The 115,343-nt window shown below is 70.0% G+C and carries 102 protein-coding genes and 2 pseudogenes (1 of these 104 running past the window's edge); 40 read left to right on the forward strand and 64 right to left on the reverse strand.

The window, feature by feature from the left end:
- Positions 1–195: 195 nt before the first annotated feature.
- The gene (locus AC07FA_RS21420; protein WP_479077470.1) at positions 196–1,389 is read right to left on the reverse strand and encodes an argininosuccinate synthase; all 1,194 of its coding nucleotides are present in this window, start codon (positions 1,387–1,389) and stop codon (positions 196–198) included.
- A gap of 106 nt (positions 1,390–1,495) precedes the next feature.
- Here AC07FA_RS21420 and AC07FA_RS21425 point away from each other — a divergent pair, with 106 nt between their 5' ends.
- From AC07FA_RS21425 to AC07FA_RS21435, 3 genes are all read left to right on the forward strand, one after another.
- On the forward strand, positions 1,496–2,905 hold the full coding sequence (locus AC07FA_RS21425; protein WP_479077472.1) for a HEAT repeat domain-containing protein: 1,410 nt from the start codon (positions 1,496–1,498) through the stop codon (positions 2,903–2,905).
- Positions 2,906–2,949: 44 nt separating this feature from the next.
- Positions 2,950–3,549: a pyridoxamine 5'-phosphate oxidase family protein gene (locus tag AC07FA_RS21430; RefSeq protein WP_479077473.1), complete on the forward strand. Its 600-nt coding sequence runs from the start codon at positions 2,950–2,952 to the stop codon at positions 3,547–3,549.
- Between the two features lie 64 nt (positions 3,550–3,613).
- The gene (locus AC07FA_RS21435) at positions 3,614–4,315 is read left to right on the forward strand and encodes a L,D-transpeptidase family protein (protein WP_479077474.1); all 702 of its coding nucleotides are present in this window, start codon (positions 3,614–3,616) and stop codon (positions 4,313–4,315) included.
- Positions 4,316–4,321: 6 nt separating this feature from the next.
- Here AC07FA_RS21435 and AC07FA_RS21440 read toward each other — a convergent pair whose 3' ends face one another.
- From AC07FA_RS21440 to argC, 5 genes are read right to left on the reverse strand one after another with little or no spacing between them, the layout of a single operon-like run.
- Complete coding sequence (locus tag AC07FA_RS21440) at positions 4,322–4,858, reverse strand: arginine repressor (RefSeq protein WP_018515284.1); 537 nt, start codon at positions 4,856–4,858, stop codon at positions 4,322–4,324.
- A 25-nt stretch (positions 4,859–4,883) separates the two neighbouring features.
- A complete protein-coding gene (locus tag AC07FA_RS21445; protein WP_479077476.1) occupies positions 4,884–6,080 on the reverse strand; it encodes an acetylornithine transaminase in 1,197 nt (398 codons plus the stop codon).
- The gene (gene argB / locus AC07FA_RS21450; RefSeq protein ID WP_479077478.1) at positions 6,077–6,994 is read right to left on the reverse strand and encodes an acetylglutamate kinase; all 918 of its coding nucleotides are present in this window, start codon (positions 6,992–6,994) and stop codon (positions 6,077–6,079) included. The genes AC07FA_RS21445 and argB overlap by 4 nt, the downstream gene beginning before the upstream one ends.
- Entirely contained in the window at positions 6,991–8,145 is a 1,155-nt protein-coding gene (gene argJ / locus AC07FA_RS21455) for a bifunctional glutamate N-acetyltransferase/amino-acid acetyltransferase ArgJ (RefSeq protein WP_479077479.1), read from the reverse strand. Before argJ ends, argB begins: the two co-directional genes overlap by 4 nt.
- Positions 8,142–9,170 carry an N-acetyl-gamma-glutamyl-phosphate reductase gene (gene argC / locus AC07FA_RS21460; protein ID WP_479077480.1) on the reverse strand — a complete coding sequence of 343 codons (1,029 nt, stop codon included), beginning with the start codon at positions 9,168–9,170 and terminating at the stop codon, positions 8,142–8,144. Before argC ends, argJ begins: the two co-directional genes overlap by 4 nt.
- A 233-nt stretch (positions 9,171–9,403) precedes the next feature.
- On the opposite strand from argC, the gene AC07FA_RS21465 reads away from it, so the two are divergent.
- The 5 genes from AC07FA_RS21465 (at position 9,404) to AC07FA_RS21485 (ending at position 15,381) form a co-directional block, all read left to right on the forward strand.
- Positions 9,404–10,246, forward strand: coding sequence for a TnsA-like heteromeric transposase endonuclease subunit (locus tag AC07FA_RS21465; protein WP_479077481.1), 843 nt, complete (start codon positions 9,404–9,406; stop codon positions 10,244–10,246).
- A 71-nt stretch (positions 10,247–10,317) separates the two neighbouring features.
- On the forward strand, positions 10,318–12,294 hold the full coding sequence (locus AC07FA_RS21470) for a transposase (protein ID WP_354382624.1): 1,977 nt from the start codon (positions 10,318–10,320) through the stop codon (positions 12,292–12,294).
- 167 nt (positions 12,295–12,461) lie between these two features.
- Positions 12,462–13,565, forward strand: a complete 1,104-nt coding sequence (locus AC07FA_RS21475) for a TniB family NTP-binding protein (RefSeq protein WP_479077483.1) — start codon at positions 12,462–12,464, stop codon at positions 13,563–13,565.
- 8 nt (positions 13,566–13,573) lie between these two features.
- On the forward strand, positions 13,574–14,095 hold the full coding sequence (locus tag AC07FA_RS21480; RefSeq protein ID WP_479077484.1) for a TniQ family protein: 522 nt from the start codon (positions 13,574–13,576) through the stop codon (positions 14,093–14,095).
- A gap of 239 nt (positions 14,096–14,334) precedes the next feature.
- A complete protein-coding gene (locus AC07FA_RS21485; protein ID WP_479077485.1) occupies positions 14,335–15,381 on the forward strand; it encodes a hypothetical protein in 1,047 nt (348 codons plus the stop codon).
- Positions 15,382–15,599: 218 nt separating this feature from the next.
- Here AC07FA_RS21485 and AC07FA_RS21490 read toward each other — a convergent pair whose 3' ends face one another.
- The 6 genes from AC07FA_RS21490 to AC07FA_RS21515 form a co-directional block, all read right to left on the reverse strand.
- Positions 15,600–16,940: a serine/threonine-protein kinase gene (locus tag AC07FA_RS21490; RefSeq protein WP_354382621.1), complete on the reverse strand. Its 1,341-nt coding sequence runs from the start codon at positions 16,938–16,940 to the stop codon at positions 15,600–15,602.
- Positions 16,930–19,068 carry an AIPR family protein gene (locus AC07FA_RS21495; protein ID WP_479077487.1) on the reverse strand — a complete coding sequence of 713 codons (2,139 nt, stop codon included), beginning with the start codon at positions 19,066–19,068 and terminating at the stop codon, positions 16,930–16,932. Before AC07FA_RS21495 ends, AC07FA_RS21490 begins: the two co-directional genes overlap by 11 nt.
- Positions 19,069–19,134: 66 nt before the next feature.
- Positions 19,135–19,866, reverse strand: coding sequence for an SAVMC3_10250 family protein (locus tag AC07FA_RS21500; RefSeq protein WP_354382619.1), 732 nt, complete (start codon positions 19,864–19,866; stop codon positions 19,135–19,137).
- A 103-nt stretch (positions 19,867–19,969) separates the two neighbouring features.
- Positions 19,970–22,018, reverse strand: coding sequence for a hypothetical protein (locus AC07FA_RS21505; protein ID WP_479077489.1), 2,049 nt, complete (start codon positions 22,016–22,018; stop codon positions 19,970–19,972).
- 69 nt (positions 22,019–22,087) lie between these two features.
- Positions 22,088–24,172, reverse strand: a complete 2,085-nt coding sequence (locus AC07FA_RS21510; protein WP_479077490.1) for an ATP-binding protein — start codon at positions 24,170–24,172, stop codon at positions 22,088–22,090.
- Positions 24,169–24,846, reverse strand: coding sequence for a hypothetical protein (locus tag AC07FA_RS21515; protein WP_479077491.1), 678 nt, complete (start codon positions 24,844–24,846; stop codon positions 24,169–24,171). The genes AC07FA_RS21510 and AC07FA_RS21515 overlap by 4 nt, the downstream gene beginning before the upstream one ends.
- Before the next feature lie 311 nt (positions 24,847–25,157).
- Here AC07FA_RS21515 and AC07FA_RS21520 point away from each other — a divergent pair, with 311 nt between their 5' ends.
- The 4 genes from AC07FA_RS21520 to AC07FA_RS21535 all read left to right on the forward strand — a co-directional run bounded on the left by AC07FA_RS21520 (position 25,158) and on the right by AC07FA_RS21535 (position 29,381).
- Positions 25,158–26,114, forward strand: a complete 957-nt coding sequence (locus tag AC07FA_RS21520; RefSeq protein ID WP_479077492.1) for a GlxA family transcriptional regulator — start codon at positions 25,158–25,160, stop codon at positions 26,112–26,114.
- Positions 26,115–26,220: 106 nt separating this feature from the next.
- Positions 26,221–27,219 carry a type I glyceraldehyde-3-phosphate dehydrogenase gene (gene gap, locus AC07FA_RS21525; protein WP_479077493.1) on the forward strand — a complete coding sequence of 333 codons (999 nt, stop codon included), beginning with the start codon at positions 26,221–26,223 and terminating at the stop codon, positions 27,217–27,219.
- A 588-nt stretch (positions 27,220–27,807) separates the two neighbouring features.
- Positions 27,808–28,002, forward strand: a complete 195-nt coding sequence (locus tag AC07FA_RS21530) for a hypothetical protein (RefSeq protein WP_479077494.1) — start codon at positions 27,808–27,810, stop codon at positions 28,000–28,002.
- A 68-nt stretch (positions 28,003–28,070) separates the two neighbouring features.
- Positions 28,071–29,381 carry an MFS transporter gene (locus tag AC07FA_RS21535; RefSeq protein ID WP_479077495.1) on the forward strand — a complete coding sequence of 437 codons (1,311 nt, stop codon included), beginning with the start codon at positions 28,071–28,073 and terminating at the stop codon, positions 29,379–29,381.
- Here AC07FA_RS21535 and AC07FA_RS21540 read toward each other — a convergent pair.
- The 7 genes from AC07FA_RS21540 to AC07FA_RS21570 form a co-directional block, all read right to left on the reverse strand.
- The gene (locus AC07FA_RS21540; protein WP_479077496.1) at positions 29,375–30,043 is read right to left on the reverse strand and encodes a response regulator; all 669 of its coding nucleotides are present in this window, start codon (positions 30,041–30,043) and stop codon (positions 29,375–29,377) included. The two genes, AC07FA_RS21535 and AC07FA_RS21540, sit on opposite strands and share 7 nt — an antisense overlap.
- On the reverse strand, positions 30,040–31,332 hold the full coding sequence (locus AC07FA_RS21545; RefSeq protein ID WP_479077497.1) for a sensor histidine kinase: 1,293 nt from the start codon (positions 31,330–31,332) through the stop codon (positions 30,040–30,042). The genes AC07FA_RS21540 and AC07FA_RS21545 overlap by 4 nt, the downstream gene beginning before the upstream one ends.
- Positions 31,333–31,342: 10 nt before the next feature.
- Positions 31,343–32,503, reverse strand: coding sequence for an acyltransferase family protein (locus tag AC07FA_RS21550; RefSeq protein WP_479077498.1), 1,161 nt, complete (start codon positions 32,501–32,503; stop codon positions 31,343–31,345).
- Positions 32,496–33,464, reverse strand: coding sequence for an alpha/beta hydrolase (locus AC07FA_RS21555; RefSeq protein ID WP_479077499.1), 969 nt, complete (start codon positions 33,462–33,464; stop codon positions 32,496–32,498). Before AC07FA_RS21555 ends, AC07FA_RS21550 begins: the two co-directional genes overlap by 8 nt.
- A 270-nt stretch (positions 33,465–33,734) precedes the next feature.
- A complete protein-coding gene (locus AC07FA_RS21560; protein WP_479077500.1) occupies positions 33,735–34,886 on the reverse strand; it encodes a serine hydrolase domain-containing protein in 1,152 nt (383 codons plus the stop codon).
- 95 nt (positions 34,887–34,981) lie between these two features.
- Positions 34,982–35,557, reverse strand: a complete 576-nt coding sequence (locus AC07FA_RS21565) for a histidine phosphatase family protein (protein ID WP_479077501.1) — start codon at positions 35,555–35,557, stop codon at positions 34,982–34,984.
- Between the two features lie 193 nt (positions 35,558–35,750).
- Positions 35,751–37,211 (reverse strand): aminotransferase-like domain-containing protein, encoded by a 1,461-nt coding sequence (locus AC07FA_RS21570; protein ID WP_479077502.1) that lies wholly within the window; start codon positions 37,209–37,211, stop codon positions 35,751–35,753.
- Between AC07FA_RS21570 and AC07FA_RS21575 the strand changes: the two genes are divergently transcribed.
- From AC07FA_RS21575 to AC07FA_RS21585, 3 genes are all read left to right on the forward strand, one after another.
- Positions 37,210–38,208, forward strand: a complete 999-nt coding sequence (locus AC07FA_RS21575; protein ID WP_479077503.1) for a DMT family transporter — start codon at positions 37,210–37,212, stop codon at positions 38,206–38,208. The two genes, AC07FA_RS21570 and AC07FA_RS21575, sit on opposite strands and share 2 nt — an antisense overlap.
- A gap of 42 nt (positions 38,209–38,250) precedes the next feature.
- Positions 38,251–38,454, forward strand: coding sequence for a DUF1918 domain-containing protein (locus AC07FA_RS21580; RefSeq protein ID WP_479077504.1), 204 nt, complete (start codon positions 38,251–38,253; stop codon positions 38,452–38,454).
- Positions 38,455–38,765: 311 nt separating this feature from the next.
- On the forward strand, positions 38,766–39,626 hold the full coding sequence (locus AC07FA_RS21585) for a 3-hydroxybutyryl-CoA dehydrogenase (RefSeq protein ID WP_479077505.1): 861 nt from the start codon (positions 38,766–38,768) through the stop codon (positions 39,624–39,626).
- A gap of 69 nt (positions 39,627–39,695) precedes the next feature.
- On the opposite strand, the gene AC07FA_RS21590 is transcribed toward AC07FA_RS21585, so the two are convergent.
- From AC07FA_RS21590 to infC, 9 genes are all read right to left on the reverse strand, one after another.
- Positions 39,696–40,226, reverse strand: a complete 531-nt coding sequence (locus AC07FA_RS21590; protein WP_479077506.1) for an NUDIX hydrolase — start codon at positions 40,224–40,226, stop codon at positions 39,696–39,698.
- Positions 40,227–40,313: 87 nt separating this feature from the next.
- Positions 40,314–41,654, reverse strand: coding sequence for a transcriptional regulator (locus AC07FA_RS21595; RefSeq protein ID WP_479077507.1), 1,341 nt, complete (start codon positions 41,652–41,654; stop codon positions 40,314–40,316).
- 432 nt (positions 41,655–42,086) lie between these two features.
- Entirely contained in the window at positions 42,087–44,600 is a 2,514-nt protein-coding gene (gene pheT / locus AC07FA_RS21600) for a phenylalanine--tRNA ligase subunit beta (RefSeq protein WP_479077509.1), read from the reverse strand.
- Positions 44,600–45,739 carry a phenylalanine--tRNA ligase subunit alpha gene (gene pheS, locus AC07FA_RS21605; protein WP_479077511.1) on the reverse strand — a complete coding sequence of 380 codons (1,140 nt, stop codon included), beginning with the start codon at positions 45,737–45,739 and terminating at the stop codon, positions 44,600–44,602. Before pheS ends, pheT begins: the two co-directional genes overlap by 1 nt.
- 146 nt (positions 45,740–45,885) lie before the next feature.
- Positions 45,886–47,037, reverse strand: a complete 1,152-nt coding sequence (locus AC07FA_RS21610; RefSeq protein ID WP_479077512.1) for a sensor histidine kinase — start codon at positions 47,035–47,037, stop codon at positions 45,886–45,888.
- Between the two features lie 122 nt (positions 47,038–47,159).
- A complete protein-coding gene (locus AC07FA_RS21615; protein ID WP_479077513.1) occupies positions 47,160–48,002 on the reverse strand; it encodes a TrmH family RNA methyltransferase in 843 nt (280 codons plus the stop codon).
- Between the two features lie 115 nt (positions 48,003–48,117).
- Positions 48,118–48,501, reverse strand: a complete 384-nt coding sequence (gene rplT, locus AC07FA_RS21620) for a 50S ribosomal protein L20 (RefSeq protein ID WP_007457565.1) — start codon at positions 48,499–48,501, stop codon at positions 48,118–48,120.
- 105 nt (positions 48,502–48,606) lie between these two features.
- Positions 48,607–48,801 carry a 50S ribosomal protein L35 gene (gene rpmI / locus AC07FA_RS21625; RefSeq protein ID WP_030918579.1) on the reverse strand — a complete coding sequence of 65 codons (195 nt, stop codon included), beginning with the start codon at positions 48,799–48,801 and terminating at the stop codon, positions 48,607–48,609.
- Between the two features lie 124 nt (positions 48,802–48,925).
- Positions 48,926–49,630, reverse strand: coding sequence for a translation initiation factor IF-3 (infC, locus tag AC07FA_RS21630; protein ID WP_479077787.1), 705 nt, complete (start codon positions 49,628–49,630; stop codon positions 48,926–48,928).
- A gap of 369 nt (positions 49,631–49,999) precedes the next feature.
- On the opposite strand from infC, the gene AC07FA_RS21635 reads away from it, so the two are divergent.
- On the forward strand, positions 50,000–50,362 hold the full coding sequence (locus AC07FA_RS21635; protein ID WP_328909159.1) for a DUF1844 domain-containing protein: 363 nt from the start codon (positions 50,000–50,002) through the stop codon (positions 50,360–50,362).
- Positions 50,363–50,464: 102 nt separating this feature from the next.
- On the opposite strand, the gene AC07FA_RS21640 is transcribed toward AC07FA_RS21635, so the two are convergent.
- Complete coding sequence (locus AC07FA_RS21640; RefSeq protein WP_479077515.1) at positions 50,465–51,193, reverse strand: SseB family protein; 729 nt, start codon at positions 51,191–51,193, stop codon at positions 50,465–50,467.
- Between the two features lie 91 nt (positions 51,194–51,284).
- On the opposite strand from AC07FA_RS21640, the gene AC07FA_RS21645 reads away from it, so the two are divergent.
- A complete protein-coding gene (locus tag AC07FA_RS21645) occupies positions 51,285–51,998 on the forward strand; it encodes a serine hydrolase (RefSeq protein ID WP_479077516.1) in 714 nt (237 codons plus the stop codon).
- On the opposite strand, the gene mycP is transcribed toward AC07FA_RS21645, so the two are convergent.
- Both mycP and AC07FA_RS21655 read right to left on the reverse strand, forming a co-directional pair.
- Positions 51,982–53,184, reverse strand: coding sequence for a type VII secretion-associated serine protease mycosin (gene mycP, locus AC07FA_RS21650; RefSeq protein ID WP_479077518.1), 1,203 nt, complete (start codon positions 53,182–53,184; stop codon positions 51,982–51,984). The genes AC07FA_RS21645 and mycP overlap by 17 nt on opposite strands.
- Positions 53,181–54,059 (reverse strand): hypothetical protein, encoded by an 879-nt coding sequence (locus AC07FA_RS21655; protein ID WP_479077519.1) that lies wholly within the window; start codon positions 54,057–54,059, stop codon positions 53,181–53,183. The genes mycP and AC07FA_RS21655 overlap by 4 nt, the downstream gene beginning before the upstream one ends.
- 607 nt (positions 54,060–54,666) lie before the next feature.
- Here AC07FA_RS21655 and AC07FA_RS21660 point away from each other — a divergent pair.
- Positions 54,667–55,869, forward strand: coding sequence for an amino acid deaminase/aldolase (locus tag AC07FA_RS21660; protein WP_479077520.1), 1,203 nt, complete (start codon positions 54,667–54,669; stop codon positions 55,867–55,869).
- A 19-nt stretch (positions 55,870–55,888) separates the two neighbouring features.
- On the opposite strand, the gene AC07FA_RS21665 is transcribed toward AC07FA_RS21660, so the two are convergent.
- A complete protein-coding gene (locus AC07FA_RS21665) occupies positions 55,889–56,833 on the reverse strand; it encodes a DUF2510 domain-containing protein (protein WP_479077522.1) in 945 nt (314 codons plus the stop codon).
- 72 nt (positions 56,834–56,905) lie between these two features.
- Positions 56,906–57,976 carry a hypothetical protein gene (locus tag AC07FA_RS21670; RefSeq protein ID WP_479077524.1) on the reverse strand — a complete coding sequence of 357 codons (1,071 nt, stop codon included), beginning with the start codon at positions 57,974–57,976 and terminating at the stop codon, positions 56,906–56,908.
- A 155-nt stretch (positions 57,977–58,131) separates the two neighbouring features.
- On the opposite strand from AC07FA_RS21670, the gene AC07FA_RS21675 reads away from it, so the two are divergent.
- The 3 genes from AC07FA_RS21675 to eutC are packed head-to-tail and all read left to right on the forward strand — an operon-like array spanning position 58,132 to position 61,203.
- Positions 58,132–58,956: a hypothetical protein gene (locus AC07FA_RS21675; RefSeq protein WP_479077525.1), complete on the forward strand. Its 825-nt coding sequence runs from the start codon at positions 58,132–58,134 to the stop codon at positions 58,954–58,956.
- A gap of 13 nt (positions 58,957–58,969) precedes the next feature.
- A complete protein-coding gene (locus tag AC07FA_RS21680; RefSeq protein ID WP_479077526.1) occupies positions 58,970–60,370 on the forward strand; it encodes an ethanolamine ammonia-lyase subunit EutB in 1,401 nt (466 codons plus the stop codon).
- The gene (gene eutC, locus AC07FA_RS21685; protein ID WP_479077527.1) at positions 60,367–61,203 is read left to right on the forward strand and encodes an ethanolamine ammonia-lyase subunit EutC; all 837 of its coding nucleotides are present in this window, start codon (positions 60,367–60,369) and stop codon (positions 61,201–61,203) included. The genes AC07FA_RS21680 and eutC overlap by 4 nt, the downstream gene beginning before the upstream one ends.
- Before the next feature lie 37 nt (positions 61,204–61,240).
- On the opposite strand, the gene AC07FA_RS21690 is transcribed toward eutC, so the two are convergent.
- Positions 61,241–62,170 carry a LysR family transcriptional regulator gene (locus AC07FA_RS21690; protein WP_479077528.1) on the reverse strand — a complete coding sequence of 310 codons (930 nt, stop codon included), beginning with the start codon at positions 62,168–62,170 and terminating at the stop codon, positions 61,241–61,243.
- A gap of 175 nt (positions 62,171–62,345) precedes the next feature.
- Between AC07FA_RS21690 and AC07FA_RS21695 the strand changes: the two are divergent.
- A pseudogene (locus AC07FA_RS21695) lies at positions 62,346–63,263 on the forward strand (TDT family transporter); the annotation flags it as partial.
- On the opposite strand, the gene AC07FA_RS21700 reads toward AC07FA_RS21695, so the two are convergent.
- The 4 genes from AC07FA_RS21700 to AC07FA_RS21715 form a co-directional block, all read right to left on the reverse strand.
- Positions 63,253–64,041: a helical backbone metal receptor gene (locus tag AC07FA_RS21700; RefSeq protein ID WP_479077530.1), complete on the reverse strand. Its 789-nt coding sequence runs from the start codon at positions 64,039–64,041 to the stop codon at positions 63,253–63,255. The pseudogene AC07FA_RS21695 and the gene AC07FA_RS21700 sit on opposite strands and share 11 nt — an antisense overlap.
- A 16-nt stretch (positions 64,042–64,057) precedes the next feature.
- On the reverse strand, positions 64,058–64,603 hold the full coding sequence (locus tag AC07FA_RS21705; RefSeq protein ID WP_479077532.1) for a helix-turn-helix domain-containing protein: 546 nt from the start codon (positions 64,601–64,603) through the stop codon (positions 64,058–64,060).
- 204 nt (positions 64,604–64,807) lie between these two features.
- Positions 64,808–67,438, reverse strand: a complete 2,631-nt coding sequence (locus tag AC07FA_RS21710; protein WP_479077533.1) for an ABC transporter permease/substrate binding protein — start codon at positions 67,436–67,438, stop codon at positions 64,808–64,810.
- On the reverse strand, positions 67,431–68,522 hold the full coding sequence (locus AC07FA_RS21715; RefSeq protein WP_479077535.1) for a quaternary amine ABC transporter ATP-binding protein: 1,092 nt from the start codon (positions 68,520–68,522) through the stop codon (positions 67,431–67,433). Before AC07FA_RS21715 ends, AC07FA_RS21710 begins: the two co-directional genes overlap by 8 nt.
- A gap of 268 nt (positions 68,523–68,790) precedes the next feature.
- Between AC07FA_RS21715 and AC07FA_RS21720 the strand changes: the two genes are divergently transcribed.
- Positions 68,791–69,699 (forward strand): 5'-3' exonuclease, encoded by a 909-nt coding sequence (locus tag AC07FA_RS21720; protein ID WP_479077788.1) that lies wholly within the window; start codon positions 68,791–68,793, stop codon positions 69,697–69,699.
- A 47-nt stretch (positions 69,700–69,746) separates the two neighbouring features.
- Positions 69,747–70,589, forward strand: a complete 843-nt coding sequence (locus tag AC07FA_RS21725; RefSeq protein WP_479077536.1) for a siderophore-interacting protein — start codon at positions 69,747–69,749, stop codon at positions 70,587–70,589.
- Between the two features lie 118 nt (positions 70,590–70,707).
- Here the strand turns inward: AC07FA_RS21725 and AC07FA_RS21730 are convergent, their stop codons facing one another.
- A complete protein-coding gene (locus AC07FA_RS21730) occupies positions 70,708–71,358 on the reverse strand; it encodes a MerR family transcriptional regulator (protein ID WP_479077538.1) in 651 nt (216 codons plus the stop codon).
- A 157-nt stretch (positions 71,359–71,515) separates the two neighbouring features.
- Here AC07FA_RS21730 and AC07FA_RS21735 point away from each other — a divergent pair, with 157 nt between their 5' ends.
- The 6 genes from AC07FA_RS21735 (at position 71,516) to AC07FA_RS21760 (ending at position 76,876) form a co-directional block, all read left to right on the forward strand.
- Positions 71,516–72,487 (forward strand): hypothetical protein, encoded by a 972-nt coding sequence (locus AC07FA_RS21735; RefSeq protein ID WP_479077539.1) that lies wholly within the window; start codon positions 71,516–71,518, stop codon positions 72,485–72,487.
- A complete protein-coding gene (locus AC07FA_RS21740; RefSeq protein ID WP_479077540.1) occupies positions 72,484–72,984 on the forward strand; it encodes an ABA4-like family protein in 501 nt (166 codons plus the stop codon). Before AC07FA_RS21735 ends, AC07FA_RS21740 begins: the two co-directional genes overlap by 4 nt.
- Positions 72,985–73,052: 68 nt before the next feature.
- Complete coding sequence (locus tag AC07FA_RS21745; RefSeq protein ID WP_479077541.1) at positions 73,053–73,637, forward strand: sigma-70 family RNA polymerase sigma factor; 585 nt, start codon at positions 73,053–73,055, stop codon at positions 73,635–73,637.
- Positions 73,634–74,386, forward strand: a complete 753-nt coding sequence (locus tag AC07FA_RS21750; protein WP_479077543.1) for an anti-sigma factor — start codon at positions 73,634–73,636, stop codon at positions 74,384–74,386. The genes AC07FA_RS21745 and AC07FA_RS21750 overlap by 4 nt, the downstream gene beginning before the upstream one ends.
- Before the next feature lie 227 nt (positions 74,387–74,613).
- Positions 74,614–76,152, forward strand: coding sequence for a molybdopterin-dependent oxidoreductase (locus tag AC07FA_RS21755; protein WP_479077789.1), 1,539 nt, complete (start codon positions 74,614–74,616; stop codon positions 76,150–76,152).
- Positions 76,153–76,225: 73 nt separating this feature from the next.
- Entirely contained in the window at positions 76,226–76,876 is a 651-nt protein-coding gene (locus AC07FA_RS21760) for a fasciclin domain-containing protein (RefSeq protein WP_479077544.1), read from the forward strand.
- Positions 76,877–77,181: 305 nt separating this feature from the next.
- Here AC07FA_RS21760 and AC07FA_RS21765 read toward each other — a convergent pair whose 3' ends face one another.
- The gene (locus tag AC07FA_RS21765) at positions 77,182–77,649 is read right to left on the reverse strand and encodes a MarR family winged helix-turn-helix transcriptional regulator (protein WP_479077545.1); all 468 of its coding nucleotides are present in this window, start codon (positions 77,647–77,649) and stop codon (positions 77,182–77,184) included.
- A gap of 103 nt (positions 77,650–77,752) precedes the next feature.
- Here AC07FA_RS21765 and AC07FA_RS21770 point away from each other — a divergent pair, with 103 nt between their 5' ends.
- Both AC07FA_RS21770 and AC07FA_RS21775 read left to right on the forward strand, forming a co-directional pair.
- Positions 77,753–78,967 carry an amidohydrolase family protein gene (locus AC07FA_RS21770; protein ID WP_479077546.1) on the forward strand — a complete coding sequence of 405 codons (1,215 nt, stop codon included), beginning with the start codon at positions 77,753–77,755 and terminating at the stop codon, positions 78,965–78,967.
- Between the two features lie 186 nt (positions 78,968–79,153).
- Positions 79,154–79,591 carry an SPW repeat protein gene (locus AC07FA_RS21775; protein ID WP_479077547.1) on the forward strand — a complete coding sequence of 146 codons (438 nt, stop codon included), beginning with the start codon at positions 79,154–79,156 and terminating at the stop codon, positions 79,589–79,591.
- 162 nt (positions 79,592–79,753) lie between these two features.
- Here AC07FA_RS21775 and AC07FA_RS21780 read toward each other — a convergent pair whose 3' ends face one another.
- From AC07FA_RS21780 to AC07FA_RS21835, 12 genes are all read right to left on the reverse strand, one after another.
- A complete protein-coding gene (locus AC07FA_RS21780) occupies positions 79,754–82,606 on the reverse strand; it encodes a DEAD/DEAH box helicase (RefSeq protein WP_479077548.1) in 2,853 nt (950 codons plus the stop codon).
- 43 nt (positions 82,607–82,649) lie between these two features.
- Positions 82,650–83,546 carry a diacylglycerol kinase gene (locus tag AC07FA_RS21785; RefSeq protein WP_479077549.1) on the reverse strand — a complete coding sequence of 299 codons (897 nt, stop codon included), beginning with the start codon at positions 83,544–83,546 and terminating at the stop codon, positions 82,650–82,652.
- A gap of 18 nt (positions 83,547–83,564) precedes the next feature.
- Positions 83,565–84,512, reverse strand: a complete 948-nt coding sequence (gene tatC / locus AC07FA_RS21790) for a twin-arginine translocase subunit TatC (protein WP_479077550.1) — start codon at positions 84,510–84,512, stop codon at positions 83,565–83,567.
- A 49-nt stretch (positions 84,513–84,561) separates the two neighbouring features.
- Positions 84,562–84,855, reverse strand: coding sequence for a Sec-independent protein translocase subunit TatA (tatA, locus tag AC07FA_RS21795; RefSeq protein WP_479077551.1), 294 nt, complete (start codon positions 84,853–84,855; stop codon positions 84,562–84,564).
- A gap of 216 nt (positions 84,856–85,071) precedes the next feature.
- The gene (locus AC07FA_RS21800) at positions 85,072–85,269 is read right to left on the reverse strand and encodes a hypothetical protein (RefSeq protein WP_479077553.1); all 198 of its coding nucleotides are present in this window, start codon (positions 85,267–85,269) and stop codon (positions 85,072–85,074) included.
- Positions 85,270–85,296: 27 nt separating this feature from the next.
- Positions 85,297–85,581 (reverse strand): hypothetical protein, encoded by a 285-nt coding sequence (locus AC07FA_RS21805; protein WP_479077790.1) that lies wholly within the window; start codon positions 85,579–85,581, stop codon positions 85,297–85,299.
- Between the two features lie 28 nt (positions 85,582–85,609).
- Positions 85,610–86,566, reverse strand: a complete 957-nt coding sequence (locus AC07FA_RS21810) for a helix-turn-helix transcriptional regulator (RefSeq protein WP_479077555.1) — start codon at positions 86,564–86,566, stop codon at positions 85,610–85,612.
- Positions 86,567–86,582: 16 nt separating this feature from the next.
- Positions 86,583–87,536, reverse strand: a complete 954-nt coding sequence (locus tag AC07FA_RS21815) for a helix-turn-helix transcriptional regulator (RefSeq protein WP_382729036.1) — start codon at positions 87,534–87,536, stop codon at positions 86,583–86,585.
- A gap of 115 nt (positions 87,537–87,651) precedes the next feature.
- Positions 87,652–88,026, reverse strand: coding sequence for an FKBP-type peptidyl-prolyl cis-trans isomerase (locus tag AC07FA_RS21820; protein ID WP_479077556.1), 375 nt, complete (start codon positions 88,024–88,026; stop codon positions 87,652–87,654).
- 43 nt (positions 88,027–88,069) lie between these two features.
- Positions 88,070–89,005 (reverse strand): FKBP-type peptidyl-prolyl cis-trans isomerase, encoded by a 936-nt coding sequence (locus AC07FA_RS21825; protein ID WP_479077558.1) that lies wholly within the window; start codon positions 89,003–89,005, stop codon positions 88,070–88,072.
- 126 nt (positions 89,006–89,131) lie between these two features.
- Positions 89,132–90,493, reverse strand: a complete 1,362-nt coding sequence (pafA, locus tag AC07FA_RS21830) for a Pup--protein ligase (RefSeq protein WP_185301781.1) — start codon at positions 90,491–90,493, stop codon at positions 89,132–89,134.
- Positions 90,494–90,502: 9 nt separating this feature from the next.
- Positions 90,503–91,762: an MFS transporter gene (locus AC07FA_RS21835; RefSeq protein WP_479077560.1), complete on the reverse strand. Its 1,260-nt coding sequence runs from the start codon at positions 91,760–91,762 to the stop codon at positions 90,503–90,505.
- 144 nt (positions 91,763–91,906) lie between these two features.
- Here AC07FA_RS21835 and AC07FA_RS21840 point away from each other — a divergent pair, with 144 nt between their 5' ends.
- Positions 91,907–92,941, forward strand: a complete 1,035-nt coding sequence (locus AC07FA_RS21840; protein ID WP_479077561.1) for a LacI family DNA-binding transcriptional regulator — start codon at positions 91,907–91,909, stop codon at positions 92,939–92,941.
- Between the two features lie 64 nt (positions 92,942–93,005).
- Here AC07FA_RS21840 and prcA read toward each other — a convergent pair whose 3' ends face one another.
- The 6 genes and pseudogenes from prcA to arc form a co-directional block, all read right to left on the reverse strand.
- Entirely contained in the window at positions 93,006–93,836 is an 831-nt protein-coding gene (gene prcA / locus AC07FA_RS21845; RefSeq protein WP_479077563.1) for a proteasome subunit alpha, read from the reverse strand.
- 56 nt (positions 93,837–93,892) lie between these two features.
- Positions 93,893–94,738, reverse strand: coding sequence for a proteasome subunit beta (gene prcB, locus AC07FA_RS21850; protein WP_479077564.1), 846 nt, complete (start codon positions 94,736–94,738; stop codon positions 93,893–93,895).
- A pseudogene (locus AC07FA_RS21855) lies at positions 94,690–94,876 on the reverse strand (endonuclease domain-containing protein); the annotation flags it as partial. The gene prcB and the pseudogene AC07FA_RS21855, both read right to left, overlap by 49 nt.
- 37 nt (positions 94,877–94,913) lie before the next feature.
- On the reverse strand, positions 94,914–95,132 hold the full coding sequence (locus AC07FA_RS21860; RefSeq protein WP_018515354.1) for a ubiquitin-like protein Pup: 219 nt from the start codon (positions 95,130–95,132) through the stop codon (positions 94,914–94,916).
- A 120-nt stretch (positions 95,133–95,252) separates the two neighbouring features.
- Entirely contained in the window at positions 95,253–96,764 is a 1,512-nt protein-coding gene (gene dop / locus AC07FA_RS21865; RefSeq protein ID WP_479077565.1) for a depupylase/deamidase Dop, read from the reverse strand.
- A 236-nt stretch (positions 96,765–97,000) separates the two neighbouring features.
- Positions 97,001–98,767: a proteasome ATPase gene (gene arc / locus AC07FA_RS21870; RefSeq protein ID WP_479077566.1), complete on the reverse strand. Its 1,767-nt coding sequence runs from the start codon at positions 98,765–98,767 to the stop codon at positions 97,001–97,003.
- A gap of 240 nt (positions 98,768–99,007) precedes the next feature.
- Here arc and AC07FA_RS21875 point away from each other — a divergent pair, with 240 nt between their 5' ends.
- Complete coding sequence (locus AC07FA_RS21875; protein WP_479077567.1) at positions 99,008–99,319, forward strand: ferredoxin; 312 nt, start codon at positions 99,008–99,010, stop codon at positions 99,317–99,319.
- 12 nt (positions 99,320–99,331) lie between these two features.
- Here AC07FA_RS21875 and AC07FA_RS21880 read toward each other — a convergent pair whose 3' ends face one another.
- The 3 genes from AC07FA_RS21880 to AC07FA_RS21890 all read right to left on the reverse strand — a co-directional run bounded on the left by AC07FA_RS21880 (position 99,332) and on the right by AC07FA_RS21890 (position 102,370).
- Positions 99,332–99,922: a hypothetical protein gene (locus AC07FA_RS21880; protein ID WP_479077569.1), complete on the reverse strand. Its 591-nt coding sequence runs from the start codon at positions 99,920–99,922 to the stop codon at positions 99,332–99,334.
- A gap of 236 nt (positions 99,923–100,158) precedes the next feature.
- The gene (locus AC07FA_RS21885) at positions 100,159–101,058 is read right to left on the reverse strand and encodes a tRNA (adenine-N1)-methyltransferase (RefSeq protein ID WP_328909209.1); all 900 of its coding nucleotides are present in this window, start codon (positions 101,056–101,058) and stop codon (positions 100,159–100,161) included.
- 61 nt (positions 101,059–101,119) lie between these two features.
- A complete protein-coding gene (locus tag AC07FA_RS21890) occupies positions 101,120–102,370 on the reverse strand; it encodes a site-2 protease family protein (protein ID WP_479077791.1) in 1,251 nt (416 codons plus the stop codon).
- Positions 102,371–102,540: 170 nt separating this feature from the next.
- Between AC07FA_RS21890 and AC07FA_RS21895 the strand changes: the two genes are divergently transcribed.
- Both AC07FA_RS21895 and AC07FA_RS21900 read left to right on the forward strand, forming a co-directional pair.
- Positions 102,541–103,386 carry a RecB family exonuclease gene (locus AC07FA_RS21895; RefSeq protein WP_479077792.1) on the forward strand — a complete coding sequence of 282 codons (846 nt, stop codon included), beginning with the start codon at positions 102,541–102,543 and terminating at the stop codon, positions 103,384–103,386.
- Between the two features lie 9 nt (positions 103,387–103,395).
- The gene (locus AC07FA_RS21900; protein ID WP_443037038.1) at positions 103,396–104,067 is read left to right on the forward strand and encodes a response regulator; all 672 of its coding nucleotides are present in this window, start codon (positions 103,396–103,398) and stop codon (positions 104,065–104,067) included.
- 57 nt (positions 104,068–104,124) lie between these two features.
- Here the strand turns inward: AC07FA_RS21900 and AC07FA_RS21905 are convergent, their stop codons facing one another.
- The 3 genes from AC07FA_RS21905 to metH all read right to left on the reverse strand — a co-directional run bounded on the left by AC07FA_RS21905 (position 104,125) and on the right by metH (position 110,427).
- Entirely contained in the window at positions 104,125–105,726 is a 1,602-nt protein-coding gene (locus AC07FA_RS21905; RefSeq protein WP_479077571.1) for an ABC transporter substrate-binding protein, read from the reverse strand.
- A 366-nt stretch (positions 105,727–106,092) separates the two neighbouring features.
- A complete protein-coding gene (locus AC07FA_RS21910) occupies positions 106,093–106,794 on the reverse strand; it encodes an HAD family hydrolase (RefSeq protein WP_479077573.1) in 702 nt (233 codons plus the stop codon).
- A gap of 120 nt (positions 106,795–106,914) precedes the next feature.
- Entirely contained in the window at positions 106,915–110,427 is a 3,513-nt protein-coding gene (gene metH / locus AC07FA_RS21915) for a methionine synthase (protein ID WP_479077574.1), read from the reverse strand.
- A 239-nt stretch (positions 110,428–110,666) separates the two neighbouring features.
- On the opposite strand from metH, the gene AC07FA_RS21920 reads away from it, so the two are divergent.
- The 4 genes from AC07FA_RS21920 to AC07FA_RS21935 form a co-directional block, all read left to right on the forward strand.
- On the forward strand, positions 110,667–111,431 hold the full coding sequence (locus AC07FA_RS21920) for an IclR family transcriptional regulator (protein ID WP_479077576.1): 765 nt from the start codon (positions 110,667–110,669) through the stop codon (positions 111,429–111,431).
- Between the two features lie 305 nt (positions 111,432–111,736).
- Positions 111,737–112,528 carry an MIP/aquaporin family protein gene (locus AC07FA_RS21925; protein WP_479077578.1) on the forward strand — a complete coding sequence of 264 codons (792 nt, stop codon included), beginning with the start codon at positions 111,737–111,739 and terminating at the stop codon, positions 112,526–112,528.
- Positions 112,529–112,583: 55 nt separating this feature from the next.
- A complete protein-coding gene (glpK, locus tag AC07FA_RS21930; RefSeq protein ID WP_479077580.1) occupies positions 112,584–114,134 on the forward strand; it encodes a glycerol kinase GlpK in 1,551 nt (516 codons plus the stop codon).
- A gap of 6 nt (positions 114,135–114,140) precedes the next feature.
- Positions 114,141–115,343: the 5' portion of a glycerol-3-phosphate dehydrogenase/oxidase gene (locus tag AC07FA_RS21935; RefSeq protein ID WP_479077581.1), read on the forward strand. Its footprint extends 408 nt past the window's final position; only the first 1,203 of its 1,611 coding nucleotides appear in the window; it begins with the start codon at positions 114,141–114,143; its stop codon lies beyond the right edge, outside the window.

Here is a 115,343-nt window from a genome sequence, read left to right on the forward strand (position 1 = left end):
GGCCCATTCCCTCGTCCGGGCTTTTGGAGAGTCGGGCCCCCCAGGGGCTGATTTCGTGGTTTTTGTTGCCCCCGTTTCCTCTTTTTTGGGGGGGGGGGGGGGGTGGGGGATCGCTCCCCCACCCCGCCCCTTCCCGAATTGGGGGGTCTGCCCCCGAACCCCCGCTCCTCGAACGCCGGAGGGGCTGAAAGTGTGTCAGGCCAGATCGCGCCGCGCCGCGATCTTCGAGGACAGGCCGAAGATCTCGATGAAGCCCTGCGCCTTGGACTGGTCGAAGGTGTCGCCCGAGTCGTAGGTGGCGAGGTTGAAGTCGTAGAGCGACTGCTCGGACTTCCGGCCGGTGACGACCGCGCGGCCGGCGTGCATGGTCATCCGGATGTCACCGGTGACGTGCTGGTTGGCCTCGTTGATGAAGCCGTCCAGGGCGCGCTTGAGCGGGGAGAACCACAGGCCGTCGTAGACCATCTCGCCCCAGCGCTGCTCGACCTGCCGCTTGTAGCGGGCCAGCTCGCGCTCGACCGTGACGTTCTCCAGCTCCTGGTGCGCGGTGATCAGCGCGATCGCGCCGGGGGCCTCGTACACCTCACGGGACTTGATGCCCACGAGCCGGTCCTCGACCATGTCGATCCGGCCGATGCCCTGGGCTCCGGCCCGCTCGTTGAGCTGCTGGATCGCCTGGAGCACGGTGACGGGCTTGCCGTCGATGGCGACCGGGACGCCCTCCTTGAAGGAGATGACGACCTCGTCGGCCTCGCGCGGGGTGGCCGGGTTCTGCGTGTACTCGTAGATGTCCTCGATCGGCGCGTTCCAGATGTCCTCCAGGAAGCCCGTCTCGACGGCGCGCCCGAAGACGTTCTGGTCGATGGAGTACGGGGACTTCTTGGTGGTCGCGATCGGGAGGTTCTTCTCCTCGCAGAAGGCGATCGCCTTGTCGCGGGTCATCGCGTAGTCGCGGACCGGGGCGATGCACTTCAGGTCGGGGCCGAGCGCGGAGATGCCGGCCTCGAAGCGGACCTGGTCGTTGCCCTTGCCGGTGCAGCCGTGGGCGACGATGCCGGCGTCGTGCTTCTTGGCGGCGGCGACGAGGTGCTTGACGATCGTCGGCCGGGAGAGCGCCGAGACCAGCGGATAGCGGTCCATGTAGAGGGCGTTGGCCTTGATCGCCGGGAGGCAGTACTCCTCGGCGAACTCGTCCTTGGCGTCCGCGACCTCGGCTTCGACGGCGCCGCAGGCGAGCGCGCGCTTGCGGATGACGTCCAGGTCCTCGCCGCCCTGGCCGACGTCCACGGCAACGGCGATGACCTCGGCGCCCGTCTCCTCGGCGATCCAGCCGATGGCGACGGAGGTGTCCAGGCCGCCGGAGTAGGCGAGTACGACGCGCTCGGTCACGGGTTTCTCCTTACGGTGCAATCACTGATGGGTATAACTATGCAGCCCACCGTATGCTTTGTCAAAGTCCCTGGTGGGGAGCGTGCGCGGTCCCTAGGCTGTGTTCATGCGGAAGCCGATCCCCCTGTCCCCCACGCTGCTTCTCCCCCCACAGGACCGCCTCCTGCTCGGCAAGCCCCTGGCAGCGGCCCTGGACACGGCAGATCCCGAGGCATGGGTCGACCTCGACCGGCGTATCCCTTTGGCGACCGCCGGGCGGCGAGGAGTCAGGCCGCTGCGGTTCCTGATCGGGTACCGCTATGCCGACGGGAACGGGTCGGTCGACTGGTCCGCCGCCCCGCGCTGGGACGAGGAGGCCCACGACGTCACCTGGTCACGGTTCCCGCCCTCCGAGCCGGAAATCGCGATCGTCCTCTGCCACGACCGGTGGCAGGCACGCGAGGCAGCGCTGGCGTTCACCCGCGGGCGCCCGGCACTTCTGCCCCTGCTGCTCCTCCGCTGCGCCGACAGCCGGGCGCGGGTACGGGAACGGGCCCGCCGCCTGACGAGCGCGGCCCTTGACCTCGCGGGGGCGGAGGCATCGGACCTGGTGCCACTGGCCATGCGTCTGAGCCTGAGCCCGCACGGCGACTGGGCCCTGGAACGGGTGCTGGCCGCCGCGGGACCTCTGCCGGCCGCCCTGGCGGCCCGCCTCTGCGCGAGTCCGCTGTCGCGGGTGCGGCTCCAGGGGGTGCGGCTGTCCCTGGAACGGGGACTGCTCACTCCCGCCGGGATGACGGAGCTCGCCCTCACCGCCCCCGACCGGGCCGTCCGGCACGTGTGTACCGAGGCGCTGCTGGCCAGGGTCACGGCCGGTGATCCGGAGCGGCTGCTGGACCCCCTGCTCACCGCTTCCTCGTCCGTGGCGCGCTCCTCGGCGGTGACGGGACTGCACCGGGCGGGCCGTGGCCGGGAAGCCGTGGTCCACCTGACCGACCCATCGGCCGGAGTGCGTTCCGCCGCCCGCCTGGTCCTGGGGCTGGAGGGCGAGGACCCGCTCTCGCACTACCGTGCGCTGTGCGCCGATCCTGCCGCGCCCGGCCTGCCGCCGGGGGCGGTGTTCGGCCTGGCGGAGTCCGGAGCACCCGACGCGACGGCCTTGCTCCGGCCGCTGACGGCGCACCCGGAGGGCCGGGTCCGCGCTGCCGCACTCGCCGCGCTGCGCATGAGCAACGCGGTCTCCCCCGACGAGCTGATGGCCGCCATGGACGACCCGCACCCCCCGGTGGTACGCACCGCCCGCAAGGCGCTCGCCCCGTACGTCCTGCTCGTCCCGGAGGAGTGGCTGGCCTCCCTGGTGGCCCCCGGCCGCCCCCGGCACGTGCGGCGGGCCGGCCTCCACCTCCTCTGCGCCCACAGCCTCGGACTGCGCAAACGCGTACTGGCCGCACTGGAGGAGGACGACGACCCCGAGGTCGCCCACGAGGCGCAACGCGCCCGCTACTCGCCGCTGCCGCCCGCCGGTCCCGACAGCTGAAAGCCGCTGTCCGCACAGGTGCGGGACGGCGGATACTTCGCACCATGGGAAAAACGTATGAACGTATCGATGGACGGCTCAGGACCTTCATAGAAGAGCAGCACATCTTCTTCACCGCGACCGCCCCCCTCGACGCCGAGGGGACGGTCAACCTCTCCCCCAAGGGCGTGAGCGGATCGTTCGCCGTCGTCGACGAACGGACCGTGGCGTACCTGGACTTCGCCGGGAGCACCGCGGAGACCATCGCCCACCTCCGCGAGAACGGCCGTGTCACGCTGATGTGGTGCGCCTTCCAGGGGCCGCCGAACATCGTCCGGGTGCACGGCCGCGGGGAGCCGGTGTTCCGGGACGACCCCCGCTTCGCCGGGCTGCTGAGCCACTTCCCGGCCGTGGACCCGTCGGCGCACGGACTGCGGGCGATCATCGTGGTGACGGCGGAGCTGATCCGGGACTCGTGCGGGTTCGCGGTGCCGTACATGTCGTACGACGAGGACCGCTCGCTGCACGCCGACCGTTTCCGGCGCGACGACGACGCCAGCCTCAGCGCGTACTTCGAGAAGAAGCCGGACATCGCCACGAGCATCGACGGACTGCCGGGGCTTCCGCTGCCGCTGCCCCCGATGCCCGTGCCGCCCGCCGGGTGACCCGCTGGGCCGTACGGAGCAGGCGCGGCGGTGGGTCCGGCGCCGCGCCCGTACGGTCCGGAGCATGCGCAGACTTCTGGTGACGGGTTCGGTACTGCTGGCTCTGCTGGGCTCGGTCGCGGCCGGTGACCCCGGCCCGCTGCCCCTTCCGGAGCGGCTCGCCGACACCGGCGGCGGCTCCCAGCTGATCACCGCCGAAGCGCCGTCCGAGGACTCCACCACCGGCACCGTCACCTGGTGGGAGCGGCGGCGGGGCGGCTGGGTGGAGGCCGGGTCGGCACCGGCTCGCTTCGGGGCGAACGGGCTGACCGAGGGCGGGACGCGGACCCAGGGCACGAACACCACGCCCACCGGTCTGTACGACCTGCCGTACGCCTTCGGGATCGAGGCGGCCCCGGCCGGGACCCGCTACCCGTACCGCCGTGTCAACGACCGTTCCTGGTGGTGCCAGGACAACAGCGCCGACGCCTACAACCGGTGGGTGGAGCCGCGGCCCGCGGACTGCCGGGCCGCCGAGGCCGAGCATCTGGTCACGTACGGCACGCAGTACGCGCACGCGCTGGTCGTCGGATTCAACTACGAGCGGCCGGTGCGGGGCCGGGGCGCCGGGATCTTCCTCCACGTCAACGGCCGTGGCGCGACCGCCGGTTGCGTCTCCGTGCCGGCGGCCGCGATGAGCCGGATCCTGGCCTGGGCCGATCCGGCCCGCCGCCCCCACATCGCGATCGGGACGCGCTCGGGGCCGACGGCGATCACCCGCTACTAGGCGCTGTCAGCGGTCGTTCTGGGCGAGTCGCAGGAGGTGGTCGGCGAGGGCCTGGCCGCCCGCGGGGTCGCGGCTGATCAGCATCAGGGTGTCGTCGCCCGCGATGGTGCCGAGGATGTCGTGCAGTTCGGCCTGGTCGATGGCCGAGGCGAGGAACTGCGCCGCGCCCGGAGGCGTGCGCAGAACCACCAGATTGGCCGAGGCCTCCGCCGAGATGAGGAGTTCGGCCGAGAGCCTGCGCATCCGCTCCTCCTTGGCCGAGCCGCCCAGCGGTGCCTGCGGAGTACGGAAACCGCCCTCGCTGGGCACCGCGTAGATCAGCTCGCCACCGGTGTTACGGATCTTCACCGCGCCCAGCTCGTCCAGGTCGCGGGAGAGCGTCGCCTGAGTGACGCTCAGCCCGTCGTCGGCGAGGAGCTTGGCCAGCTGGCTCTGCGAGCGCACCGGCTGCCGGTTCAGGATGTCCACGATCCGGCGGTGGCGGGCCGTGCGGGTCTGCGGCACGGACGGCCCGCCGTGCTCGGTTTCCTGCGCCTCGGTCATCGTCGTCGCCTCATTCTCCGGAACGTCATGCTCCGGATTGTCCGTCCCCGTACGCCGCGTCGAGAGCACCCGGCAGGACCCGCAGGAACGCGTCCACCTCCGCGTCGCCGATGATCAGCGGTGGCATGAGCCGTACGACATCGGGGGCGGGCGCGTTGACCAGGAGTCCGGCTCCCTGGGCCGCCTGCTGCACCTTCGGTGCGAGGGGTCCGGTGAGCACGATACCCAGCAGCAGGCCGGAGCCGCGGACGTGGGAGACCAGTGGGTGGCCGAGGCCCTCCACACCGTCCCTGATCTTCTCGCCCAGACGCTTCACCTCGTCCAGGGCGCCGTCGGCGGCGAGCGTGTCCAGGACGGCCAGTCCGGCCGCGCAGGCGATCGGGTTGCCGCCGAACGTCGTGCCGTGGTGACCGGGCTTCAGCAGGTCGGCCGCCGAGCCGAAGGCCACGGTCGCGCCGATCGGCAGTCCGCCGCCGAGGCCCTTGGCGAGGGTGACGACGTCGGGCTCGACGCCCTGGTGGGCCTGGTGCTCGAACCAGTGGCCGCAGCGGCCGATGCCGGTCTGCACCTCGTCGAGCACGAGCAGGGTGCCGGTGGCCCGGGTGATCTCCCTGGCCGCTTCGAGATAGCCCTTGGGCGGGACGGCGACACCGATCTCGCCCTGGATGGGTTCGATGATCAGCAGAGCCGTGTCGGTGGTCACCGCGGCACGGAGGGCTTCGACGTCGCCGTACGGCACGTGCGTGACGTCACCGGGCAGGGGGACGAACGGCTCGCGCTTCTTGGCCTGGCCGGTGAGGGCGAGCGCGCCCATGGTCCGGCCGTGGAAGCCGCCCTCGGTGGCGACCATGTGCGTACGCCCGGTCAGCCGGCCGATCTTGAAGGCGGCTTCGTTGGCTTCGGCGCCGGAGTTGGAGAAGTAGACCCTGCCCGCCCGGCCGAGGAGCTGGAGCAGCCGCTCGGCCAGGGCGATGGGCGGTTCGGCGATGAAGAGGTTCGAGACGTGACCGAGGGAGGCGATCTGGGTGGAGACGGCCTCGACGACGGCGGGGTGGGCGTGTCCCAGCGCGTTCACCGCGATACCGCCGACGAAGTCGAGGTACTCGGTGCCTTCGGCGTCCCAGACGTGGGCGCCCGAGCCGCGGACCAGGGGCAGTTGGGGGGTGCCGTAGTTGTCCATCAGCGCGCCCTGCCAGCGCTGCGAGAGCTCCTCGTTGCTCATGACTCCCCCTGGGTGTCGGTCGGTGCGTCGGCCACGACCATCGTGCCGACTCCTTCGTCGGTGAAGATCTCCAGCAGGATCGAGTGCTGGACCCGGCCGTCGATGACACGGGCGGTCTCGACGCCGTTGCGTACGGCGTGGAGGCAGCCCTGCATCTTCGGGACCATGCCGCTGGACAGACTGGGCAGCAGCTTCTCCAGCTCGGTGGCGGTGAGCCGGCTGATCACGTCGTCGCTGTTGGGCCAGTCCTCGTACAGGCCCTCGACGTCGGTGAGGACCATCAGCGTCTCGGCGTTCAGCGCGGCGGCGAGTGCGGCGGCCGCGGTGTCCGCGTTGACGTTGTAGACGTGGTTGTCGTCGGCCGAGCGGGCGATGGAGGAGACGACCGGGATCCGGCCGTCGTCCAGGAGCGCCTGTATGGCGCCGGTGTCGATCGCGGTGATCTCGCCGACCCGGCCGATGTCGACGAGCTCACCGTCGATGGTGGGCCGGTGCTGGACGGCGGTGATGGTGTGGGCGTCCTCGCCGGTCATTCCGACGGCGAGCGGACCGTGCTGGTTGAGGAGACCGACCAGCTCGCGCTGGACCTGTCCGGCCAGCACCATCCGTACGACGTCCATCGCCTCGGGCGTGGTGACCCTCAGCCCGGCCTTGAACTCGCTGACCAGGCCCTGCTTGTCGAGCTGGGCGCTGATCTGCGGGCCGCCGCCGTGCACGACGACGGGCTTGAGACCGGCGTGCCGCAGGAAGACGACGTCCTGGGCGAAGGCCGCCTTCAGATCCTCGTCGATCATGGCGTTGCCGCCGAACTTGATGACGACGGTCCTGCCGTTGTGCCGGGTCAGCCAGGGCAGCGCCTCGATGAGGATCTGCGCCTTCGGCAGTGCGGTGTGCTTCCGCGCCGGCGTACTCATGAGCTGTACGCGCTGTTCTCGTGGACGTACTCCGCGGTCAGGTCGTTGGCCCAGATGACGGCCGACTCCGTTCCTTCGGAGAGGTCGGCGGTGATCCCGACTTCGCGGTACCGCATGTCGACCAGCTCCCGGTCCTCGCCCACACCGCCGTCCTTGCACACCCAGACGCCGTTGATGGCGACGTTCAGCCGGTCCGGGTCGAAGGCGGCCTTCGTCGTACCGATCGCGGAGAGGACGCGGCCCCAGTTGGGGTCCTCGCCGTGGATGGCGCACTTGAGGAGGTTGTTGCGCGCGATGCTCCGGCCGACCTCGACGGCGTCGTCCTCGGTCGCGGCGTTGATCACCTCGATGCGGATGTCCTTGGAGGCACCCTCGGCGTCGCCGATGAGCTGGCGGGCGAGGTCGGCGCAGACGGTCCGTACGGCTTCGGCGAACTCCTCCCGCGGCGGCGTGACGCCACCGGCCCCCGAGGCGAGCAGCAGCACGGTGTCGTTGGTCGACATGCAGCCGTCGGAGTCGACCCGGTCGAAGGTGGTGCGGGTGGCGTCGCGCAGTGCGGCGTCGAGCACGGGGGCCTCGACGTCGGCGTCGGTGGTGAGGACGACCAGCATCGTGGCGAGGCCGGGGGCGAGCATGCCTGCCCCCTTGGCCATACCGCCGACCGTCCAGCCGTCCCGCGTGGCCACGCTCGTCTTGTGGACGGTGTCGGTGGTCTTGATGGCGATGGCGGCCTTCTCGCCGCCGTGCTCGCTGAGGGCGGCCGCGGCCCGCTCGATGCCGGGCAGCAGCTTGTCCATGGGGAGCGGTGTGCCGATGAGCCCCGTCGAGGCCACCGCGATCTCGCCCGCGCTGTGGCCTTCGAGCACCTCGGCCGCCTTCTCGGCGGTGGCGTGGGTGTCCTGGAACCCCTTGGGACCCGTACAGGCGTTGGCGCCACCGGAGTTGAGGACGACGGCGGTGACCTCTCCGCCCTTGAGCACCTGCTCCGACCAGAGGACGGGGGCGGCCTTGACGCGGTTGGAGGTGAAGACGCCCGCGGCGGCGCGACGCGGCCCGTGGTTGACCACGAGGGCCAGGTCCGGTTGGCCGCTCTCCTTGATTCCGGCGGCGATACCCGCCGCCGAGAATCCCTGTGCTGCCGTGACGCTCACGGTGCGACTCCGATCGTGGAAAGACCTGTGTCCTCGGAAAGCCCGAGGGCGATGTTCATGCTCTGTACGGCGCCGCCCGCGGTGCCTTTGGCGAGGTTGTCGATGGCGCTGATCACGATGATCCGGCCCGCGGCCTCGTCGTGGGCGACCTGGATCTGTACGGCGTTGGAACCGTGGACGGACGCTGTGGCTGGCCACTGGCCCTCGGGGAGCAGGTCCACGAACGGCTCGTCCGCGAACGCCTTCTCGTACGCCGTACGCAGCGTCTCGGCGTTCACGCCCGGCTTCGCCTTCGCGCTGCACGTGGCGAGCATGCCGCGGGGCATGGGGGCGAGGGTCGGCGTGAAGGAGACGGTCACCGGCTCTCCGGCGGCGGCGCTGAGGTTCTGGATCATCTCGGGGGTGTGCCGGTGCGCTCCGCCGACGCCGTACGGAGACATGTTGCCCATCACCTCGGAACCCAGGAGGTGGGGCTTGAGCGCCTTGCCCGCTCCGGAGGTGCCGGATGCGGCGACGATCACGGCCTCGGGCTCGGCGAGTCCGGCCGCGTACGCGGGGAAGAGCGCGAGGGAGACGGCGGTCGGGTAGCAGCCGGGCACCGCGATGCGCTTGGAGCCCTCCAGCGCGGCCCGGCCGCCGGGCAGCTCGGGCAGCCCGTAAGGCCAGGTACCGGCGTGCGGCGACCCGTAGAACCTCTCCCAGTCGGCGGCGTCCTTCAGCCGAAAGTCGGCGCCCATGTCGACGACGAGCACCTCGTCGCCCAGCTGCTCGGCGACGGCCGCGGACTGGCCGTGCGGCAGGGCGAGGAAGACGACGTCGTGCCCGGCGAGGACCTCTGCGGTGGTCGGCTGGAGCACCCGGCCGGCGAGCGGCCGCAGGTGCGGCTGGAGGGGCCCGAGCTGCTGCCCCGCGTTGGAATGTGCGGTGAGGGCCCCGATCTCGACCTGCGGGTGCACCAGCAGGAGACGGAGCAGCTCGCCGCCCGCATATCCGCTCGCCCCTGCTACCGCTGCGCGTACCACCATCGAAATCCTCCTCGTTGATGGCATGACTATACGCAGCGCTGCACTTTTATGCAAAGATCTCGCTCGGGTGCGCGTTCCCGAGTTGTGACTGAGCGGCCGAGTTGGCCCTTTAGCACTTGAGTTGGCCCGGCTGAGCGTTGGTGTTGGCACGCAGGGTAACGGTTAGTGCGCTGACCTGCTGGGACTTCGAGAGAAGCCGTACGGGAAGCGGCGCAGCGCGCTGTTCTGGGGGCATGACGGTTACGGTCTACGCTCCGGAGATCGAATCACGCCCGATTTGGGCGCACAGCTGCGTCCTGGATGACCTCGTCGTGCCGTACTCCATCGATCCGGCGGTGGTGGAGAGGCTGGACACAGAGTCCGGGTGGGCCCGCCGGTGGACAGCGAGGTGGAAGACCGTGCAGGCGGAGGTCATCTGCCCGGTCCAAGAGCTGGCCAGTGTCCCGGCCATTGCGTCGGTGCCAGTTCGCGGGTTCACCTGGCGGGCGGGTCAGCGACACCGTCCCGGACTGCAGTACCTGCTGGCCACGGGGCGGATGCATGGCTTCGAGAGCCTGGCCGAGCGGAATCTGCTGCTTGCCCTGGACTTCGCCGGCGAGGTGGTCGAGGTGTTGTCGCAACCGTTCAAGCTGCGGTTCACGACTGCGGACGGCAGTGAGGATCACACGCCGGACTTCCTGGTGCTCTTGCCCGATACGGCTGTGCTGATCGATGTCCGACCCGGTCACTTGGTCAAGGACAGGGATTTGGTGAAGTTCGCCGCAACAAAGTGGGCAGCTGCTGCGGTGGGGTGGCACTACCTGGTGGCGTCCGGCTGGCGCCGCCAGGTCCTGACCAGCCTTGATGCGCTGTCCGCACGGAGACGCCCGATGTCCGACCGCCTCGGGCTTCAGGGAGAACTGCTGGGGTCGGTACGGGAACGTCCTCGGCGGTTCGGAGAGCTGGCGGAGGAGACGTCGCTGCCTGCGGTGGCTCGCGTACATGCGCTTCACCTTCTCTGGCACCGCCAACTGGCGATGGACCTAACCCAGCCGCTGGACGATGCCACATGGATCTATCCCGTGGGGAGGGCCTAATGGACGGTGGGCGGCAGCGGCCTCGGCACGAGGATCTTGAAGAACACGATCTGACGCGGGCCCGGATTCGGATGGCGCATCTGCTGGAGGTGGAGACGGGCTATCGCAGTGGTAGTCGGTCCTGGGCCAGGCCCGGTGAGCCCAGGACTGAGTACGACCCGGAGCGGACCACGCTGACCGAGCGGCGACGCGCGAAAGTGGCCGAGTTGAAAGGGCTGGATCGCCAGGAGGCCAAGCAGTTGGGGCTGGAGTGGATCAGTGAGCGCACGCTGAAACGTATGGCCGCTCAGTACGACGAGAACGGGTTGATGGGGCTGGCGGACGGAAGGTGGACGCCACCCCTGCGAGGCCGCCGGGCGATCGGGGACGAAGTCGCCGAGGCAATCCGTGCCGTTCACGCCGAGTCGCTGCATCGCTCGAAGCTGAGCATGAAGACGAAGGAAAGGCTGATCCACCAGTACGTGCGGGAGAAGTTCGAGACCGAGGGCAAGAAGGTGGAGGTACCGCACTACACCACGCTGGCGAAAGTGTGGAAGGAGTGGTTCGGCGCCGACGGGGCCCGGCAGCGATACATCCGCTCCGCAGCAGCGGTGGAGACGGGGAAGGCGAAGGTGGTGATCGTCAGGCCGGGGCAGGTGGTCGCACTGGACACCACGCCGCTGCCGGTGAAGGTGCTCGACGACGTCTTCGGCGCCCCGATCTCCGTCCATCTCACCCTGGCCCTGGACACCTACTCGCATTCGCTGGTCGCCTTCCGTCTAACGCCGGTGTCTGACTCGACGGTGGAGGTGGCGATGCTGCTGAGGGATGTGCTGTTGCCGCTACCGATGCGCCCTGACTGGGGCGAGGAGATGGAGTGGCCCTACCCCGGTGTCCCGGCCGCCTTGGTGGCCGAGTTCGCTGGCCACCGGGTGGCTGGCCTGCCGTTCTTCGCTCCGGAGACGGTGACCAGCGATCACGGCAGCGTTTACAAGAATCATCAGATCGTCCAGGTCGCGCGCACGTTGCGGATGGAGCTGTTGCCGGCCCGTGCGATGCGTCCGACCGACAAGGCTGCCTGCGAACGCGCCTTCGCGGGGATCCAGTCGCTGCTTCTGGAACTGTTGCTCGGGTTCCGCGGCGTCGATGTCGCTGACCGGGGAGTCGACCCGGAGGAGGACGCGGTCTGGACGCTGGCGGAAATAGAACACCTGTTGGCAACCTGGGTTGTCGCAGTGTGGCAAAACCGGAGACTTGATCAGTATTCGCCTGCTTGGGACCCGGGCGGGCGACACAGCCCGAACACGCTCTTCGCCGCTGCGGCGGCCCGCGACGGGATCAGTCTGGAGATCCCCGAGCCGAGTCTGTACTACGAGCTTCTGCCCGCACACTTCGTAAAGATCGACCGCCGTCGTGGGGTAAAGATCGGCGGACTCTGGTACGGCGGCACCGACCCGATTCTGGACCCCTATCGCGGCCAGCGCTCCGGCCGCAGCGGACGCCACGAGGGCAAGTGGGCCATCAATCGCGATCCGCGGGACTGCCGCGAGGTCTACTTCGAGGACCCCGAGCACCCGGGGCTTTGGCATGCCCTGAGTTGGAACGGCCTGCCTCCGGGAGACGACGTCCCGGCCTTCTCTGATACACGCGTACGTGAAGTGCTGCGCGAGGCAGCCCGCGCCGGCCTCAAGCCGCGCGACGATGGTGAACTGCTGCCCGTGCTGCTGAAGTTGGTTGCCGCGCGCACGCCGGTTGCGGAATGGCCCACCCAGATGACCGCCAAGCAGAGGAGCGAGCAGGCCCGCGAGATGGCACGAGCCCGCGCAGCCTTGTCCGACCGGGCGCCGATCCCGTTGAGCGCCCTGCCTCCGCCCGCCCCACCCGCCGAGCTGGCCGCCACCACTCGGCGAGCCGTCACTGCGGACCGACAGCGGCGCCGCGAGGCCGCTGTCTCGCAGCCGCCGACAGCGCCTCCTCTGCTGGGTGAGTCCCTGCGGGCCCGCAACCTGTTCCTGCTGCCCGACGAGGACGTCGACCAGGCCGATGAGCCAGGCTCGGGGAACACATGAGTGCCCCGAGTAGCGGAACATCTGTCCCTTTCGTCCTGCCAGGGCCTCTGCCGATGCGGGATACGGTCGCCGGCTGGGAGCGCTGGCGCAGCACTCGCCACGACTTCGTGCCCGCACCTCGGTTAAGTCCGGCTGAATGGCGACTACTGAGCCCGAGGAAGAAGACGTTGCACGATCTGCACCGCGCGGCTACGCACGCCAATCTCCCGTTGCTTCAGACCCCGATGACCAAAGCCGTCACCAAGTTGCTGCACGGACGGGTCATGACTAATGCGCTCAAACACAAGCCGACCACCCGGGCCGGAGTCATGGTCACGGGAGGGGGATACCAGGGCAAAACAGAGACGGGGTGCGAGATCCTCGCGACCTTCGAGGACACCTGGCTGGAACTGCGGAGCCATCTCAATCCAGATGCCGTCGCCGGGGCCCGCGACCTGCACATTCCTGTTGCCTATGTGCAAACCCCGGTGACGGCGAAGCCGAAGAGCCTTTGCAAGGCCATCCTGAACTTCTACGGCGCCCCGATCCATCCGCGCATGGACCTTCCCGAGCTGATCCGGCAGGTCGCTGCTTCCCTGCATGACCATGGAACGAGGGCGCTTTTACTGGACGACATTACGAGGCTCCGTCTCCATCGAGCCGACGATCAGGACACGCTCGACCTGATCCGGGCCTTCATGAGCATGCACGTCACCCTCGTCCTCATCGGAGTGGACATCCCCGGCTCAGGCCTGCTCAGAGAAGGTCGGCATGATCCCCGCACAGGCCAGGTGATCTTCCCCTCCGCCCGGCCGGCCAAGGTTCACGGACTGGAAGCGACACAGACGGAGCGGCGCTTCGACCTCGTTGAACTTGATCACTTCCGCTACGACACCGACGAACAGATCAATGCCTGGATCGACCACCTCGCCGGCGTCGAAGCCCAGCTCAGGCTGATGAAGGCCCCCTCCGGCATGCTTACCGGGGGACGCATGCCCGAGTACCTCTTCGAGCGCACCAACGGCGTAGTCGGCTTGCTGGAACGGCTGATCGAAGACGGTTGCCAGGAAGCCATCGATTCGAGTGAGGAGTGCTTGACCGAGAGCCTCCTCGAAGGCATCGCCGTCACCGTCGACGGGGACACCGCCCGTGATCCCAGAGCTGGAGAAATCCCCGCTGTCCCGTCGGTCAAGAGCGGACCTGCCGCTGGTCCTCGCTCGGCCAAGCGTAAGCGCCCCAGAAACACCGTGCTCGACGATCACGGCCCGGCGGCCGCAGGCACCGGAAGCTGAATACGCCAGTGCATCCCCTTCCCCGAAGCCTTGATCCGTTGCCTGACGAGTCCCTGCCCGGTTACCTACTGCGGCTGTCCTTCAGGCTCGGCATGACCCCCGGTGAGCTCGGGCGCACCATTGGCCTGGTGTCGGCAAGCGGCAGCTATCTCCCGCGCCGACTCGTTCTGGATTTCCCCGGTCTGTCCATCAACGAGTTCACCCGAGCCACCCGGCTTTCGCGCGATGAGGCCAGGCTCCTCACACTGAGCACGTGGCGTCGCAACTACCCCCCGATCCAGCGCTGGTTGCCGCCGCTGCACGGTCACGCTCCACAGATCGACAAATGGATTCTGGGGGGACGTGACCGCTACTGCTCCCAGTGCCTGGCTGGAGATGAAAGCCCAATCCAGCGTGAGTACGGCGGCCCCTGGAAGAAGGAAATGGCACCTTGGAATCGTCTTCGCCTGTCCACAGCACGAGTGCTTCCTCGGCCGCGACTGTCCCCAGGGTGGGCCGGCCACCGGACTATGACCGAGCACCAAGACTGATCCCCTTCGACGGCTTTCGCGGCCTCCATCCCACCGCATGCCGCTATCCGTTACCCGCTACCGCTCGAAAACTCAGACGACCTCCTTGCCGGGCACAACTCGACCAGGCCCCCGCCCCTGTCGTGCGTCCTCCTCACCGACTACAGGCACTGCAACAACATCTCCTCAGCCTCCTCAAAACCCAAGACGACGCCCACGAAGTCCGCGAGTATTTCAGTGATCTGCATCTACTCGCCGCATTGATCACCATCTCGTGGCCCAATAGTCTCCGTCGAGTCGACCCCGCATTCGCCCCGGCTATCGACATCGAGGTCAATGCCCGGAAGGCCCTTGGCGGCGTACGCGCCCACGACACTCCCCCTGTCGACCCTATTGCCTGCGGTGCGATCCTCGACGCTGCCCACTCCTTGCTGCAGATCGACAGTCTGGATGATGTTCTTGCTGAATTCTTCGATTCGACCTTCACCGGCACTCCGGCCCGCGCGGGATGGGCTCAGATCTTTACCAAGTACGAAATATCCTGCTCAGAACGTTTGCGTACTGCCGCAGCACCCCTCATCCGCACCTACTCCCCCTCTCCTGGATGGACCGCCCCTCACCCCACCGGTTACCGGGCTGAAAACATTCCGGCCCACCTGGAGCCGGACTGGTATGCCCGCCACTTCCAGAAAATTGATGGCCCAACCGATCACAAGATCCTCCGGCGGATCGCCGCCATCCAACTCGTCCAATGGGCCACTCAAGCGTCAACTTCCGAAGCCGCCCGCTACCTCGGAATCGACGCCGAGAAGGCGCTTTACACCGAAGACAACATTCACATCTGGTTGAAATCCACTCGTGAAGTACAGGACTTCAAGACCGCCCTAAGCGGCCTAGCTGCAGAACTCAGCAGCCGAGCCGACGGACTCATCGACTATCAGTACCGTCGCGAAGCACTCCGAAACTGGGCTCTCGACTCAAGTACTTGGCAGGAACTGACCAGTCGACTGGAGTCTCCGCAAGGCAAGCAACCCGTCATCGATGACCGCAAGCGCCAGGACGCGTCCGTGTTCATCTGGGTCCATGTAACGCGTGGTGAGCATCTGTTCGCCCCTCGCCTCATCGAAGCCGAGCAACCAGTGGGCATCCAGCAGGACTGGGCAAGGCGCCGGAACACCACATGGTTTCAGCTCACCCGCCCCGACCCAATACGCCACTACGCTGACCTACGGAAAATACTCAGCGACCACGCTCGTCAGCTCGCCGCAGACATCGAGGCAGGGACCATTCCCACTCGGGCGAAGTAGCCGCTCGCTTCGCGGGCGGCTGACGGCCCATTACACGGCGGAGCATCACGTCGACCGCTTCCCGGTCGGTCAGCGCTATCGGGTCATCCTTGATGCCGTCCTGCAGACCCGTCGGTCCATCTGCTACCGCCGCAGTGCGGCAACCGCCCTTATACATGACCAAAGGGCATCGAGTGTAGCTTTCCTGCGGGGAGGAGCGATCTGGAGCCGTCCAGATGTCACCCCAGTGTGGCGCGGGTTAGCGCCCGACGGACCTCAGCGGTTATTGCCGCGTCTTCCGGACGAGCAGCGGCCGTCAGGGTCCGGTAAACCTCGGCGAGCTCGGTGATGCCATGTTCGTCACCCAGGTCGAGGAGCAGTTGACCGACATGGAAGCGGACCTCTAGCAGCAGACGGTCGTCGGGTGACCGGGACCGCAGCTCGTCCGCGAGGGCCGAGAGAGCCTTGAGGGCCTCCTCCTGGTAGCCGAGGTGCCTCTGGCACCTTGCGAGACCGAAACGGCACCGTACCGCGTCTTCGAAGTGCTCCGGACCGAGATCTGCCAGGTCTTGTGCGAGGCGGGCGTACGTCGGCATGGCTTGTGCAATGAGCCCCTCTTCGAAGAGTGCTTGCGCGCGTGTGATCCGCACGGCAGTAGGAAGCATCTCAAGCGCCGGACCGTCTGGGGCAGAGAGTGGGGAAAACGAGCGGGAGGAGGCGGGCGGGCACGTGGCGGGCGGCTCGTGCGGCGACTCGAGCCGTCTCCGGAATTCGCCGGCGGTAGCCGGACGGTCGCTCGCTCGCTTCGCCAGTCCGGCCATAATTACGGCCTCCAGCGCCGGGGAGACATCGGGACACAGCAGACTAACCGGCTCCGGCGTTTGGTACCGATGGCAGTGCATGACCCGGGCAACGTTTGCATCGCCGAAGGGCGGTATACCGGTGAGCAGTTCGTAGAGCACGCAGGCCAGGGAGTACAGGTCGCTGCGTGGATGGACATCGCGTCCCTCACACTGTTCAGGCGACATGTAGGCGACGGTGCCCAGGACCCTGTTGTTCTGGGTCAGCCGTGTCTGATCCGTCCTGAACACCTTGGCCACACCGAAATCCAGCACCACCACTCGGTGATGGTCGGTCAACATGATGTTGGCGGGCTTGAGGTCCCGGTGGATGACGGGGATCGCGTGGGTGTGTTCGAGGACGTCGCAGATCTGGACGGCCAGGGACACGACCTCGTCCTCGGGTAAACGGTGTCCGTCCGCGATGACCTGGGTGAGGTCCCGCCCGAGGACGTGCTCCATCACCAGGTAGGCATCGCTTGCGACGGAATCCACGCGCGCGTCGAGGAATGCCGGGATGCCCGGGTGCTTCCAACGCGCCAGCAGGTCGGCCTCAAGTGTGAAGCGCTGGATCAGCTCCTCGGGGTGACGGGGATCGAGAAGTTCCCGATGGATGCCTTTGACGGCCACCGCTCGCCGTGATCGGCGGTCGTACGCCAGCCAGACGTCTCCCATGGCGCCACGGCCGAGTCGTCGGCTCAGCTCGTAGCGCTCGTCAAGGACGTGCCCATCACTCCACACCAGGACCGTCGCCCGACGCTTCCATATCCGCCAGCAGCTCGCTGGCGAGATCGGCCAATGTTCCTTCGCCAGGCAGGTACCACCGCGTCGTACCCTGCACCGCCGCGGGCTGTTCGACCCACTCGGCTCTCTCCCAGATCCGCAGCACCAGTCCGGACGGCGAGTAGCGTTGGCCGTCCAGTGCCCAGATCAGGGGCTTGCGGGCGTCGTTGACCCAGGTGGCCAGGTACCGCTCAGGACCCCCGCTGAGCCATTCGCTCACGGCGTCCCGCTCCGTGACAGTGCCGGGACGGTAGATCAGCTGGGTCCCCTCGTCGATGAGGCGGTGCTGGACTAGGAGCGGCACGGTGTTGGGACGACGTCCACGGTTCGGACGCGGCGGCGCGACAAGTTTTCTCCCAGCGCCGTGCCGCAGGGTCTGTAGAACGTCCGAAATGAGGTGTCGGCAAGTCTGCTCGTCGCGCAAGATCCGGGTGAGGAAGGCGTGCTGCCCGTAACGAGCGGCCAGCTGGTCTGTCAGGGCAACGAGGATCTCGACTGTCCGCTTCACGGCGTCCTGGGCCCGTGCTTCCCAGTCGTCTCCCGGCTCATCGATTCCGTCGCCACCGATCAACTGGAAGACCACGTGGGCGACCAACAGCTCGGCTCGGTCGGCGAGCACACGCTCGCGTCCTTCAAGGCTGCCGGCCAGGACCGCTAGCTCGTCTCGGACCTGACGCAACAAGTTGACGGATCGCCAGATCTGCAATGCTCCGGGCCGGTTGTCGAACAGTCTGGAGTAGAAGCCGCCCGAGCCGCGGCGCCACAGGACATCGCCATCCGCCTGGTACCGGGCGAGCAGAGCGGCATCGGGGTAGGCACACGTGAGGGCGAGCGCCGCCTCGGCCATGGTGCACCCTGCGGCAGGTGACGGCTCCGGGCCGCCACGCTTGAGAACGTACAACTTGCCCAGCGACAGGGCGAGGTCCTGACGGATGAGCTCCTGCTGGGGATCCAGAGCGGCGAAGTCCCGTGCTTCCACGTGGTTCTGCGTGTTGGTCGCTCGTGTAATCCGCTGCGCCAGGTCGTCCGGGGCCCCGTTCAGGCAGATGAGGCGGACCCCGACGAGCGCTTCGGCGACCGCCTGCGGCTCCTGTTCGTGGGCCTGACGGACAGCAGCCACCGTCTGCGCGCCGTTTACAACTCGTGCGTTGCCCAACTCCAACCGAACCGGCTGACCTTGAGCGCGTCGGGCGACATACGTGGTCTGGATCGAGTCACACAACACCGTGATGCCGTTGTTGAGGTACCAGAACTCCTGGGGGGCGCTTAGCAGGCTGTCGACCATGGTCGCGTTGACGTCGGTCGCACCCAGCGCGAAGCGCACGTTCTGGTCAAAGAGCCGCGTGCCGTGCTGCTCGTACCACCCGGCCAGCTCCTCGGCGCTCATCGTGCCGAGGTACGTCTGATAGGGGGTCGAGTTCAGATGCCAGCCGTCCGACAACGTGGCGATGACCCTTACAGGCTCGGGCAGGGACTCCCTTCGTACGATGGTGTGGAAGTCGCGGACGCCCAGGATCCGGAAATCCAGCAGCTCCCCGAACCGGTTGAACTCCCTCACGCGTTCGTGCAACAGGTCGTCTGACTCAAGCGAGAGGCCTTCGTCGCCCAGGGCGGCGAAAACCAGGTGGACCCGAAGAGTTGCCTCGCTAAGCAACGCGTCGATCTTGGGGACCAGCCGTTGGAACCTCGCGTTGAACTGCTCGTACCGGAAGTCGAAGAGGTGCTGGACACCCTGGAGCAACTGCTGGACGGCGACGCTGTCCAGCCGGGCGGTGGCCTGCTCGCTCCACTTGGCCTGGACCAGCCAGATCTCCGTAGTCGCGGGCGAGACGAACACGGCGTCGAAACCCTGGTCGTCCACTCCGTCTACGACCGCAGCAGCTGCCTCCGTTGCCGTACAGTCCGCGATCACCTGCACCGCCTTCGCGGCCAGGGTCCGGGAGAGAAAGACCCTCTCGCGCTGTGCCGGGGATCCTGTCATGACGTCGTCCATGTCGAGCAGGCCGACGAACTCCCGTACCAGGGCGGCACGGATCTGCTGGACCTCCAGGGGAACACCGCGAAGGGCCTCAGTCCCGTGTTCCATGGCGTGCTCCTTCTGGAACGGTTCGGCTCCGCGCGGGGCGCTCCTCGGCTCCGCGCGGCCAGCACACTAGCTGACGTACTCCACGATCAAGGGGCTCGCAACCAGACATCCTCCGTCGGTACCCGTCGCGGGCAGCAGGGCACTCACCCGGGCATAGCCGATCATGAGTGCGGAGGTGCTGACCTCGGCACTCTGCGTGTCAAGGGCTGTAAGGAGCTCGCGAACGCCAGCCCGGGACAGGGATGGGGCCGGTCCGGGCGAAGTGAAGTCGTCCTGAGCGTCGGGGCCGAGCTCACTCTGGTCGCGGGTCAGTGCAGCAAGGAGGTGTCCGGCCTGCGTGATGAAGAGCGTACCGGCGCTGTGACCTCCGCCTTCTAGGTCCGTCAGCGCGGGTCCGTCGATCTGGACGGGGGGACGGCCGCTCAGATGACGAGCCGACCCGTGGAGCAGCAGGCGACGGGTGACGCCAGCTTCGGGAGGGCTGGGGGCCGGGTCTACGAACAGCACGAGGTCCTGGTACCTGCCGCGGAGCGTGATCCAGCTCAGCGGGGCCTCGAACTGCACCCAGTGGCCGGGAGCAAGCTCAGGCTCCAGGTGTGAGGGCGCGCGCCGCTCCAGGTCCCTCTCCACCCGTTTGAGGTGGCGTAACAGGTCCCGGTCGAGGTCCGTCGCGGGGCTCTCCACATTGATCCCAGCCATCGATACGCCGGCGTGCAGTTTGATGGTGGGAAGGGCCAGCCGGGGCTCCGGCAGGAACCCGCTCAGCTTGCCCTCGGACAAATAGATGACCTCACGCACTGGCGTTGCCCCCCGCTGTTCCGCTTGTCGGTCTGTCAGTCACCCAACCACGCACTCATCTTGCCATCGCGCACCGACAGCGGCCTCATCGTTGAGACGACATCTAAGGGGCCGAGCGGAGCATGTTGGGGTTGTCTCGTCCACCAGGTACACGGATGGTGACTACCTGGCAGGGCTCGTGCTCACCCTCGCGTTGGACCTTTTCAATCCAGATGCTCTCGAAGAGGTTTATGGCGCCCTCGGCCCCAACCGTCTTGTCCAGGACGAGCAGGATCGCGAAGGAGACGTTGGTGTTCTGGTACTCGGCGGCCTGCGCGACGTAGCGTCGCAGGCCAGCTTCACGGGCGTCGTCCTCTTCGATCTTGCACTCAACGTTGAACTGAACGGTCCCGAAAGAGACCAGGATGTCGACGCGTCCCCCGCCCCGGTCGATCACCTCCGAGTTGACGACGCGGAACAGCGCGGACACTGCGAGGACTTCGCGGTAGTGCTGGTGGAAAAGAGCTTCGTCGACCTTCTGCTTCTTGTTGTCCTTGTCCCGCAGGCGCAGGTACTCAGTGAAGGAGCCGCCCATCTTTCTGCCGATGTCGTAGCACAGGAAGGCATAGCGGACGGTCGCTTCGACGAGCAAGCTGAACGGGTCTGCGACGTCGGGCAGCCAGTCACGGGATTCCTTCAACTGGCTGATCAGGCGGGCCATGAGACGGCCGTACTTGGCGTCAGCAACAGTTGCTAGGACGTCCTCATGGCTGCGAAGCGCCAGTTCCAGCTGATCAAGGATGTGTGCGGGAGTCTCTTCAACGAACGTGGCGAAGTCCGCAGGGGGGATGTGGTGGGCTAGCAGATGCCAGCGTCGGGCTTTTCCCCGATCACCTGCCTCGACGGCTGCGGCTGGCGCTTGTGGGCTGGTGGAGCGTCGACACAGGGCAGCATGGAGCTGTCGGGCCGCAGGATCGTCGCGTAGGTCTTCGTCGTGCGTCAGCGCATATTGGAGGAACCGAAGCCGGTTCTCCTGGCGAAGGAACGCATCCTCGATGACAGGGGCCACCATGGTCCCCACCACCGCGGCGGTGGCGGTATCGGTGACGACGGTGACGGTGTGGTGGGCGGTGTAGGCACGCAGGAGCGCGGTCAGGATGCCGTGGCCCTCCGCAAACCACGGGTCGTCATCATCGAGGTGGTCGGCGGCCGCCTCCAACAGGAGGGTGAGTTCTGCCCAAGCGGCGATGTCGTCATGGCGTGAGGTCGCCCAAGCCGGGGTGTGAGTGCGGTGCTGCCAGGACCGGTAGCGCTGGAATGCCGTGCGTAGAGCGGATGCGGCTGCCGGGACGCGGGCCGAGGCATCTGGGGCGGAGAGGCCAAGGACGGCGTCTACAGCGGCATGGTAGAGCTGGGCGTCGAGGCGGTCGGGGTCCAAGGCGATCAGTTCGGCCAGGCGCCGCCGGACCTGTACCAAGTCCGCGGCCATGGTGGAGTAGCCGTCGAGCTCAAGAGCTTGGCGCAGGTCGGTAAGAGCGAGCTCGAAGGCGGCGTCGCGGCAGGTGTGGTCCAGTGCAAGGCAGCGTTCGAGGGCGTCACGGAGCCCGGCTGTGGGGTGGTGGGCGTCAAGGACACCCAGCAGCCGCGGTAGCCGAGCAGCGAAAGGCTCGGGCAGGGCGGCTGCGTCTTCGGTCGCCTCGTCCAAGGCGCCCAGCAACTGGGCGGGACGCGTGACTCCCGCGAGGGTGAGCTGCACGAGGCAGTCGGCGGCCTCCGCGCCGATGAGGGCGGCTGCGAGGTCGTCTCCGGCATCTTGGGCGGCGTTGAGGCGGGCGAGCATGGCGCGAGTAAGAGGCGTGCCGAGGCTTCGAGCGAGGGCGGGACGGGCGGTCAGTGCGTCAGCAGCGGTTGCGAAGGCGGCGTGGTTGTCCTGTCTACGCATGCCGCTGATGACGGCATCGCACAGGGGGGCAGCGTCCTCACCGCCGGCCTGCTGCAGATAGTGCGCAGTTGCCTGGATGAGATAGGGCAGGAAAGGGCTGGTCGCCAGGTGGTCGGCAGCAGCGGTGACCGCGTCCATGCCGCCGAGGTCGTGCACCGTGGGGCCGGCTCGCCGTTGCGCGGGGGTGGCGCGTGCGGCCCACTCGGCCAGACGCTCATCGACAGCGTGCACAGAGCCGCCCCCTCTCACATCACGTTCTTGTCTTGGCTCAACGGCTGGTTCCCTGTCTGTGCATGAGCACTAGAACAGCTGACGGTCTTCAGGACCCGTCACGATACGGTCGCTGGGAAAGATCTCCCACAGTGCCTCCTCGATCGATGTGATCACGATCTGCATGCCGGGAACAGTGGTCGCCGTCTCGTAGAGAGTCTCCAGAACCAGGCGGGCGTCACCGGGAACGAGTTCCTCCGCAGTGGGTGCGTCGATGAGCAGCAGCCCTGGGTGGGACATGATGCCGTGCTTGCGCCCGATCGTGATCATTCCGACCACTGCGGCGATCCGCATGCGGAGCCGCTCGGTGGGGCTAAAGTCTTCGAACTTGCGCGGCGCGCCGGACTTCTTGGCGTTGACGCGTCCGCTCAGGTCGAGACTGACACTCGTGAGGTTGGTGACGCCGAGCTTGCGCGCGATGCGGACGATCTCTTCGTTGAGTTCTTTGAACAGGGCGCGGCTGTGCTCAGCCACGACTTGTTTCAGCACCTTGGTGGCGGCGGCGAGGACGAACATGTCGGGGTCCTCAACCTGGCCGGTGGCTGCGGTGTTCTCTGCGGAGACGAAGTTACCGACTGCGGCTGGGAGCTCGGCGTGGGTGCCCGTGGCCACGGCGAGAGCTCCCTCGATCTGGTAGACCTCCCGCCGGGCGGCTTCCAGGGTGGCGTACCAGTCGCCCGAACGAGCGGCAATCAGTCGGTGCTGGGCCTGATCATGGGCGGCACGGCTGGCCTCAAGGACTGATCCGGCAGCCTGCACGGCCTCTCGCGCTTGGTCCTCCGCCGTGCGGGAGGCGTTTTCCCGATCGACTAGGCGTTGCATCGCGGCTGCCTGGGCCTCGGGGTCTTCCTCAAGTTCCGGCAGTTGGTGTGCACAGACGGCGCAGCGGTGTTCGGAGTCCTCCTGTGCTCGCCGCTTGTCGTCGATCTCGCGGTCGCAGCGTGGGCAGGCTTCCGGGTCCAGGGCTCCGAGCAACAGTCTCGCAGCCATGCTCTGACGAGAGCGACGCGAATTTCGCGCGTCCTTGAGTCGGGCTTTGTGAGCGATGGCCAGTTGCTCTTCGGCCTGTTGGTGCGTGGCTTGGTGCCGGGCGACCTGCTGGGCGGCGGCATCGGCGTCAGCGAGAAGCCCCGTGAGGTCCGGCTGTCCGGCCTCCAGTCTGGACAGCCGCTCCTTCGCCTGGTTCAGCGCTTCGCGCAGGGGTTCAGTCTGTGCGGTGCGCGCCAGCGCATCCTCCTTGGCGCGGCGTTGAAAGTGGCGGCCCTCCTGGCCCTCTTTCTTCTCTTCAGCGGTGACGCGGGTGAGTTCGGAGGCGTAGGGGACGTCGAGAAAGATCTGCAGAAGTCGGGCGGGGAGCTGGCCCCAGTGGGTGGGGCCCAGCAAGTTAGTGTCATGGCCGGAGTTGAGAGTGATGGCGTAGGAGAAGCTCGACCAGCGGTGGACCTGCTCGGCGCTATCCCGATTGCCGTCGGCGTCCTTGGGGGCGCCAGCCTTGGCCTTCCACACGGAGACGGGGCGCAGGCCGAGACGGTCGAGCATGAAGCGGTCGATGAGTTCACCAACGCCATCGGGGCCTGCCGACGCTGCTCTGCGGACGCCTGGTCCGTCCTCCTCACGGCCGTCCAGGGCGAGGAGTTGATCGATAGTGTCGGCGGTGAGCAGTTCGGCTCTGGGGCGGGCGGGCTTGTCGAACGTGAGACGGATCGACGCGGCGACGCCGGCGACCTCGACATCCGCCCGGACGTAGGAGAACCAGCCCTCAGTCTCGGCGCGCCGGAAGTCCTTGAGTCCTTCGCCTCGCAGGGCGAAGCTCAGGGCCCACAGCAAGCTGGACTTGCCCGCGGAGTTGTTGCGGCTGGCGATCACCCACGGGCCCGAGCCGAGCGGGATGTCGATGGTGAAGGGGCCGTCGTTGCCCTCCGTTCCTTCTTTGGTGCCCTCGCAGTACAGCCGTCGTACGCGCAACTCTCGACGGGCGGGCAGCGGGCTGGTGAGCCTGACATCGTGTGCCGTCAGTACTGCCCGCGCTCGCTCGGCGTCCATGTCCGGCACCATCGCCGCGATCCTCGCGTACAGCTCGCTCTCCTGCGGGACAGGCAGGCTCTCGGCATTCATGCGGCACTCCCCTGGTCTCTGGCGGCGCGCAGCTGCGCGAGTCGGGTGCGGGCACGCCCGGCAATAGAGGGGATGACCTCGTTCAACGGCGTTTCGGCGTAGTCGCGCTGCAGGTACTGCCGACGGCGGAGCGCCAGCGCGGAGTGCCCCGTCCCCTCGGCGAGGGCCTTCACCAGCAAGGCCCGGTCGGTGTACCACTGCAGCTCAGCAAACCGCTCGGCGGCTTCTTCAGCCACCGAACGGCCTTTGGCTGTGAGGTAGTAGTTGTCCTGCAGAACGCGATGGACGGTGCGCCGCTGAGTGACGATCAGCAGCCGAGGGGCGACTAGAACGCTCAGCGCCCGGTCCAAGGCCTCGAACGCCCCAAAAAGGTAGCGAAGCATCGGGATGGCGTAGATTTCCGGCTCGTCCGAATCTAGGATATTCCCGGCCAGGTCGAGAAGGATGGACTCCCCACTGCGCTCATAGTCGTTGAGGAGCTCGTCCGCCAGATAATCCGGGTTCCGCAGCCAGAAGTCGAGCTTCTGTAGTCGCCCCTCGGCGTGCAGCACTGCGACTGCGCCTTTCGGTGCAGACACCTTGGCAGCATCGTCCAGGTCCTCAGCCACTGCTGCTATCAGGAGAAGAAGCCGGACCGCATCCGAGAACCGGTCTGCCTCATAGTCCTCATCCATTCACACACCGTAGTGACGCCCGTCACGCGAGATCAATAAGTCGGGAACGCCTACTTCAATTTTTCAGTGCCCAAGCATCGCCGAGTCCTGGTCCACGAGGATGAGCCCAGCACCCTGCCGTTTGGGGCCGCACCCTTTAACTGCCGAAGCCTCAGCAGGTCAGCGCGCCAATGGCTACCCTGCGCGCCAACACCAACGCTCAGTAGGGCCAACTCAAGCGCTAAAGGGCCAACTCGGCCACTCAGTCACACGAGTGTGCCCGAGCGTTTGAGCAGGCCCCTGAGCGCGTAGCCCCACGTACCCTCTTCACCGTGCCAGCCTCACCCCCGCATCACGTCGCCGTCCTCGTGCTCGAAGGTGCGAAGCCCCTCGATGTCGGCATTCCCGCACAGGTGTTCACCACCCGCGCGAGCATGCCGTACGAGGTGCGGGTGTGCGGCGCGGCACCCGGTCTCGTGGCCGGCGGCGACGGCCTGTCGTACTACGTCGCCCACGGCCTCGAGGCACTCGCGTGGGCCGACATCGTCTTCGTTCCCGGCTACCGGCACCCGGACCGTGACGACCCGCCGCAGGCCGTCGTCGACGCGCTGATCGCCGCACACAGCCGGGGCGCGCGGCTCGCCGCCATCTCGACGGGAGCCTTCGCGCTCGCCGCCACGGGCCTGCTCGACGGCAAGCGCGCCACGACGCACTGGCATTACACGCGGGCCCTCGCGGCGAAGCGTCCGCTCGTTCAGGTCGACGCCAACGTGCTGTTCGTCGACGAGGGCAGCGTGCTGACCTCGGCCGGCGCCGCCTCGGGCATCGACCTGTGCCTGCACATTCTGCGCGGCGATCTGGGGGTGTCCGCGTCGAACCACGCGGCGCGGCGCCTGGTGGCGGCCCCCTACCGCAGCGGCGGTCAGGCGCAGTACGTGCCGCGCAGTGTGCCCGAGTCGCTCGACGAGCGGTTCGCCGCCACCCGGGAGTGGGCGCTGCACCGGCTCGGCGAGCCCCTCACCCTCGACGTGCTCGCCCGGCATGCGGCGGTGTCGCCGCGCACGTTCTCGCGGCGCTTCGTCGAGGACACGGGGTACACGCCGATGCAGTGGGTCATGCGAGCCCGCATCGACATGGCCCGTGAGCTGCTCGAACGTTCACAGCGGGGCATCGAGCAGATCGCCGCCGACGTCGGTCTCGGCACCGGTGCGAATCTGCGGCTGCACTTCCAGCGCATCCTCGACACCACGCCGAGCGAGTACCGGCGCACCTTCACCCAGGGACGGTAGCCCGCCGCCACCACGTGGCGTGATCCTTTCGGACCGTGGCGATCACGCCGCTGTCACCGGCGGATGCCGCGCGAGAACCTGAGGGCGAACCCGAAGGGACACACTCATGACTCGCATCGCCATCAACGGATTCGGCCGCATCGGACGCAACGTGCTGCGCGCGCTGCTCGAACGCGACAGCGACCTGGAGATCGTCGCCGTCAACGACCTCACGGAGCCCGCCACCCTCGCGCGGCTGCTCGCCTACGACTCGACGGCGGGCCGGCTCGGCCGCCCGGTGACCGTCGACGGGGACGCCCTCGTCGTCGACGGCCGTCGCATCACCGTGCTGGCCGAGCGCGAACCGGCGAAGCTGCCGTGGGCCGAGCTCGGCGTCGACATCGTGCTTGAGGCGACCGGCCGCTTCACGTCGGCCACGGCCGCCCGCGCCCACATCGACGCGGGCGCGAAGAGGGTTCTCATCAGCGCGCCGGCGGACGGCGCCGATGTCACACTCGCGTTCGGGGTCAACACCGACGCGTACGACCCGGCCGCGCACACGATCGTCTCGAACGCCTCCTGCACGACCAACGCGCTTGCGCCGCTGGCCGCGGTGCTCGACGGCCTTGCCGGCATCGAGCACGGCTTCATGACGACGGTGCACGCCTACACGCAGGAGCAGAACCTGCAGGACGGGCCGCACCGCGACGCCCGCCGCGCCCGCGCGGCCGCTGTCAACATCGTGCCGACCACGACGGGCGCCGCCAAGGCGATCGGCCTCGTGCTGCCGAACCTCGACGGCAAGCTGTCGGGCGACTCGATCCGCGTGCCGGTTCCGGTGGGATCGATCGTGGAACTCAATACGACCGTGGCGCGCGACGTGACGCGCGAGGACGTGCTGGCGGCGTACCGCGCCGCGGCGCAGGGGCCACTCGCGGGTGTACTCGAGTACTCGGACGACCCGCTCGTGTCCTCCGACATCACGGGCAATCCGGCCTCGTCGATCTTCGACTCGGCGCTCACCCGCGTCGACGGCCGCCACGTCAAGGTGGTCGCCTGGTACGACAACGAGTGGGGCTTCTCGAACCGCGTGATCGATACGCTCGAACTCCTCGCCGCCGGCTGACCGGAAACCGGTGAGCCCCCAATCGCCGGACGGGCTTGACTTGCAAGCCCGTCCGGCGAATCGGACACCGCTGGACAGGACCGGTCAGTCGCACCGGCCGCACAAATATCCGCGCCCCACAGCCGACCGGGGGCTGGTCAGCCCCGGCACAGGCGCCCACCGGCCGCGGTGCGCCCGGTGCTGCGGCGGACCGTACGGCGACTGCCAGGCCGGCCGCCCGGTTCGACCCGGGCCGCCCACGTCACGGCGCGGTGCGACCGGGTCCTGGAGCCATTCGGCTGCCGGGCCGGACGCGCACCTGTGGCAGCGGCGGAGAACGATCAGCAGGCAAGTGGGCACGACCACCCAGTTCTTGGACACAGAGATACACCGGTTCCAGTGAGAAGACCGCAGCGAAAAGGAGCACGTCGCACAGGTGCGACGCGCGACGGATCAGCGCTCGGGGGGTCTCACTTGGTGTACATCGGCACGTCCTTGACGGGGCGACTGCGGGCGGGAGCACGGTAACGGCACACGGGAGTGCGGCTCCACTGATTTCTGGCCTGAGACGATCAGCAGGAACGAACGAATGAACGCAGAGGTGGAAACATGATCGTTCTGGTACTGCTCGGCGTCCTGGCGCTTGCTGTCGGCGGATGCGTGTGTGTGGTGTGGGCGGAGCGGGGCGGGCCCCGCTGGGTCCGTGTGGTGGCGGCCTTGACGCTCGCCGCAGGCAAGGCGGTGGGCCGCTCCGAGAGGAAACGGCGCCGGGGCCTCAACGGGACCACCGGTGACGGCGGTTAGAGGCGAACGCCCGCACGAGCGGCCCCGGCCGACTGGGGCTTGCGCCGTCGGCAACCCAAGGGGCCCCCGTGCCGTCCACTTCCTCCGCTTCCTCCGCCGCATCCGGTTCCGGTCGGTCAGTTCCGCCACGTCTGTGGCGGGATCCCGACTTCCGCAGACTCTGGGCGGGCCAGACGGCCTCCCAACTCGGCGAACACACCACCCTGATCGTCCTCCCGCTCTTCGCCGTCCTGACGCTCGACGCCGGCGCCGGCGAGTTGGGGGTCCTGCGCGCGGTGGGGCAGGCACCGATCCTGTTGCTCTCGCTCTTCGTCGGTGCCTGGGTGGACCGGTGGCGGACCCGCACGGTGATGGTGCTGACGGACGCCGGCCGGACCCTGATACTGGGCGCCGCCGCCGCGGCCGCTCTCCTGGGCCGGCTCGGCCTGCCCGCGCTGTTCTTGGTCACCTTCGCCGTCGGGGCGCTGTCCGTGTTCTTCGACGTGGCCTACCAGGCGTCTCTCGTACGGCTGGTGAAACGCGATCAGTTGCTCCAGGGCAACAGCGCGCTCGAGGGCAGCCGGTCCGCCGCACAGATCGGCGGGCCCGCCCTCGGCGGGGCGTTGGTGTCACTCCTGTCGGCGTCGATCGCCGCGGCCTCCAGCGCGTTGTTCTTCGCGCTGTCGTTCCTGTCGATCCGGCGGATACGCAGGACCGAATCGGTCCCGGAGCGCTCGGAACGTCCCCCTCGGGTAGGGCGACGTATCCATGAGGGCCTCCGCTTCGTCGTCCGCGACACCTCGCTGCGGAGCGTGTGCCTCGCCTCGGCCGCCTTCCAGTTCTCCTTCGCGGCCATGATGACCGTCTATCTGCTCTTCCTGCCGCGGGAACTGCACCTGTCGGGCGCCACCGTCGGGCTGGCGCTCGCGGCGACGGGACCAGGCGCACTGGTGGGCTCGATGCTGGCCGCCCGCCTGCCGGGCCGGTTCGGTTACGGCACGGTGCTCGTGTCCGCGGCGGCACTCGGCGACGGCGTGTTCCTGTGTGTGCCCGCGCTGCACGGCTCCTCCGCTCCGACGGTTTCCGCGCTGCTGGCGATCAACTTCGTGTTCGGGACCGCCGGCCAGTTGGTGAATGTCACGGTCATGGCGGTGCGGCAGGCCGTCACTCCGGACGGAATGCAGGGCCGCGCGGCCGCGACGATCACGTTCGTCGGCATGGGGATGGCCCCGCTCGGCTCCCTGCTCGGCGGCTTTCTCGCGATGGAGTGGGGGCTGCGCACCAGCCTCCTGGTGACGGCCGCGGGCATGATGCTGTCCCCGGTGATGATGGGTCTGTCGCCGCTCGCCCGCCTGGGACGGACGCTTCCCGCCCGGACTGCTGGGCGATCCGGTCAGTAGCCCGCCGGGCGCACCAGCCCCGTCTCGTACGCGTGGACCGCGGCCTGGGTGCGGTCGCGCAGGGACAGTTTGACGAGAATGCGGCTCACATGGGTCTTCACCGTCTGTTCGGCGACCACCAGGCGTACCGCTATCTCCGCGTTCGACAGTCCGTGCGCGATCAGGGACAGCACCTCCGTCTCGCGCTGTGTCAGGTCTCCGAGGCGGTCCTTGAGGGGTGCGCGGGGAGCTTCGGCCAGCCGGGAGTACTCGGCGATCAGCCGCTTGGTGATGTTCGGGGCGAGCAGGGCCTCACCGGCCGCCACCACCCGTACCGCATGGGCCAGTTCGGCCGCCGACGCGTCCTTCAGGAGGAAGCCGGACGCGCCCGCGCGCAGCGCTTCGTACACGTACTCGTCGAGGTCGAAGGTGGTCAGGACGAGGACCTTGACGGTGGCGTCGGGCTCCGCCGTGACGCGGCGGGTCGCCTCGATGCCGCCGAGACCGGGCATCCGGATGTCCATCAGGACGACGTCGGGGGCCAGTTCGGCCACCTTGGCCACCGCGTCGAGGCCGTCCATGGCCTGGCCGACGACCTCGATGCCCGGCTCTGCGTCGAGCAGCACGGTGAACCCCTGGCGGACCATCATCTGGTCGTCGGCGATCAGCACGCGGATGGTCATACGGGGTCCTCCAGGGGAAGCGTGGCCACGACTTCGTAACCGCCCTCGGCGGTGGGGCCGTTGGCGAAGTCTCCGCCCAGCATGACGGTACGTTCCCGCATGCCGAGCAGTCCGTGACCCGCGCCCCGCGAGGGGGCGGGCGCGCGGTCGGGTGCGGTGTTGGTGACGCGGACGGTGACCGCCGCCGAGTGGTAGCCGGTCTCCACCCGTACGCGCGCTCCGGGCGCGTGGCGCATCACGTTGCTCAGCGCCTCCTGCACGATGCGGAACGCCGACAGTTCGACGCCCGGCGAGAGCGGCCGGCGTTCTCCCGTCGACTCGGTGACGACCGCGATCCCGGCGCCGCGTACCGCGCCGACGAGCTCCTCCAGCCGGTCGAGCGTGGGCTGCGGCGCGTGCCGCGCGCCTTCGGAGACCGCGTCCTCCGTGCGCAGCACGCCCAGAACCCGGCGCAGTTCGGTGAGCGCGTCCACGGCGTTCTGGCGGATGGAGGCGAGGTTCTCCCGCAGTGCGTCGGAGGGGTCCTCGACCAGGTGCGGGGCGACCTGTGCCTGGATGGAGATCACGGTCATGTGATGGGCGACCACGTCGTGCAGCTCGCGGGCGATCCGGTTGCGTTCTTCGAGCAGGGTGCGCCGGGCCCGTTCCCCGGCGGTCAGTTCCGCCTGGACGACGAGCTGGCCGCGGGCCACCCGGATGCCGCGCAGCGCGGCGCCGAGCACCGTCGCGACGAGGAAGAAGGGGATGGCCCGTTCGGCGTTGTAGTTGTGTGCCTGGGTGGTGAAGGTGAGGCAGGCCGCCCCCGTGAGGACGGTGAGGGCCAGCGCACGCACCGCACTCCACGGCCGCACCCGCGACGCCACCAGGAACAGCACCGCGCTCATCAGGGCGATCGCGGAAATGGACCAGGGGTACAGGATGTCCCGGTGGACCAGCGGTTCCGACAGGCGGGCGGTGACGACCGTGAGGACCACCGACGCCCACCAGGCCGGCATGGGCCGGGACATCGCGGCGATGAGTGCCGCCGACTGGAGCACGGGGATCAGCACGGCGTACCAGGTGATCGCCTGGCCTTCCCGGCCGAAGGAGCTCACGTTCATCACGCCGAGGGCCACCGCGAGCAGCACCAGCACCATCCAGAACACCGGGCGCCAGACCGGCCAGCCCGGCTCCCCCATGCGCGGCAGCGGGTCGGCGGCCCCCGTCCACATGTCCTCGCGCAGGGTGCGCGGCAACCTCCGTATCGCGGTCGTCAGCCGCTTCCCCGTACCCGCCCCCGTCAGCTTCACGTGATGCACCTTAGGCACTGTGCGCCTCCACCGATCGGTCGGGGCGCGCCTCGCGCACCACCCGGGAGCTGCCGGGCCGCCCCTGTTCGTACGTACGGAACGCCGCCCAGCACGCCAGCAGGGCCACCGCGAACACCGGCAGCCAGGCCAGTCTGGCGAGCACCCAGGCCGCACCGGCCGGGACGGTGTGCAGTCCCGGCAGCGGGCCGCCCGCGAGCAGGCCGGTCGCGGTGACCGCGATCATGGCGGTCTGGTGCCAGAGGAAGATGGTCATCGCGGAGAGGTTGGCCAGGGCCACCGCGGCCCAGGCGGCGGGCCGGGCGAGCACGCGCCGCAACGGGCCGAGGAGCAACAGGGCCGCGCCGCACTGGGCGAGGCCGAAGGTCACGGCGGCGAGGGTGGGCGGGTTGAGGTTGGAGACCGCGGCGCCGGGCACGCCGACCATGGACGCCGGGTAGCCGGCGAACAGGACGAGGAGCAGGGTGGCGACCGCTCCCCCGGCCAGCAGGACCCATCCCGTCGTACGCCCCCGCAGTCCGCCCCGGGCCCAGGCGGCGCCCAGGCAGTACGGGACCAGCCAGCCGGCCGCCACATTGATCCAGCCGAGCGCGGCGGGTGCGTCGGCCCCGAAGCGCAGCAGGTCGACGTGGAGCACGACGACGAGCGGCCACAGCGGATGAACCTTCGCCACCAGCGGGGTGGCGGCGGTCAGTACCGCGTAGACGAGCAGGAACCAGAGGGGCGAAAGGACCAGCTTGCAGAGCGTGTACAGGGTTGCGTGGCCGACGCCCGCCGCCGCCATCGCGCCCACCGCCACCGCCCAGACGGCGAGCAGAGCGGCGGCCGGCCGGAACAGCCGGGCCAGCCGGGCGCCGAGCCACCGCCGGTAGGGCGTCCCCTGGGCGCGGGCCGATGCGTACCCTTGCGCGCCCATGCGTCCGCCGACCAGGAAGAACACGGCGAGCGTCTGGAACACCCAGGAGACGGGGATCAGTTGGGGCATGTGCTGAAGGGGGCTCGCGGCCCGCACCGTGCCGCTGTCGGCGACCAGGGCGGTCACCAGCCAGTGACCCATGACCACTCCGAGGATGGCGAGGGCCCGTAGGGCGTCGACGGCGCGGTCACGGCCGGGCGGGGTCGCGGCCTCGATGGTCCGTACGAGGTCACGCATCGTGGCGCCCCTCGTTCACGGCCTGCCGGTTCACGATCCGGGCCATGGCGCGCAGCGGTACGGAACCGGGGCGGAGGTAGTCGCTGTGGCCGCCGGGTCCCGCGTCGAAGACCCTGGCCCCGAAGGCGGGCGACACGGGGTCGGCCCCGAAGCCGACGGTCGTGAAGCCGAGCGGGAGCCTCGTGTGCGGGACCTCGGCGATCCAGTCGTCGCCGCCGCGGCCCGCCCACACGGTGGCCGCGGTGTGCAGGCTCCGCACGTTCTCGGCGCCGGTACCGGGACTGCCGTACAGCACGATGTTCGCGACCGGGAGGCCCGCGGCGGCCCGGGCGCAGACGACCGAACCGTAGGAGTGGCAGAGCAGCGTGGTGCGTGAGCCGGGCGCGGAGTCGCTCAACTCCCGTATGAAACGAGCGAGTCGGGGGGCTGCCGCGGTTGCGCTCCCGTCCGTCAGGATCTGGCGGCTCACGGTGCCCGGGGGCTTGTAGCCGAGCCAGGCGACGACCGCCGCGCCGTCGCCGAGTTCGCGCCGCAGCGCTTCCGCGCCGGCGCCGAGGCGTCCGTACGAGTCGAGGCTGGTGTCCGAACCGGGCACGAGCACGGCGATGCGCCGGGCGCGTGCGAGGTCCCCGAAGACTTCGGTGGTACGGCCACCGTCGCGTCCGTCGAAGGAGAGGAACCGGCGGTCCGGGCCCGCCATGGCGCGCAGGACGGCCGCCCGTCGCCGGTCGCCGTGGCCGGTGGCCGCACGCTCGGCCGCCCGGATGCCCGCGCGGCTGGCGGCGTACCGCTCGCCGAGGGCGGCCGGCGTCGCGGACCCGAGCGGGCCGAGGTCGGCCGGGGCGGGCGCGGGGACGGCCGCGGGCCCGGCGGCGCCCGACACCGGCACCGCCACCGAAGCGGCGACGAGGGCGGCGAGGAGCGTGCGGCGCAGTCGGCTGGTGCGTGGGCGGGTCGCCATGGAGAGTGGTCCTTCCGTACCGGATGCGGTGTGTGCTTCCGGTGCCGAAGGTATGGATCAGCCCTTGTGGTCGGCGTCCCGCTGGAGGGTGCACCTGCTGGGTAGCTCTCAGGTACTACGGGTAGGGGGTGGCCCGCCGGGTTCGCGTCCCGTGGCCTTCAGTCCCCGCCGGCCCTCTGTGCCGTTCGCGTCCCGTGGCCTTCAGTCCCCACCGGCCCTCTGTGCCGTGCGCGTCCCCGCCGCCCGGCCCTCGGTACCGTTCGCGTCCGGTCACAGCGCCGCGTACACCGCGTCGATCAGCGCCAGCTTGCGCGGGTCGTCGGCGATGCCCGGGCCCATCCGGTTCATGACGTAGCCGATCGCGACTCCGGCCTCCGGGTCGGCGAGACCGCAGGAACCGCCCGCGCCGTCGTGGCCGAAGGCCCGGGGGTTGGGGCCGTAGGAGCGGTTCGGGCCGCTGAGCCAGAGGCCGAGCCCGATCTCGGTGTCGTGCGCGAAGCCCGCGCCCAGCACCAGGTCCCGGCAGCTTCCCTGGCCCTCGCGGACCCGCTCGGCCGCCTCCTCGGACAGAATCCGCCTGCCGTCGAAGGTGCCACGCCCCGCGAAGATGCCGTACAGGGCCGCCACCGCGCGGGCCGTTCCGTGGCCGTTGGCCGCGGGGATCTCGGCGGCCCGCCACTCCCGCGTGTTCGCCGCGGCCGCGCCCGTCGGCGGGTTGGCCAGTGAGGCGATGGCGACCGGCTCCAGCTGCGCGAAGAACGCGGACGCCGCACCCGTCACCGCCGGCGGCCGGACCAGTTCGGCGGCCCGCCCCGCCTCCTTCTCGGGGAGACCGACGGTGAAGTCGATGCCGAGCGGGCCCGTGACCTCCTGGTGGAGGAAGGCACCCGGCAGGAGTCCGGTGATCCGACGGACGACCTCGCCGACCAGGAAGCCGTAGGTGAGCGCGTGGTAGCCGGAGCGGGTTCCCGGCTCCCACCAGGGCTCGGTCGCGGCCAGCCGGGCGGTGGTCAGTTCCCAGTCGTAGAGCTCGGCCAGGGTGTGCGGCTCCCGGAGCCCCGCCAGGCCCGCGCGGTGCGAGAGCAGGTCCCGTACGCGGACGGACTCCTTGCCCGCTGCGGCGAATTCCGGCCAGTACGCGGCGACGGGAGCATCGAGGTCGAGCAGGCCCCGGTCGACGAGTATGTGCGCGCAGAGCGCGGTCGGGCCCTTGGTCGTGGACCAGACGTTGACCAGGGTGTCCCGCTCCCAGGGGCGGGTACGGGCCCGGTCGGCCCAGCCGGCCCAGAGGTCGGCCACGGGGACGCCGTCGACGAGGACGGTGACGGCCGCGCCCAGCTCCTCGCGCTCCGCGAAGTTCTCCTCGAAGGCGGCGCGCACCGCGGCGAATCGGTCGTGGCAGTGACCGTGGATCTGCGGCACGTCGGGCTCCTCGTATCGCGCACAGCCTGGTGGCTTCGGTGAGCCGCAACATACCGACTGGTCGGACAGGCCGGAAGAGGTGGGCGCGCTTCCGTTCAGCGCGGTGCCGCTTCCAGGCTCAGGCTCCAGCGCCCCGGCCCTCCGGTGAGCGTGACCGTGGACAGCGGCCGGACGTCGACGTTCCAGTACGTGGCGGGCGGGGCCTTGAGCGCGTAGACGAGGGCGGCCCGCACGACCGAGGGTTCCGCGACCGCGACGATGAATCCGTCGCAGGCCGGGCGGGTGTCGAGCCAGCCCCCTATCCGCGAGATGAAGGCCATCAGCGGCTCACCGCCGTGCGGGGCGGAGCGCGGATCGGAGAGCCAGGCGTCGACCGCGACCGGTTCGCGGGCGGCGACCTCGGCCAGGGTCCAGCCGCGCCAGCGGCCCATGTCGCAGTCGCGCAGCGCGGGTTGCGCCATCGGCGCGAAGCCGAGCGCGTCGCCGGTGGCACGGCTGCGCGGGGTCGGTGAGCAGTAGCGCAGTTCGGCGGCGCCGAGCGGCAGGAGGGTGTGCGCGGTGAGCTGGATCTCGTGCCAGCCGGCGTGGTCGAGCGGCCGGTCGTCCTCGAAGCGCTCAGCGAGCAGGGCGGAGCTGCGCGCGGCGGCGACCAGAGAGACTCGAGCACTCATGGCCGCGATCGTGGAGCCGAACGCCACGCCGGTCAAGGGGGCGGTACGGACGGGCCGGGCGGGACGGGCCCCGCTCGCTCAGGGCCTGGGTCGGCCGGAAATCGCCTGGTGATCTACCGGACGGGCTTGCTTTTCAAGCCCACCCGGGCGGTGGCGCGAGGCCCGCCCCGGCCCCGCCCTCGCACGAGCCCCGTCACCCCGCGCCCGCAGCGTCGCGGAGTTCGTCGCAGGCGGTGCGCAGGCGGCGTACGCCCTCGGTGATCTCGGCCGGTCCGGAGACCGCGCAGAAGCTCAGCCGGATACGGCCCGCCGGTGCCTCCGCGCAGAAGTACGGCCGGCCGGGGGCGACGGCGACGCCCGCGCGCAGCGCCGCGGAGACCACCACGGACTCCGCCGTGTCGGTCCACGCGTCGGGAAGGCCCAGCCAGAGGCTGCCGCCACCCGACGGGATGTGGGGCAGGGTCAGTTCGGGCAGTTCCAGCCGGAGCGCGGTCGTCATCGCGGTGCGGCGCTCCTTCAACGCGGCCGCGACAGTGCGCAGATGGCGGCTCCAGGAGGGCGAGCCGACCAGTTCGAGCGCGGCCTCCTGGAGGGGCCGGGGGACGAAGAAGCTGTCGACGACCTGGATGGCGCGCAGGCGCTCCAGCACGGGCCCGCGGGCGGCCAGGGCCCCGACGCGGAGGCTGGGCGAGGTGATCTTGGTGAGGGAGCAGACGTGGATGACGACCCCGTCCTCGTCCTGGGCCATGAGCGGCTCGGGCAGCGGTCCCGCGTCCTCGTGGACGAGACGGCGGGCGAAGTCGTCCTCGACGACGAAGGCGCCCGACTCGCGTGCGATCCGGACGACCTCCCCCCGGCGTTCGGGCGCCAGCACGGCACCGGTCGGGTTCTGGAACAGCGGCTGGCAGACGAAGACCCGGGCACCCGTCGCCCGGAACGCGGCGGCGAGCAGATCAGGCCGTACGCCGTCGGCGTCGCCCGGCACCGGCACGGGGCGCAGACCGGTGGCGCGGGCCGCCGCCAGCATGCCCGGGTAGGTGGGCGACTCGACGAGGACGGGCGCTCCGGGCGGGGCGAGGGCCCGCAGGGCGGTGGCCAGGGCGCTCTGGCCACCCGCGGTGATCAGTACGTCGGCGCCGGTCACGGCCGGGCCGATCTCCCGGGCGAACCAGGCCCGCAGCTCGGGAAGCCCGTCCGTGGGCGGGCGGCCCCAGGCCCCGGGGCGGCGCCCGGCGCGGGCCAGTGCGGCGGCCATGGCGCGCTCGGGCTGGAGCGAGGAGTGAAGGTAGCCGCCGTTGAACTCGATCACGCCGGGCGGCGGGGCGGCGAGCGTGACCAGCACGCCGGAGGCGTCGACGGTACGCGGCACCACTTCGGCGCCTCCGTCGGCGCTGAGCGACACCTCCTGCCAGGAGGTGTCGCCGGGCGGGCGCACGGCGGTACGGGGCTGCGCCCGGAACGCCCCGGCGCCGGGCCGGGTGACGACCAGTCCCTCGGCGGCAAGCTGCGCGATGGCCCGCGAGACGGTCACCGGGCTCACCCGGAAACGCTCCACCAGGGCGCGGCTCGACGGCAGCTTTCCACCTGGTGAGTAGCGGTCGAGTTCACCGCGGAGAGATTCTGCCAGCTCGGCCACACTGCTACGCTCATGCATGACAGCAGAGAATAGCGCTACTCACCGTACTGCGATAGCAGTTGAGTCTCCGGCCGACCGCCCCGCCGGAGCCGGTGCGGACCGCCCGGCGGGCCGCGCAGCCGCCGATGAGCACGCCCCGGCCGGAGGCAACGGGACACTTCTCGCCGTGCTCGGTGTGGTCGCCTTCTCCCTGACCTTCCCCTCCACGGCCTGGGGCCTGGAGAGCTTCGGCCCCTGGTCGCTGGTCGCCCTGCGCAGCCTGCTCGCCGCGGCCATCGCCGGAACCATGCTGCTGGCGGGCCGGGTGCCGTTGCCCGAGCGCCGGCACTGGTGCGGCCTCGCCGTCGTCGCGGGTGGCGTGGTGGTGGGCTTCCCGCTGCTGACCACGCTGGCCCTCCAGACCACGACGACCTCGCACGCGGCCGTCGTGGTGGGGCTGCTGCCCCTGACCACCGCGGTGTTCTCCTCGCTGCGCACCGGCTCGCGCCCGCCGCGCGCGTTCTGGGTCGCGGCCCTGGCCGGTGCCGCCGTGGTGATCGCGTTCACCGTGCAACAGAGCGGCGGGGCGCTCTCCGCCGGTGACCTCTATCTGTTCGGGGCCCTGCTGGTGTGCGCCGCCGGATACACCGAGGGCGGCAGGCTGGCCGGTGTCATGCCGGGCTGGCAGGTGATCGGCTGGGCCCTGATCCTCGCCCTGCCGCTCGCGGTGGCGGGCGCCGCGATCGCGCTGCCCTTCGAACCGGTGCGGCTGACGGCACACGGTGTCATCGGCCTGGTCTGGGTGGCGGCGGGTTCCACGTTCGTCGGCCTGTACATCTGGTACCGGGGTATGGCGGAGATCGGGGTGGCGCGGGCCAGCCAGCTCCAGCTGGCGCAGCCGCTGCTGACGCTGGCCTGGTCGGCCCTGCTGCTCGGCGAGGAGATCCCGGCGGCCGCTCCGGTGGCCGCGGTCGCCGTGCTCGTCTGCATCGCGGTCACCCAGCGCGCAGGGGCCACGGCCGCCCGACGGTCATAGACTTGTCGACAGGGACCGCCACCCGTGAGGAGGTCACTCCCGATGGAGGCACACACCGGCGACCGGCTGCTGATACACGGCAGGACCGTGGGACAGCACGACAGAGTCGCAGAGATCATCGAAGTGCTCGGTGCCGGGGGCACTCCTCCGTACCGGCTGCGCTATGACGACGGACACGAATCCATCAAGTCTCCCGGCCCGGACTGTGTCGTGCGGCACTCGCCCACGCAGGACAAACAGGGGTAGAACCGGGATCGCACACCGGGGACCTCCGAGTGGGGTCCCCGGCCCATGCCCGCCACCGCACGAGCCGTCGCCGCCCTCCCCCCGCCACCGCACGAGCCGTCGCCACCCTCCCCCCGCCGCCGCACGAGCCGTCGCCACCCTTCCCCCGCCGACCGCCCGCGTGACGGGGATCACGCCGCTCCGCCGACGGTACGACCCCCAGGTCACGGGCTCCCGATCACGGAGTAACGTCGTGGGGTCGAGGCGGGCACCGGAACCGGACGGGAACCTGCGACACAGGGATCAGCGAAAGGCACGAGGTGACGGACTCTATGGCCGACATTGCACGCGTCGGAGTGGTGGGCTGTGGCCAGATGGGCGCGGGCATCGCGGAGGTGTGCGCCCGCAGCGGCCTTCAGGTCATGGTGGCGGAGACCACCGGCGAGGCGCTGGAGATCGGCCGCACCCGGCTGCACAACTCCCTCTCGAAGGCCGCCGAACGCGGCAAGATCACCGAGGAGGAGCGGGACGAGACGCTCGGCCGCCTCAGCTTCACCACCGACCTGGGTGAGTTCGCCGACCGCGATCTCGTCATCGAGGCCGTCGTGGAGAACGAGCAGGTCAAGACCGAGATCTTCCAGGTGCTCGACCAGGTGGTGGTCCGGCAGGACGCGATCCTGGCCTCCAACACCTCGTCCATCCCGCTGGTGAAGCTGGCCGTCGCGACCTCGCGCCCCGACCAGGTCATCGGCATCCACTTCTTCAACCCGGCGCCGGTGCAGAAGCTCGTCGAGCTGATCCCCGCGCTGACCACCTCCGACGAGACGGTGAAGCGCGCGGAGGCGCTGGTCCAGGACGTCCTGGGCAAGCACCCGATCCGCGCGCAGGACCGCTCCGGCTTCGTCGTGAACGCCCTGCTGATCCCGTATCTGCTCTCCGCGATCCGGATGTTCGAGTCGGGCATCGCCAGCCGCGAGGACATCGACAACGGCATGGAGATGGGCTGCGCCCACCCGATGGGGCCGCTGAAGCTCGCCGACCTGATCGGCCTGGACACCGTGGCCTCGGTCGCCGACTCGATGTACGCCGAGTACAAGGAGCCGCTGTACGCCGCTCCCCCGCTGCTCCAGCGCATGGTGGACGCGGGCCGCCTCGGCCGCAAGACGGGCTCGGGCTTCTACCCGTACGACTGATCTGCCGCACGCTCACGAAGGGCCGGCCGGGGCACACCCCGGCCGGCCCTTCGCGCGTGCCGGTTCCCGTCAGCCCAGCCGCATGTGATGGAGCATCAGCAGTCCGGCCGCCATGTTGGCCGCGGGCACCTCGCCGCGGGCGACCATGTCGGGCACCAGCTTGAGCGGCACCCATTCGCGGCGCGAGGACTCGAAGCCGTCCGTCGGAGCTCCGGTGTACGTGGCCTCCCTGGACCAGTAGAGATGGTGCCTGGCGTCGACGAGACCGTTGGCGGGCTCCACCGTCATCAGCGGCTCCAGCTCACCCGGGCGCCAGCCGGTCTCCTCCTCCATCTCACGGGCGGCTGCGGAGGCGATGTCCTCGCCGTCCTCGACCACGCCCGCCGCGAGTTCCCAGCCCCAGCTGTCGGTGATGAAGCGGTGCCGCCACAGCAGCAGCACCTCGTTGGCCTCGTTGACGACGGTCGCCGCCGCGACCGGGCGGAGCCGGATGACGAAATGATCGAGGTGCCGTCCGTCCGGGAGGACGACATCCGCCAGATTGACCCGGAACCAACGGTTTTGATACACCGTGTGCTCGTTTAAGTTCATCCACTGCACAGTTCTGCCACCTTCCGACAAGTCGATGGCAATATCGGAGCAGGGACAGCCCGCCAGGGGAACGGACGGCGGCCTTCCGGGGGAAGCTCACAGCGGCACGCGCAGCGCTCCGTCGATGATCCCGGCCGCCTCTTCGGCCTCGGCGCAGCCGCTCGCCGCCAGCTGTTCGCGGACCGAGCGGAGCCGGTCGCGCAGCCGCCGGGACTCCATGCCCCTGGCGCGTTCGGCCATGTCCGAGGCCGTGCGCGCCGCCCGGTCCGCCTCTCCCTGCCGCAGCTCGATATGGGTGAGCATCGCCAGCCGGTGCACCTGACCGCGGTCGTGTGCCGGGGTACGCACGGCTGTCGCCGCGTGCTCCCGGGCACCCGTCAGGTCCCCGAGGCCGAGTAGCGCCTCGGCCACCTGCACATTGACCAGGCCCGGCTGGACGTACCCCGTCTCGTCCGGTTCCCGGCCCGGGTGGATGCGGTCGGCCTCCGCCTCAGCGCGGCGGATGCACGTACGGGCGTTGTGGCCGTCGCCGAGATGCGCGTACGCCTTGGCCTGCATCGCGTACAGATCGGCCGCCAGCGCCGGTGTGATGTGGGTGCCCGCCGCCCGCAGCGCGGCCTCGGCGAACGCGACGGACCGGCGGTATTCGGCCAGGAAGAGGGACTGGTTGACCAGCAACGCGATCACATAGCCGCCCAGCCCCCGGTCACCACTGGCCTTGGCGAGGCGCAACGCCTGGTGGAAGTAGCGCTGGGCGAGACCGTGGGCGTCGGAGTCGTACGCGCAGATGCCGGCGACGGCCACGAGTCCGCCGGCCGCCCGGTGCAGCTGCCGCCCCGTCGTGTCGCTGTAGCCGCCGCGCAACAGCGGCGCCGTCTCGGCGTTGAGGAAGCCGACGATGCGCGAGCGGGTCGCGATGCCGCCGGCCTTGCGGTACATCTGCTCGTAGTGCGCGCGGGCCGCGCGGAGCATCACGATGTCCGCCGGACTCACGCGGGCCGGGCCCGGCCGGGAGACGTCGGCGTCCTCGGGCGGGTTCTCCCACTCCCAGACGGGCATCACCGCCGTCGTGCCGGTGACGGCGGACGCGCCCACGACATGCGGGCGCCGCTGTTCGTCGGAACGCCACAGCGCGGTGGCCCGCTCGACGAATCCGGTGAGGGTGGAACCGTGCACCACCGCGTTCCCGCCGCAGGGCCCCATGCCGATGTCGTCCAGGGTGAGGGCGCGGTGCAGGCGCGCCCCGAGGACGTCGCAGATCAGATCGGGCACCTGCCCGCGCGGGCGTTGTCCCTTGAGCCAGCGGGCCACCGCCGTGTGCTCGTACCGCAGGTCCAGACCGCGGGCCCGGCCGGCCCCGTTGACATGGCCGGCGAGGCCGGCCCGGGACACGCCGGCCTCGTCGATCAGGGATTCGAGCAGGATGTTGGGCTCCATTGCCCCCCCAGTTGCGCGTCGCACCGAGCCTAGTGCAGCACGATTCACACGGGGTGTGAACGGAATGCCCGAACCGTCCTGCCGCGCGCTCTGTCGCGCCGTGGGGCGAATCGGTTGACTGGGTCGTCTCGCAAGAGGCGGCCGGGTCGTCGGCTCCCCCTCGTACAGACCGACGACCCGCACCCGCGCCGTCCGCTCTGCCGACCTGCCCGACACTCCGTGGCAGCGCGGACGGCGCCGGATCGCACGACCCACTGCCCACGGAACGGAGGGTGGCTGCGGGTCGGCCCGCAACCGGGTTCCCCCGGGCCCGGGCCGGGTCCGCGTGCGGTCCCCCGCCCGACGGCGAGCACGCAGGAGGGGCGCATCCGGTGGCCGGATACGCCCCTCCTCGCTGTCAGCTCCCGGCGGCTGCCCGCCGCAGTGGTGCTCCTACGCGCCGCGCAGCACCGCGCCGGTCCGCTCGGCGGCCAGTGCGACCGCCGCGTCACGGGCGGCCGATGCCTCCTCGACGGTCAGCGTGCGGTCCGCGGCACGGAACCTCAGCGCGTACGCCAGGGACTTCTTGCCCTCGCCGATCTGGTCGCCGGTGAAGACGTCGAACAGCCGCAGGGATTCGAGGAGTTCGCCCGCCCCCTCGCGCAGCGCACGCTCCACGTCGGCGGCGGTCACCTCCTGCCCGACGATCAGCGCGACGTCCTGGGTCGCGACCGGGAAGGCCGAGATCCGCGGCGCCTGGAGGGCGCCGTCGACGGCCTGCTCCAGGACGTCGAGCTCGACCTCCATGGCGCAGGTGCGCTCCGGCAGGTGGAGCTCCTTGATGACCCGCGGGTGGAGCTCACCCGCGTGCCCGAAGAGCGTCTCCTCGCCGTTCACCGTGACGTACAGCGCGGCGCAGCGGCCGGGGTGCCACGGCGCGTGCTGATCGCTCCGGACGGTCAGCTCGACGCCCGCCTCACGGGCGATCGTGCGGGCCGCCTCGATGGAGTCCGCCCAGTCGGCCGGGCGGCCCGCTCCCCACCAGCCGGCCTGCTCGCGGGCGCCCGCGAGGACGACGGCGGCGCGGCGCGGCTGACGCGGCAGCGCCGCGTCGAGCCCGGCGATCTCCTCGTCCGTCGGACGGCGGTCGACGGGAAGCCGGACGGCCCGCGTCTCGGTGCCGGTCGGCCGGAAGACCAGACCGGTCTCGAAGAGCGCGAGGTCGTGGCTGCCGCGGCCGTCGTTGCGCCGCAGCGCGCCGAGAAGACCCGGCAGCAGCGTGGTGCGCAGCGCCGGCTCCTCGTCGGAGAGCGGGTTGACGAGTGTGACCGTACGGCGGCGGGCGTCGTCCTTGTCCAGACCGAGCTGGTCGAGGACGGCGTCACCGATGAACGGGTAGCTCAGCGCCTCGACGTAGCCCGCTCCGGCGAGCGCCCGGCCGATGCGGCGGTGCAGCCGCTGACGGTCGGTGAGCCCGCGGCCGGACGGCGGCGTCGGCAGGGTCGACGGAAGGTTCTCGTAGCCCTCCAGCCGGATGACCTCTTCGGCGAGGTCGTTCGGCTCGGCGAGGTCGGGGCGCCAGGAAGGCACCGTGACGATCAGCTCGTCCTGCCCGTAGACGTCGCAGCCGACCTCCTGGAGGCGGCGTACGACGGTCTCCCGGCCGTACGCGACTCCGGCCACCCGGTCGGGGTGGTCGGCGGGCATGGCGATGGTGCGGGGCGCGGACGGGGCGCTGATCTCGGTGACACCCGCCTCGGCGGTGCCTCCGGCGAGGAGGACCAGCAGGTCCACGGTGCGCTGCGCGGCGGCGGCGGCCGCGGCCGGGTCGACGCCGCGCTCGAAGCGCTTGGACGCCTCGGAGGACAGCTTGTGGCGGCGCGCGGTGCGGGCGATGGAGATCGCGTCGAAGTGCGCCGCCTCGATGACGACTGAGGTGGTGGTGTGCTCACCGGCCGCGGCGTCCGCGATCTCGGTGTTGGCGCCGCCCATGACGCCCGCGAGGCCGATCGGCCCGCGGTTGTCGGTGATGACGAGGTCCTCGGCGTCCAGGACCCGGACGGTGCCGTCGAGCGTGGTGAGCTTCTCGCCCTGCTGGGCGCGGCGCACCCCGATCGGTCCGTCGACGAGCGTCCGGTCGTAGGCGTGCAGCGGCTGGCCGAGTTCGAGCATCACGTAGTTGGTGATGTCGACGGCGAGCGAGATCGGGCGCATCCCGGCCTTCTGCAGACGGCGCTGCATCCAGATCGGGGAACGGGCCTCGGGCTCCAGACCGACCACGGTGCGGGCGGTGAAGCGGTCGCAGCCGAAGGGGTCGGACACCTTGACCGCGTAGCCGAACGCGTTCGGCGCGGGTACGTCGAGGAGGGCCGGGTCGCGCAGCGGCAGCCCGTACGCGATGGCCGTCTCACGGGCGACGCCGCGCATGGAGAGGCAGTAGCCCCGGTCCGGCGTGACGGCGATGTCGAGGACCTCGTCGACGAGCTCCAGGAGCTCGATCGCGTCGGTGCCGACCTCGTGCTCAGGCGGGAGCACGATGATGCCGTGCGTACCGTCGTCGCCCATGCCGAGCTCGTCGGTGGAGCAGATCATCCCGTGGGAGGTCTTGCCATACGTCTGACGTGCGGCGATGGCGAAGTCGCCGGGCAGGACGGCACCGGGCAGGACCACGACGACCTTGTCGCCGACGGAGAAGTTACGGGCTCCGCAGACGATCTCCTGCGGTTCGCCGGTGCCGTTGGCCGTGCCGACGTCGACCGTGCAGAAGCGGATGGGCTTCTTGAAGCCCTCCAGCTCCTCGATGGTCAGGACCTGTCCGACGACCAGCGGGCCCTTGAGGCCGGCGCCGATCTGCTCGACGGTCTCGACCTCCAGACCCACGGCGACGAGCTTGGCCTGTACCTCACGGCCGGTCGCCGTCGCCGGCAGGTCGACGTACTCCCGCAGCCAGGAAAGCGGGACGCGCATCAGATCTCCATCCCGAACGGCCGGGTGAACCGGACGTCACCCTCGACCATGTCTCGCATGTCTTCGACGTTGTGGCGGAACATCAGCATCCGCTCGATGCCGAACCCGAAGGCGAATCCGCTGTACTTCTCGGGGTCGACACCGCAGGCGACGAGCACCTTGGGGTTGACCATGCCGCAGCCGCCCAGCTCGATCCAGCCCTCGCTGCCGCAGGTGCGGCAGGGGCGGTCCGGGTTGCCGACGGACTCGCCGCGGCAGACGTAGCAGACCATGTCCATCTCGGCGGACGGCTCGGTGAACGGGAAGAAGTTCGGCCGAAGCCGGGTCTTCATGTCCGGGCCGAAGAGCGCCTGGACCATGTGGTCGAGGGTGCCCTTGAGGTCGGCCATGGTGAGGCCCTCGTCGACGGCCAGCAGCTCGATCTGGTGGAAGACCGGGGTGTGCGTGGCGTCGAGCTCGTCGGTGCGGTAGACCCGGCCGGGGCAGACCACGTAGACGGGGGGCTTCCTGCTGAGCAGGGAGCGGGCCTGGACCGGCGAGGTGTGCGTACGCAGCACGATGCCGGACTCGTCGCCCGTGGTCGGCTTGCCGTCGGGCGTGGTGCCCTGGACGAAGAACGTGTCCTGCATCTGCCGGGCCGGGTGGTCGGGCACGAAGTTCAGGGCGTCGAAGTTGAACCACTCCGCCTCGACCTCGGGGCCCTCGGCGATCTCGTAGCCCATCCCCACGAAGACGTCGGCGACGCGCTCCATGATCGTGGTCAGCGGGTGCCGCGCGCCTGCCGGGGTGCGGTCGTACGGCAGGGTGACGTCGACCGCCTCCTCGACCAGGACCCGGGCGTCCCGCTCGGCCTCCAGCTCCGTCTGACGGGCTGCGAGCGCCTTGGAGACGGCGCCGCGGGCCTGGCCCACGCGCTTGCCCGCCTCGGCCTTGGCCTGCGGCGGCAGCGCGCCGATCTCCCGGTTGGCGAGCGACAGGGGCGAGGTACCACCGGTGTGCGCGGTCTTCGCCTGGGCGAGCGCGTCGAGGTCGCCGGCGGCCGCGAAGGCGGCGAACGCCTCGTCCCGCATGCGCTCGATCTCTTCCGGTTTCAGTGCCTCGACCTCGACTGGGTCGTACGACTTGTTCGGTGCCGACATCTCTTCCCGTGCTTCCGATTGGCTGATACTGCTCTTACCGGGGGATACCCCCGGACCCCCGTGGCCCCGCTCGACGCCTGGAGGACACAAAGGTGCCAAAGGTCGAGTCTAAGGGCCCCATGGAGGCGAAGAAGCCTGTGGGCGGCTCACGCCAGGTAGGCGGGAGCGCTCACAGGCAGGATAAATCGGAATTCGGCGCCGCCGCCGGGTCCCCGGTCGACGGTGATCGTGCCGCCGTGCGCCTCGACGATGCCCTTGACGATGTACAGGCCCAGGCCCGTGCCGCCGCGCTTGCTCCCCCGCCAGAAGCGGGTGAAGACACGGCCCATCGACTCCTCGGGGATGCCGGGACCTTCGTCGCTCACGGTGACTGCCGTTCCTGTCTCGTCACTCTTCGCCGGCGCGGGTGCGGGGGCGATCTCAATGGTGACGGTTCCCTCGCCGTGGCGCACCGCGTTTTCGAGGAGGTTGCCGAGGACCTGATCGACCTTGTCGGGGTCGGCCCACAGCGCGGGCAGCGGCCGCCGGGTGCGTACGAGGAAGCGGTCGGGCGCCTGACCGGTGGCGATGTGGGCCTGGACGTGGCGTTCCACGGCGGCGGAGATGTCCACGGGCTGGCGGCGCAGCTCCAGGCGGCCGGAGTCGATCCGGGAGATGTCGAGCAGTTCGGCGATGAGCCGGGTGACGCGGTTGGCGTCGGCGTCGACCGTCTCCAGCATCAGCCGCTTCTGGTCGTCGGTGAACCGCTCCCACTTGGCGAGCAGGGTCGCGGTGAAGCCCTTGACCGAGGTCAGCGGCGAGCGCAGCTCATGGGCGACGGTGGCGATCAGTTCGGCGTGGCTGAGCTCGGTGCGGCGGCGGGCCTCGGTGCCGCGCAGGGAGACCACCAGGCGGCGCACCGGCCCGGTCGGGCTCTCGCGTACGTACCGCGCGGAGACCAGGACCTCGCGCCCGCCGGGCAGGAGCAGATTCCGCTCCGGCTGGCCGACGCGGGTGGCCAGTCCCCCGTACGGATCGGTAAGGGTCCACCAGCGTCTGCCCTTGAGGTCTTCGAGGGGCAGCGCGTGCTCCAGCGGGCGGCCGAGTGCGGCGGCCCGCGGAGTGGCGGTGATCCGGGCCGCGGCGGAGTTGAAGCAGATGACCCTGCCGGTCTCGTCGGCGACGACCAGGCCGTCGGGCAGATCGTCCGGGTCGAGGTCACCAGGTCCGATGACGGTGACGGGCTCCTCCCGCGGGGCGGGTTCGGCGCGCGCGACGGCCGTGTGCGTCTCCCGCGGCCTGCTCATGCCGACTGCCATATTCCCGTACCCCACCTCTCGAACCGGTGCAGTGGGCCCCCGAGTTCGTCACCCTACTAGTCGTCGGGGAACGAGCGACACCCTGCGGGATCGAATGGCCGACGATCCCCGGGCGCCAGGGTCTAGAGGCCCGTACGCCGAGGGCGCTGGGCGCGTGCGGAGGCGTACAGGCACACGGCCGCCGCCGTCGCGAGGTTGAGGCTCTCCGCCTTGCCGTGGATCGGCACCCGGACCACCGCGTCGGCCAGGGCCCGCGTCTCCTCGGGGAGCCCCCACGCCTCGTTGCCGAAGACCCAGGCGGTCGGCCCGCCCATGGTGCCGGCGTCCAGCTCGTCGTCGAGGTCGTCGTCGCCCGCGCCGTCCGCGGCGAGGATGCGCACGCCCGCGTCCCGCAGCCCGCGCACCGCCTGCTCGACGGGCACGCCCACGGCGACCGGCAGATGGAACAGCGAACCGACGGACGCCCGGACCGACTTGGGGTTGTAGAGGTCCACGGACGCGTCGGTCAGCACGACGGCGTCGGCGCCGGCCGCGTCGGCGCAGCGCAGCACCGTACCGGCGTTCCCCGGGTCACGGACGTTGGCGAGCACGGCGACCAGCTTCGGCTTCGCGGCGAGGATGTCCTCGAACGGCGAGTCGAGGAAGCGGCAGACCCCGATGAGGCCCTGCGGGGTGACGGTCTGGGACACGTCGGCGAGTACGTCGCCGTCGGCGAGGTGGACCCGGGCGCCCGCGGTGTGGGCGGCGTCGACGATGTCGGCGTAGCGCTCGGCGGCCTCGACGGTGGCGAAGAGCTCGATCAGTGTCGGCTCACCGTCGCCGCCCCGGTGCCCCGCGGCCTCGCGCACGGCCTGCGGCCCCTCGGCGATGAACCTGCGCTCCTTGCCGCGGAAGTTTCGCTTGGCCAGCCGCCGGGCGGCCGCGACGCGCGGCGATCGCGAGGAGATCAGTTCGGGGGTGCCCATGGTCGGCGGCAGCCTCTCTGCGTACGGAGGAACGAAAGCGGGGGTGCAACGCACCGGACCCGCAGACGGCTGGCGCCTGCGGGTCCGGCTCGGAAACCTGGAAGGACTGCCTGGATCAGGCGGCCTTCGGGGCGTTGACGTCGCTCGGGAGGGCCTTCTGGGCCACCTCGACGAGCGCGGCGAACGCGTTGGCGTCGTTGACCGCGAGCTCGGCCAGGATCTTGCGGTCCACCTCGATGTTGGCGGCCTTCAGACCCTGGATGAGGCGGTTGTACGTCATGCCGTTCTGGCGGGCAGCGGCGTTGATGCGCTGGATCCACAGCTGACGGAAGTCGCCCTTGCGCTTCTTGCGGTCGTTGTAGTTGTAGACCAGGGAGTGGGTGACCTGCTCCTTGGCCTTGCGGTACAGGCGCGAACGCTGACCGCGGTAGCCCTTGGCCGCCTCGAGGATTGCCCGGCGCTTCTTGTGGGCGTTGACTGCCCGCTTGACGCGTGCCACTTGTTAACTCCTTGTAGCGGGGCCGTGGTTGAACCCACACGGCCCGGAAACGAATTGGTCCCGGTCGGATCGAGATCGCGCCCCCGGATCAGCGGGGGCGGCGACTCACTTGCCGAGAAGCTTCTTGATCTTCTTGGCGTCGGCCGGAGCCACGACGACCGTGCCGGTCAGCGAGCGGGTCTTCTTGGACGACTTGTGCTCGAGCAGGTGGCGCTTGCCGGCCTTCTCGCGGAGCACCTTGCCGGAGCCGGTGATCTTGAAGCGCTTGCTGGCACCGCTGTGCGTCTTGTTCTTCGGCATCGCGCCGTTCTCTCCTCGTCAGTGGCGCCCCTCTCGGTGCGGGGCACCGGACTGCAGGGGCGTCAGATCATTGGTGGGATTTTCCGGGGGGATCTGGGGGCGCCTGGATGGCAGCCCCCAGAGGTCACGCCTCGGAAGGTGTCTCGGCCTGAGCCTCGGCCGCTTCGGCCGGAGCCTCGGCTGCGTCGCCCTCGGACTCGGCGTCGTGGGCGTAACCCTGACGCTCCGCCTTGCGGGCGGCCTGGGCCTCACGGGCCTCGGCCATGGCTTCGGTCTTCTTCTTGTGCGGGCCCAGAACCATGATCATGTTCCGGCCGTCCTGCTTCGGGTTGGACTCGATGAAACCGAGGTCCTCGACATCCGAAGCGAGACGCTGGAGCAGTCGGAAGCCCAGTTCGGGGCGGGACTGCTCACGACCACGGAACATGATCGTGATCTTGACCTTGTCACCCTGCTTGAGGAACCGAACGACGTGACCCTTCTTGGTGTCATAGTCGTGCGGGTCGATCTTCGGCCGGAGCTTCATTTCCTTGATGACCGTGTGCGCCTGGTTCTTGCGCGCCTCACGGGCCTTCATGGCCGACTCGTACTTGAACTTCCCGTAGTCCATGAGCTTGCACACGGGGGGACGGGCTGTCGCCGCCACCTCGACCAGGTCGAGGTCGTACTCCTGTGCGAGCTCCAGGGCCTTGGCAAGCGGAACAATCCCGACCTGCTCGCCGCTGGGACCGACAAGTCGCACCTCGGGAACGCGAATCCGGTCGTTGATGCGGGGCTCGGCGCTGATGGATCCTCCTCGGTAGCACCACGCGGACCGCCTGGCGGACAGTTGCGTAGTGTCTGTTTCGAAAGACCAACCGTGACGGGACACGAAAAATGCCCCGGACGGGACACAGGCGGGGCTCCTGGGAATACCGGAACACCGCCGCGGTCAACCGCGGGGCGCATCGGGCAGCTCCATCGTCCGTACGGAACGATGGGCGCCACCTGACCGGTGACCCGCCGTCCCGGAGGACGGTCAGGTGGGAGATCGGAGCCTCCACTTGTGGGCCGAGCACATAGGTGTCCGGCCGGTCGTTACACAAGGTTAGCAGCTTCGGGGTGGTGCTGCTAACCCGCGAGGCGTCGTGGGCCGGGGCCGGGCACGGAGCGTCTCCCGCAGTCGGGGACGTCTGAGCATGGCCTTATCGTGTGGGACATGAGTGACGCGACCCCCCGCAGTGAATCCCCCGGCTTCGACGACATGGCCCGCGACATCGCGGAGGTCCCCGCGGTCGAGGTGATCGTGACGGTCGCCGTCAACCTGATGAGCGCAGCCGCCGTGAAGCTTGGCCTGACCGAGGACGGCGACCAGCACAAGGACCTGGACGAGGCCCGCAAGCTGGTGCAGGCCCTGGCCGGCCTGCTGGACGCGAGCACCACCGAGATCAGCACCTTCCACGCGTCACCGCTGCGCGACGGCCTGAAGTCGCTGCAGCTGGCGTTCCGCGAGGCGTCGCTCGTCCCGGACGAGCCCGGCCAGGGCCCGGGCGAGAAGTACACCGGTCCGGTCTACGGCTAGTCCGTCCGGTAAGCCGCCTCTCCCACACGTCCCGGTCGTTCCGGCGAAGCGAGCCCGCCGCCTGTCACAGGCGGCGGGCTCGCTTCGTGTGTGCCGGGGAGATCAGCGGGTGAACAAGGGCGTGTTCGGTGCGGCGGCGCCGGCGGGCAGCAGCGCCAGGTCCAGGCCCCGTACCAGCCTGGCCCGCAGGTCCTCGCTGGCCGCCAGGGCCCCTGCCAGCCGCTGCACGGCCTCGGCGGGAACGGCGTCCGGGGCGAGGACCACGGCGACGATGCCGTCGGCCGGGCCGGGACCGAGGTGGGCGCGCAGCACGGCGGGCTCGGCGGCGACGACGTCCCGTACCGCGGCGACGACCGCCGGGTCGTCGAGCGGGTCCGCGCTGGCCCGGTTCTCGGCGAGGGCGCGCAGGGCGGAGCCGGTCAGTTCGAAGGCCACGGGGCCCGCGAGGTCGAGCACCACGGTGTCCGCCTTCTCGTGCGCGGCGGCCTGGAGCGCCTGGTGCAGGGGTACGGCGACGGGGCGGGCCTCCGGGTCCCAGAGGGCCAGCGACGCGGTGGACGTGAAGGCGGGCAGGGCGCGCCGGTCACCGGCTTGCAGGGTCGGGACCGCCATATCGCTGGTCTTCTCACGGCGCAGTCCCCTCTCGTCCTCCTCCACCTCGCCGAGCACGGCGACGACGGGAACGAGCAGCCGGGCACCGAGCAGTGCTTCGAGGACCGGGCCGACGGCCTTGCGGTCCTGGGACCACGCGGCGAGCGCCGCGGTCAGCTCGGGAGCGGCCGTGCCGTCGTCGTCGGAGAAACCGGGGTCCGGGATGTTCTTGAGCGCCACGTGACGAGCGTAGTGGGTCCGCTGTCCCACCTGGGCGACAGGTCGGGCGCGGGGCGCTGCCGTATCGTCCGGTTCGAGCGAGGAGGCCGCGGTGGATCTCGACACGGAGCTGGCCGAGGCGGTGGCGCCGCTGATCGGCGACGCGGCGCTGTCCGTGGCCGTGCTGGCGGACGGCGGCGGGGCCATCGCGGCGTACGGGGACACGGTGACGTACGACACCGCGAGCATCGTCAAGGTCGATGTGCTGGCCGCCCTGCTCCTCCTGGCCCAGGACGAGGGGCGTGAGCTGAACGGTGCCGAGCACGGATACGCGGCCGCGATGATCCGGCGCAGCGACAACGCGTCGGCCACCCGGCTGTGGCAGGTGATCGGCGGTGCGCAGGGGCTCGACGCGGCCAACGTCAGGCTCGGGCTGACCGCGACGACCGCCGCTCGGGCGTGGGGGCTCACACAGACCACGGCCTCCGATCAGGTGCGTCTGCTCCGGGCGGTCTTCGACCCGGACGGGCGGTCCGTGCTGTCCGCGGACGCGCGGGCGTACATGCGGGAGCTGATGGGAGAGGTCGAGGCGGACCAGCGGTGGGGGGTGTCCGCGGCGGGCACCGGCTGGTCGCTGAAGAACGGCTGGATGCCCCGGACCACGACGGGGCTGTGGGACGTCAACAGCATCGGCCGGGTCGTCGCCGGTGGGCGTGCGTATCTGGTCGCCGTGCTCTCCGGTGGGCACGCCACGAAGGAGGCGGGCATCGCACTCGTCGAGTCGGTGGCCGCGGCGGCGGTCGGAGCGGTCAGCGACGCCCGTTAGGGCCCCGGCCCTCTCTGCTCCGCCACAGGACGACGGCCAGCGCGAGCAGTACGGCGCCGAGTCCGCCGGCGGTCGGGGCCAGCCAGTTCGCCGGGCTGTCGTCCTTGGGCCGGGGGGTGGGGCCGGGGCCGAAGAACTGCTTGCCGTAGCCGGTCGCGGCGGAGCCGGGGTTCTTGGCGGTACGGATGCGTGAACCGGCCTCGATCGCGGCGGCCGGGTCGACGAGGCCGTAGCCCCGGGCGTCGTCGCGGCCGTCGGGCGGAGAGTTGCGGGCGGTGTCCGCGAGGAGGTTCTTGATCTGGGCGGGGGTGAGCGCCGGGTGGGCGGCGCGGACCAGCGCGACGGCCCCGGAGACGAACGCGGAGGCGGCGGACGTGCCCCACTCGATGTAGTAGTGGCGGTCGGGGTTGGCGACGACGATGTCGACGCCGGGTGCGCTGACGGTGGCGTACCAGCGGCGGGTGGAGAACGCGGCGTGCGTGCCGTACTTGTCGACGGCCGCGACCGCGATCACGCCGGGGTAGGCGGCCGGGTACGAGACGCGGTCGCCCTTCTCGCCGCTGTTGCCGGCCGACGCGACCACGGAGACGCCCTTGGCCAGGGCGTACTGAACGGCCGCGTCCTCGCTGGGCTCGGGGTGGGCGGACTTGCTGTCGTCGCCGAGGGAGAGGTTGATGACGTCCGCGCCGTGGTCGGTGGCCCAGCGGATGCCTTCCGCGAGGGCGGTGCCGCGGGAGGTGCGGGCCTTGGCGCGGGACGGGTCGCTGGACTCGAGGATCACCCGGCCGGGGAGGATCTTGGCCTCGGGAGCGATACCGAGGACGCCGTTGCCCCGGCCGGGGCCGCTGCCCCGGCCCGCGATGATCCCGGCCATCGCGGTGCCGTGCAGGGCCCAGGCCCGGTCGCCGCGCTCGGCGCCGAAGCCGATCAGGTCCTTGCCGGGCAGGACCTGGCCGGCGAGGTCCGGGTGGGTGGCGTCGACACCGGTGTCCAGGACGGCGACCGTGATGCCCTCGCCCTTGGTGGTCTGCCAGGCCCGGTCGGTGTGGAGCGCCTCCAGGCCCCACTGCTGGTCACGGATGCCGTCGGCGTGGGCGGGCGCGGCGGGGACCAGGGTGAACGCGGTCGCGGCGCAGGCCGCCGTGAGGGCCCGGCGGCGGCGTCCGGGCGGGCGTCGGCGGCTCATTCCGGCTGCTCCGTGAGTTCGGTGACGGTCCTGCGCAGGCCGCGTTCGACGCGGTCCGCGACGCCCTTCGCCTCGTGGCCGAGCCCGGCCTGCGCGACGGCCGTCGTCGCGCCCGTGGCCATGGCCTCGGCGGCGGGCTGGGGCGTGGTGACCGGGCGGCCGTCGGCGAAGCCGGAGACGGCGAAGACGACGACGGGCACCTCGGTCAGTACGTGGACGGTCCAGCTGGCACGCTGCCGGTCGCCGAACCCGGCGGCGACGGTGCCCGCGGGGGCGTACGTACGGGGCAGCAGGTCGGCGCGCCCGTCGAGGCGCTGGCCGGTGAACCGGGTGCTGAGGGCGCGCATGCCCTCCGCGTCGGCCTCGGTGAAGACCATGCCGACGGTGACGACGCTGCTGTTGGTCGCGTCGGTGTAGGTGGCCCGCACCATGCGTGCGCAGCCGACGGGGCGCAGCGTCTTCAGGAGCAGCGGGTCGAGGCCCTTGGCGCAGGTGCTGTCCGGGGCGACGGCGACCCGGGTCCAGACCCGGTCCGTGGCCCCGGGCCCCGCGCCGTCGCCCTTGAGGGTGGGCGGGAAGAGGGTGCCGACGGGCACGCTGTGCCAGGCCGTCCGGCCCTCGCTGTACGCGGTACGGGCGCCGGGGTCGGCCGAGGAGTCACCGGTCAGCCAGGTCCCGGTGACCGCTCCCCCGATCAGCCCGAGCCCGAGCACGACGCAGGCCGCGGCGCCCGCGGTCCGCGCGGGGTGGCGCGGCCGTACGGGACGCAGCCGGGTCGTGGTCTCCACGGGTGTCTCGGCGAAGGCGTACGGGGACGGCGCGTAGGGCTTCGGGTACGGCACCTGCGCGGACCCGGGCGCCGCGGAGAGGTCCACGGCCCCGACGGGCCTGCGCCGCGTGGCGGCGGGCGGCGCCCCGGTGGGTGCCCCGGGGCCCGCCCCGGCCGCCGGACCCGCCGAAGCAACCGGCCGCAACCGCGCGGTCGTTTCGGCGGGCGAGGGCTGCCCGGCCCGAACCGGCCCGGGCGGCGGACCGGCAGGGGCGGGGGGTTGCGCGGCCGAGGGCGGCTGGCCGGCGGGGGCGGGCGGCCGAGTGGGGGCGGGCGGGCTGCTTACAGGAGGCTTCAGCTGCTGGTGTGCGGGCGCGGGGGGCTGGGCCGGTGCGGGCGGGCTGCCCGCCGGGGGATTCTGCTGCGTCGGCGGCCGGCTCACCGGGGGGCGCTGTCCCTGCTTCGTTGCCGGAGAGGGCGGGGTGGTCGGGCGGGGTGGCACGGGAGCGCGTTGCGCTTCGGTACTCATCCGGCCCCCTGGTTCGCGTCCTCGTACCGCCCGCGGACCGCCCTCACGGGCGGGCCCGTTGGTCAGCGCGTGACCGTCACTCTACGGGTTGGCGGCTCACCGTTGGGAACGGACGCCGTGGCTCGGGGCATCTGCCCCGATCGTCCCCCTACCCAGCGGTACGGGCGTCTGGCAAGCTGCGGCCATGACTGCCCGCGCCGCTGACCGGACCCGCTACGACCGGGCCACCGCCCATCTCGACGCCCCGCTCGCCGTGGTCGATCTGGAGGCGTTCGACGCCAACGCGGACGACCTGGTGAGCCGTGCCGCCGGCAAGCCGATCCGGGTGGCGAGCAAGTCGGTGCGCTGCCGGGCCCTCCTGGAGCGGGTGCTCGCGCGCCCCGGGTTCGCCGGGATCATGTCGTTCACCCTGGCGGAGTCGCTCTGGCTGGCCCGGGCCGGTTTCGAGGACGTACTGCTGGCCTACCCGTCGGCCGACCGTGCCGCGTTCGCCGAGCTGGCCGGTGATCCGAAGCTCGCCGGGGCGGTGACCGTCATGGTCGACGATCCGTCCCAGCTGGAGCTGATCGACGCCGCGCGGGCCGGTGGGCTGGAGGAGATCCGGGTCTGTCTGGAGCTGGACACCTCGCTGCGGCTGCTGGGCGGCCGGGTCAGGATCGGGGCGCTGCGCTCCCCGCTGCGCTCGCCCGCCCAACTGGCGGAGCTGGCCCGCTCGGTGGCCCGCAGGCCGGGCTTCCGGCTGGTGGGGCTGATGGCGTACGAGGGTCATGTCGCCGGCGTCGGCGACTCCGTCGCCGGGCGGCCGCTGCGGTCACGGGCGGTCCGGCTGATGCAGGCCGCGGCCCGTAAGGAACTGGCCGCGCGGCGGGCCGAGGTCGTGCGGGCGGTGCGCGCGGTCACGCCGGACCTGGAGTTCGTGAACGGTGGCGGCACCGGCAGCGTGCAGCACACGGCGGCCGAGTCCGCGGTGACCGAGATCGCGGCGGGTTCGGGACTCTACGTACCGCGGCTGTTCGACAACTACACGTCGTTCACGGGCCGCCCGGCCGCCCTGTTCGCCCAGCCGGTGGTGCGGCGGCCCGGCGTCGGCGTGGTGACGGTGCTCGGTGGCGGCTATCCCGCGTCCGGGGCGGCGGGCCCCGACCGGCTGCCCGTCCCGTATCTGCCGGAAGGGCTGCGTTACGACCCGCAGGAGGGTCCGGGCGAGGTGCAGACCCCGCTGCTCGGCTCCCCCGCCGACGATCTGCTGATCGGCGACAAGGTGTGGTTCCGGCACGCGAAGGCCGGTGAGCTGTGCGAGCGCTTCGACGAGCTCCGGCTGATCGAGGGCGACCGGATCACGGCGACCGTCCCGACGTACCGCGGTGAGGGCCTGACCTTCCTCTGACGGGCCCGCCCCCGAGGGCTCAGGGCGCGATCGAGCTGCCCACTCCCCCACTCGTCGCGCTGTCGCCGACCGGGCGGATGCCCTTGGTGATGGTGTCCATGAGGGAGAGCGGCAGGCCGTCCTGGCCCGCGTCGAAGGCGAAGCGCACGATGACCGGCGTCTCGCTGCCCAGGGCCGAGGGGAAGACGAGGGACTGCACATAGCCACCGGGCCCCTTGCCCGTGGTGACCCGCCAGCGCACCAGATAGCCGGTACGTCCCGCCACGGTGACCGAGGTGGACGCGATTTCCTCGTGGGACCTGATGCCGCCGTGGACGCGGTCGCCGAGGGAGTTCTCCTCGTACGCGTTGTCCGCGGCGGTCTTGATGTCCGCCTTGGCCAGCGCCTCGACGGTGGTGAGATCGGTGGAGCCCACCGTGCGGCTGGTGACCGTGCCGTGGTAGCAGAAGTGTCCCGAGTCGCCGGGGCACCGGTAGGAGACGAGCGTGCGCATCGTCGTCGTCGCGTCCCCGAAGGTGTTCTCCGGCTTCTCCCAGCCCTTCGGGACGGGCAGGGTGATCCCGTTGAGCTGGTCGACGAGCACGGCCGGGTCGTCCGACGGGGTGGCACCGGGCGCCGGGGCGTCCGAGGACGCGCTGCCCGTGGGGGCCGGGGCCGAGCTGCTGGGCGCGGCCTCCGGTTTCGTGGCGCCGTCGTCCTTGCCGAGCAGGACGGCTCCGGTGACGGCAGCGGCGACGACGGCCAGGCCGGCCAGGGTCATGAGGACGATCCCGGTCCTGCCCCCGGGGCGCTGTCGCGGAGCGTGCGGGGCTCCGAACTCCGGTGGCGCGTACGCCTGGTGGGCGGCGGGAGCGGCGGCGCCGAGCGGGCGGGTGTGCGCGGTCCATGCCACGCCGTCCCACCAGCGCTCGGTACCGGGTGCCCCCGCGTCCGGATACCAGCCGGGCGGTGTCGCGTTGCTCATCCGTCCTACCTTAGGGCCCTGCCTCCGGGACCCCGGAGGCGGCGCCCTGCCGGGTGCCGAAGCGGCGTCGTCTCACTTCCCGTCCCGCGCCGGCCGGACGGCCGCCGCCCACAACGGCCTGCGCCGGCGCCGGCCGAGCGCGCGCACGGTGGGGCCGGCGTCCTTGACGGGCTCCGGAAGAATCTGGCCGTGCTCCTCGGAAGCGAGCAGGTGGTCGAACGTCCGCCACCCCTCCCACTGGCGTATGTCCGCGTCCACCTGCGGCTTGAGCGGTGCGAACCTGCCCAGCTCGAAGTCCTCGCCGTCCAGGTCGAACCAGCGCTCGCCGAAGACCTCCGTGCCCAGGCCGCCGGCCTTCCCTGTCAGACGGACGAGGATTCTCACGGACTCCGCGCCGTCCAGGCGGGTGCCCTGGATCTCGGTGATCGGCAGCGTCGGGACGGCCGCTTCGACGGGGACCCACACGGTGAAGGGCGAACCCCGGTCCATGACGAACCAGTTGCGCTCCTGGGCCGGGTTGCCCTGCTGGTCGAGTACGCGCAGGGGCTGTTTGTAGAAGACCGGCGTCCCGTCGTGCGGCGACTTGCGCAGGTACCAGAGGTAGACCCGGGCCGTCAGGTCGATGACGGTGAGGTTCTCCATCCGGTTGTAGAACCGCACGGCGATGATGCGTTCCTCGCGGCCCCGGTGCGCCTCGGCGAACTCGCGGGCGTCGGCCTGGTGCGCGTAACAGACGCTCAGCTTCTTGCGCCAGACGAAGGGGCGCATGGAGAACATCTTGATGAAGACGACACCCACCATCGTCGCCGGGACGACGGCGCCGATCACGGAAGCCGTGGTGGAGAGGAACTCCTGCGCCGTGTTGCCTTCCTGCGGCGTGATGCTGTCCGTGCCCACGCAGGCGCGCAGTGACTGCATCGTCAGGTCGATCAGCTGCGCGCCGTCTCCCAGGCGCGAGGCCTGGCCGCGCGGGGAGTCGAGTGTGAGCGTCAGTCCCACGGCGATCAGGGCCGACAGCAGGACGAGCCCGCCGATCACCAGGCCGACCAGTCCCAGGACCGTGCGCTCGGCGATCCACCAGCGCAGTGACGTCCGGAATCGCGGATGTCCCCTTCTACTGATCACCGCACGCGTCAGCATCATCAAAACGCCTCCCCCGCAAGACACTTGAGCCGCAGGGACCAATCCTAGCCGGGCCGGCATCCCGCTCGGCGGTGTGGCGCACGTCGGGGCAACCGCCCTACCGTCAGGTGTGGCAAGCTCAGCCGCGTAGGACGTCGTCAGTGAGGAGAGACAAGGTGCTGAATCGTTCACTCAAGGCCCTCGGCCTGGCGACCGTACCGGCGAAGGAGCCACTCACCTATCCCGGTCGGCCGATCGACGCGCCCTCGCTCCTCGACGACGGAGCCCTGCTGGAGCTGACGGTCGGCCAGGGGCCCGTCGAGACCTGGAACGTACTCACCGCGCAGGGTCCGGTCCCGCTCGACGCCCACCTGGAAGCGCGCGGCACGGCCCCGCTGCGGGAGCGCCACGCCGCCGTGTCGGTCGGCTCCAACGCGTCGCCCGCGCAGCTGAACAACAAGCTGGTGAGCCGCGGGCTGTCGGGCACCGTTCCGATGGTCCCCGTGCAGGCCCACGGGCTCGCGATCGGGATGTGCGCGCACATCTACCCCGCCGGGTACGTGGCGACCGCGCCGTACGCCGACAAGCGTTCCGAGCTGACCCTGGCCGTCACCTGGCTGGACGACGATCAGCTCAAGGCGGTCGACGAGACCGAGATCCCGTTCTACGAGCGCGTCCTGCTGCCCGCAGACGCCTTCCCGATGCGGCTGCCGCACGGGGAGACGCTGAAGGAGGTGCACCTGTACGCCAGCGCCATGGGTGTCCTCGCGGGCCCGGACGGCCTGCCCCGGCCCGCGCAGGCGGAGCAGGCGGCGCTCCTCCAGGACCTGCTGGAGGCCTCCCCCCGGCTCCACGCCCTCCTCGGACCCGATCCGCTGACCTGGGTGGAGCGTGCGGTCAGCCGGCCGGAGCTGCGGGAGGAAGGGACCCGGATCTTCCGGGACGAGGGGTGGGTCCTGATGCTGGACGACTTCGCCCCGTACGCCATCTCGCAGTCCTGAACGGACCGGTGCCGTGACGCGCTACAGCGCCTCGGTCGGTATATCCGGATTCCGCTTCCCCGATCTGCGGGCCGTGCTGGCCCGGGCGAGCCCGGTGCGCTCGGGCGACCAGCTCGCGGGAGTCGCGGCCGGGAGCGACGCGGAGCGCGTCGCGGCCCGGCTCGTCCTGGCGGATCTCCCGCTGCGCGTGTTCCTCGACGAGACGGTCGTGCCGTACGAGAGCGACGAGGTGACCCGCCTGATCGTGGACACGCACGACGCCGCGGCCTTCGCGCCCGTCGCCCATATGACCGTGGGCGAATTCCGCGACTGGCTGCTGTCCTACGAGACGGGCCCGGCGCAACTGTCCGCACTGGCACCCGGAGTCACTCCCGAAATGGCCGCCGCCGTCAGCAAACTGATGCGCAATCAGGATCTGATACAGGTCGCCCGGAAGTGCACGGTCGTCACGCGTTTCCGCAACACCATCGGACTGCCGGGCCGGATGTCGGTCCGTCTCCAGCCGAACCACCCCACCGACGCGCCCCGCGGGGTGGCCGCCTCCGTCCTCGACGGGCTGCTGTACGGCTGCGGTGACGCCGTGATCGGCATCAACCCCGCCACCGACTCCGTCACGGCCGCCGTCGAGCTGCTGCGGCTGACGGACGAGATCAGACAGCGGTACGCGATCCCCACCCAGACCTGTGTGCTGACGCACGTCACGAACACGATCCGGGCCATCGAGCGCGGAGCGCCCGTCGATCTGGTCTTCCAGTCCGTCGCCGGGACGGAGGCGGCGAACAGAGCCTTCGGCGTCGATCTCGCGCTCCTCGCCGAGGCCCACGCGGCGGGACGCTCCCTGAACCGTGGCGACGTGGGGGACAACCTCATGTACTTCGAGACGGGGCAGGGCAGTGCGCTCTCCTCCGACGCCCATCACGGGGTCGACCAGCAGACGCTCGAAGCGCGCGCGTACGCGGTCGCCCGCCACTTCAGCCCGCTGCTGGTGAACACCGTCGTCGGCTTCATCGGCCCCGAATACCTCTACGACGGCAAGCAGATCGTCCGGGCCGGTCTCGAGGACCACTTCTGCGGGAAGCTGCTCGGACTGCCGATGGGCTGCGACGTCTGCTACACCAACCACGCCGAGGCCGACCAGGACGACATGGACAGCCTGCTGACGCTGCTCGGCGTGGCGGGCTGCACGTTCGTCATGGGGGTGCCGGGCTCGGACGACGTCATGCTCAACTACCAGAGCACGTCCTTTCACGACGCCCTGTACGTCCGGTCGGCCCTGGGGCTGCGCCCCGCTCCCGAGTTCGAGGAGTGGATGGAGCGCATGGGCATGTTCGACAGCGAACGCCGGGTCGTCGCACCGGTCGCGCACAGCCCCCTGGCGGCCGGTCTCGACGCGCTGCTGAAGGGGAGCGGATGAGCGACGAGGCCGTTCCGGACCCGCGGGCCGGCGACGAGTCCCGCCCGGATCTGTGGGACCCGCTGCGCCGGTACACCCCGGCCAGGGTGGGTCTCGGGCGCAGCGGCGGCGCGCTTCCGGTGCGCCGTCTGCTGGAATTCCAGCTGGCCCACGCGCAGGCGCGCGACGCGGTCCACCTCCCGGTCGATTTCCGGTCCGTACGGGACTCGGCCGCCGGGCTGCCGGTCGCCGAGGTGCGCAGTGCGGCTCCGGACCGCACGACGTATCTGCGCCGGCCGGACCTCGGCAGGCGGGTGCATCCGGACGATCTCTCCCTGCTCCCGGAGCCCGGCGGCTGCGAGCTCGTCCTCGTCGTGGCGGACGGTCTCTCGGCCACGGCGGTCCACCGGCACGCGGCACCGCTGCTGGCGGAGCTCCGCCCGCGCCTCGGTGCCTTCGGTGCCGTCTCCGTCGTCCTTGCCTCGCAGGCGCGTGTCGCCATCGGGGACGAGATCGGTGAACGGGCCGGCGCACGGCTGGCCGTGGTCCTGATCGGTGAGCGGCCCGGCCTCAGCGCCGCCGACAGTCTCGGGGTCTATCTGACGTACGCGCCGCGCGTCGGCCGCCGGGACGCCGAGCGCAACTGCCTCTCCAACATCCATCCGCCGGACGGGCTCGGTTACGAGGCCGCCGCGGACGCGCTCGCCTCGCTGATGGCCCGGTCCCTGCGGCTGGGGCTGTCGGGAGTGGGCCTTCAGGGCGAGGACGGGCCGCCGCTCGATCCGTCGCTTCTCGATCCACCGCCCGTCGATCGGCCGCTTCTCGATCCACCGCCCGTCGATCCGCCGCCGTGAGCCTGGGCGGCGCGCTCGGGGTGGTGGCGAGGCCGCGTCAGGGTTCCCGGCCGGTCAGCGAGAGCAGGTCGCGGGCCGGGCCGGTCGGGCGGTGGCCGGTGGGCCAGACGGCGCGCAGCTGACGCCGGAGCCGTACGCCCGCGATGGGGACCTTGACGAGGCGGCGGGCCGACAGTTCCTCGCCGAGCGCCAGTTCGCTCAGTACGCAGGGGCCGGCGCCGCTCTCCGCCGCGCCCTTCACCGCCGTGGTCGAGGAGAGTTCCAGGAGCGGCCGTGCCAGACCGCCGTGGACGGCGAGCGCGGCGTCCAGGACCTGGCGGGTGCCTGAGCCGTACTCGCGCAGGATCAGCGGGGTCGCGGCCAGTTCCCCGGGGGTCAGGGGTGTGCGGCGGCGGGCCCAGGCGTGGCCGGGGGCGACCACGACGACGAGACGGTCGTGCGCGATGACCGTGCCGTCGAGACCTTCCGGTATCGAGAGCCCTTCCACGAATCCCAGATCGGCCTCTCCGCCGAGCAGGCGCTGCGCGACCGCGGCGGAGTTCCCGGCGAGCAGCGACACGGCCGTGCCGGGGCGTTCGGCGCGCAGCGCGATCAGCCAGCCCGGCAGCAGGTACTCGGCGATGGTCATGCTGGCCGCGACCCGGAGCCGGGAGTCCCGCCGGTCGCGCAGCGCCTGAGCGCCCGCGTCGAACGCCTCGGCCGCCTCGACGACCCTGCGGGCCCAGTCCGTGACGAGCGCGCCCGCGTCGGTCAGCCGGGAGCCGCGGGGCGAGCGGTCCAGGAGCGCGACTCCGAGCTGTCGCTCCATCGAACGGACGCGGCTGGAGGCGGCGGGCTGGGTGATGCCGACATCGCGCGCGGCACGCCCGAGGCTGCCGTGCCGGGCGACGGCGAGAAGGAGCTCCAGCGCGCCCAGGTCGGGAACCCGGTGGGACAGGGGTGTGTGCTGGGGCTGGTCACTGGACATAAAGCCAGCTTATGACCTCATAGGGCAGGGCTCCCTGGTGGGGGACGCCGCACGCCACCAGAATCGTGTCATGGCCATCTATCCGCAGACCCAGTCCCGCGCCGGCGCGTACCGCCCGGCCGCTCTCCGGCTCCCGGCCCTGCGGCACGTCGGCCCCAACTGGTACGCGACCGTCATGGGCACCGCGATCGTGGCGAGTGCGGGTGTGGCCCTGCCCGGGGACCTCGGCTGGCTGCGGGTGGCCTGCACGGTCGTGTGGGCGCTCTCGGCGGTCCTGCTCGCCGTCGTCCTCGCCGCCCGCGCCGGCCACTGGCTGCTCCACCGGGACCAGGCGCGGGCCCACCTCATGGACCCGGCCGTCGCCCCCTTCTACGGCTGTCTCTCCATGGCGCTGCTCGCGGTCGGCGGGGCCACGATGGTGGTCGGCGGGGATGTGATCGGGCATGGGGCGGCAGTCGCCGTGGACACGGTGCTGTTCGTCATCGGCACGGTGACCGGACTCGTCACCGCGGTCGTGATCCCGTATCTGATGGTCGTACGCCACCGGCCGGCCCCCGGAACGGCCTCGCCGGTCTGGCTGCTGCCGCTGGTGGCGCCCATGGTCTCCGCCGCGCTCGGCCCGCTGCTGGTGCCGGAGCTGCCCGCCGGGCAGTGGCGGGAGGCGCTGCTGCTGGCCTGTTACGCGATGTTCGGGCTGTCCCTGCTGGCGACGCTGGTGGTGCTGCCGCTGGTCTTCGGACGGCTGGTGCACCACGGGCCGCTGCCCCTGGCCCTGACGCCCGCGCTCTTCCTGGTGCTCGGTCCGCTGGGTCAGTCGACGACCGCGGTCAATCAGCTGGCCGATGTGGCGCCGGGCGCGATCGGGGCCCCGTACGCCTCCGCGTTCACCGCGTTCGCCGTGTTGTACGGGGTGCCCGTGATGGGGTTCGCGCTGCTGTGGCTGGCGCTGGCCGGCGCCATGGCCGTGCGGGCGGTGCGGGGCGGTATGACGTTCACGATGACCTGGTGGGGCTTCACCTTCCCGGTCGGTACGTGTGTCACCGGCGCTGCGGGGCTGGCCAGGCACACCGGGCTCACGGCCTTCACCTGGCTGGCCGTCGCCCTGTACGTGTTCCTCGTGACGGCCTGGACGGTGGCGGGGGCTCGGACGCTGCGGGGACTGGTCGGCGGAGCGCTGCTCGCAGCGCCGCGGGCGCCTCTGCCAGTGACGGCCCGTACCACGTGAGGAAACGCCCGTCGACGAGTGCGGCGGGCAGGTGGGGGAAGGCTTCGGGGCCGTCGTCGGCCGTGAAGCGGTACGGCTCGTCGGGCAGCACGACGAGCTCCGCGCCGGCTGCGCGCAGCTCTTCGAGAGGGATGCGCGGGTAGCGCTCCGGGTGGTCCGCGTAGACGTTGCGTACGCCGAGGCGGGCCAGGAGGTCACCGGCGAAGGTGTCGCTGCCCAGCACCATCCAGGGTCTGCGCCAGATCGGCACGATGGCGGCGCGCGGGGCCGGGGGCGGCGGGAGCGCGGCCCACACCGCCTCGGCCTCGTCGAGCCAGCGGGGCACCGCGAGCCCGCAGCCGGTGACCAGGACCCGCCGCAGCTCCTGGAATGCCTGGTCGAGCGTGCGGATCCCGGTGGTCATCACGTCGAGTCCGGCCGCGCGCAGGGCGGTCAGGTCCGCGGGCCGGTTCTCCTCCTCGTTGGCGAGGACGAGGTCGGGGCGCAGCGCGGTGATCGCCCCGACGTCGGGATTCTTGGTGCCGCCGACGCGCGCGGCCGTGAGACCGGCGGGACGGGTGCACCAGTCGGTGACGCCCACCAGCAGCCCGGGCGCGGTGACGGCGACGGCTTCGGTGAGCGAGGGGACGAGGGAGACGACGCGCACGCGCGATCAGCGCCCGTCAGCGGCGGGAGTCGAAGGTGGCGTCGATGTGCTCCGCCACCGCGACGACGAGCAGTCGGGTGCCGGGCACCGTCGCGCGCCAGCGGTGCCGCACGCCGCCGGAGAGGAACAGCGTGTCGCCGCGGTCCAGCCGGTACGCCTGCCCCTCGGCCTCCACCTCTGCGGCGCCCTCCACGACGTACATCACCTCGTCGTTGCGGTGCTGGAACTCGCGCCCGAGGTCCTGCTCGCCCGTGAACTCCAGGGCGCTGAGCTGATGGCGGCCGCGCACCACCCTGCGTACCCCGTCGCCCTCGCCGGCCCGTACGACGTCGACGGCGCGCGCCGAGTCGGCGGCGGCCCGCAGCCGGGCGGTCGTGGTCTCCAGGGCCTCCGCGACGCGGTCCAGGGACTTGGCGCTCGGCCGGGCCCGTTCGTTCTCGATCTGGCTGAGAAAGGGCACGGACAGCCCGCTGCGCGCGGCGACCACGGACAGCGTGAGTCCGAGGCTCCTGCGCCGTCGGCGGACCGCGGCACCTACCCGCGGTGTGTCCTTGTCGTCCATGTCCGGCTCCCTCCCGCCCTGGCCATCCTCCCGGCTGCCAGCACCCTACGCATGTCGTTCGCGGTATGGCGCCGAAGCGAATGGAGGGAAACCTACCGGGGAGTGACCGGAAGTACACCGAAAGGGACGGCCCCGGTGCGATTCCGGGGCCGTCCCTTTCGTGTCGTGCGGGGTGAGATCAGCTTCGCGTGGTGCGGAGCGGAATCAGCTGCCGACAGGCGCCAGCTCGTCGATCACGCCCGGGTTGGCGTCCATCCAGTGCCGGGCGGACTCCTTCTCCTTGCCCGCACCGCCCTTCTGGATCTCCACCTCCAGCGAGGCGAGCTGCGCCTCGCTGAGCTTGAACTCCTTCAGCCAGCCGGTCAGCTCGGGGAACTCCTTGGGGAAGTCCTTCTTGGCGACCGTGTGGATCTGCTCGCCCTTGCCCCAGGCACCCTTCGGGTCCTTGAGCTTCTTCAGGTCGTGCTTGCCGTAGGCCCAGTGCGGCGACCACAGGGTCACCACGACGGGCTCCTTCTTCTTGATCGACCGGTTGAGCTCGGCCAGCATCGACGAGGTGCTGGACGAGACGACCTCGTACTCGCCCTCCAGGCCGTACTCCTTGAGGACCTTCTTGTTCAGCGTGCCCATCATCCCGGCGCTCGACTCGATGCCGATGATCTTGCCGTTGAACTTCTTGCCCTGACCCTTGAGGTCGTCGAGCGAGTCGATGCCCTTGACGTACGAGGGGACGCTCAGCTCCAGCGAGGTCGGCCCGTACCAGGAACCGAGATCGGTGAGGTCGTTCTTGTAGCGGTCCCAGTAGTCCTTGTGCGTGGTCGGCAGCCAGGAGTCGAACTGGACGTCCATCTGCCCCTGCGCGAGACCGGTGTACAGCGGTCCGGGGTCGAGCTGCTTGACCGTCGTCCGGTACCCGCGGTCCTCCAGCATGTTCTGCCAGAGGTACGTGCTGGCGATGGCCTCGTCCCAGGGGAAGTAGCCCAGGTCGACGGTCTTGCCCGCGTCCTTGCCCTGTGCCGTGCCTCCGGCACCGGCGGGCAGCGGCGCGAGCTTGTCGACGAGGCCGGGGTTCTTCTTCAGCCAGGCGCGGACGCCGTCCTGCTCCTTGCCCTGGCCGGCTCCCTGGATCTCGTTCTCCAGGCTGGTGAGCTGCTCCTCGGTGAGCTTGAACTTCTTCAGCCAGTCGGCGACGGGGGGAGCCTTCTTGGCGAAGCCCTTGTGCGCGACGGTGTGGATGTCCTCGCCCTTGCCCCAGGCACCCTTCGGGTCCTTGAGCTTCTTCAGGTCGTGCTTGCCGTAGGCCCAGTGCGGCGACCACAGGGTCACCACGACGGGCTCCTTCTTCTTGATGGAGGCGTTCAGCTCGGCCAGCATCGAGGAGGTGCTGGAGGAGACGACCTCGTACTCGCCCTCCAGGCCGTACTCCTTGAGGACCTTCTTGTTCAGCGTGCCCATCATCCCGGCGCTGGCCTCGATGCCGATGATCTTGCCGTTGAACTTCTTGCCCTGACCCTTGAGGTCGTCGAGGGAGTCGATGCCCTTGACGTACGAGGGGACGCTCAGCTCCAGCGAGGTCGGCCCGTACCAGGAACCGAGATCGTCCAGCTTGTCGCTGTACTTCTCCCAGTAGTCCTTGTGCGTCGTCGGCAGCCAGGAGTCTGTCTGGAAGTCGATGTCCCCGCGGGCGACACCGGAGTAGAGCGGACCGGCGTCGAGCTGCTTGATGTCCGTCGTGTAGCCGCGCTGCTCCAGGAGTTCCTTCCAGAGGAAGGTGGAGGCGATGCCCTCGTCCCACGGGATGTAGCCCAGGTTGATCTTCTGGCCCTGGCCGACGTTCGTACCGTCCGCCTGCGCGCCCTCGTCGTTGTCGGAGCCCACGAGGTTCAGGCCGCCGGCGACGAGCGCCAGGACGACCACACCGACCATCGCGACCGCGGTGCCCGGCTTGTAGTGCGTGAACTTGAGGCGGCGCGCCCCTGCGGCGGCCTTGGCGGCGGCCCGGCGCCCGAGGGGGGAGACCCGCTCGTTGAGCGCTCCAGTCATCCGGTCCAGGTACATGGCGAGGATGACGACGGCGATACCGCTCTCGGCGGCCAGGCCGACCTGGAGCTGGGTGATCGCGGCGTACACCTTCTCGCCGAGACCGCCGGCTCCGGCCATACCGCCGATGACGACCATCGACAGTGCCAGCATGATGACCTGGTTGATACCGGCCATGATCGTCGGCAGGGCGAGCGGCAGCTGCACCCGGGTCAGGGTGTCCCGGGGCGTGGTGCCGAACGCCGCGGCCGCCTCGACCAGTTCGCCGTCGACCTGGCGGATGCCGAGCTCCGTCATGCGTACGCCGGGCGGCATCGCGAACACGATGGTGGCGATCACGCCGGGGGTGACACCGACGCCGAAGAACATGACGCCGGGGATCAGATAGACGAAGGCCGGCATCGTCTGCATGACGTCGAGCACCGGTCGCAGCGTGGCGCTGACCTTGTTGTTGCGCGCGGCCCAGATACCCATGGGCACCGCGATCACGATGGTGATGACGGCTGCCACGACGACCAGTGACAGGGTCGCCATCGCCTCGTCCCAGAGGGCGAGGGAGTCGATCAGGGCGAAGCCCACGAAGGTGAGCGCGGCCGGCACGACACCGCGCAGCCAGAAGGCCAGGACGGCGAAGATGCCCGCCATGAGGAGCGGTTCACCGCCGCCGAGCACCGCGTTGACGCCGTCGTACATGCCGCCGAGTACGGCCTTGATGGCGTCGAAGATCCACGTCAGGTTCGACTGCAGCCAGTCGACGGCGTTCTCGACCCATTCGCCGAAGGTGAACCTAGGCACCGGCGGTCACCTTCTTGACGTCACGCGGAGCGGGGAGCACCGTCTCGATCTGCGGTTCCTCGCCGAGGGCGGCGAGGAGCCGGTTGCGGGGTACGACGCCGATGACGTCGCCCTCCGCGTCGGTGACGGCCACGGCGACGCCACTGGTGGAACACGGGGTGAAGAGCTCGGCGATCGGCGTCTCGGCGGACACCGTCGCGGGCGCGTCGGCCAGCAGTTCGGCGTCGGAGCGGCCCTTCTCCGGCTGCTCCATGATCGAACCGGCGGTGAGCACGCGCGAGCGGTCGACGTCCTGGATGAAGGAGGCGACGTAGTCGTTGGCCGGGCGCACGAGGATGTCCTCTGCGGTGCCCTGCTGCACGATCTTCCCGTCGCGCATCACGGCGATCCGGTCACCGAGGCGCATGGCCTCGTTGAGGTCGTGCGTGATGAAGACGATGGTCTTCTTGAGCCGCTTCTGGAGTTCGAGGAGCTGGCTCTGCATGTCGCGGCGGATCAGCGGGTCCAGCGCGCTGAAGGACTCGTCCATCAGGAGCAGGTCGGCGTCCGTGGCGAGCGCGCGGGCCAGGCCGACGCGCTGCTGCATACCGCCGGACAGCTCGTCGGGCCAGGACTTCTCCCAGCCGGCGAGGCCGGTCATCTCCAGCGCCTCGGCGGCACGCTTCTCACGCTCGGCGCGCGGGACACCCTGCACTTCGAGGCCGTACGCGGCGTTCTCCAGGACGCTCCTGTGCGGGAAGAGCGCGAAGTGCTGGAAGACCATGCTGATCTTCGTGGAGCGGACCTTGCGCAGCTCACGGGGGCTCAGGGCCGTCAGGTCCTGGCCGTCGAAGAGCACACGTCCGGCTGTGGGGTCGAGCAGTCCGTTGAGCATCCGCAGCAACGTGGACTTGCCGGACCCGGACAGACCCATCACGACAAAGATCTGGCCCGGTTCCACGGTGAACGATGCGTCGATCACCGCTGCGGTCGTTCCGTCGGCGCGCAGCTCGTCGCGGTCCGTGCCGCTTTCCAGCTTCTGCACGGCTTGATCGGGTCGTCTGCCGAACACCTTGTACAGGTGCTCAGCTTGCAGCCTTGACACATACACCTCACGCGTTGAACCGAAAACGGTCTGCCACCCCCGCCGGCAGACCGTGGAGCGGTGCGGATTCGGTCCGCACTGCACGTGCATTGGTTGAAAATGCGACGTGGTCCGCTCCGGTGGCGCGTCTGCCCGCACTTACGCAACCCAAACACGAGAGTGACCCAGTTCACTTTTATCCCCGGTTCACTCGGGAACCGCACAGCCCCGGCCGGTCACCGCGCGTGTCAGTGGCGTGCGGCATCATCGGGGTGTGACGCGACGCCTGATGCTCCTCGACACCGCCTCCCTCTACTACCGCGCCTATTTCGGCGTTCCGGACTCGGTGCGCGCACCGGACGGCACACCGGTCAACGCCGTGCGCGGACTGCTCGACTTCATCGGCCGGCTGGTGCAGGACCACCGGCCGGACGATCTGGTCGCCTGCATGGACGCCGACTGGCGGCCCCACTGGCGGGTCGAGCTGATCCCCACCTACAAGGCGCACCGGGTGGCGGTGGAGACGCCCGCGGGGGTGGCCGACGAGGAGGACACCCCCGACACGCTGGCCCCGCAGGTCCCGATCATCGAGGACGTCCTCGACGCCCTCGGGATCGCCCGGGTCGGCGTCGCTCCATACGAGGCGGACGACGTGATCGGCACGCTGACGGGGCTGGCGGCGGGACCCGTGGACATCGTCACGGGCGACCGGGACCTCTACCAGCTGGTCGACGACGCCCGGCAGGTGCGGGTGCTCTACCCGCTGAAGGGCGTCGGCTCGCTCCAGGTGACCGACGAGGCGTGGCTGCGCGAGAAGTACGGGGTGGACGGCTCCGGCTATGTCGATCTGGCGCTGCTCCGGGGCGACCCGAGCGACGGGCTGCCCGGCGTCCCCGGCATCGGCGAGAAGACGGCCGCGAAGCTGCTGGACGCCTTCGGTGACCTGGCCGGGATCATGGCCGCGGTCGACGACCCGGCCGCCCGGCTCACCCCCTCGCAGCGCAAGCGCCTGGACGAGGCGAGGGATTACGTGGCGGTCGCGCCGAAGGTCGTCCGGGTCGCCGCCGACGTGCCCCTGCCCCCGTTCGACCCGGCCCTGCCGCGCGAGCCGCGGGACCCGGCCGCCCTCGAAGCACTCGCTGAACAGTGGGGGCTGGGCGGCGCCCTGATGCGCCTGCTCTCCACACTCCGGAGCTGAGGTGCTAGCTTAGGTAAGCCTAAGTATTCGGACACAGGGAGACCCTCGTGGCAGATCGACCGGCACGCCAGGCGCCCAGGACCCAGGGAGCCCAGGTACTGCGCACCGAGCAGATCACCCCGCACATGGTGCGGGTGGTGCTCGGCGGTGACGGTCTCGCCGATTTCACGCTCTCCGGGTTCACCGACCACTACATCAAGCTGTGCTTCGCGCCCGAGGGTGCGGAGTACGCGCACCCCTTCGACATGGCCGCCATTCGCGAGGAGTTCCCCCGCGAGCTGTGGCCGACCACGCGCACCTACACGGTGCGGGCCTGGGACCCGGTCGCCCGGGAGCTGACGGTCGACTTCGTGGTGCACGGCGACGAGGGCCTCGCCGGTCCGTGGGCGATGCGCGCCGCCCCGGGCGACCAGGTGACGTTCCTGGGACCCGGCGGGGGCTACGGGCCGGACGCGTCGGCGGACTGGCACCTGCTGGCCGGCGACGAGAGCGCGCTTCCCGCGATCGCCGCGAGCCTGGAGCAGATGCCCGCGGGCGCGGTGGTCCGCGCGTTCGTCGAGGTGGCGGACGCTTCGGAGGAGCAGAAGATCGTGACACCGGACGGCGTGGCCGTCACATGGCTGCACCGCGGTGACCGTCCGGTCGGCGAGGCCCTGACCGCGGCGGTGAAGGCCCTGGAATTCCCCGCGGGCGAGGTCCAGGCGTTCGTGCACGGTGAGGCAGGCTTCGTGAAGGAGATCCGCCGCCATCTGCGCCTGGAGCGGCAGATCCCGCTCTCGCGGCTGTCGATCTCCGGTTACTGGCGCGCGGGCCAGAACGACGACGCCTGGCGCGCGGTCAAGCGCGAGTGGAACGAGCAGGTGGAGCGCGAGCAGGAGAGCGCCGCGTAACACGCGGGCACAGGAACCCCGGTCACCGTCCTGGACGGTGACCGGGGTTCAGCCGTTTCCGGGGCGCCGACTCAAGCCGGGGCCTCCCCCAGGCCCAGCCGTTTCCGGGGCAGCTGCCTCAGCCCGGGCCTCCCCCAGGTCCAGCCGTTTCCGGGGCGCCGGCCTCAGGCCGGTCCTCCCCGGCCTCCCCGTAGGCCCGCGCCGACGCGTCCACGTGCGCGAGCCGTCTCAGCGCGCCGAACATCGCCTCGCCCAGCACCGTGCCGACGACCACGCTCTCCACCAGATCCTCGCGAGCCACCCGCCGCCCCACGTAATCCAGGTCGGCCCGGGCGACCGGCTCGGCGGCGGCCGCGTAGTCGTCGAGCAGTTCGACGAACCCCCCGTGCCCGGCCTGCCGCAGCGCGACGAGCACGGTGGCCAGGCTCTCGCCGGCGGGCCCGGCCGCCTCGCACTTCCAGCCTCGCCGCTCCACGAGCTCCGCCACCTCCTCCCGGGCGTCCTCCAGCTCGGGCCCCGGCTCGCTCCCCTCCAGCGGCGCGATCCGTTTGGCCGCGACCCCCAGCACCTTGTGCACCGGCTGCTCGGGATCGTCGATGGACGCGAGCACGTCCCCGATCGCGGAGAGCGAGAGCCCGCCGACGTCGAGCAAGGCGCGGATCAGCTTCAGTCTGCGCTCGTGCCCGGAGTCGTACGTCGCCTGATTCGGGCTGGTCAACTGCCCCGGGGGCAGCAGCCCTTCCCGTACGTAGAACTTGATCGTCGGCACCGGAACCCCAGACCTGCGACTCAACTCGCCGATGCGCACCGCGTGTTCCTCCTTCCGCCCTTGCCAACCAGGAAGCCCATAGTAGATAGTTCCACTACCGGATAGCAGACAGTTCCACTATCCATAATGACTCTTGATCCTCAACGGGGGTATCCCTATGACGTCCTGGCGTTCCTGGCACCGTCCCTTAGTCCTGTTCGCGGCGGCGATGGTCGTGACGGCGTTCATCGCCGGCATCGGGATCCTGGTCGACGACCGGGTCCTCGTGGGCTCGCCGATCTGGGCGAAACCCTTCAAGTTCGCCGTCTCGTTCACGGCGTACGCGCTGTCGCTCGCCTGGATGCTGACGCTGCTCACGCGCGGCCGTCGCGTCGGCCGGTGGGCCGGGAACGTGGTGGTGCTGACCAGCCTGGTGGAGATGGCGCTCATCATCACGCAGGCGGTGCGCGGACAGCGCATCCACTTCAATCACGCGACTCCGTTCGACAGCGCCTTGTACAACGCGATGGCCATCACCGTCGTGATCCTCTGGGCCGGCACCCTCGTCATCGCGGTCCTCCTGACGCGGGCCCGGATGGCGGACCCCGCCTCGGCCTGGGTCATCCGTGCGGGCATCGTCATCGCTCTGGCGGGAGCCGCCCTCGGCTTCCTGATGACCCAGCCGACGGCCGAGCAGCGGGCCGCGGGTGATCTCGACACGGCCGACGTGATCGGCGCGCACGCGGTCGGCGTGCCGGACGGCGGCCCCTCGATGCCCCTCACCGGCTGGTCGACGACCGGCGGCGACCTGCGTATCCCGCACTTCGTGGGGATGCACGCACTCCAACTGCTCCCGCTCCTCCTGCTGGTGCTGGCAGCACTCGCGGCCCGTCTTCCCCGGCTGGCCGACCCACGGGTCCGGCTGCGCCTGGTGCTCGTCGGCTCCGGGGCGTACGCGGCCGTCGTCGCCCTGCTCACCTGGCAGGCGCTGCGTGGTCAGCCGCTGATCCACCCGGACGGAGCGACGCTCGCCGCCGCGGCCCTGGTCCTGGCCGCCACCGCCGCCGGGGCGTACGCGGCGCTGCGGCCGGCCCCCGTACGACCCGGAAGCGCCGGCCACAGCCCGGCCGAGAAGGAGCTCCTGACATGACCGGCGCACTCTTCGAAATCGCGTTCCTGCTGGCAGCGCCCTTCTGGCTGCTCATGATCCTCGCGCCGCGCTGGAAGCACACGGCGCGCATCGCCGCCTCCCCGCTCACGGTCCTGCCGGTGCTTGCCGTCTACCTCACCATGGCCGTGCCGGTCTTCCCCGAACTGTGGGCGGCGGTGCGCAGTCCCGACATCGACACGTTCCGCGAGCTGACGGCCCTGGCGAACGGCGCGGGCGCGATCTGGGCGCAGGTCATCGCCTGGGATCTGCTGCTGGGTCAGTGGATGTATCTGGAAGGGCGCCGGCTGAACGTCTCCCCGCTGGTGATGGGCCCTCTGCTGGTGCTGACGGTTCTGCTCTCGCCGTTCGGCCTTCTGATCTTCCTGGCCCTGCGCGCGGCCCGGACCCGGGCCGGGAAGGCGGCTGCCGCCCGTACGGCGCCCGGCGGACACGGCCTCGCGGACCCCCGGGAGCGTGGAAGAATTTCCGCGGACTGACCAATCCGCGCGGGCTGCGGCTCCGAATCACACCGGGGAACCGATGCGCCCACTTGGAGGAAGCCCGCGTGAAAGAAGCCGTACACATCAGCGGAGCCCCGTCGGCGGGGCCCGATCTCCAGGAGCTCCTGGTGATGGCCGCCCGCGGTGACCAGAACGCCTTCGCCACGGTGTACGACGCGGTCTGCGGACCCGTGCTCGGTCTGGTGCGCAGTGTCCTGCGGGATCCGGCCCAGTCGGAGGAGGTGGCCCAGGAAGTCCTGGTGGAGGTGTGGCGCACGGCGCCCCGCTTCCAGCCGTCCCGCGGCAGCGCCATGAACTGGGTGCTGACCCTCGCACACCGCAGGGCCGTCGACCGGGTCCGCTCGGCGGAGGCCTCGGCTGCCCGCGAGCACAAGGCCGCCCTCCTGGACCGTACGCGGGACTTCGACGAGGTGTCGGAACAGGTCGAGGTCCGGCTCGAACGCGAACAGGTCCGGCGCTGTCTGCGGACCCTGTCCGAACTGCAGCGCCAGTCCGTGACCCTTGCCTACTACCGGGGCCTCACCTACCGCGAGGTGTCGGAGTTGCTCTCCGTGCCTCTCGGCACGATCAAGACACGGCTGCGTGACGGGCTGATCCGGCTGCGCGACTGCCTGGGGGTGAACGCATGAGCACGGCCGAGCTGCACACGCTGACCGGGGCCTACGCCCTGCACGCGCTGCCGGACGACGAACGCCAGGAGTTCGAACGCCATCTGAGGGTCTGCGAGGCATGCGCCCAGGAGGTACGGGAGCTGTCCGCGACCGCCGCACGGCTCGGGCTCGCGGTGTCCCGGACTCCGCCGCCCGGACTGCGCGACCGCGTGCTGCGGGAGATCACGACCGTACGTCAGGAGCCGCCGCCGCACAGCCTCCCGGCCCGCACCGCCGGGGCCGGGAGCCGCGCCCGCCGCGGGACCGCCTTCGTGCTCGCCGCCTGCGTAGCCGCGGCCGCGGCGTTGGGCGGGGTCGCCGTGTGGCAGAACCAGGTGGCCCAGGACGCCCGGCAGGAGGCGAACCGTGCCGAACAGCGGAACGAACAGCTGGCCCAGGTGCTCGCGGCTCCGGACGCGAAGACCAGCTCGGGCACGCTGAAGGGCGGCGCGCGGGGCACCGTCGTCGTCTCGCGAAGCGTGAACCGGGCGGTGTTCCTGGCGTCCGGGATGGAGCGGCCGCCGGCCGGCACGGTGTACCAGCTGTGGTTCGACGACGGCGGCACCATGCGGTCCGCGGGTCTGATGGAGCCGTCGGCGACGAACGACGCCGTACTGATGGACGGACCGGTCGGCAGGGCGTCCGGGATGGGCATCACCGTAGAACCCGCCGGCGGCTCCGAGCAGCCGACGTCCGCGCCGCTCGCCCTGATGAGCCTCCCGGCCTGAGGGCAGCGGCATCTGACGACGTATGACCCGGGAGACCCGGTGGCGCCCGCGCCACCGGGTCTCCGTCTCAGCACATATTTCACTCGATCGGGTGAGCGACCCATCCGCGGCCCGACCGGCTCCGAATCACCGGTGTGAAAGCAGAGCAGAACGATGCGCAGCCGCACGGGACCCCGCGGTCCCGGCGGGCCCGCTGGGCACGCACCTCCTTCGCCGCGCTCAGCGGTCTGATCGCGGGGTTCTGCGCCCTGTGCGTCGCCGAGCTGGTCGCGGCTGTCGTACGGCCCGAGGCGGGTCCGGTCACAGCGGTGGGCGGTGCGGTCATCGACCGCACTCCCCCGGCGGTCAAGGACTTCGCCGTACGGAACTTCGGCACCGCCGACAAGCTGGTGCTCCAGCTCGGCATCCTCGCGCTCCTGGCGGTCTTCGCCATGGCGGTGGGGGTGCTCGCCCTGCGGCACCGGCGGCTCGGTGCGGCGGCCGTCCTGGTCTTCGGTGTGGTCGGGGCAGCGGCGGCGACCGGACGGCCCGAGGGCCGGCCCGGCGACGTCCTGCCTTCGGTGGTGGGTGCCCTGGTGGCCGCAGGAGTGCTGTATCTCCTGGTCGGACGGCTTACCCCGACGGCCCTTCCGTCTCCCGCGGCTGGGGAGACGGAGGTCCGGGAGGACCGGGGCGCCTTCGACCGCCGCGGCTTCGTGATCGCGGCGAGCGCCGCGGCGGTCGCCTCGGCCGGGGCCGGTTATCTGGGGCGCCGGGTCACCGCGTCCGTACAGGCGGGGGCGTCCGCCTCACGCGGTGCGATCACTCTTCCGGTTCCCGATTCGGCGGCGCCCGCCGTGCCCCGTGGCGCCGGTCCTGGCATCCGCGGGCTGAGCTCCTTCATCACACCGAACAAGAGCTTCTACCGGGTGGACACCGCCCTGGTCGTACCACGTGTCGACGCCGGCCGCTGGCGCCTGCGCATCCACGGCAAGGGCGTGAAGCGCCCCCTCACGGTCGACTTCCAGGATCTGCTCCAGCGCGAGCTGATCGAGCGTGACATCACGCTGGCCTGCGTCTCCAACGAGGTCGGCGGGCCCTACGTCGGCAATGCCCGCTGGATCGGCGTACGGCTGGCCGATCTGCTGCGCGAGGCCGGGGTGGAACCGCCGTCGAAGGGCGGGAGCGCCGACCAGCTCGTGGCCAGGTCCGTCGACGGCATGACGATCGGTACGCCGGTCGAGGACGTGATGGACGGCCGCGACGCGATGCTCGCCGTCGGGATGAACGGCGAACCCCTTCCCTTCAGCCACGGTTTCCCCGTCCGGATGGTCGTCCCCGGCCTGTACGGCTATGTGTCCGCCTGCAAGTGGATCAAGGACATCGAGCTGACGGCCTTCGACGCGTACGACGCGTACTGGGTGAAACGCGGCTGGTCGCGCCGGGCCCCCGTCAAGACCCAGTCGCGCATCGACACCCCGCGCCCCTTCGCCTCCCCCAGGGCGGGCATGGTGCCGGTCGCCGGGGTCGCCTGGGCCCAGCACCGGGGCATCGCCCGGGTGGAGGTCCGGGTGGACGGGGGCGCGTGGCAGACCGCCCGGCTGGCCGCCGAGGACAGCAGGGACACCTGGCGCCAGTGGGTGTGGGAGTGGCCCGCGACGACCGGCAGCCACACCCTCGAGGTCCGCGCGACGGACCGTACGGGCGCCACGCAGACCGACGAACGCGTCGGCACCGTCCCCGACGGAGCGACGGGCCGGCATTCGGTGGTGGTCGACGTGCCCTGAACAACCGTCATCGACAGCCGTCCGTACGCACACACCAGCTCCGGAACAACAGAATCCGAACCAGGAGAACACCATGAACACGCTCCACTTCCGCCGCGCCGCCGTCGCCGTCTCCGCGGCAGCCATGCTGCCGCTCGCCCTGACGGCCTGCTCCGGCGACAGCGACACCAAGGAGTCCGCGGCCGGGTCCGCGCCCTCGGCGGCTTCTTCCGAGCCCGCCGCGCCGGCCGATGAATCGACGGACACCGACAAGCCGTTCGGCCCGGGCTGCGCGTCCGTGCCGGCGGACGGGGCGGGTTCGTTCGACGGCATGGCGAAGGCCCCGGTCGCGACGGCCGCGTCGAACAACCCGGACCTCTCCACGCTGGTCACCGCCGTCAAGCAGGCGGGTCTGGTCGACACCCTGAACAACGCGGAGAACATCACGGTGTTCGCACCGACCAACGACGCCTTCGCCAAGGTCCCGAAGGCGGACCTGGACGCGCTGCTGGCGAACAAGGCCGAGCTCACCAAGGTCCTCACCTACCACGTGGTGGGCGAGAAGCTGATGCCGCGGCAGCTGGAGAACGGCTCCTTCGACACCCTGGAGAAGAGCAAGCTGACGACGTCCGGTTCGGGTGTGACGTACACCGTCAACGACTCATCGAAGGTGGTCTGCGGCAACGTCCCGACGGCCAACGCCACGGTCTACATCGTCGACTCGGTGCTGATGCCCCCGAAGTAGCGGCGACGGGACCGGCGGGGCCGTGGGACCGGCGGGGCCGCGGCTCCTCGGCCCCTGGTGCGACGCCCCCGAAACAGCCCGTCCCTGATTCCTGTCCCCTGACAGGAAATCGGCGACAGGAACTCATATGACTGCCACCGCACCACCCGGAGTACGGCAGGACAAGGCCGGGACCGGCCCGCGCGACTCGGTCGCGCCGGCCGGTTTCGCTACCAGCAGGACCTGCGCCGGACCATGGGGCGGTACGCCTCGTTGGCCGCCCAGTTCTCGTTCATCTCCGTGAATCGATGTCGGGCACCGCTCGGTCAGTCGCGGCTTGTGGCCCGTTTCCTGGACCATGTGGCGGCGTCAGCTCCGTATCGGGCCAAGAGGCGTGCGAACTGGATCTGCTCCTCTGGCGACCAGGCGGCGGTGATCTCCTGGAATGCTTTGCGCTGTTCAGCGGCGAAGCGGTTGCGTTCGGACTCGCCGTGCTCGGTGAGTTCGAGCACCGTGCGGCGTCCGTCGGACTGGGACGCCGCCCGGCGCAGCAGCCCGTCCTCGATGCAGGCGGCGACAGTCCGGCTGGCTACCGGCTGGGCGACGCCCATCTCGGCAGCGAGTCCGCCGACGGTCGTCTCGCCCGGCGCGTCGGCGATCACATTGAGTACAAGGTTGCGGGAGAGGTCCTTGCCCGATGCCGGTGCTCGTCGCCGCAGACGTGACAGCGCCGGGCCGATCTGGTCCAGCGCCAGGTCGTCGGAGGGCTGCTCGGAGAAGGACGCGCTGCTCATGTGACCGAGTCTAGGCCCAGCCCGCACATTTGCATACCAGTAGACAAGTGCATAGCATTAGGTATGTAAATTTTGAACGAGTGACGAAACGAGGCGGACCGCCATGGCGCTCACGGCGATCACGAACGCGCAGATCTTCGACGGAGAGAAGTCGGTAGGCGTGCAGACCGTCGTCATCGACGACGGGAGGATCGCCCGCATCGGGGGCGACGCTCCTCAGGGCAGCGAGATCGTGGACGGCGGCGGCGCCACCCTGCTGCCGGGACTCATCGACGCCCACGTCCACTCCGCCCCGGGTTCCCTGGCGCTCGCCCTGCGGTTCGGGGTGACGACCGAACTGGAGATGCAGGGGATGAACACCCGGGAGAACCGGGGGCTCATCACCGACGACGACACCCTGGCCGACGTGCGCTCCTCCGGCTTCGCCATCACCCCGCGGGGCGGTCACCCGAGCGAGCTGATGCCCGAAGGGTTCCGGCCGAAGTGGGATCTGCCCCCGGTGATGCCCCTGATGCCGTTCTCCACCACGCCCGAGGAAGCGGCAGCGTTCGTGCCCCAACTGCTCGGCCGCGGCTCCGACTTCATCAAGTTCATGATCGACGACGGCAGCGTGGAGGGGCACCCCGGGCTGCCCGCGCTCGACCAGGCCACCGTGAACGCCGGGGTGGCCGAAGCCAAGAAGTACGGCGCCCTCACCGTGGCCCACGCGCTGACCGTGGACGCCACCAGGATGGCCGCCGAAGCCGGCATCGACGGCCTCACCCACGTGTTCATGGACCAGCCGCACACCGCCGAGATCATCGGCGTCATCAAGGACGCGGGCATGTTCGTCATTCCCTGCGTCACTCTCAATGCCTCGATGATGGGGATCACCGGCAGCGAACTCGCCGACGACCCCCGAGTCGCCGCACGCCTCGACAGCAAGTGGGACCAGACCCTGCGCTCCAGCTACAACCGCTACCCGCAGGGCAAACTCGACGACGTGTACGACACCGTGCGCGCTTTGGACGCCGCCGGCATCGACGTGCTGGCCGGCACCGACGTCTCCATGCCCGAGACGTTCTTCGGGGGCCTGGCACACGGAGCGAGCCTGCACCACGAATTGCAGTACCTCGTGGCTGCCGGACTCACGCCCTCACGGGCCCTTCGCGCGGCCACAGCGACCACGGCCCGCCGGTTCCGCCTCAGCGACCGGGGCCGCATCGCCGAGGGGCTCCGCGCCGACCTTCTGCTGGTCGACGGCGACCCGATCAGCGACATCAGCGACACCCTCAACACCCGTGCCATCTGGCGCCGCGGCACCCGCCTGGCGGCATGACCGCAGCACTTCCCCTTGAGGTAAGGACTCAACCGTCCAATTCGTGCTCGCCGGGGTGCGCATTCGGGCCGATTAGTCGACCAGAAAACTACACATAAGGGAAATATAAGCGCAGAATGGGCGAGGTAGGCGCCCACCGCGCACACAACCGGCGGTCGGGCTGTAGGACCGAAGGAGACGAACCTCATGACCAACGTCTCGCACACCGGGAGCGACATACACGCGCACCCCGATGTCTCCGAAATGAGCGCACGGTACGACCGCATGCTCGGCGGCCGCGACGTGGCCCTCGTGGACGGGCCGGTACTTCTGGTCGGTCTGTACTGCGCCGTATCGCCGTGGGTGCTGCACTTCACGGCGAGCCAGCCCGCGCTGGTGACGCACAACCTCGTCCTGGGCATCGCGATCGCGGTGCTGGCACTCGGATTCACCGCGATGCCGGAGCGGATGTACGGACTGAGCTGGGCCATCTGCGCCATCGGCGCCTGGCTCATCGTGTCGAGCTGGATCGTCGGCAGCAGTCCCGACGCCGGGGTCATCCTCAACAACATCATCGTCGGCGGACTGACCGTCCTGCTGGGCCTGGTCTGCGCCGGGACGGCGATGAGAAGCAACAAAACCTGAGGAGGGCCGACAGGCGGATGTGGCCGCGGACCGGACACGGAGGTGCCCGGCCGGGGCCACCGTCCTGTCAGCCCCTGTGGCGCTGGCCCCCGCCGCCCGTACGTCACGTCGTACGGGGGCTCGCGCGCTGTGACGGGCCGGCACGCGCACCCCCGCCCTGCCTCACCCCACGGAGCTGTACGCCACCACACCCCGCCGCACCGCATCAACCGCCTTGTGCGCGTTCTTCGCCACGGACCCGGCCGCCCCGGCCCCCTCACCCTCACCCTCACGAGGCGCCGCAGCCGCGATCTGCCCGAGCACATCGATCACCTGCTTGCACCACCGCACGAAGTCACCCGCGGGCATCTCCGCCTCGCGCAGCACCTCGTCCAGCGTGTGCCCGGAAGCCCACATGTGGACCGCCCAGGCGAACCCGAGGTCGGGTTCACGCTGTCCGACCCCCTCGGCCTGATTGATCTTGAAGTCTTCCTCCAGCGCGTCGAGACGGCCCCAGATCCGCACCATCTCGGCCATCGCCGTCGTCGCCGGCCCGCTCGGCAGCTTCGGCGCCACCGCGTCGTCCGCCTGCCGCGCCTCGTACACCAACGCCGATACGCAGGCCGCGAGTTCCGCCGGGTTCAGTCCTTCCCAGACGCCTTCCCGCAGGCACTCACTGGCGAGCAGATCGAGCTCGCCGTAGAGGCGGGCCAGCCGCCGGCCGTTCGGGGTGACCTCGTTGCCCCGCAGATAGTCCAGCTCGGTGAGAAGCGCCACGATCCGGTCGAAGGTCCGCGCGATCGTGTTCGTACGCCCGGCGATCCGGCTCTCCAGCTGCTTCGTGTCACGCTGCAGCCGGTGATACCGCTCCGCCCACCGCGCATGGTCCTCACGCTCGTCGCACCCATGGCAGGGATGCGCACGCAGTGCGGTGCGCAGCCGGGAGATCTCGCGGTCGTCGGCCGCGGCGGCCCGCTCCCGGCGGTGCCGCTCGGGCACCAGGTGCCCGGCCTTCGTCCGCAGCGCGGACGCCAGATCGCGCCGCGACTGCGGCGAACGCGCGTTGAACGACTTCGGCACCCGCATCCGGTCCAGCGCCTCCACCGGCACCGGGAAGTCGATCGAGGCCAGCCGCTTGACCTGCCGCTCGGCGGTCAGCACCAGCGGCCGGGGCCCGTCGTGGTACTCCAGCCCCCGGTGTCCGTTGGCCCGCCCGGCAGGCAGCCCGGGGTCCAGGACGAGGGCCAGCCCGGCGAACTTGCCGGTCGGCACATGAATGACGTCACCCGGCTTGAGCTTCTCCAGGGACGCGGCCGCCGCGACCCGCCGCTGCGCCGCCCCCTGCTTGGCCAGCTCCGTCTCGCGGTCCTTGAGGTCGCGCCGCATCCGCGCGTACTCCTCGAAGTCACCGAGGTGGCACGTCATGCCCTCGCGGTATCCCTCAAGCCCCTCCTCGTTCCGCTGGACCTGCCGGGAGATCCCGACGACCGACCGGTCGGCCTGGAACTGGGCGAACGAGGTCTCCAGCAGCTCACGCGACCGGTGCCGCCCGAACTGGTGCACGAGGTTCACAGCCATGTTGTACGAAGGCCGGAAGCTGGACCGGAGCGGATACGTGCGCGTACCCGCGAGCCCGGCCAGGGCGCCCGGGTCCATACCGCGCTGCCAGAGCACCACCGCATGGCCCTCGACGTCGATACCGCGACGTCCGGCCCGGCCGGTGAGCTGCGTGTACTCACCGGGGGTGATGTCGGCGTGCTGTTCGCCGTTCCACTTGACCAGCTTCTCCAGGACCACCGATCGCGCCGGCATGTTGATCCCCAGCGCCAGCGTCTCCGTCGCGAAGACCGCCTTGACGAGCCCTCGTACGAACAACTCCTCGACGACTTCCTTGAACGTCGGCAGCATGCCCGCGTGGTGCGCGGCGATGCCCCGCTCCAGGCCTTCGAGCCATTCGTAGTAGCCGAGGACGTGAAGGTCCTCACCCGGAATCGAGGCGGTCCGCTCCTCGACGATCTCCCGCACCAGCAGGCGCTTGTTCTCGTCGTTCAGCCGGAGCCCGGCCTGCAGGCACTGCTGCACGGCGGCCTCGCAGCCCGCCCGGCTGAAGATGAACGTGATGGCGGGCAGCAGCCCCTCGTGGTCCAGCCGGTCGATGACCTCGGGCCTCGACGGGGTCCAGATCCGGCTGCGCTGGCGCCGCTCGCGCTCCCGGTCCGCCTCGCGCACCATCTTGCCCCGGCGCCGGTCGCGGGGGTTGTACCCCGCCTGGTTCTCCATGCGGGCGAGCCGGACGAGGTCCGGGTTGACCTCGCGGCGTCCCGTTCCCCGGCCGCCGTGATCGGTCTCCTCCTCGAAGAGGTCGTACATCCGGCGCCCGGCCAGCACGTGCTGCCAGAGCGGCACGGGTCGGTGCTCGGAGACGATGACCTCGGTGTCACCGCGGACGGTGTCCAGCCAGTCACCGAACTCCTCGGCGTTGGACACGGTCGCCGACAGGGACACCAGAGTCACGGACTCCGGCAGGTGAATGATCACTTCCTCCCACACCGCGCCCCGGAAGCGGTCGGAGAGGTAGTGCACCTCGTCCATCACGACATAGCCGAGGCCGGTCAGGGACTGCGAGCCCGAATACAGCATGTTCCGCAGGACCTCGGTGGTCATGACGACCACCGGTGCCTCGGAATTGACGCTGTTGTCGCCGGTCAGCAGGCCGACCTTGTCCGCACCGTAGCGCCGCACCAGGTCAGTGAACTTCTGGTTGGACAGCGCCTTGATGGGGGTGGTGTAGAAACACTTGCGGCCCTGCTGGAGCGCGAGGTGCACGGCGAACTCGCCGACGATCGTCTTGCCCGAACCGGTGGGCGCCGCCACCAGCACGCCCTTGCCCGCCTCCAGGGCTTCGCATGCCTCGACCTGATAGGGGTCGAGTCCGAATTCGTACATCTCGCGGAAGGGCCCGAGGGCCGTGGCCTGCTCGGCCGCACGGACGCGAGAAGCCTGGTATCGCTCAGCTGGTGAGAGGTCCTCTGTCATCTTGATACGAGCCTACCCGCCACCTCTGACAGTCAGGCGATCTTTAATTCTCCGGGCAGAGGACCCGCACCGCACCCGGCACGCTGGTCGCCGTGAGCGGCAGCTCACCCAGCGGTTCACCGTCCGCGTAGGCGGTGACATCCGCCGCCATCAGCTCGATCGAGGAGACCCGGTGCACGGTGACGGCGGGGTGGCTGAGGTGCGTTCCCCTGTACACCCGGGGGAACACCTTCAGCAGGGTCGCCCGGGTACAGTCCCCGACCACGGTCACGTCGAACAGCCCGTCGTCCATGACCGCGTCCGCACAGATCCGCATGCCACCGCCGTACGTGGACCCGTTGCCGACGGCGATCAGCGTCGCCTCGACCTCCCGCACGGGGCCCCCGTCGAGCCGGATGCGGTACGGGATCGGCTTGAACGCCGCCAGTTCGGCGAGGATCGCCAGGTCGTACTTGAACCGGCCGCCGATCCACCGCATGCGGTTGCCCCGGTCGTTCACCCGTGAGTCGAAGCCGGAGGCGAGCACGGAGCCGAACCACCGCTCGCCGGCCCGCCCGAGGTCGATGTCCCGGACATGGCCCTCCTTGAGGGCCCGCGCGGCCAGCCGCCCGGCGGCGGCCGGGTCACGTATCGGCAGCCCGAGCGCACGGGCGAAGTCGTTGCCGGTACCGACGGCGACGACACCCAGCGGGGTCGTGGTCCCGGCGACCGCTTGGAGGGCGAGGGACGCCATGCCGTCCCCGCCCACGGCGATCAGCGCCCCGGTGCCGGCACTCACGGCCTCGCGGGCCCTGCGCAGGGCGTCGTCGGCGTCCTCACCGAGGACCGTGCGTACGGAGAATCCGGCGTCGCGCAACGCGGAAGCGGCCGGCTGCGCGGCGTGCGCGCCCCGGCCGCGTCCTGCGGTGGGATTGACGAAAAGGGTGATCTCGCTGGTCACCCGCCGGACCTTACAAGGTCAGGTGATGTCGTCGTAACCGTTGAGCCGGTGCGACCGAGCACCGTCCGGCTCCCCGGTGGCCTGCTCGGGCAACGGGGTGCGCGAGGCGGACACCGGTTCCGGAGTGAGGTCCAGCCGCGAGGCCTCGTCGTCGTCGAGCTCTGCGTCGGGGTTGGCCCGGCGCCTGCGCTTGTCGTTGAGGAGGGAGAAGGCCGTGGCGATGAAGTAGAGAACGGCCAGCGGCCCCGCGAGGAGCAGCATGGACAGCGGTTCACCACCAGGGGTGGCGATCGCCGCGAAACCGGTCAGGCCGACGATCATGCCCCGCCACCAGCCGAGCATCCGCTTGCCGGAGACGATGCCCGTCATGTTCAGCGCGATGAGAAGGAGGGGCAGCTCGAAGGCGAGACCGAAGACGATCACCATGCGCGTGAGCAGATCCAGATAGCTGTCGAGCCCGATCTGGTTCTGAACGTCGCTGGGAGTGAAACCGAGCATGATCTCCGCCGTCTGCGGCAGGATCGAGTACGCCAGGTATCCACCGGCGAGGAACAGCGGTGCTCCTATGACCGCGAAGCCGTAGGCGTACCGCTTCTCACCCTTGTGCAGTCCCGGGGCCACGAAGGCCCACAGCTGGTAGAGCCAGACCGGGGCGGCCAGCAGCACACCGGACATCAGGGCGACCTTCAGTGCGTTGGTGAAGGGTCCCATCAGGGTGTCGGTCTTCAGCAGGGCGCACGGGTTGCCGTTCTTCGCGACGACCACCGCGCCTTCACAGCCCACCGAGCTGATGAGCGGGCGCAGCAGGAAGTCGTAGATGTCCTTCTGGTAGAAGGCGGCGACAATCGTCACCACGACAATCGCCAGTACGGCCTTCAGCAGCCGGTTACGCAGCTCACGCAGGTGATCGAGAAGGGGCATGCGCCCCTCTTCGTCCTTCTCCTGCTTGCGGGCAGACTTGAGCAACCCACTTCCCTCGTCTCGTGCGGCAGCTGTCGGTGGAGCCCGTCAGCTGTCAGCTCTGGGTGGTGGGCTTGGCCTCGCTGACCGGGCGGGAGCTGGTGACATCTCCGGGCGCGGCCTGGATGGTACGGGCGGGAGTCGCCTGCGGAGTCTGGTCGGCGACGGTCTCCGTCGTGGGCGCCGCGGGCTCCGCGTCGTCCTTCTTCATCGCCTTGGCCTCGCTCTTGAGGATGCGGGCCGACTTGCCGAGCGAACGCGCCATGTCAGGAAGCTTCTTGGCACCGAAGAGAAGCAGGATGACAGCGATGATCAGAACGATCTCGAGGGGCTTCAGATTGCCGATCATGTGCGACTTCCTTCTCACTGAGGCGACTGGAGGGTGGGCTCGCTACCCGTTCGATCGGACATAGGTCCGATCTGTGCGCTGGCAGCGATCGTATCCCGCAGGGGTAAACGTGAGGCAATGCCCGTGCATACTCCCGGTTGCGACCCGCACCTCCCTGCCTGGGCCGACCTCAGAAGCGTACCCCCCGAACCTGCGGAACAGGAGGCCGCGCCCCTTCTATCGCAGGGCCTCACCGGTGGCGGCGAGGCCGGTCGCCGCGCGTTCGAGATCCTCCGCCGCCCGATTGATCCGCTGTGTGGTGGCGGAGACCTGGCGGCCCAGCCGCTGGGCCTCGATGAAGACCTTGACGGCGAGTACGCCGAGTACGGCGATCCCCAGGAACCCCAGGGCGATGGCGAGCATGGGCCAGAACATGCGGCGGTGCCTCGATGTGGTCGTGTTCTACAGGGCGGTGTGGAGGCGCAGCGTCCGCACCCCTCCACCGGTGAGGAGTTCGATGATGCGCTCCCCGGCGGGCTTGCGGACGGCGACGCCGCACCGGGGGCAGGTGAAGGAGTAGAAGGTGGTGCGGCTGCTGGCGCCGATCGCGAGACGCAGGGCGCCCGCCGCGAGCTCGAAGCGTTCACGGCAGTCGGGGCAGGCGGCCTTGAACCGGACGGCGGCGGGCACCGGCACCGGGACCGGCGCGGTGACCGGCACCGTCGACGTACCCGAGATCACTGACATCTGGTCCATTCCTCCTCCGCTCCCCCGCTCAGACCACGTCGTCGTACGCGGCGAGCGCGTCCCGGGCCGCCTCGCGCGCACTCCGCGCGAGCTCCGGCGGGGAGACGATCCGCCCCTCACCGCCGAGTCGCAGGGCCAGGCGACGCAACGACGCCGGGTCGGGCGTACGCAGGATGATCCGCAGACCACCGTCGGCAAGCTCCTCCGCGCTGTCGTGCGGGTAGTACTCGGCGACCCACCGGCCACCGGGCCCCACCTCGATCACGACCTCCGGATCCTCGGCCGCCGGCTGCACCAGGCCCTCCGAGAGGTCCCGCAGCTCCAGTTCCGGCGGGGCCGCCGGGGCGTCCAGCAGGCGGATCTCGGCGACCCGGTCGAGCCGGAACGTACGCCGGGCCTCGGAGAGCCTGCACCACCCCTCCATATAGGTGTGGCCGACGGCGAACAGCCGGATCGGGTCGACCTCGCGCTCGGTGAGCTCGTCGCGCGCCGGGGAGTAGTAGCGCAGCCAGAGCCGGCGCCGCTCGGAGATCGCCCGGTCCACATCGGCGAAGACGCCGCCCTCGGCCTCGAAGGTGACCGAGAGCCTCGAACTGGCGGCTCCCACCTCACCCGCGGCGGTCTCCAGCTTGGCCGTCGCGCGGACCAGCGCGAGCCGGTCGCTCTCGCGCAGCCCCGGCAGGGTCGCCACGGCGCGGGCCGCGACGAGCAGGGCGGTGGCCTCGTCCGAGGCGAGGCGCAGGGGCTCGGCGACGTCGTCCGGGTTGTGCCACCAGATCCGGTCGCCGTCGGTGTCGATGTCGAGCAGGTCCCCGCCCCGGAAGCTCGTCCCGCACATGGGGAGCACGTCCAGGTCGGAGATCAGCTCGTCCTCGGTGATCCCGAAGGCCCTGGCGACGTCCTGGACGTGGGCGCCGGGGCGCTCACGCAGATAGGTCACCAGGGAGAGCATCCGGCGGGTCTGGTCGATCGCGTTCGTGGCCATGAGCTACGGGTCCCCCTCAGTCCTTGGCCACGGCGCGCAGCCGGTCCACCACATCGGCCCGCAGATCGGCGGGTTCCGTCACGACGACGTCCGGTCCGAACTCGACGAGCCAGGCGTCCAGCCCGTGTCCGTACGGAATCTCCAACTCGTCCCAGCCGTTCCCGAGTTCGCGGACCGATATCGCCCGGGAACGCAGCGGATAGCCGGACCCGGACCGCAGCCTGATCCGCGCGGTCCTGGTGGCGGTCTCCCCCGCCCAGCTCTCCACGGTCTCGCGCACGGTCACCACGTCCGGCACCTGGGCGGTGAACGCCCCGGCGCGCGAGCGGACCCGGCCGGTGATCCGGGAGAGCCGGAACACCCGCTCGGCACCGCGGTCGCGGTCCCAGCCGGCCAGATACCAGTGGCCGCGCCAGCACTCCAGGGTCCAGGGCTCGACCTGGCGCTGCTCGTGGCGGGCCGCGTTGCCCTTGCGGTAGTCGAAGGTGACCGGGCGGCGGTCCCGGCAGGCGAGCATCAGCGGCTCGAAGGCGGCCTCATGGACCGGGATACGGGGTTCGAGGGCGCTGTGCACCTCGTAGGCGTCCTCGGCCTCCGGCATTCCCGCGGCCCGCAGCTTCTGCAGGGCGCCGCTGGCCGCTCCGGCGAGACGGGCCTGCTGCCACACCTTGGCCGCGAGACCGAGGGCGGCGGCCTCCTCGGCGTCCAGGGTGATGGGAGGCAGCCGGTTACTGTCACGGCGGGCCAGGTAGCCGGTCTCCGCGTCCAGGTTCTCCACGGTCTCGATGACCAGACCGAGTTCGCGCAGATCGTCCTTGTCGCGCTCGAACATCCGGTTGAAGGAGTCGTCGGTACCCGCTTCCAGGTACGCCTCGATGGACTCGCGCAGCTCGCGCTTGCTGAGCGGGCGCCGGGTACCCAGCAGGCACAGCGCCAGGTTCATCAACCGCTCGGCCTTGGCAATCGCCATCGGCGCCCTCTCTCTACGTGCTCTCCGACCCTCGACCGTACCGCCCCGGGGTGTCCGGACAAAAGCGAGGGCCCGTGCCTCACGGCACGGGCCCTCGTTCACGCGCGACCGGGGATCAGACGCCCATCAGGTCGCAGACGAAGATCAGCGTCTCGCCGGGGGCGATGACACCGGCGCCGGCGCCGCGGTCACCGTACGCGAGGTGCGCGGGGATGGTCAGCTGGCGACGGCCGCCGACCTTCATGCCCTGCACGCCCTGGTCCCAGCCCGCGATGACCTGACCGGCACCGAGCTGGAACTTGAGCGGAGTCCCGCGGTTCCACGAAGCGTCGAACTCCTCGCCGGTGGAGTAGGCCACGCCCACGTAGTGGACGGAGACGGTCTGGCCGGCCTGGGCGACCGCGCCTTCGCCCTCCCAGATGTCCTTGATCTCCAGGTCGACCGGCGGCTCGCCACCCGGGAAGTCGATCTCGGGCTTCTCGATGCTCACTGAATTGCTCCTCTAAATGATGAACTGGGCAACCGGGACAGTCTTACATCTTTGCCAGGATGTCGACTGCGAACACCAGCGTCGACTTGGCGGGGATGCTCTGCTGCGCCTTGTCACCGAACGCCTGGTCCGGCGGGATGACGAGCAGCACACGACTGCCGACCTTCTTGTCGACCAGACCGGTCTTGAGCCCCTTGAGGGTGATCTGGGCGAGCGGGAAGGTCTGGGTCTTGCCCTGGTCGTAGGTGCTGTCGAACTTCTTGCCGCCCTTCCACAGCAGGCCCACGTAGTTCACGACGACGCTGTCGCTCTCCTTGATGACCGCGCCGTCGGACTCCAGGATGTAGTTGGAGACCAGCTTCTTCGGCGGGTCGCTCTTGGGAACCGTGACGGTCGGCGCCTTGCCGTCGGTCTTGGTACCCACCTTCGGCAGATCGATGTTGTCCTGCGCGACTTCGGTGCCCTTGGCGGAGGCCGGGATCTGCGTGGCCTTCAGGACGTCGACGACGAAGACGAGTGTGGCGTTGGGCTTGATGTCGCCCTGGCCCTGCGCGCCGTATCCGAGCTCCGGCGGGATGACGAGCTCGACCCGACTGCCGACCTTCTGACCGACCAGACCCTTGTCCCAGCCCTGGATGACCATGCCGGCGCCGAGCGTCAGATCGAACGGCTGCTTGCGGTCGAAGCTGTTGTCGAACGGCTTGGTGGAGTCCCACGACTGCCCGAGGTAGTTGACCTGGATCGCGTCGCCGTTCTTGAGCTTCGCGCCGTCACCTTCGCTGATGACCTCGGTCTGCAGCTCCTTGGGCGGGTCGCCCTCGCCCTTCGCGAGGGTGGGCTTCTCGCCGAACTTCGCGCCTGCGGTGATCGCGGGCACTCCGTTCTTGGACGAGGCGGAGTCGGAGCCCTTTTCGTCGCCGCAGGCCGCTGTCGACAGCAGCAGGAGGGGGACGACGAGAAGGCCGGCAAGTCGGCGCACTGGTTCCTCAGATCTCAGACGGCACAGTAGTTGGGTCCTTGACACTCTAGGGCGTGGACAGGGCCCCGTACGAGGAACGTACGGGGCCCTGTCGTCACGATGAATGCCCAGGCGTCCTGCGCCCGGTCACATACCCGCGATCAGTTTCTCCACGCGGTCGTCCACGGACCGGAAGGGGTCCTTGCACAACACGGTGCGCTGCGCCTGGTCGTTGAGCTTGAGGTGGACCCAGTCGACGGTGAAGTCCCGTCGCTGCTCCTGGGCCCTGCGGATGAAGTCCCCGCGCAGCCGCGCCCTGGTGGTCTGCGGGGGCACCGACTTGCCCTCGAAGATCTTCAGGTCGTTGCAGATGCGGGCGACCTGCCCCTTGCGCTCCAGCAGGTAGTAGAGCCCTCGCCGGCGGTGGATGTCGTGGTAGGCGAGGTCTATCTGAGCGACCCTCGGATTCGACATGGTCATGTTGTGCTTGGCCCGGTACCGCTCGATGAGCTTGTACTTCATGACCCAGTCGATCTCGGTGCCGATCCGGTCGAGGTCCTCGGCCTCGATCGCGTCGAGGGTGCGGCCCCACAGTTCGAGCACCTGGTCGACGGTGCCGGTGCGGATGCCCCGGCGCTCCACGAAGTCGACGGCCTTCTCGTAGTACTCGCGCTGCACCTCGATGGCCGAGGCCTCCCGGCCGCTGGCCAGGCGCACCTTGCGCTGTCCGGTGATGTCGTGGCTGACCTCGCGGATGGCCCGGATCGGGTTCTCCAGAGTCAGGTCGCGCATCACGGTGCCCGCCTCGATCATGCGGAGCACCAGGTCGGTCGCGCCGACCTTGAGCAGCATGGTCGTCTCGGACATGTTGGAGTCGCCGACGATGACGTGGAGGCGGCGGTACCGCTCGGCGTCGGCGTGCGGCTCGTCCCTGGTGTTGATGATCGGACGCGAGCGGGTCGTCGCGGAACTGACGCCCTCCCAGATGTGCTCGGCACGCTGGCTGACGCAGTAGACCGCCCCGCGCGGAGTCTGCAGCACCTTGCCGGCACCACAGATCAACTGCCTGGTGACGAGGAACGGAATGAGGATGTCCGCGAGCCGGGAGAATTCTCCGTGCCGGGCCACGAGGTAGTTCTCGTGGCATCCGTAGGAGTTCCCCGCCGAGTCGGTGTTGTTCTTGAAGAGATAGACGTCGCCCGCGATTCCCTCCTCGTGCAGGCGGCGTTCGGCGTCGACGAGCAGTCCTTCGAGAATGCGCTCGCCGGCCTTGTCGTGCGTGACCAGCTCGGTCACGTTGTCGCATTCGGGGGTTGCATATTCCGGATGCGATCCCACGTCGAGGTAGAGGCGGGCGCCGTTCCGCAGGAAGACATTGCTGCTGCGGCCCCATGACACAACACGGCGGAAGAGGTAGCGCGCCACTTCGTCAGGTGACAGTCGGCGCTGTCCCCTGAACGTGCACGTGACGCCGTACTCGTTCTCCAGCCCGAAAATGCGGCGGTCCATGACTGAACATTACGCCTTATGGCCTGAGCTGAAACCGGGTTCGACGGCACCGTTTCGATCATTTTCCGATCCCGTCACAACAGTGGGCGTACGCACGGGAACTGCGAGGACCCTTCCGGTGGCCAGCAGGACCACCAGGGCGGCCACTCCGCCCGCCCCGGCGACGGCGAAGCTCCACGCCGTCCCGCCGAGTTCGACGGCCGGGCCCGCCAGGGCCGTTCCGGCCGCCGCGCCTACGCCGAACGTGGTCACGAGCCAGGAGAACGCCTCCGTGACCGTGCCGCGCGGCGCGTGCCGGTCGACGACGATGAACGAGCAGGCGATCGCGGGCGCGAGGAACACCCCGGCGAGCGCGGCGAGACCGGTCATGGCGGGCACCCCGGGGGTGAGCATCAGCGGCAGGTATCCGAGCGCCAGCAGGGCGACGATGACGCGCAGCCGCCGTTCGGGCGCACCGGCCCACTGCCGCGCCCCGTAGGCAACTCCCCCGATCAGCGCGCCGAGACCGAGGGCGGCCATCAGCCAGCCGTACACGGATTCGTCGCCGTGGTCGTCGGCGTACGCGACACCCGCCACCGTGATCGAGCCGAGGGCGAGTCCGACGAAGAAGAACGACCCGAGCAGGGCGAGCAGTCCGCGCGAGCGCAGGGCGCCGAGCCAGTGCGCCTCGCGGGGCGCGGAGCGCCACGTGCGGGAGGGCTCCGAGACGACGACGGACAGGGCTCCGATGACGCCTATGGCGTTGATGACGAGGAGCGCCACGGCGGGCGACCAGAGCGCGACCAGCACGGTCACGAGCAGCGGGCCCACGGTGAACATGATCTCCTGCGCCACGGCGTCCATGGCGTACGCCCGGTGCACCCGGTCCTCGCGTCCCAGGACGGTCGGCCACAGGGCACGGAGGCCGCCTTCCAGCGGGGGCGTGAAGATTCCGGCGATGACGACCGCCAGACAGGCCATGGGCAGCGGTTCGAGGCCCACGAGGGCGAACAGGGCCATGCCGAGCGCGGAGAGCACGGCGGCGGGGAGCTGGACGCGGGGCTGTCCGTAGAGGTCCACCGCGCGGCCGAGGAGCGGCTGTCCGACGGCGGTGGCGAGCCCGTAGGCGGCGGCGAGCGCGCCGGCCAGTGTGTAGCTGCCGCCCTCGGCGCGGGTGAACAGGACGATCGCGATATGGGCGGTGCCGCTCGGCAGCCGCCCCACGAGGGTCCCTGCCAGCAGCCGCGTCGCGTGCCGCGCCCGGAGGACGTCCAGATATCCCGCGGCCATTCCTGCCCCTCTCCCTCGGACGGGCTTGCGGCCGGGCCCGAGGTTTTACGTATAACGTCGAGGTTCATACGTACCATGTGCGCAGTCCCGGGTCCACCTCGTGGTGCCCGGGCAACACGGCACGACCGAGCACGGAGGCCCGAAGTGACCAGCGCGCATCAGCCCGCTCCGACGCGGCCCACCAGCCGGGACGTGGCACGGGCGGCGGGTGTCTCCCAGGCCACCGTCTCTCTCGTGCTCGGCGACAAGTGGCGGGGAAGGGTGTCGGAGGCCACAGCCGGGCGCGTACGGGACAGCGCGTCGGCGCTCGGATATCGGCCGAATCTCGCCGCCCGCAGCCTGCGCCTCGGCAGCACACGGACCGCCCTTCTCGTGGTGCCCGCGCTCACCAACGAGTTTTTCGCCCGGGTCTACACGGGCGCGGCGGGCGTCGCCGCCGCACACGACTTCGGGGTCGTGCTCTACCCGTCACCCGACGGCACCGGACCGGCCAGGGACCCCTTCGCCTCGGCCCGCGCGTCCCTGGACGGTGTGATCGCCTCGTCCATGGCCGCCGAGGCCCTGGGCGCGCTGCGCGGGGCCGGGCTGCCTCTGGTGATGCTGGACAGCGACCCGGCCGAGCCGGGCGCGGCGGCGCAGGTGAACCTCGATATCGCGGACGGCATGCGTCAGGTGACGGAGCACCTGCTGGGCCTCGGCCACCGCAGGTTCGTCCACCTCGCCTCGGCCGTGGACTCCTGGACCTTCGCGATCCGCGCGCGGGCACTGCACGACACCCTGCGCGGGGTGCCCGACGCGGTCGTACGCACCGTCCCCGCACCGCTCGACGTCGCGGCCGGACGGGAGGCCGCGGAAAGGGCCCTGGCGCACCCCGGGGCCCTGCCGACGGCCATCGTCTGCGACGACGACATCCTGGCCGCCGGCGCCTGCAAGGCGGTCCGCAGACGGGGTCTCCGGGTGCCCGACGACATCTCCGTGACGGGCTTCGACGACCTGGCCCTGGCGACGGCGGTGGAGCCGGAACTCACCACGGTGCGGCTGCCCGCCGAGCAGGTGGGCGAGCGGGGCATGACGGCGCTGCTGGCCGTCCTGGACGGCCGGCCGGCGGAGCCGGGCAGCCTGCCCGTACACCTGGTGGTGCGCGGCTCCACCGCCCCCGCGGCCGAGGCCCGTACATGACCGTGCCCCGTCCCACCGGTCGCGGCGGTACGGGGCACGGCAACAGTGCGTCGAGCGGGGTGCCCTAGTCCTCGGTGGGGGGCTCGGTGGCCGCCCCGGAGCCCTTGGCCTCGGTGCTTCCGGTGGTCCCGGACGCCGAGTCGGCGGAATCGGCGCTTTCGTCGTCGGAGGGAGCGTCCGTCGGAGTCCCGGCCCCGTCCGCGCCCAGCAGGCGCGCCAGCTGCCGTCCGACGATCCGCTTGAACTTGCGCTGCTGCGGCCTGGTCCGGTCCAGGACCGCGACCTCCAGCCGTTCGGCGGGAATCTCCCGCTCTCCGCCGTTGGGCTCGCGTGACAGCGCCTGGACGGCCAGCTTGAGCGCCTCGGCGAGCGTCATGCCGTCGCGGTGGCGCTGATCCAGGAAGCTGCTGATCTGCTCGGAATTCCCGCCGACCGCGACCGAGCCGTGTTCGTCCACGATCGAGCCGTCGTGCGGCAGCCGGTAGATCTGATCGCCCTCGGGCAGTGCGCCGACCTCGGCGACCACCAGCTCCACCTCGTACGGCTTCTCGGCCGCACTGGAGAAAATGGTGCCCAGTGTCTGCGCGTAGACGTTGGCCAGGCCACGAGCCGTCACATCGTCACGGTCGTAGGTGTATCCACGGAGATCCGCGTATCGCACACCGCCGATACGGAGGTTCTCGTATTCGTTGTACTTGCCGGCGGCCGCGAAGCCGATCCGGTCGTAGATCTCGCTGAACTTGTGCAGCGCACGGGACGGGTTCTCGCCGACGAACACAATGCCGTCGGCGTACTGCAGCACAACCAGGCTGCGACCACGGGCGATGCCCTTCCGGGCGTATTCCGCCCGGTCGGCCATGGCCTGCTGAGGTGAGACATAGAACGGCGTCGACACCGGCTATCCGTCCCTTTCTGTCAGTGACGAGTGCATCGAAGAAGCGGGGAGGCCGGTCAGAGCAGCGCGGCGCGCGGTCCGTCGGGCTCTTCCATCCGGCGCTCCAGTACGGCGCGGGCGATCTCGGCGGATTCCACGTCCGTCAGCCTCCGGAATCCCTCGTCGGTGATGACGGTGACGATCGGATAGATCCGGCGTGCCACGTCCGGTCCCCCGGTCGCGGAATCGTCGTCCGCCGCGTCGTAGAGCGCCTGCACCACCAGGGTCAGCGTCTGCTGCTCCGTCAGGTCGTCGCGGTAGAGCTTCTTCATCGATCCACGGGCGAAGATCGAGCCGGAGCCGGTGGCCGCGTAGCCGACTTCCTCGGAACGGCCGCCTGTGACGTCGTACGAGAAGATCCGGCCCTTCTCGCGGTCGACGTCGAATCCCGCGAAGAGCGGGACAACGGCGAGGCCCTGCATGGCCATCGCCAGATTGCTGCGGATCATCGTGGAGAGGCGGTTGGCCTTGCCCTCCAGGGAGAGCGTGGCGCCCTCGACCTTCTCGAAGTGTTCCAGCTCCAGCTGGAACAGCTTGACCATCTCGACGGCCAGACCGGCCGTACCGGCGATGCCCACCGCCGAGTACTCGTCGGCCGGGAAGACCTTCTCGATGTCGCGCTGCGCGATCATGTTCCCCATGGTCGCCCGCCGGTCACCGGCGAGTACCACGCCACCGGGGAACGACGCCGCGACGATGGTCGTCCCGTGCGGTGCCTCGATGGCCCCCTGGAGGGGCGGCAGGCTCCGCTTGCCGGGAAGCATGTCCGGTGAGTGATCGGACAGGAAGTCCATGAACGAGGACGAACCCGGCGTCAGGAAGGCAGCTGGTAGACGCCCGGTGCTACGAGTGTTGGCTTCCACGCGTTTCCCTCCAGGTATGCGATGGCCCTGCGCAAGGAGTCAGGATCATCCCCCAACTTGCCGATGGCCGAATTGCAGTTGAAGCAGTACGCCCCGGACCCTACCCGTCCTGTGGTGGTGATCCACATGGAGTTGCGGTCCGGGACGCACTTTCCATCCCGATCACATACGTGGACTACTGTCCACCCTTCTGAACGAAGGACCGCACGAAGTCCTCCGCGTTCTCCTCGAGGACGTCATCGATCTCGTCCAGTACCGAGTCGACGTCGTCGCTCAGCTTCTCCTGGCGCTCCGCGAGGTCCTCGGAAGCCTGCGCGTCCTGCGCCTGCTCCTCGGTCTCCTCGGTGGAGCGCGTCGCCTTCTGCTGTCCGCCGCCGGTGTCCTTGGTCGCCATATAGCTCACCCCGCTCGGTTCGAAGCACTTGATCAGACCCTACATACGGGGTCCGACATTGGCCCGGTACTTGTCTCAACGTCCGGAGGTCATCGGAATGATTCCCAGCCGGGAGCCCTTTCAGCCGCCCGAGAGCACCCGGACCAGCTCTTCCGCCGTACGACAGCGGTCCAGGAGATCCTTGACGTGCTCGCGTGTCCCGCGCAGGGGTTCCATGGTGGGCACCCGTTGCAGGGAGTCGTGGTCGGGCAGGTCGAAGATGACCGAATCCCAGGAGGCCGCGGCGACGTCGTCCGCGTACTGCTCCAGGCACCGGCCCCGGAAATACGCCCTGGTGTCCTCGGGGGGTTTCGTACGGGCCCGCTCGACGTCGCTCTCGTCCAGCAGGCGCTTCATCTTCCCGCGGGCCGCCAGGCGGTTGTAGAGGCCCTTGTCGGCCCGTACATCGGCGTACTGGAGGTCCACCAGGTGCAGGCGCGGGGCGTCCCAGTCCAGGCTGTCGCGGCGCCGGTAGCCCTCCATGAGCTCCTTCTTCGCGATCCAGTCCAGCTCGCCCGAGAGGCTCATCGGATCGTTCTCCAGCCGGTTGAGCGTGTCCTCCCAGCGGATCAGGATGTCCTTGGTCTGCTCGTCGGCGTCCGCGCCGTACCGCTCCTCGACGTACTTGCGGCCCAGCTCGAAGTACTCCATCTGCAGCTGGACGGCGGTGAGTGTCCGGCCGCTGCGGAGCGTGATCAGCTGCTTCAGCGTGGGGTCGTGCGAGACCTGGTGCAGGGTGCGCACCGGCTGGTCGACGGCGAGGTCGACGTTGATGAAGCCGTCCTCGATCATGGACAGGACCAGTGACGTGGTGCCCAGCTTCAGATAGGTCGAGATCTCCGACAGATTCGCGTCGCCGATGATCACATGGAGCCGGCGGTACTTCTCCGCGTCGGAGTGGGGTTCGTCGCGGGTGTTGATGATGGGGCGCTTGAGTGTGGTCTCCAGGCCCACCTCGACCTCGAAGTAGTCGGCCCGCTGACTGATCTGGAAGCCGTGTTCGTGGCCGTCCTGGCCGATGCCGACGCGGCCCGCGCCGGTGACGACCTGGCGGGAGACGAAGAAGGGCGTCAGGTGGCGCACGATGTCCGAGAACGCGGTCTCCCGCTTCATCAGGTAGTTCTCGTGCGTGCCGTACGAGGCGCCCTTGTTGTCGGTGTTGTTCTTGTAGAGGTGGATCGGCTGGGCGCCCGGGATCGCGGCGGCCCGCTCGGCGGCCTCCGCCATGATCCGTTCGCCGGCCTTGTCCCAGAGCACCGCGTCGAGCGGGTTGGTGATCTCGGGTGAGCTGTATTCGGGGTGCGCGTGGTCGACGTAGAGCCGGGCACCGTTGGTGAGGATGACATTGGCCAGGCCGATGTCCTCGTCGGTGAGCTGGCTCGAGTCGGCGGTCTCACGGGCGAGGTCGAAGCCTCGCGCGTCGCGCAGCGGATTCTCCTCCTCGAAGTCCCAGCGGGCGCGGCGCGCCCGGTGCATCGCCGCCGCGTACGCGTTGACGATCTGGGACGAGGTGAGCATGGCATTGGCGTTGGGGTGGCCGGGGACGGAAATTCCGTACTCGGTCTCGATGCCCATTACTCGCCGTACGGTCATGCGGCCCTCCTTGCCCGGCGGCGCTCCCCTCCGGGAGCGGCGCTCAAGTACCGCTGCTGGTCCGTTGGGTGTGCGGTGCCCGTCCCCGCACTGCGCGACTCGGCGGTACGGCAGAGCCTAGAGCGCCATTGCGCCGGTGGGGAGATCAATTACGTCATTGCTCCGATATGGCCGGAGCGGCCGGGAAAACAACCGGCTGCGGATGCCCGGCCGGGCATCCGCAGCCGGTCTGCGTTTTACAGGTACTGCCCGGTATTCGCCACTGTGTCGATGGAGCGTCCGGTGTCCGCGCCCTGCTTTCCGGTGACGAGCGTGCGGATGAAGACGATCCGCTCGCCCTTCTTTCCGGAAATCCTGGCCCAGTCGTCCGGGTTCGTCGTGTTGGGAAGGTCCTCGTTCTCCTTGAACTCGTCCACGCATGCCTGGAGGAGGTGGGAGACCCGGAGGCCCTTTTGACCGTGTTCGAGGAATGCCTTGATGGCCATCTTCTTTGCCCGGTCGACGATGTTCTGAATCATCGCGCCGGAGTTGAAGTCCTTGAAGTACAGGACTTCCTTGTCACCGTTGGCGTAGGTGACCTCGAGGAAGCGGTTCTCCTCGGACTCGGTGTACATCCTCTCCACGACGGACTGGATCATGGCGTGGGCGGCGGCCGGCTTGGAGCCGGTGTGCTCGGCCAGATCGTCCGCGTGGAGCGGCAGCGAAGGCGTCAGGTACTTCGCGAAGATGTCCTTCGCGGCCTCCGCGTCCGGACGCTCGATCTTGATCTTCACATCGAGGCGGCCGGGCCGCAGGATGGCGGGGTCGATCATGTCCTCGCGGTTGGAGGCTCCGATGACGATGACGTTCTCCAGGCCCTCCACACCGTCGATCTCGGCGAGCAGCTGGGGGACGATGGTGTTCTCCACGTCCGAGCTGACACCGGAACCACGGGTGCGGAAGAGGGATTCCATCTCGTCGAAGAAGACGATGACGGGGGTGCCCTCGCTCGCCTTCTCCCGGGCACGCTGGAAGACCAGGCGGATGTGCCGCTCGGTCTCGCCGACGTACTTGTTGAGGAGCTCGGGGCCCTTGATATTGAGGAAGTAGCTCTTCCCCGCGGGCTGTCCGGTGACCTCGGCGACCTTCTTGGCCAGCGAGTTGGCTACGGCCTTGGCGATCAGGGTCTTGCCACAGCCGGGCGGACCGTAGAGCAGGATGCCCTTCGGCGGCCGCAGTTCGTGCTCCTTGAAGAGGTCGGGGTGGAGGTACGGAAGCTCGACCGCGTCACGGATCAGCTCGATCTGGTCGCCCAGACCGCCGATCTTGTCGTAGTCGATGTCCGGGACCTCTTCGAGGACCAGTTCCTCGACCTCGCTCTTCGGGACCACTTCGTACACATAGCCGGACCTGGGTTCCAGCAGCAGGGCGTCGCCGGGGCGGATGGTGATGTCGAGCAGCGGCTCGGCGAGCCGCACCACCCGTTCCTCGTCGGTGTGCCCGACCACCAGGGCCCGTTCGCCGTCCTCGAGGATCTCCTTGAGGGTGACGATGTCCCCGGCCCGCTCGTACGCCATGGCCTCGACCACGTTGAGCGCTTCGTTGAGCATGACTTCCTGACCTCGTCTGAGGTCGTCGAGCTCGACGCTGGGGCTGACGTTCACCCGGAGCTTGCGGCCCCCGGTGAAGATGTCGCAGGTGCCGTCCTCGTTGGACTGCAGGAAGACACCGAAGCCGGCCGGCGGCTGTGCGAGCCGGTCGACCTCCTCCTTGAGGGCCACGATCTGGTCTCGGGCCTCGCGGAGCGTATTGGCGAGCCGCTCGTTCTGCGCGGACACGCCGGCCAGATTGGTCTGCAACTCGACGATCCGCTCTTCGAGAATCCTCGTATGACGCGGAGAGTCGGCGAGCTTACGTCGCAGGACGGCGATTTCCTGCTCGAGATAGGCAACCTGGCCGGCTGGGTCTTCTGACCCCCGCCCGGGCCGGATGCCGCGGTTGATGTCGTCGTCGTGGGCTGCCACGGTCCTCACCTCCTCCAAGGGGAGCTGGACGCTTCCTGACCCTACCTGGGTGGGTGATGATTGAAACCCCTAGATCACAAAGACTGTGGGGCGTGTCCGATCTTCACCCTTGCGCTCTCCCTCACGCCAAGGGAATACCCACTTTGAGCACCCGAAAGCGGCCGGTTGTATCGTCGAAGCGTTCAACACCCGTCAGGGCTGGCTTCATTTGGTTCGGATACGCAGGGAACGGCAGGACATATGACCGTGCGGCAGGACGCTCCGGGCGACAGCGGAACACAGGATCTGGAGGTCTGGATCGATCAGGACCTCTGCACGGGAGACGGCATCTGTGTGCAGTACGCACCGGAGGTGTTCGAGCTGGACATCGATGGTCTGGCGTACGTGAAGAGCGGCGAGGACGAGCTTCTCCAGGACAAGGGAGCCACGACGCCGGTGCCGCTGCCGCTCCTCCAGGACGTGGTGGATTCGGCCAAGGAGTGTCCGGGCGACTGTATTCATGTACGACGCGTTTCGGACAGCGTCGAAGTTTTTGGTCCGGACGCGGAGTAGCGGCGCGGCGGCTCAGGCGCTGCGCGCGTGGTCCTGGGCCGACCTGACGAAGGCGTTGCCCTTCCACTGCCAGGTGACCTTCTCCTCCTCGTCGGGGCAGCAGCGCGGCACGGCCGTCGAGGAGTAGCCGAAGAGGGTCGCCGAGACGGTTCCCTCGTGCACGGCGAAGTCGGTGACCGTCTTCTCGCGAGCGGGGTCCACCAGGGTCGCGACGACCCTGGGTGCGGCCCCGCTTCCCTGTGTCAGGACGTAGACGCCACTGGGTGGTGTGCCCGATCCCGCGGCGCAGTGGACCACGGCCACGGTCTCGGGGCGGCCGTCGCCGTCGAGGTCTCCGGCGGCTTCGTCGGCCACCACGTTCCGCGCGCCGCCGCAGTCGAGCGGGTAGGTCGCGGCCGCCGCGTCGGGGGCGGCCGCGGGGGCACCCCCTGGCTCGGAGGCGACGGCGTGGCCGGATTCGGTGGCCGTGGCCGTGGCTGTGGCGGTGCCGGGCTGGAGCAGGCCCGCGCAGGCGACGACGGCTGCCATCGCCGTGGCCGTGGCGAGCCAGTGCACCGGCTTGGTTGCGGTGTGCGCGAGGTCCGGGAGCGCGGAGGTCTGCACGCGGTATGTCTCCTGTGGTTCCTGGGGGGCCTGGGAAGGCGGTGCCGGCTGCGCGTCGGCGGGCGGGGGGTGGCCAGCATCGTGCCACACCTCACACGACAGGGGAACGGTGGGGTCGGCGCCGGGCCCACCTGGGCCACGAAGCCGGGCACGAAGCCCGGCAACGAAAAGGCGCCGCTGCCGAGTTCCCGGGTCGGTCCGGGAACTCGGCAGCGGCGCCCGAGCGTTGTGCGGGGTCAGGCGCGGGAGGAGGTGCTGCCCGGGCCGTCGTAGTCGTCGCCGTAGGCGCCCTTGGAGGGGCGGCGGCGGCGCAGCGGGGGTTCGACGCCGTCCGCGAGGCGGCGGGCGGTGACGAGGAATCCGGTGTGGCCGATCATCCGGTGGTCGGGGCGGACGGCCAGGCCCTCGACGTGCCAGTTGCGGATCATCGATTCCCACGGCTGCGGTTCGGCGAAGCAGCCGATCTCGCGGATGGACTCGACGGTCCGCGAGAGCTGGGTGGTGGTGGCGACGTACGCGCAGAGGATGCCGCCGGGCACGAGGGCCTTGGAGACGGCTTCCAGGCACTCCCAGGGCGCGAGCATGTCCAGGACGACGCGGTCGACGTCGGTGTCCGAGAGGTTGTCCTGGAGGTCGCCGACGGTGAGCTGCCAGGCGGGGTGCGGCGAGCCGAAGTAGCGCTCGACGTTCTGCTGGGCGATCTCGGCGAAGTCTTCGCGGCGCTCGTAGGAGTGCAGCATTCCCTGCTCGCCGATGGCGCGCAGGAGGAAGGTGCTGAGCGCACCCGATCCGACGCCGGCCTCCACGACGCGGGCGCCGGGGAAGATGTCCCCGAAGGCCAGGATCTGCCCCGCGTCCTTCGGGTAGACCACGGCGGCGCCGCGGGGCATGGACAGGACGTAGTCGGGGAGCAGGGGGCGCAGCGCGAGGTAGGCGACGTTTCCCGTGGTGCGGACAACACTGCCCTCGGGAGCACCGATCAGCTCGTCGTGCGGGAAAGAACCCTTGTGGGTGTGGAAGTTCTTTCCGGCTTCGAGCGTGAAGGTGTAGTGGCGTCCCTTGGGGTCGGTGAGCTGTACCTGGTCCCCGACCTTGAAGGGCCCGCGACGTCGGGCGGCACCGGTCGGTTCAGACATGTGGCCAGCGTACCGGTGTTTCCGAGGGCTCCGACCGCCCGGCGGGGGGGGCGGCCCGGTCTCAGGCGCCGGGGCGGGCCATCGCGGCGACGAATGCGCGTTCGACGTCGGCGGTGGAGAGGACTCCGTAGATCTCGCCGGTGTCCTCGACGACGAGGTATTCGGTGGCCGGAGTGGCCTTGAGCCGGTCGAGGAGGGCTTCGCCCGCGAGTTCGGCGGGGACCTTCATGCCGTCGGTGAGGTCCTGGGCGAGCCCGCTGACGGCGACCCAGGGGCGGCGGTGCTCGGGGACGCCGGCGATGGCGGCCTCCCGGACCACGCCCTTGGGGTTGCCCTGTCCGTCGACGACGACGAGGGCGCGGGCTCCCGCCTCGTTGGCCCGGCGCAGGGCCTCGGAGAGGGGGGTGGCGGACTCGACGGGGACGGCACGCCGGGTGAGAGTGCGGGCGCGCAGGTCGGGGAGGTGCTCGCGGAGGCGGGCCAAGCGCAGGCTGTTTCCGGCACCGGTCCAGATGATCCCGGCGAGGATGGCGGCGAGCAGGGCGTCGGTGACGGTCTCCACGCCGGTGATCTCCTCGGTGGCGTTACCGAGTGCTCCGGTGTGGGTGAGGAGCGGGAGCCCGATGAGGACGGCCACGGCGAGGCCCCGGCCGACCCAGGCGGCGGCGATGGTGCCGCTCATGGGCTTTCCGGTGATCTTCCACACCACGGCGCGCAGCATGCGTCCGCCGTCGAGCGGGAGGCCCGGGAGCAGGTTGAAGGCGGCGACGAGGAGGTTGGAGATCATCAGTCCGGCCAGGAGCACGCCGGGGACGGTGGGCGGATCGACGAACTGCATGCCGGCGTAGAAGACACCGGCGAGGACGAGCGAGAGCAGCGGGCCGACGAAGGCGAGGACGAATTCGCGGCCGGGGGTCTCGGACTCCTTCTCGATCTCCGAGACGCCGCCGAAGAACTGGAGCTGGATGCGCCGGACCGGGAGCTTGTAGCGCAGCGCGGCGACCGTGTGGGCGAGTTCGTGGACGAGTACGGAGGCGTAGAAGGCGATCGCGAAGAAGAGCGACACCAGGTAGCGGGTGTTCCCGAGCTCGGGCAGGACCCGCTCCAGCTGGCCGCCGAAGACCCAGGTGATGAGCGCCGCGACGATGAACCAGCTGGGCGCGACGTAGACCGGCACGCCGAAGGGGCGGCCCATGAGGATGCCGCCGCCCGGTTCGGCCGGGCGCCGCGGTGAGCCCTTGCCGGGGGCGGCGCCGGGGCCGGTGCCCCCTGCGCCTGGCTGCGGCCGCCCGCTGTCGCCGCTGTCGTCCACGGGGTCCCTTCGGTCGGTGACGTTTGCCACGATCATGCAGTGTGCGAGGTCTGTCGTCGATGGTATTCCGCTCGCTGTCAGTGGCGGGCCGTAGGGTCTTCGACATGACCTCCGCACCCCGGCCGCCTCAGCCGCCCACCTCGTTGTCGCCGTCGCGGGCGAGTGACTTCATGCAGTGTCCCCTGCTGTACCGGTTCCGGGTCATCGACAGGCTTCCCGAGAAGCCCAGTGAGGCAGCTACCCGGGGCACGCTGGTCCACGCCGTCCTTGAGCGCCTGTTCGACGACCCGGCGGTGGAGCGTACGGCTCCGAAGGCGCGGGCGTTGATTCCCGGTCAGTGGGACCGGCTGCTGGAGTCGAAGCCGGAGCTGACCGAGCTGTTCTCGGGCGACGCGGAGGGTGAGCGTCTGTCGCGGTGGCTCGGGGAGGCGGAGCAGCTAGTGGAGCGGTGGTTCTCCCTGGAGGACCCGACGCGTCTGGAACCGGCCGAGCGCGAGCTCTTCGTCGAGACGGAGCTGGAGTCCGGGCTCCGGCTGCGCGGGGTGATCGACCGGATCGACGTGGCCCCCACGGGTGAGGTCCGGATCGTGGACTACAAGACGGGCAAGGCACCGCGTCCGGAGTACGCGGAGGGTGCGCTGTTCCAGATGAAGTTCTACGCGCTGGTGATCTGGCGGCTGAAGGGGGTGGTGCCGCGGCGCCTCCAGCTGGTCTACCTCGGCAGCGGTGACGTCCTGACGTACGACCCGGTGGAGGCGGATCTGGAGCGGGTGGAGCGCAAGCTGCTCGCGCTCTGGGAGGCGATCCGGGAGGCGACGGAGAGCGGTGAGTGGCGGCCCCGGCCGACGAAGCTGTGCGGCTGGTGCGACCATCGCGCCGTCTGTCCTGAATTCGGCGGTACTCCCCCGGTCTATCCCCTGTCCGTACGCCCGGCGGAGTCGGACGAGGACGTCCAGGGCAGAATGGGGCCGGTCCGGGCCGAGGCCGGCCAACCGGTGGCCCTCGAAGGCCCTTAAGGAGATTTCGTGGCGATCCGCGTCCTTCTGGTCGATGACCAACCGCTGCTGCGCACCGGCTTCCGGATGATCCTGGAGGCGGAGGGGGATCTCGCGGTGGTCGGCGAGGCCGGTGACGGCCTCCAGGCCATCGACCAGGTGCGGGCGCTCCAGCCCGATGTCGTACTGATGGACATCCGGATGCCCCGGATGGACGGGGTCGAGGCGACCCGGCAGATCACGGGGCCCGGCCGCGACGGCCCCGCGAAGGTGCTGGTGCTGACCACCTTCGATCTCGACGAGTACGTGGTGGAGGCGCTGCGCGCCGGAGCCAGTGGCTTCCTGCTCAAGGACGCTCCGGCCAATGAGCTGGTGCAGGCCATCAGGGTGGTCGCGGCGGGCGAGGCGATGCTGGCGCCCAGCATCACGCGCAGGCTGCTCGACAAGTACGCGGACCATCTGCCGTCCGGCGAGGAGCCGGTCCCCGATGCCCTGCACACCCTGACGGACCGTGAGGTCGAGGTGCTGAAGCTGGTGGCGCGCGGGCTGTCCAACGCGGAGATCGCCGCCGACCTGTTCGTGAGCGAGACGACCGTCAAGACCCATGTGGGCCATGTGCTGACGAAGCTCGGACTGCGCGACCGCGTGCAGGCCGCTGTGTACGCGTACGAGAGCGGCCTGGTGCGCCCCGGCGCCCAGTGAGCGGAGCCGCACGGTGATCCGGTCCGGGGCGTGGCGCCCCGGACCGGATTTCTCGTGTCAGACGGTGCGGCGTCCGAGTTCCCAGAGGTGGAGGTCGGCGGAGGCGTTGACGGCCCACTCCACTCCGGTGAGGCCCTCGCGGGAGGCGATGTACTGCTTGCCCTGCCAGATCGGGAGGACGGGGACGTCGTCGGCGACGATGTTCTGGAGCTGCTCGAAGGTCTTGGACGCGGCACTGCGGTCCGCCTCGCGGCGTGACTGCGGGATGAGGGTCTTCTCCGCCACGGCCGAGCGGTAGGGCGAGTTGAGGAAGTCGTTCTTGTCCAGGAACGGCGCGGTGTAGTTGTCCGGGTCCGGGAAGTCGGGGAACCAGCCCATGCCGTACACGTCGTAGTCGCCGCGCTTCTGCGCCGGGCGGTACTCCGACCACGGGGTGCCCTTGACGGTCACGTCGAACAGCTTGGAGTCGTTGAGCTGCTGCTTCAGCGTCTCGAACTCGGTGGCGGTCGCGGGGCCGTAGTGGTCCGTCGTGTAGTGCAGCGTGAACTTCACCGGCGTGCTGATACCGGCGGCCCGCAGGGTGTCGGCCGCCTTGGCGGTGTCGGGCTCGCCGTACTTGTTGAAGAACGAGTTGGTGTGGCCGGTGATGGTGGAGGGGATCAGCGAGTAGAGCGGCTCGGCGGTCGTGCCGTACACCTTGCTCGCGATGGCACCGCGGTCGATGATCCGGGCCATGGCCTGGCGTACGGCCTTGCTCTTCACCGCGGGGGCGTCCGTGTTGAAGCCGAGGTAGCTGATGGCGAGGCCGGGCATCTCCGTGAGTTTGATGCCCTCCTTGGGATTCACGAGCATCTGGCCGGCCTGCTCGGGCGACATGGTGCGGGTCATCATGTCGACCTTCTTGTCGTCGAGCGCCTTGCCCATCGCGGCGGCGTCCGGGAACAGGTCCAGTTCGACCTGGTCGTTCAGGACCTCCAGGTCGCCCTGGTACTTCGGGTTCCTGGTGAAGAGGACCTTGACCACCTGGTTGTTCTTGATCTCGGGCTTCATGGTGTACGGGCCCGAGCCGTCGACCTGGAAGCCCTCGCGGGCGCTCTTCGCCGGGTACTTGCCCTGCGGGACGATGCCCGCGGCGGGGGTGGCGAGCTTGTACGGGAAGGTCGCGTCCGGGGTGCGCAGGTGGAAGACGACCTGGTCCTCGCCCCTGGTCTCGATCATGTCGATGTTGTCGAGGAGTCCGGCGGGGCCGCTGTCCGAGTTGATGTCCAGGACACGCTGGATGGAGTACCGCACGTCCTCGGGGGTGAGCGGCGTGCCGTCGGCGAAGGTGAGGCCGCTGCGCAGGGTGCAGCGGTAGCTCTCGTTCTCCGTGTCCGTGAAGACGCAGCTCTTCGCGGCGTCGGGCACGGGCTCACCGCCGCCGCGCGGGACGTGCATGAGGGTCTGCACCGTCTGCCGCAGGACGTTCCAGACGCCGGCTTCGTAGCCGATGGCCGGGTCGAGCGGCGCCGGGTTGTCCTTGGAGGCGATGAACTGGTCCGTGGTGCCGACGACGATGGCGCCCTTGCCCTCGTCACCGCCGTCCGTCGCGCCACAGGCGGCGAGTACGGGCGCGAGCAGGCCGACCACGGCCGGCAGCACCAGCGTCTTGCGGTTCATCTGGACGTTCTCCCTCATTCCGGTATGTGAGAAAACGAGATTAGTAGGGATGACCACCGACGCCTGACCGGCGGGTAGTCGTCACAGAATCCACCGCGCTCCGGAATTGACGGTGAAGCGATTTCGCCGGCCAGGCGGGTTTCGTCCGCGGCGTGACGAGCAGCGAAAATCAAGAGGTCAGATCCGGGCATATCGTCAGATTCCCGGAGTGAAGAAATCGCCCATCAGGCGACAAGATCCGCGCCTGGGGCGATTTCGAGATGTTGACATGAACCTGATTCGCCCACACATCGGGACGATGGAAAGCGCACGTTCTGCGACCGAGAGTTTTTCCGTACATTCACAAGAATACTCTCGGTGCACGACTCAGAGGATTCCCGTGACCAGACCCCGGAGAAATGCGAGATCGACATCTTCGAGGGAGCCCACGACGACCCTTCCCGAGGCCGGTGCGATCGGGGCGACGGACGGCACGGCCACCACACGGCAGCCCGCGGCCTCCGCGGCGGCGACCCCTGTAGCGGTGTCCTCGATGACGGCGCAGCACAGCGGGTCCGCCCCGAAACCGGATGCGGCGGTGAGATAGGGCTCCGGATGGGGCTTCGTACGGGAGACCTCGTCCCCGGCGACCGTGAGGCCGAAGTGGTGGTGACCGACCGAGTCCAGGACCCGGTCGATGATGCGCCGGTGCGAGGCGGAGACCAGGGCGGTGGGCATGTCGTGCGCCGCGAGCTCGGCGAGCAGCCGTGCCGCGCCCGGCATCAGCGGCACACCGCGGTCGATGCGCGCCTCGAAGCAGTCGTTGAGCAGGACCGTGAGTTCGTCCAGCCTGATGTCCGCGCCGGTCACGTCGATGAGGTAGCCCGCGCTGCGGGTCATCGGTCCGCCCACGACCACGTCCCGCCATGCCTCGTCGAGCCGGTGCCCGAGGCGTGCGAAGACCTCCACCTCGGCATCCCACCAGAATCCCTCGGTATCGACCAGGGTGCCGTCCATGTCGAGAAAGACGGCCTGGAGCGTGGAGCCTTTGGCCGTGCGAGTCAGGGACGCGGGGACCGTACTGGTCATCCGGACACCTCCGTGAGGGACGAGAAGGCCGACCGCCATTCCCGGGAAAGGGAACAGCGACCGGCCTCACTGGACCGACCAGTCTACGACGTGCCCGGCCGCGATGCGTCGAACGGCGGCCTACCGCGCGTTGAAGTACTTCGCCTCGGGGTGGTGGATGACGATCGCGTCGGTCGACTGCTCCGGGTGCAGCTGGAACTCCTCGGAGAGCTTGACCCCGATCCGCTCCGGCTCCAGCAGCTCGGCGATCTTCGCCCGGTCCTCCAGGTCGGGGCAGGCGCCGTAGCCGAGGGAGAAACGCGCTCCCCGGTACTTCAGCGCGAACATGTCCTCGACATCCGCCGGGTCCTCACCGCCGTAGCCCAGCTCGCCGCGGACCCGGGCGTGCCAGTACTCGGCCAGGGCCTCGGCCAGCTGGACGGACAGGCCGTGCAGCTCCAGGTAGTCGCGGTAGGAGTTGGCCTCGAAGAGCTCGGCCGTGGCCTCGCCGATCCTGGAACCGACGGTGACGACCTGGAGGCCGATCACGTCCCGCTCCCCGGACTCCTCGGGCCGGAAGAAGTCCGCGAGGCACAGGCGGCGGCCCCGGCGCTGGCGCGGGAAGGTGAAGCGGGTGCGCTCCGAACCGTCCTCGTGGAGCAGGATCAGGTCGTCGCCCTTGGACACGCAGGGGAAGTAGCCGTAGACGACGGCCGCCTCCAGCATGTTCTCGGTGTGGAGCTTGTCGAGCCAGCCGCGCAGGTGCGGGCGGCCCTCGGTCTCGACCAGTTCCTCGTACGTCGGTCCGTCACCGGCGCGGGCCTGCTTGAGCCCCCACTGCCCCTTGAAGAGAGCGCCCTCGTCCAGCCAGGAGGCGTACTCCTTGAGCTGGATGCCCTTGACGACCCGGGTGCCCCAGAAGGGCGGCTCGGGGACCGGGTTGTCGGTGGCCACGTCGGAGCGGACACCCGTCTCGGGCTCCTCCACCTCCAGGACCGCGGCGTCCTTCCGGGCGACGCGGCGCTGCTTCAGCTCCGGGAGCACCGCGCCGGGAACACCGCGCTTGATGCCGATGAGGGCGTCCATGAGCCGCAGCCCCTCGAACGCGTCGCGGGCGTAGCGCACCTCGCCCTCGTAGATCTCGTGGAGGTCCTGCTCGACGTACGCCCTGGTGAGCGCGGCCCCGCCCAGGATGACCGGGAAGTCGGCGGCCATCTTGCGCTGGTTCAGTTCTTCCAGGTTCTCCTTCATGATCACGGTCGACTTCACCAGCAGACCGGACATGCCGATGACATCGGCCCGGTGCTCCTCGGCGGCCTCCAGGATCGCGGAGACGGGCTGCTTGATGCCGAGGTTGACGACGTTGTAGCCGTTGTTGGTGAGGATGATGTCGACGAGGTTCTTGCCGATGTCGTGGACGTCGCCGCGCACGGTGGCCAGCACGATGGTGCCCTTGCCGTCCGCGTCGGACTTCTCCATGTGCGGCTCGAGGTGGGCGACCGCGTTCTTCATGACCTCGGCGGACTGAAGGACGAACGGCAGCTGCATCTGGCCGGAGCCGAAGAGCTCGCCGACGACCTTCATGCCCTCCAGGAGGGTGTCGTTGACGATGTCCAGGGCGGGGCGGGTCTGGAGGGCCTCGTCGAGGTCGGCCTGGAGGCCGTTCTTCTCGCCGTCGATGATGCGGCGCTGGAGGCGCTCGTCGAGCGGCAGAGCGAGGAGTTCCTCGGCGCGGCCCGCCTTCATCGACTTCATGTTGACGCCCTCGAAGAGCTCCATGAGCTTCTGGAGGGGGTCGTAGCCCTCGGCGCGGCGGTCGTAGATCAGGTCGAGGGCGACCTTGACCTGCTCCTCCTCCAGGCGTGCGATGGGGAGGATCTTGGAGGCGTGCACGATCGCGGAGTCCAGTCCGGCCTTGACGCACTCGTCGAGGAAGACGGAGTTCAGGACGACGCGGGCAGCCGGGTTGAGGCCGAAGGAGATGTTGGACAGGCCGAGCGTGGTCTGGACGTCGGGGTGGCGGCGCTTGAGTTCGCGGATGGCCTCGATGGTGGCGATGCCGTCCTTGCGGGACTCCTCCTGACCGGTACAGATGGTGAACGTCAGGGTGTCGATGAGGATGTCCGACTCGTGGATGCCCCAGTTGCCGGTGAGGTCCCCGATGAGGCGCTCGGCGATGGCGACCTTGTGCTCGGGCGTACGGGCCTGGCCCTCCTCGTCGATGGTCAGCGCGATCAGCGCGGCGCCGTGCTCCTGGGCCAGCGCGGTGACCTTGGCGAAGCGGGACTCGGGGCCGTCGCCGTCCTCGTAGTTGACGGAGTTGATGACCGCCCGGCCGCCCAGCTTCTCCAGGCCCGCCCGGATGACATCGACCTCGGTGGAGTCGAGCACGATGGGGAGCGTGGAGGCGGTGGCGAACAGGCCGGCCAGCCGCTCCATGTCGGCGACGCCGTCCCGGCCCACGTAGTCGACGCAGAGGTCGAGCATGTGCGCGCCTTCGCGGATCTGGTCACGGGCCATCTCGACGCAGTCGTCCCAGCGGGCCTCCAGCATGGCCTCGCGGAACTTCTTCGAGCCATTGGCGTTGGTGCGCTCGCCGATCGCCATGTACGAGGTGTCCTGGCGGAAGGACACGGTCTGGTAGAGCGAGGAAGCACCCGGCTCGGGGCGCGGCTCGCGTACGCCGGGCGTCATGTCACGGACGCGTTCGACGACCTGGCGCAGGTGCTCGGGCGTCGAGCCGCAGCAGCCGCCGACCAGCGAGAGGCCGTAGTCCCGTACGAAGGTCTCCTGCGCGTCGGCCATCTCGGGAGCGGTCAGCGGGAAGTGCGCGCCGTCCTTGGTCAGCACGGGCAGTCCGGCATTGGGCATGCACATCAGCGGCGTACGCGAGTGGCGGGCCAGGTAGCGCAGGTGCTCGCTCATCTCGGCGGGGCCCGTGGAGCAGTTCAGCCCGATCAGGTCGATGCCGAGCGGTTCCAGGGCGGTCAGCGCGGCACCGATCTCGGAGCCGAGCAGCATGACGCCGGTCGTCTCGAAGGCGAGCGAGCAGATCAGGGGTACGTCCACACCCAGGGCGTCCATGGCCCGCCGCGCACCGATCAGGCTCGACTTCGTCTGCAGCAGGTCCTGGGTGGTCTCCACGATCAGGGCGTCCGCGCCCCCGGCGAGCAGGCCCTCCGCGTTCTGCTGGTAGCCGTCGCGCAGCACTCCGTACTCGATGTGGCCCAGCGTGGGCAGCTTGGTGCCAGGACCCACGGAGCCGAGGACCCAGCGCTGACGGCCGTCCCGGGCGGTGAACTCGTCCGCCACCTCGCGCGCGATACGGGCGCCGGCCTCGGACAGCTCGACGATCCGGTCGGCGATCTCGTACTCGTTCGCCGCGGAGTGGTTCGCACCGAAGGTGTTCGTCTCCACGCAGTCGACGCCGACCGCGAAATACTCCTCGTGCACGGAGCGGACGATGTCCGGGCGGGTGACGTTGAGGATCTCGTTGCAGCCTTCGAGGTTCTCGAAGTCCGCGAGGGTGGGGTCCTGTGCCTGGAGCATCGTGCCCATGGCACCGTCTGCTACCACCACTCGCGTGGCGAGCGCCTCGCGGAGGGCTTCGGCTCGGTTCCGGCTGTCAGCGGAAGGGGTCGGCAACGAGGCCATGGATGTTCTCCCTGGGATGCGACGGCTGTCGGCTTTGCGGCCTTCTGTGGAGGGCGCACCCGGCCAGGGTAGCCGGGAGGTGCCACGGCTCGTCACTGTGTCCCACGGGGCGGACTGCATGCTGTGCGGAGGCGGCTCGGCCGGTGCCGGAGGGACAGGCTTTCCGGGCGACCGGACATGGGTCGACATCGACCGATAGTGTTCAGCATTGTCGAACCACAATGGAGGAGTACGGCGCGATGGCCAAGAACATCCAGTCGCTGGAGCGGGCGGCAGCGATGCTGCGGCTGCTGGCGGGCGGCGAGCGCCGGCTCGGACTGTCCGACATCTCTTCCTCACTGGGGCTGGCCAAGGGCACCGCGCACGGCATCCTGCGCACGCTCCAGCACGAGGGTTTCGTCGAGCAGGACGCGGCGTCCGGCCGCTATCAGCTCGGCGCGGAGCTGCTGCGCCTGGGCAACAGCTATCTGGACGTCCACGAGCTGCGGGCCCGCGCCCTCGTCTGGACCGACGACCTGGCGCGCTCCAGCGGCGAGAGCGTCCATCTGGGCGTCCTGCACCAGCACGGCATCCTCATCGTGCACCACGTCTTCCGGCCCGACGACAGCCGCCAGGTGCTGGAGGTGGGCGCCATGCAGCCGCTGCACTCCACGGCCCTGGGCAAGGTCCTCTCCGCGTACGACCCGGTGGCGCACAGCGAGGCCGTCGAGGCCGAGCGGCAGATCTTCACCCCGCGCACCGTGACCGGCGCGGAGGATTTCGAGTCGCTGCTCGATCTCATCAGGGCCCGGGGCTGGGCCTCCGACGTGGAGGAGACCTGGGAAGGGGTGGCCGCGGTGGCGGCGCCCATCCACGACCGGCGGCGGATGCCCGTCGGCGCCGTGGCCGTCACGGGCGCGGTGGAGCGGGTCTGCCCGGAGGGCGAGCTGCGCCCCGAGCTGATCGCGGCCGTGCGGGACTGCGCCCGGGCCGTCTCCCGGGATCTGGGCGCCGGACGCTTCTGATCCCGCCGCGTCCCGCCGGCCGGTCCCTCGGCCTGCCCCGTTGACCCGTCGGTAACGATCGGGCTGCGCACCGAGTCGTATGCGCCACAACCCTTGACGTTGTGTTCACCGGGGAGAAACACTGCCGTTCACCGGTCGGCATTGTCGAACACCTGACGGCAATAAGCGTTAGGGTATGACAGTGCCAAGGGCCGGTCAGCCCGCAGAGGTGAGTACCCGCACAGCGTGGATACCCACTTTGGGCGCGAACCACCGGAGGTACCCGGTGTTCGCCTTCCCCTGGACGAAGGACAAAGGAGTCACGGGTGTCCAGCTCCGACATCTTCATCGGCGAGACCATCGGTACCGCCGTTCTCATCCTCCTCGGCGGCGGAGTCTGTGCCGCCGTCACGCTCAAGCGCTCCAAGGCGCAGAACGCCGGATGGCTGGCCATCACCTTCGGGTGGGGCTTCGCCGTTCTGACCGGCGCCTATCTGGCCGGCGGCGTGTCCGGCGCGCACCTCAACCCGGCGGTGACGCTCGGCCTCGCCATTCAGGGCGGCACCGAGTGGGCCGATGTGCCGCTGTACCTCGCCTCCCAGCTGCTCGGCGCGATGATCGGCGCGGTGCTGGTCTGGGTCGTGTACTACGGGCAGTTCCAGGCCCACCTGACCGATCCCGAGATCATCCGCGCGCAGCCCTCCGACGAGGCCATGGTCGACCAGTCGGCCGCCCCGAAGGCGGGCCCCGTCCTGGGCATCTTCTCCACGGGCCCGGAGATCCGGAACGCCGTGCAGAACGTCGTCTCCGAGGTCATCGCCACGGTCGTGCTGGTCCTGGCGATCCTGACCCAGGGCCTCAACAACGAGGGCAACGGCCTGGGCACCCTCGGCGCGCTGATCACCTCTCTGGTCGTCGTGGGAATCGGTCTCTCGCTCGGTGGGCCGACCGGTTACGCAATCAACCCGGTTCGCGACCTCGGTCCGCGTATCGTGCACGCGCTGCTGCCGCTGCCGAACAAGGGCGGGTCCGACTGGGGCTACGCCTGGGTACCGATTGTGGGACCGCTCATCGGCGGCGCGATCGCCGGCGGGCTCTACAACGTCGCCTTCGCGTGAGCCGCAGCGCTCAGAGCCGTAACCCTCAGACCACACAGACCTCCGGGAGCACACCGTGACCGACGCACACACCACCGGGAGCCACGGCACCGGGCCGTTCATCGCGGCCATCGACCAGGGCACCACCTCCAGCCGCTGCATCGTCTTCGACAAGGACGGCCGGATCGTCTCCGTCGACCAGAAGGAGCACGAGCAGATTTTCCCGAAGCCGGGCTGGGTCGAGCACGACGCGAGCGAGATCTGGGCGAACGTCCAGGAGGTCGTCGCCGGCGCCGTCTCGAAGGCGGGCATCACCTCGGCCGACGTCAAGGCGATCGGTATCACCAACCAGCGCGAGACGACGCTGCTCTGGGACAAGAACACCGGTGAGCCCGTCCACAACGCCCTCGTCTGGCAGGACACCCGCACCGACGCGCTCTGCAAGGAGCTCGGCCGCAACGTCGGGCAGGACCGTTTCCGCCGTGAGACCGGGCTGCCGCTCGCCTCGTACTTCGCCGGCCCCAAGGTCCGCTGGCTCCTCGACAACGTGGAGGGACTGCGCGAGCGCGCCGAGCGGGGCGACATCCTCTTCGGGACCATGGACTCCTGGGTCATCTGGAACCTGACCGGAGGCACCGACGGCGGCGTCCACGTCACGGACGTCACCAACGCCTCGCGCACCCTCCTGATGAACCTGCACTCGATGCAGTGGGACGAGAAGATCCTCCAGTCCATGCACATCCCGGCCGCCGTGCTGCCGGAGATCCGCTCCTCCGCCGAGGTCTACGGGCACGCCAAGGGCGGCGTCCTGGACGGCATCCCGGTGGCTTCCGCGCTCGGCGACCAGCAGGCCGCGCTGTTCGGCCAGACCTGTTTCGCGCAGGGCGAGGCCAAGTCCACGTACGGCACCGGCACCTTCATGCTGATGAACACCGGCCACACGCCCGTCAACTCCTACAACGGGCTGCTCACGACCGTCGGATACCGCATCGGCGACCAGAAGCCGGTCTACGCGCTCGAAGGTTCCATCGCCGTCACCGGTTCGCTGGTGCAGTGGATGCGCGACCAGATGGGTCTGATCAAGTCCGCGGCCGAGATCGAGACCCTGGCCTCCTCGGTCGAGGACAACGGCGGCGCGTACTTCGTACCCGCCTTCTCCGGCCTCTTCGCCCCCTACTGGCGTCCCGACGCACGGGGCGTCATCGCCGGTCTCACCCGCTACGTCACCAAGGCGCACATCGCCCGTGCCGTGCTCGAGGCCACCGCCTGGCAGACCCGCGAGATCAGCGACGCCATGACCAAGGACTCCGGCGTCGAGCTGACCGCCCTCAAGGTCGACGGCGGTATGACCTCCAACAACCTGCTGATGCAGACCCTCTCCGACTTCCTGGACGCGCCGGTGGTGCGCCCCATGGTCGCCGAGACCACCTGCCTCGGCGCCGCCTACGCCGCCGGTCTCGCCGTCGGCTTCTGGCCGGACACCGACGCGCTGCGCGCCAACTGGCGCCGGGCCGCCGAGTGGACACCCCGTATGGACGCGGCCACCCGTGACCGCGAGTACAAGAGCTGGCTCAAGGCCGTCGAACGTTCGATGGGCTGGCTCGACGAAGACACTGTCGAGGAGTAAAGCGATATGACCACCCTGCAGAGCGTCCCCGCCCTCGGGACGCATCCGGCCTCCGGCTCCCTTCCGAGCCGCGCCGAGACCCGGGAGCAGCTGTCCAAGGCGACGTACGACCTCCTGGTGATCGGCGGCGGCATCCTGGGCATCTCCACCGCCTGGCACGCCGCGCAGTCCGGACTGCGGGTGGCGCTGGTGGACGCCGGCGACTTCGCCGGCGCCACCTCCTCCGCCTCCTCCAAGCTGCTCCACGGCGGTCTGCGCTACCTGCAGACCGGCGCGGTGAAGCTGGTGGCGGAGAACCACTTCGAGCGGCGCGCCGTCTCGCGTCAGGTCGCGCCGCACCTGGCCAATCCGCTCACCTTCTACCTGCCGGTCTACAAGGGCGGCCCGCACGGCGCGGCCAAGCTCGGTGCGGGCGTCTTCGCCTACTCCGCGCTCTCCGCGTTCGGTGACGGCGTCGGCCATGTGATCAGCCCGGCGAGGGCGCAGCGCGATGTGCCGGAGCTGCGTACGGACAATCTGAAGGCCGTCGCGGTCTACGGCGACGACCAGATGAACGACGCCCGCATGGCGCTGATGACCGTGCGCGCGGCGGTCGACGCGGGCGCGACCGTCCTCAACCACGCCGCGGTCACCGGGCTGCGGTTCACCCGGGGCCGGGTCACGGGCGCCGATCTGCGGGACAGCGCGGACGGTACGGAGTTCGGCGTGAACGCCCGCCTCGTGCTGAACGCCACCGGCCCGTGGGTCGACCACCTGCGCAAGATGGAGGACCCGAACGCGGCTCCTTCGATACGCCTCTCCAAGGGCGCGCACCTGGTGCTGAAGCGCACCCGCCCGTGGAAGGCGGCCCTCGCCACCCCGATCGACAAGTACCGGATCACGTTCGCGCTCCCGTGGGAGGACATGCTGCTGCTCGGCACGACCGACGAGGAGTACGAGGGCGACCCGGCGGATGTCGCGGTGACCGAGAAGGACACCGCGCAGATCCTGGACGAGGCGGCGTTCTCCGTCCGCGACCAGCAGCTGTCGCGCGATCTGATCACGTACTCCTTCGCGGGTCTGCGGGTGCTGCCGGGCGGTCCCGGCGACACGTCCAAGGCCAAGCGCGAGACCGTCGTGACGGAGGGCCGGGGCGGGATGCTCTCGGTCGCGGGCGGCAAGTGGACGACCTTCCGCCACATCGGCCGTACGGTGATGAACAAGCTGGCC

Source organism: Streptomyces sp. NPDC045968, from assembly GCF_056430475.1.

Bases quoted from the DNA above. Each gene is read 5' to 3' on its own strand.
- AC07FA_RS21670 (WP_479077524.1), bottom strand. From the start codon at position 57,976: ATGATGCTGACGCGTGCGGTGATCAGTAGAAGGGGACATCCGCGATTC.
- AC07FA_RS21905 (WP_479077571.1), bottom strand. From the start codon at position 105,726: ATGAACCGCAAGACGCTGGTGCTGCCGGCCGTGGTCGGCCTGCTCGCG.
- AC07FA_RS21445 (WP_479077476.1), bottom strand. From the start codon at position 6,080: ATGAGCAACGAGGAGCTCTCGCAGCGCTGGCAGGGCGCGCTGATGGAC.
- AC07FA_RS21690 (WP_479077528.1), bottom strand. From the start codon at position 62,170: ATGTCCAGTGACCAGCCCCAGCACACACCCCTGTCCCACCGGGTTCCC.
- AC07FA_RS21895 (WP_479077792.1), top strand. From the start codon at position 102,541: ATGCAGTGTCCCCTGCTGTACCGGTTCCGGGTCATCGACAGGCTTCCC.
- AC07FA_RS21760 (WP_479077544.1), top strand. From the start codon at position 76,226: ATGAACACGCTCCACTTCCGCCGCGCCGCCGTCGCCGTCTCCGCGGCA.
- mycP (WP_479077518.1), bottom strand. From the start codon at position 53,184: ATGAGCCGCCGACGCCCGCCCGGACGCCGCCGCCGGGCCCTCACGGCG.
- AC07FA_RS21580 (WP_479077504.1), top strand. From the start codon at position 38,251: ATGGAGGCACACACCGGCGACCGGCTGCTGATACACGGCAGGACCGTG.
- tatA (WP_479077551.1), bottom strand. From the start codon at position 84,855: ATGATCGGCAATCTGAAGCCCCTCGAGATCGTTCTGATCATCGCTGTC.
- pheT (WP_479077509.1), bottom strand. From the start codon at position 44,600: ATGCGCGTCCCGCTTTCCTGGCTGCGGGAGTACGTCGACCTGCCGGCG.
- AC07FA_RS21665 (WP_479077522.1), bottom strand. From the start codon at position 56,833: ATGAGCAACGCGACACCGCCCGGCTGGTATCCGGACGCGGGGGCACCC.
- AC07FA_RS21720 (WP_479077788.1), top strand. From the start codon at position 68,791: ATGCTCCTCGACACCGCCTCCCTCTACTACCGCGCCTATTTCGGCGTT.
- AC07FA_RS21885 (WP_328909209.1), bottom strand. From the start codon at position 101,058: ATGTCTGAACCGACCGGTGCCGCCCGACGTCGCGGGCCCTTCAAGGTC.
- AC07FA_RS21515 (WP_479077491.1), bottom strand. From the start codon at position 24,846: ATGGATGAGGACTATGAGGCAGACCGGTTCTCGGATGCGGTCCGGCTT.
- AC07FA_RS21780 (WP_479077548.1), bottom strand. From the start codon at position 82,606: ATGACAGAGGACCTCTCACCAGCTGAGCGATACCAGGCTTCTCGCGTC.
- AC07FA_RS21920 (WP_479077576.1), top strand. From the start codon at position 110,667: ATGGCCAAGAACATCCAGTCGCTGGAGCGGGCGGCAGCGATGCTGCGG.
- AC07FA_RS21810 (WP_479077555.1), bottom strand. From the start codon at position 86,566: ATGGCCACGAACGCGATCGACCAGACCCGCCGGATGCTCTCCCTGGTG.
- AC07FA_RS21705 (WP_479077532.1), bottom strand. From the start codon at position 64,603: ATGGACGACAAGGACACACCGCGGGTAGGTGCCGCGGTCCGCCGACGG.
- pheS (WP_479077511.1), bottom strand. From the start codon at position 45,739: ATGTCGGCACCGAACAAGTCGTACGACCCAGTCGAGGTCGAGGCACTG.
- AC07FA_RS21540 (WP_479077496.1), bottom strand. From the start codon at position 30,043: ATGACCATCCGCGTGCTGATCGCCGACGACCAGATGATGGTCCGCCAG.
- eutC (WP_479077527.1), top strand. From the start codon at position 60,367: ATGAGCGACGAGGCCGTTCCGGACCCGCGGGCCGGCGACGAGTCCCGC.
- AC07FA_RS21565 (WP_479077501.1), bottom strand. From the start codon at position 35,557: ATGAGTGCTCGAGTCTCTCTGGTCGCCGCCGCGCGCAGCTCCGCCCTG.
- metH (WP_479077574.1), bottom strand. From the start codon at position 110,427: ATGGCCTCGTTGCCGACCCCTTCCGCTGACAGCCGGAACCGAGCCGAA.
- AC07FA_RS21735 (WP_479077539.1), top strand. From the start codon at position 71,516: ATGACGTCCTGGCGTTCCTGGCACCGTCCCTTAGTCCTGTTCGCGGCG.
- argC (WP_479077480.1), bottom strand. From the start codon at position 9,170: ATGGTGGTACGCGCAGCGGTAGCAGGGGCGAGCGGATATGCGGGCGGC.
- AC07FA_RS21835 (WP_479077560.1), bottom strand. From the start codon at position 91,762: ATGGCCGCGGGATATCTGGACGTCCTCCGGGCGCGGCACGCGACGCGG.
- AC07FA_RS21800 (WP_479077553.1), bottom strand. From the start codon at position 85,269: ATGTTCTGGCCCATGCTCGCCATCGCCCTGGGGTTCCTGGGGATCGCC.
- AC07FA_RS21585 (WP_479077505.1), top strand. From the start codon at position 38,766: ATGGCCGACATTGCACGCGTCGGAGTGGTGGGCTGTGGCCAGATGGGC.
- AC07FA_RS21860 (WP_018515354.1), bottom strand. From the start codon at position 95,132: ATGGCGACCAAGGACACCGGCGGCGGACAGCAGAAGGCGACGCGCTCC.
- AC07FA_RS21550 (WP_479077498.1), bottom strand. From the start codon at position 32,503: ATGCGTGACCTCGTACGGACCATCGAGGCCGCGACCCCGCCCGGCCGT.
- AC07FA_RS21815 (WP_382729036.1), bottom strand. From the start codon at position 87,536: ATGGCGATTGCCAAGGCCGAGCGGTTGATGAACCTGGCGCTGTGCCTG.
- rpmI (WP_030918579.1), bottom strand. From the start codon at position 48,801: ATGCCGAAGAACAAGACGCACAGCGGTGCCAGCAAGCGCTTCAAGATC.
- AC07FA_RS21910 (WP_479077573.1), bottom strand. From the start codon at position 106,794: ATGACCAGTACGGTCCCCGCGTCCCTGACTCGCACGGCCAAAGGCTCC.
- AC07FA_RS21635 (WP_328909159.1), top strand. From the start codon at position 50,000: ATGAGTGACGCGACCCCCCGCAGTGAATCCCCCGGCTTCGACGACATG.
- AC07FA_RS21765 (WP_479077545.1), bottom strand. From the start codon at position 77,649: ATGAGCAGCGCGTCCTTCTCCGAGCAGCCCTCCGACGACCTGGCGCTG.
- AC07FA_RS21805 (WP_479077790.1), bottom strand. From the start codon at position 85,581: ATGTCAGTGATCTCGGGTACGTCGACGGTGCCGGTCACCGCGCCGGTC.
- AC07FA_RS21465 (WP_479077481.1), top strand. From the start codon at position 9,404: ATGACGGTTACGGTCTACGCTCCGGAGATCGAATCACGCCCGATTTGG.
- AC07FA_RS21615 (WP_479077513.1), bottom strand. From the start codon at position 48,002: ATGGGCACCCCCGAACTGATCTCCTCGCGATCGCCGCGCGTCGCGGCC.
- dop (WP_479077565.1), bottom strand. From the start codon at position 96,764: ATGACCGTACGGCGAGTAATGGGCATCGAGACCGAGTACGGAATTTCC.
- AC07FA_RS21775 (WP_479077547.1), top strand. From the start codon at position 79,154: ATGACCAACGTCTCGCACACCGGGAGCGACATACACGCGCACCCCGAT.
- AC07FA_RS21875 (WP_479077567.1), top strand. From the start codon at position 99,008: ATGACCGTGCGGCAGGACGCTCCGGGCGACAGCGGAACACAGGATCTG.
- argB (WP_479077478.1), bottom strand. From the start codon at position 6,994: ATGAGTACGCCGGCGCGGAAGCACACCGCACTGCCGAAGGCGCAGATC.
- pafA (WP_185301781.1), bottom strand. From the start codon at position 90,493: ATGGACCGCCGCATTTTCGGGCTGGAGAACGAGTACGGCGTCACGTGC.
- AC07FA_RS21510 (WP_479077490.1), bottom strand. From the start codon at position 24,172: ATGAATGCCGAGAGCCTGCCTGTCCCGCAGGAGAGCGAGCTGTACGCG.
- AC07FA_RS21470 (WP_354382624.1), top strand. From the start codon at position 10,318: ATGGCGCATCTGCTGGAGGTGGAGACGGGCTATCGCAGTGGTAGTCGG.
- AC07FA_RS21570 (WP_479077502.1), bottom strand. From the start codon at position 37,211: ATGCATGAGCGTAGCAGTGTGGCCGAGCTGGCAGAATCTCTCCGCGGT.
- AC07FA_RS21530 (WP_479077494.1), top strand. From the start codon at position 27,808: ATGATCGTTCTGGTACTGCTCGGCGTCCTGGCGCTTGCTGTCGGCGGA.
- AC07FA_RS21770 (WP_479077546.1), top strand. From the start codon at position 77,753: ATGGCGCTCACGGCGATCACGAACGCGCAGATCTTCGACGGAGAGAAG.
- AC07FA_RS21555 (WP_479077499.1), bottom strand. From the start codon at position 33,464: ATGGCGACCCGCCCACGCACCAGCCGACTGCGCCGCACGCTCCTCGCC.
- AC07FA_RS21435 (WP_479077474.1), top strand. From the start codon at position 3,614: ATGCGCAGACTTCTGGTGACGGGTTCGGTACTGCTGGCTCTGCTGGGC.
- AC07FA_RS21610 (WP_479077512.1), bottom strand. From the start codon at position 47,037: ATGGCAGTCGGCATGAGCAGGCCGCGGGAGACGCACACGGCCGTCGCG.
- AC07FA_RS21425 (WP_479077472.1), top strand. From the start codon at position 1,496: ATGCGGAAGCCGATCCCCCTGTCCCCCACGCTGCTTCTCCCCCCACAG.
- gap (WP_479077493.1), top strand. From the start codon at position 26,221: ATGACTCGCATCGCCATCAACGGATTCGGCCGCATCGGACGCAACGTG.
- AC07FA_RS21440 (WP_018515284.1), bottom strand. From the start codon at position 4,858: ATGACCGAGGCGCAGGAAACCGAGCACGGCGGGCCGTCCGTGCCGCAG.
- AC07FA_RS21495 (WP_479077487.1), bottom strand. From the start codon at position 19,068: ATGGAACACGGGACTGAGGCCCTTCGCGGTGTTCCCCTGGAGGTCCAG.
- AC07FA_RS21595 (WP_479077507.1), bottom strand. From the start codon at position 41,654: ATGGAGCCCAACATCCTGCTCGAATCCCTGATCGACGAGGCCGGCGTG.
- AC07FA_RS21575 (WP_479077503.1), top strand. From the start codon at position 37,210: ATGACAGCAGAGAATAGCGCTACTCACCGTACTGCGATAGCAGTTGAG.
- AC07FA_RS21660 (WP_479077520.1), top strand. From the start codon at position 54,667: ATGACTGCCCGCGCCGCTGACCGGACCCGCTACGACCGGGCCACCGCC.
- AC07FA_RS21750 (WP_479077543.1), top strand. From the start codon at position 73,634: ATGAGCACGGCCGAGCTGCACACGCTGACCGGGGCCTACGCCCTGCAC.
- AC07FA_RS21430 (WP_479077473.1), top strand. From the start codon at position 2,950: ATGGGAAAAACGTATGAACGTATCGATGGACGGCTCAGGACCTTCATA.
- AC07FA_RS21740 (WP_479077540.1), top strand. From the start codon at position 72,484: ATGACCGGCGCACTCTTCGAAATCGCGTTCCTGCTGGCAGCGCCCTTC.